Origin of the sequence: Wenyingzhuangia gilva (assembly GCF_030519655.1) — a bacterium.
Lineage (GTDB): Bacteria > Bacteroidota > Bacteroidia > Flavobacteriales > Flavobacteriaceae > Wenyingzhuangia > Wenyingzhuangia gilva.
The window spans coordinates 1-115,343 of record NZ_JAUMIT010000007.1 but is presented as its reverse complement, the minus strand read 5'-3'; the positions used below and the strand labels follow the sequence as shown (position 1 = coordinate 115,343).

General features: G+C 32.3%; 89 protein-coding genes (1 of these 89 running past the window's edge). 39 read left to right on the top strand and 50 right to left on the bottom strand.

The features are described from left to right. The 4 genes from typA to QVZ41_RS12865 all read left to right on the top strand — a co-directional run. Positions 1 to 1,364, top strand: partial view of a translational GTPase TypA gene (typA, locus tag QVZ41_RS12880; RefSeq protein ID WP_302885026.1) — the 3' portion only. The gene continues 409 nt to the left of window position 1, outside the view; 1,364 of the gene's 1,773 nt are visible here — the last part of the coding sequence; the start codon falls outside the window, past its left edge; it ends in the stop codon at positions 1,362 to 1,364. A gap of 83 nt (positions 1,365 to 1,447) precedes the next feature. After that, the gene (locus QVZ41_RS12875) at positions 1,448 to 2,314 is read left to right on the top strand and encodes a hypothetical protein (protein WP_302885025.1); all 867 of its coding nucleotides are present in this window, start codon (positions 1,448 to 1,450) and stop codon (positions 2,312 to 2,314) included. 28 nt (positions 2,315 to 2,342) lie between these two features. Beyond that, positions 2,343 to 2,828 carry a YchJ family protein gene (locus QVZ41_RS12870; protein WP_302885024.1) on the top strand — a complete coding sequence of 162 codons (486 nt, stop codon included), beginning with the start codon at positions 2,343 to 2,345 and terminating at the stop codon, positions 2,826 to 2,828. Positions 2,829 to 2,839: 11 nt separating this feature from the next. Next, on the top strand, positions 2,840 to 2,995 hold the full coding sequence (locus QVZ41_RS12865; protein WP_302885021.1) for a hypothetical protein: 156 nt from the start codon (positions 2,840 to 2,842) through the stop codon (positions 2,993 to 2,995). 119 nt (positions 2,996 to 3,114) lie between these two features. Here the strand turns inward: QVZ41_RS12865 and QVZ41_RS12860 are convergent, their stop codons facing one another. From QVZ41_RS12860 to QVZ41_RS12845, 4 genes are all read right to left on the bottom strand, one after another. After that, on the bottom strand, positions 3,115 to 4,911 hold the full coding sequence (locus tag QVZ41_RS12860) for an acyl-CoA dehydrogenase family protein (protein ID WP_302885020.1): 1,797 nt from the start codon (positions 4,909 to 4,911) through the stop codon (positions 3,115 to 3,117). Between the two features lie 56 nt (positions 4,912 to 4,967). Beyond that, complete coding sequence (locus QVZ41_RS12855) at positions 4,968 to 6,152, bottom strand: acetyl-CoA C-acyltransferase (protein WP_302885019.1); 1,185 nt, start codon at positions 6,150 to 6,152, stop codon at positions 4,968 to 4,970. Positions 6,153 to 6,235: 83 nt separating this feature from the next. After that, positions 6,236 to 8,638 (bottom strand): 3-hydroxyacyl-CoA dehydrogenase/enoyl-CoA hydratase family protein, encoded by a 2,403-nt coding sequence (locus tag QVZ41_RS12850; RefSeq protein ID WP_302885018.1) that lies wholly within the window; start codon positions 8,636 to 8,638, stop codon positions 6,236 to 6,238. A 1-nt stretch (position 8,639) separates the two neighbouring features. Continuing rightward, entirely contained in the window at positions 8,640 to 9,080 is a 441-nt protein-coding gene (locus QVZ41_RS12845; protein WP_302885017.1) for a MarR family winged helix-turn-helix transcriptional regulator, read from the bottom strand. 203 nt (positions 9,081 to 9,283) lie between these two features. On the opposite strand from QVZ41_RS12845, the gene QVZ41_RS12840 reads away from it, so the two are divergent. The 4 genes from QVZ41_RS12840 to QVZ41_RS12825 are packed head-to-tail and all read left to right on the top strand — an operon-like array spanning position 9,284 to position 13,138. Continuing rightward, positions 9,284 to 10,207: an ABC transporter ATP-binding protein gene (locus QVZ41_RS12840; protein ID WP_302885016.1), complete on the top strand. Its 924-nt coding sequence runs from the start codon at positions 9,284 to 9,286 to the stop codon at positions 10,205 to 10,207. Further along, the gene (locus QVZ41_RS12835; RefSeq protein WP_302885014.1) at positions 10,200 to 11,444 is read left to right on the top strand and encodes an ABC transporter permease; all 1,245 of its coding nucleotides are present in this window, start codon (positions 10,200 to 10,202) and stop codon (positions 11,442 to 11,444) included. The genes QVZ41_RS12840 and QVZ41_RS12835 overlap by 8 nt, the downstream gene beginning before the upstream one ends. Before the next feature lie 19 nt (positions 11,445 to 11,463). Beyond that, complete coding sequence (locus tag QVZ41_RS12830) at positions 11,464 to 12,627, top strand: sigma-54-dependent transcriptional regulator (RefSeq protein ID WP_302885013.1); 1,164 nt, start codon at positions 11,464 to 11,466, stop codon at positions 12,625 to 12,627. A 34-nt stretch (positions 12,628 to 12,661) separates the two neighbouring features. Then, entirely contained in the window at positions 12,662 to 13,138 is a 477-nt protein-coding gene (locus tag QVZ41_RS12825) for a hypothetical protein (RefSeq protein WP_302885012.1), read from the top strand. 74 nt (positions 13,139 to 13,212) lie between these two features. On the opposite strand, the gene QVZ41_RS12820 is transcribed toward QVZ41_RS12825, so the two are convergent. The 6 genes from QVZ41_RS12820 to QVZ41_RS12795 all read right to left on the bottom strand — a co-directional run bounded on the left by QVZ41_RS12820 (position 13,213) and on the right by QVZ41_RS12795 (position 22,908). Further along, on the bottom strand, positions 13,213 to 14,631 hold the full coding sequence (locus QVZ41_RS12820) for an efflux transporter outer membrane subunit (protein ID WP_302885011.1): 1,419 nt from the start codon (positions 14,629 to 14,631) through the stop codon (positions 13,213 to 13,215). Positions 14,632 to 14,633: 2 nt separating this feature from the next. Continuing rightward, a complete protein-coding gene (locus tag QVZ41_RS12815) occupies positions 14,634 to 17,768 on the bottom strand; it encodes an efflux RND transporter permease subunit (protein WP_302885010.1) in 3,135 nt (1,044 codons plus the stop codon). Between the two features lie 18 nt (positions 17,769 to 17,786). Then, the gene (locus QVZ41_RS12810; RefSeq protein ID WP_338140809.1) at positions 17,787 to 18,908 is read right to left on the bottom strand and encodes an efflux RND transporter periplasmic adaptor subunit; all 1,122 of its coding nucleotides are present in this window, start codon (positions 18,906 to 18,908) and stop codon (positions 17,787 to 17,789) included. Positions 18,909 to 18,914: 6 nt separating this feature from the next. Continuing rightward, positions 18,915 to 19,409: a GbsR/MarR family transcriptional regulator gene (locus QVZ41_RS12805; RefSeq protein ID WP_302885008.1), complete on the bottom strand. Its 495-nt coding sequence runs from the start codon at positions 19,407 to 19,409 to the stop codon at positions 18,915 to 18,917. A 1,316-nt stretch (positions 19,410 to 20,725) separates the two neighbouring features. After that, positions 20,726 to 22,582, bottom strand: coding sequence for a DUF2075 domain-containing protein (locus tag QVZ41_RS12800; protein WP_302885007.1), 1,857 nt, complete (start codon positions 22,580 to 22,582; stop codon positions 20,726 to 20,728). Continuing rightward, positions 22,579 to 22,908 (bottom strand): nucleotide pyrophosphohydrolase, encoded by a 330-nt coding sequence (locus QVZ41_RS12795; RefSeq protein WP_302885006.1) that lies wholly within the window; start codon positions 22,906 to 22,908, stop codon positions 22,579 to 22,581. Before QVZ41_RS12795 ends, QVZ41_RS12800 begins: the two co-directional genes overlap by 4 nt. Before the next feature lie 496 nt (positions 22,909 to 23,404). Between QVZ41_RS12795 and QVZ41_RS12790 the strand changes: the two genes are divergently transcribed. Next, positions 23,405 to 23,662 carry a helix-turn-helix domain-containing protein gene (locus tag QVZ41_RS12790; protein ID WP_302885005.1) on the top strand — a complete coding sequence of 86 codons (258 nt, stop codon included), beginning with the start codon at positions 23,405 to 23,407 and terminating at the stop codon, positions 23,660 to 23,662. A 262-nt stretch (positions 23,663 to 23,924) separates the two neighbouring features. Here the strand turns inward: QVZ41_RS12790 and QVZ41_RS12785 are convergent, their stop codons facing one another. The 5 genes from QVZ41_RS12785 to QVZ41_RS12765 all read right to left on the bottom strand — a co-directional run bounded on the left by QVZ41_RS12785 (position 23,925) and on the right by QVZ41_RS12765 (position 28,733). Continuing rightward, positions 23,925 to 24,566 (bottom strand): DUF6266 family protein, encoded by a 642-nt coding sequence (locus QVZ41_RS12785; protein ID WP_302885004.1) that lies wholly within the window; start codon positions 24,564 to 24,566, stop codon positions 23,925 to 23,927. 747 nt (positions 24,567 to 25,313) lie between these two features. Next, the gene (locus QVZ41_RS12780; protein WP_302885003.1) at positions 25,314 to 26,474 is read right to left on the bottom strand and encodes an iron-containing alcohol dehydrogenase; all 1,161 of its coding nucleotides are present in this window, start codon (positions 26,472 to 26,474) and stop codon (positions 25,314 to 25,316) included. 24 nt (positions 26,475 to 26,498) lie between these two features. Beyond that, positions 26,499 to 27,503: an NADP-dependent oxidoreductase gene (locus tag QVZ41_RS12775; protein ID WP_302885002.1), complete on the bottom strand. Its 1,005-nt coding sequence runs from the start codon at positions 27,501 to 27,503 to the stop codon at positions 26,499 to 26,501. A 6-nt stretch (positions 27,504 to 27,509) separates the two neighbouring features. Further along, positions 27,510 to 28,142 carry an NAD(P)H-dependent oxidoreductase gene (locus QVZ41_RS12770; protein ID WP_302885000.1) on the bottom strand — a complete coding sequence of 211 codons (633 nt, stop codon included), beginning with the start codon at positions 28,140 to 28,142 and terminating at the stop codon, positions 27,510 to 27,512. 6 nt (positions 28,143 to 28,148) lie between these two features. After that, positions 28,149 to 28,733 (bottom strand): TetR/AcrR family transcriptional regulator, encoded by a 585-nt coding sequence (locus QVZ41_RS12765; protein ID WP_302884999.1) that lies wholly within the window; start codon positions 28,731 to 28,733, stop codon positions 28,149 to 28,151. 212 nt (positions 28,734 to 28,945) lie between these two features. Between QVZ41_RS12765 and QVZ41_RS12760 the strand changes: the two genes are divergently transcribed. After that, the gene (locus QVZ41_RS12760) at positions 28,946 to 29,317 is read left to right on the top strand and encodes an EF-hand domain-containing protein (protein ID WP_302884998.1); all 372 of its coding nucleotides are present in this window, start codon (positions 28,946 to 28,948) and stop codon (positions 29,315 to 29,317) included. Between the two features lie 62 nt (positions 29,318 to 29,379). Here the strand turns inward: QVZ41_RS12760 and hxpB are convergent, their stop codons facing one another. Beyond that, complete coding sequence (hxpB, locus tag QVZ41_RS12755) at positions 29,380 to 30,027, bottom strand: hexitol phosphatase HxpB (protein ID WP_302884997.1); 648 nt, start codon at positions 30,025 to 30,027, stop codon at positions 29,380 to 29,382. Between the two features lie 43 nt (positions 30,028 to 30,070). After that, positions 30,071 to 31,099 (bottom strand): LacI family DNA-binding transcriptional regulator, encoded by a 1,029-nt coding sequence (locus QVZ41_RS12750; protein WP_302884996.1) that lies wholly within the window; start codon positions 31,097 to 31,099, stop codon positions 30,071 to 30,073. A 161-nt stretch (positions 31,100 to 31,260) separates the two neighbouring features. Between QVZ41_RS12750 and QVZ41_RS12745 the strand changes: the two genes are divergently transcribed. The 8 genes from QVZ41_RS12745 (at position 31,261) to QVZ41_RS12710 (ending at position 41,195) form a co-directional block, all read left to right on the top strand. Beyond that, entirely contained in the window at positions 31,261 to 33,858 is a 2,598-nt protein-coding gene (locus QVZ41_RS12745; protein WP_302884995.1) for a TonB-dependent receptor domain-containing protein, read from the top strand. 95 nt (positions 33,859 to 33,953) lie between these two features. Beyond that, a complete protein-coding gene (locus QVZ41_RS12740) occupies positions 33,954 to 35,279 on the top strand; it encodes an MFS transporter (RefSeq protein WP_302884994.1) in 1,326 nt (441 codons plus the stop codon). An 11-nt stretch (positions 35,280 to 35,290) separates the two neighbouring features. Further along, complete coding sequence (locus QVZ41_RS12735) at positions 35,291 to 36,214, top strand: carbohydrate kinase family protein (protein ID WP_302884993.1); 924 nt, start codon at positions 35,291 to 35,293, stop codon at positions 36,212 to 36,214. An 11-nt stretch (positions 36,215 to 36,225) separates the two neighbouring features. Next, positions 36,226 to 37,962, top strand: coding sequence for an alpha-amylase family protein (locus tag QVZ41_RS12730; RefSeq protein ID WP_302884992.1), 1,737 nt, complete (start codon positions 36,226 to 36,228; stop codon positions 37,960 to 37,962). A gap of 112 nt (positions 37,963 to 38,074) precedes the next feature. Then, positions 38,075 to 38,644 carry a DUF4251 domain-containing protein gene (locus tag QVZ41_RS12725; RefSeq protein WP_302884991.1) on the top strand — a complete coding sequence of 190 codons (570 nt, stop codon included), beginning with the start codon at positions 38,075 to 38,077 and terminating at the stop codon, positions 38,642 to 38,644. Between the two features lie 14 nt (positions 38,645 to 38,658). After that, positions 38,659 to 39,336: an NAD-dependent epimerase/dehydratase family protein gene (locus QVZ41_RS12720; RefSeq protein WP_302884990.1), complete on the top strand. Its 678-nt coding sequence runs from the start codon at positions 38,659 to 38,661 to the stop codon at positions 39,334 to 39,336. A 53-nt stretch (positions 39,337 to 39,389) separates the two neighbouring features. After that, positions 39,390 to 40,073 (top strand): GDSL-type esterase/lipase family protein, encoded by a 684-nt coding sequence (locus tag QVZ41_RS12715; protein ID WP_302884989.1) that lies wholly within the window; start codon positions 39,390 to 39,392, stop codon positions 40,071 to 40,073. Positions 40,074 to 40,172: 99 nt separating this feature from the next. Then, positions 40,173 to 41,195 (top strand): pirin family protein, encoded by a 1,023-nt coding sequence (locus QVZ41_RS12710; RefSeq protein ID WP_338140808.1) that lies wholly within the window; start codon positions 40,173 to 40,175, stop codon positions 41,193 to 41,195. A 99-nt stretch (positions 41,196 to 41,294) separates the two neighbouring features. Here the strand turns inward: QVZ41_RS12710 and QVZ41_RS12705 are convergent, their stop codons facing one another. Next, positions 41,295 to 42,002 (bottom strand): hypothetical protein, encoded by a 708-nt coding sequence (locus tag QVZ41_RS12705; RefSeq protein ID WP_302884988.1) that lies wholly within the window; start codon positions 42,000 to 42,002, stop codon positions 41,295 to 41,297. Positions 42,003 to 42,186: 184 nt separating this feature from the next. Continuing rightward, positions 42,187 to 43,281, bottom strand: coding sequence for a helix-turn-helix transcriptional regulator (locus tag QVZ41_RS12700; RefSeq protein ID WP_302884987.1), 1,095 nt, complete (start codon positions 43,279 to 43,281; stop codon positions 42,187 to 42,189). A 245-nt stretch (positions 43,282 to 43,526) separates the two neighbouring features. On the opposite strand from QVZ41_RS12700, the gene QVZ41_RS12695 reads away from it, so the two are divergent. Continuing rightward, the gene (locus QVZ41_RS12695) at positions 43,527 to 43,706 is read left to right on the top strand and encodes an adenylosuccinate synthetase (RefSeq protein ID WP_302884986.1); all 180 of its coding nucleotides are present in this window, start codon (positions 43,527 to 43,529) and stop codon (positions 43,704 to 43,706) included. A gap of 12 nt (positions 43,707 to 43,718) precedes the next feature. On the opposite strand, the gene QVZ41_RS12690 is transcribed toward QVZ41_RS12695, so the two are convergent. Further along, a complete protein-coding gene (locus QVZ41_RS12690; RefSeq protein ID WP_302884985.1) occupies positions 43,719 to 44,330 on the bottom strand; it encodes a DEAD/DEAH box helicase in 612 nt (203 codons plus the stop codon). 260 nt (positions 44,331 to 44,590) lie between these two features. Here QVZ41_RS12690 and QVZ41_RS12685 point away from each other — a divergent pair, with 260 nt between their 5' ends. Together QVZ41_RS12685 and QVZ41_RS12680 are read left to right on the top strand one after the other, a co-directional pair. Continuing rightward, positions 44,591 to 46,774: a S9 family peptidase gene (locus QVZ41_RS12685; protein ID WP_302884984.1), complete on the top strand. Its 2,184-nt coding sequence runs from the start codon at positions 44,591 to 44,593 to the stop codon at positions 46,772 to 46,774. 175 nt (positions 46,775 to 46,949) lie between these two features. Beyond that, positions 46,950 to 50,429, top strand: coding sequence for a PQQ-dependent sugar dehydrogenase (locus QVZ41_RS12680; RefSeq protein WP_302884983.1), 3,480 nt, complete (start codon positions 46,950 to 46,952; stop codon positions 50,427 to 50,429). A 577-nt stretch (positions 50,430 to 51,006) separates the two neighbouring features. Here the strand turns inward: QVZ41_RS12680 and QVZ41_RS12675 are convergent. Continuing rightward, positions 51,007 to 51,969 carry a BT4734/BF3469 family protein gene (locus tag QVZ41_RS12675; protein ID WP_302884982.1) on the bottom strand — a complete coding sequence of 321 codons (963 nt, stop codon included), beginning with the start codon at positions 51,967 to 51,969 and terminating at the stop codon, positions 51,007 to 51,009. A gap of 265 nt (positions 51,970 to 52,234) precedes the next feature. Here QVZ41_RS12675 and QVZ41_RS12670 point away from each other — a divergent pair, with 265 nt between their 5' ends. Then, positions 52,235 to 54,010 (top strand): reverse transcriptase domain-containing protein, encoded by a 1,776-nt coding sequence (locus QVZ41_RS12670; protein WP_302884981.1) that lies wholly within the window; start codon positions 52,235 to 52,237, stop codon positions 54,008 to 54,010. A 231-nt stretch (positions 54,011 to 54,241) separates the two neighbouring features. Here QVZ41_RS12670 and QVZ41_RS12665 read toward each other — a convergent pair whose 3' ends face one another. Continuing rightward, entirely contained in the window at positions 54,242 to 54,931 is a 690-nt protein-coding gene (locus QVZ41_RS12665; protein ID WP_302884980.1) for a YiaD family glycine zipper/OmpA-like lipoprotein, read from the bottom strand. A gap of 89 nt (positions 54,932 to 55,020) precedes the next feature. Continuing rightward, a complete protein-coding gene (locus tag QVZ41_RS12660; protein ID WP_302884979.1) occupies positions 55,021 to 56,538 on the bottom strand; it encodes a DEAD/DEAH box helicase in 1,518 nt (505 codons plus the stop codon). A gap of 156 nt (positions 56,539 to 56,694) precedes the next feature. On the opposite strand from QVZ41_RS12660, the gene QVZ41_RS12655 reads away from it, so the two are divergent. Then, positions 56,695 to 57,192 (top strand): DUF1761 domain-containing protein, encoded by a 498-nt coding sequence (locus tag QVZ41_RS12655; protein WP_302884978.1) that lies wholly within the window; start codon positions 56,695 to 56,697, stop codon positions 57,190 to 57,192. Between the two features lie 53 nt (positions 57,193 to 57,245). Here QVZ41_RS12655 and QVZ41_RS12650 read toward each other — a convergent pair whose 3' ends face one another. The 3 genes from QVZ41_RS12650 to QVZ41_RS12640 form a co-directional block, all read right to left on the bottom strand. After that, entirely contained in the window at positions 57,246 to 58,415 is a 1,170-nt protein-coding gene (locus tag QVZ41_RS12650) for a hypothetical protein (RefSeq protein WP_302884976.1), read from the bottom strand. Between the two features lie 70 nt (positions 58,416 to 58,485). After that, positions 58,486 to 58,965 carry an Lrp/AsnC family transcriptional regulator gene (locus QVZ41_RS12645; RefSeq protein ID WP_073118763.1) on the bottom strand — a complete coding sequence of 160 codons (480 nt, stop codon included), beginning with the start codon at positions 58,963 to 58,965 and terminating at the stop codon, positions 58,486 to 58,488. A 110-nt stretch (positions 58,966 to 59,075) separates the two neighbouring features. Continuing rightward, a complete protein-coding gene (locus QVZ41_RS12640) occupies positions 59,076 to 60,128 on the bottom strand; it encodes a DUF2817 domain-containing protein (RefSeq protein WP_302884974.1) in 1,053 nt (350 codons plus the stop codon). Positions 60,129 to 60,425: 297 nt separating this feature from the next. On the opposite strand from QVZ41_RS12640, the gene QVZ41_RS12635 reads away from it, so the two are divergent. Next, positions 60,426 to 60,830 carry a helix-turn-helix transcriptional regulator gene (locus QVZ41_RS12635; protein ID WP_302884973.1) on the top strand — a complete coding sequence of 135 codons (405 nt, stop codon included), beginning with the start codon at positions 60,426 to 60,428 and terminating at the stop codon, positions 60,828 to 60,830. On the opposite strand, the gene QVZ41_RS12630 is transcribed toward QVZ41_RS12635, so the two are convergent. The 4 genes from QVZ41_RS12630 to guaB form a co-directional block, all read right to left on the bottom strand. After that, entirely contained in the window at positions 60,831 to 63,296 is a 2,466-nt protein-coding gene (locus tag QVZ41_RS12630; RefSeq protein WP_302884972.1) for a M1 family metallopeptidase, read from the bottom strand. A gap of 3 nt (positions 63,297 to 63,299) precedes the next feature. Further along, on the bottom strand, positions 63,300 to 63,836 hold the full coding sequence (locus QVZ41_RS12625) for an adenine phosphoribosyltransferase (protein ID WP_302884970.1): 537 nt from the start codon (positions 63,834 to 63,836) through the stop codon (positions 63,300 to 63,302). Further along, on the bottom strand, positions 63,826 to 65,007 hold the full coding sequence (locus QVZ41_RS12620) for a putative sugar nucleotidyl transferase (protein WP_302884969.1): 1,182 nt from the start codon (positions 65,005 to 65,007) through the stop codon (positions 63,826 to 63,828). Before QVZ41_RS12620 ends, QVZ41_RS12625 begins: the two co-directional genes overlap by 11 nt. A gap of 166 nt (positions 65,008 to 65,173) precedes the next feature. Continuing rightward, positions 65,174 to 66,640, bottom strand: coding sequence for an IMP dehydrogenase (gene guaB, locus QVZ41_RS12615; protein WP_302884967.1), 1,467 nt, complete (start codon positions 66,638 to 66,640; stop codon positions 65,174 to 65,176). A 148-nt stretch (positions 66,641 to 66,788) separates the two neighbouring features. On the opposite strand from guaB, the gene QVZ41_RS12610 reads away from it, so the two are divergent. Beyond that, positions 66,789 to 67,616 carry a universal stress protein gene (locus QVZ41_RS12610; protein WP_302884966.1) on the top strand — a complete coding sequence of 276 codons (828 nt, stop codon included), beginning with the start codon at positions 66,789 to 66,791 and terminating at the stop codon, positions 67,614 to 67,616. An 80-nt stretch (positions 67,617 to 67,696) separates the two neighbouring features. Then, a complete protein-coding gene (locus QVZ41_RS12605) occupies positions 67,697 to 68,131 on the top strand; it encodes a PH domain-containing protein (protein ID WP_302884965.1) in 435 nt (144 codons plus the stop codon). Positions 68,132 to 68,144: 13 nt separating this feature from the next. Here the strand turns inward: QVZ41_RS12605 and QVZ41_RS12600 are convergent, their stop codons facing one another. The 11 genes from QVZ41_RS12600 to QVZ41_RS12555 all read right to left on the bottom strand — a co-directional run bounded on the left by QVZ41_RS12600 (position 68,145) and on the right by QVZ41_RS12555 (position 79,732). Then, positions 68,145 to 69,422, bottom strand: a complete 1,278-nt coding sequence (locus QVZ41_RS12600; RefSeq protein ID WP_302884964.1) for a dicarboxylate/amino acid:cation symporter — start codon at positions 69,420 to 69,422, stop codon at positions 68,145 to 68,147. 58 nt (positions 69,423 to 69,480) lie between these two features. Further along, positions 69,481 to 69,603 (bottom strand): FeoB-associated Cys-rich membrane protein, encoded by a 123-nt coding sequence (locus QVZ41_RS14620; protein ID WP_302884962.1) that lies wholly within the window; start codon positions 69,601 to 69,603, stop codon positions 69,481 to 69,483. Between the two features lie 6 nt (positions 69,604 to 69,609). Continuing rightward, positions 69,610 to 71,574 (bottom strand): ferrous iron transport protein B, encoded by a 1,965-nt coding sequence (feoB, locus tag QVZ41_RS12590; RefSeq protein WP_302884961.1) that lies wholly within the window; start codon positions 71,572 to 71,574, stop codon positions 69,610 to 69,612. Then, the gene (locus tag QVZ41_RS12585) at positions 71,571 to 71,801 is read right to left on the bottom strand and encodes a FeoA family protein (protein ID WP_302884960.1); all 231 of its coding nucleotides are present in this window, start codon (positions 71,799 to 71,801) and stop codon (positions 71,571 to 71,573) included. The genes feoB and QVZ41_RS12585 overlap by 4 nt, the downstream gene beginning before the upstream one ends. A gap of 215 nt (positions 71,802 to 72,016) precedes the next feature. After that, positions 72,017 to 72,142 (bottom strand): heme-binding domain-containing protein, encoded by a 126-nt coding sequence (locus QVZ41_RS14570; protein ID WP_338140807.1) that lies wholly within the window; start codon positions 72,140 to 72,142, stop codon positions 72,017 to 72,019. Next, complete coding sequence (locus QVZ41_RS12580) at positions 72,126 to 72,458, bottom strand: heme-binding domain-containing protein (RefSeq protein WP_338140806.1); 333 nt, start codon at positions 72,456 to 72,458, stop codon at positions 72,126 to 72,128. Before QVZ41_RS12580 ends, QVZ41_RS14570 begins: the two co-directional genes overlap by 17 nt. Positions 72,459 to 72,462: 4 nt before the next feature. Next, positions 72,463 to 74,916, bottom strand: a complete 2,454-nt coding sequence (locus QVZ41_RS12575; protein WP_302884958.1) for a TonB-dependent receptor family protein — start codon at positions 74,914 to 74,916, stop codon at positions 72,463 to 72,465. Continuing rightward, on the bottom strand, positions 74,897 to 76,255 hold the full coding sequence (locus QVZ41_RS12570; RefSeq protein WP_302884957.1) for an HTTM domain-containing protein: 1,359 nt from the start codon (positions 76,253 to 76,255) through the stop codon (positions 74,897 to 74,899). The genes QVZ41_RS12575 and QVZ41_RS12570 overlap by 20 nt, the downstream gene beginning before the upstream one ends. Before the next feature lie 6 nt (positions 76,256 to 76,261). Then, positions 76,262 to 77,428: an imelysin family protein gene (locus tag QVZ41_RS12565; RefSeq protein WP_302884956.1), complete on the bottom strand. Its 1,167-nt coding sequence runs from the start codon at positions 77,426 to 77,428 to the stop codon at positions 76,262 to 76,264. Positions 77,429 to 77,521: 93 nt separating this feature from the next. Next, entirely contained in the window at positions 77,522 to 78,745 is a 1,224-nt protein-coding gene (locus tag QVZ41_RS12560; protein WP_302884954.1) for a DUF4856 domain-containing protein, read from the bottom strand. A gap of 126 nt (positions 78,746 to 78,871) precedes the next feature. After that, positions 78,872 to 79,732 carry a hydroxymethylglutaryl-CoA lyase gene (locus tag QVZ41_RS12555; RefSeq protein WP_302884953.1) on the bottom strand — a complete coding sequence of 287 codons (861 nt, stop codon included), beginning with the start codon at positions 79,730 to 79,732 and terminating at the stop codon, positions 78,872 to 78,874. Between the two features lie 109 nt (positions 79,733 to 79,841). Between QVZ41_RS12555 and QVZ41_RS12550 the strand changes: the two genes are divergently transcribed. Genes QVZ41_RS12550 through mnmE form a run of 3 tightly spaced genes read left to right on the top strand, consistent with a single transcriptional unit; the run spans position 79,842 to position 83,856 of the window. Beyond that, on the top strand, positions 79,842 to 81,341 hold the full coding sequence (locus QVZ41_RS12550) for an NAD(P)H-hydrate dehydratase (protein WP_302884952.1): 1,500 nt from the start codon (positions 79,842 to 79,844) through the stop codon (positions 81,339 to 81,341). A 38-nt stretch (positions 81,342 to 81,379) separates the two neighbouring features. Continuing rightward, a complete protein-coding gene (locus QVZ41_RS12545; RefSeq protein WP_302884951.1) occupies positions 81,380 to 82,396 on the top strand; it encodes an aldo/keto reductase in 1,017 nt (338 codons plus the stop codon). Positions 82,397 to 82,440: 44 nt separating this feature from the next. Further along, the gene (gene mnmE, locus QVZ41_RS12540; RefSeq protein ID WP_302884949.1) at positions 82,441 to 83,856 is read left to right on the top strand and encodes a tRNA uridine-5-carboxymethylaminomethyl(34) synthesis GTPase MnmE; all 1,416 of its coding nucleotides are present in this window, start codon (positions 82,441 to 82,443) and stop codon (positions 83,854 to 83,856) included. Between the two features lie 90 nt (positions 83,857 to 83,946). Here the strand turns inward: mnmE and QVZ41_RS12535 are convergent, their stop codons facing one another. The 3 genes from QVZ41_RS12535 to QVZ41_RS12525 form a co-directional block, all read right to left on the bottom strand. Continuing rightward, complete coding sequence (locus tag QVZ41_RS12535) at positions 83,947 to 87,678, bottom strand: BspA family leucine-rich repeat surface protein (protein WP_302884947.1); 3,732 nt, start codon at positions 87,676 to 87,678, stop codon at positions 83,947 to 83,949. Positions 87,679 to 88,280: 602 nt separating this feature from the next. Continuing rightward, on the bottom strand, positions 88,281 to 88,928 hold the full coding sequence (locus QVZ41_RS12530; RefSeq protein WP_302884946.1) for a response regulator transcription factor: 648 nt from the start codon (positions 88,926 to 88,928) through the stop codon (positions 88,281 to 88,283). 41 nt (positions 88,929 to 88,969) lie between these two features. After that, the gene (locus tag QVZ41_RS12525) at positions 88,970 to 90,985 is read right to left on the bottom strand and encodes a sensor histidine kinase (RefSeq protein ID WP_302884945.1); all 2,016 of its coding nucleotides are present in this window, start codon (positions 90,983 to 90,985) and stop codon (positions 88,970 to 88,972) included. Positions 90,986 to 91,464: 479 nt separating this feature from the next. Between QVZ41_RS12525 and QVZ41_RS12520 the strand changes: the two genes are divergently transcribed. After that, the gene (locus tag QVZ41_RS12520; protein WP_302884944.1) at positions 91,465 to 93,006 is read left to right on the top strand and encodes a glycoside hydrolase family 28 protein; all 1,542 of its coding nucleotides are present in this window, start codon (positions 91,465 to 91,467) and stop codon (positions 93,004 to 93,006) included. A gap of 3 nt (positions 93,007 to 93,009) precedes the next feature. Here the strand turns inward: QVZ41_RS12520 and QVZ41_RS12515 are convergent, their stop codons facing one another. Next, the gene (locus tag QVZ41_RS12515; RefSeq protein WP_302884943.1) at positions 93,010 to 93,627 is read right to left on the bottom strand and encodes a class I SAM-dependent methyltransferase; all 618 of its coding nucleotides are present in this window, start codon (positions 93,625 to 93,627) and stop codon (positions 93,010 to 93,012) included. Positions 93,628 to 93,837: 210 nt separating this feature from the next. Between QVZ41_RS12515 and QVZ41_RS12510 the strand changes: the two genes are divergently transcribed. Further along, positions 93,838 to 94,719, top strand: a complete 882-nt coding sequence (locus QVZ41_RS12510; RefSeq protein WP_302884940.1) for a pirin family protein — start codon at positions 93,838 to 93,840, stop codon at positions 94,717 to 94,719. A 24-nt stretch (positions 94,720 to 94,743) separates the two neighbouring features. Beyond that, the gene (locus QVZ41_RS12505) at positions 94,744 to 95,139 is read left to right on the top strand and encodes an OsmC family protein (protein WP_302884939.1); all 396 of its coding nucleotides are present in this window, start codon (positions 94,744 to 94,746) and stop codon (positions 95,137 to 95,139) included. 6 nt (positions 95,140 to 95,145) lie between these two features. Here the strand turns inward: QVZ41_RS12505 and QVZ41_RS12500 are convergent, their stop codons facing one another. From QVZ41_RS12500 to QVZ41_RS12490, 3 genes are all read right to left on the bottom strand, one after another. Beyond that, a complete protein-coding gene (locus QVZ41_RS12500; RefSeq protein WP_302884938.1) occupies positions 95,146 to 96,123 on the bottom strand; it encodes a permease in 978 nt (325 codons plus the stop codon). 16 nt (positions 96,124 to 96,139) lie between these two features. After that, positions 96,140 to 96,379, bottom strand: coding sequence for a thioredoxin family protein (locus QVZ41_RS12495; protein WP_302884937.1), 240 nt, complete (start codon positions 96,377 to 96,379; stop codon positions 96,140 to 96,142). A gap of 84 nt (positions 96,380 to 96,463) precedes the next feature. Then, positions 96,464 to 97,180: a VIT1/CCC1 transporter family protein gene (locus QVZ41_RS12490; RefSeq protein ID WP_302884936.1), complete on the bottom strand. Its 717-nt coding sequence runs from the start codon at positions 97,178 to 97,180 to the stop codon at positions 96,464 to 96,466. A gap of 311 nt (positions 97,181 to 97,491) precedes the next feature. Between QVZ41_RS12490 and QVZ41_RS12485 the strand changes: the two genes are divergently transcribed. Further along, the gene (locus QVZ41_RS12485) at positions 97,492 to 100,236 is read left to right on the top strand and encodes a rhamnogalacturonan lyase family protein (RefSeq protein ID WP_302884935.1); all 2,745 of its coding nucleotides are present in this window, start codon (positions 97,492 to 97,494) and stop codon (positions 100,234 to 100,236) included. 167 nt (positions 100,237 to 100,403) lie between these two features. Next, positions 100,404 to 103,544, top strand: a complete 3,141-nt coding sequence (locus QVZ41_RS12480) for a rhamnogalacturonan lyase family protein (protein WP_302884934.1) — start codon at positions 100,404 to 100,406, stop codon at positions 103,542 to 103,544. A gap of 103 nt (positions 103,545 to 103,647) precedes the next feature. Here QVZ41_RS12480 and QVZ41_RS12475 read toward each other — a convergent pair whose 3' ends face one another. Beyond that, positions 103,648 to 104,700 carry a YHYH protein gene (locus QVZ41_RS12475; protein ID WP_302884931.1) on the bottom strand — a complete coding sequence of 351 codons (1,053 nt, stop codon included), beginning with the start codon at positions 104,698 to 104,700 and terminating at the stop codon, positions 103,648 to 103,650. Between the two features lie 293 nt (positions 104,701 to 104,993). Here QVZ41_RS12475 and QVZ41_RS12470 point away from each other — a divergent pair, with 293 nt between their 5' ends. Together QVZ41_RS12470 and QVZ41_RS12465 are read left to right on the top strand one after the other, a co-directional pair. Further along, a complete protein-coding gene (locus QVZ41_RS12470; protein WP_302884930.1) occupies positions 104,994 to 107,969 on the top strand; it encodes a DEAD/DEAH box helicase in 2,976 nt (991 codons plus the stop codon). Between the two features lie 443 nt (positions 107,970 to 108,412). After that, a complete protein-coding gene (locus QVZ41_RS12465; protein ID WP_302884928.1) occupies positions 108,413 to 109,192 on the top strand; it encodes a prohibitin family protein in 780 nt (259 codons plus the stop codon). A 59-nt stretch (positions 109,193 to 109,251) separates the two neighbouring features. Here QVZ41_RS12465 and QVZ41_RS12460 read toward each other — a convergent pair whose 3' ends face one another. Next, on the bottom strand, positions 109,252 to 111,108 hold the full coding sequence (locus QVZ41_RS12460) for a B12-binding domain-containing radical SAM protein (RefSeq protein ID WP_302884927.1): 1,857 nt from the start codon (positions 111,106 to 111,108) through the stop codon (positions 109,252 to 109,254). A 137-nt stretch (positions 111,109 to 111,245) separates the two neighbouring features. Here QVZ41_RS12460 and QVZ41_RS12455 point away from each other — a divergent pair, with 137 nt between their 5' ends. From QVZ41_RS12455 to QVZ41_RS12445, 3 genes are all read left to right on the top strand, one after another. Further along, positions 111,246 to 112,445 carry a tyrosine-type recombinase/integrase gene (locus tag QVZ41_RS12455; protein ID WP_302884926.1) on the top strand — a complete coding sequence of 400 codons (1,200 nt, stop codon included), beginning with the start codon at positions 111,246 to 111,248 and terminating at the stop codon, positions 112,443 to 112,445. 853 nt (positions 112,446 to 113,298) lie between these two features. After that, a complete protein-coding gene (locus tag QVZ41_RS12450) occupies positions 113,299 to 114,177 on the top strand; it encodes a DUF2971 domain-containing protein (protein ID WP_302884924.1) in 879 nt (292 codons plus the stop codon). 214 nt (positions 114,178 to 114,391) lie between these two features. Then, positions 114,392 to 115,018 (top strand): DUF4272 domain-containing protein, encoded by a 627-nt coding sequence (locus QVZ41_RS12445; RefSeq protein ID WP_302884923.1) that lies wholly within the window; start codon positions 114,392 to 114,394, stop codon positions 115,016 to 115,018. Positions 115,019 to 115,343 lie beyond the last annotated feature (325 nt).

Sequence of the window (115,343 nt, the reverse complement as noted above, 5' to 3'; positions counted from 1 at the left end):
ATATCGTTCACGAAAAAGTTTTTGATTTGATGTTTGCTTTAGAAGCTACTGAAGAGCAGTTAGACTTTACTACAATATACGGTTCTGCAAAGAACAACTGGATGAGTACAGATTGGAAGAATCAAACTACAGACATCGTTCCTTTATTAGATGCAGTTCTAGAATCTATTCCTGCAACTCCTTATAACGAAGGAACTCCACAAATGCAAATTACTTCTTTAGACTTTTCTGCTTTTACAGGAAGAATTGCTATTGGACGTATTTTCCGTGGAGATTTACACGTAAACAAAGATTACATGTTGTGTAAAGCTGATGGTTCTACCAAAAAAGTTAGAATTAAAGAATTACACGTTTTTGAAGGAATGGGTAAAGTGCAAGTTGAAACTGTAAGATGTGGAGATATTTGTGCCATTACTGGTGTTGAAGGATTTGAAATTGGTGATACTATTGCTGATTTAGAAAATCCTGAAGCATTACCAAGAACAGAAATTGACCAACCTACCATGAGTATGTTGTTTACTATTAACAACTCTCCATTTTTTGGTAAAGAAGGTAAATTTGTTACTTCTCGTCACTTACGTGATCGTTTATTTAAAGAATTAGAAAAAAACTTAGCGTTAAAAGTTGAAACTACAGATTCTGAAGACAAGTTTAATGTTTTTGGACGTGGAGTATTACACTTATCTGTTTTAATTGAAACTATGAGACGTGAAGGATATGAATTACAAGTAGGTCGTCCTCAAGTAATTTTCAAGGAAATTGACGGTAAAAAATGTGAGCCATATGAAACATTATCTATCGATGTTCCTGAAGAAGTTTCTTCTAGAGCTGTAAACTTGGTTTCTTTACGTAAAGGAGACTTAATGGTTATGGAGCCTAAAGGAGATTTACAACATTTAGAATTTACCATTCCATCTCGTGGATTAATTGGTTTAAGAAATAAAATTTTAACAGCTACTCAAGGGCAAGCAATTATTAACCATAGATTTAGTGAATACGGTCCTTTTAAAGGTGAATTTACTGAGGAAGAAAAAGGAGCAATTGTTTCTGCTGCTGCCGGTAAAGCAACAGCATATGCTTTAGACCGTTTACAAGACAGAGGTAAATTCTTTATTGATATTAACGAAGAAATTTACGTTGGTCAGGTAATTGGTGAAAACAGTAAAGCTGATGACATGGCTGTAAACCTTATTAAAGGAAAGCAATTAACAAATATGCGTAAATCAGGTACTGATGAAGCAATGAAGATTGCTCCAAAAGTTAACTTTTCTTTAGAAGAGTGTATGGAATACATTAGAGCTGATGAGTATTTAGAGGTAACTCCAGCAAGTTTACGTATGCGTAAAATTAATTTTAAAGGTTAATGATCATCTTTAAATAATATTAAAAACTCCTTCAATTAATTTTGAAGGAGTTTTTTTGTACAAATTTATTTAGCTTTATCGATATGAAATTTTCAGTTGTAATTTTACTTTTCACCTCTCATTTATTGTTAGCTCAATCTGTAAAGATTGAAGAAAAAATAAAACTATCTAAAAAAATATCTGAAACTTCAGGCATTGTGTTTTTAGATAATGAAATTTTAACTTTTAATGATTCTGGTGGAAAACCGAAACTATATGTTTTAAAACCTTCATCAGGAAAAATAAAAAGAACTATTAAAATTAAAAATGCTTTAAATGTTGATTGGGAATCTATTACTCAAGATGAAAAATTTGTTTACATTGGAGACACGGGAAATAATTACGGAAATAGAAAAAACTTAGTCATTTATAAAGTCTCAAAAAAAGACATACAAACCCAAGATAAAGTAAAAGCTGAAAAAATCTATTATAGTTATACCAATCAAAAAAGGTTTGTAAAAGAAAGTCATCAAAGCAATTTTGATTGTGAAGCGATGACAATTTATAAAAATCAATTATATCTATTTACTAAGAACTGGAAAGACAATCAAACAAATATCTATGCATTACCAAATTCAGCAGGAGTGTATCAAGCCAATCCTATAAAATCTTTAACAATTGATTGCTTGTTAACCTCAATTGCTTACAATAGTGAAATAGATTCTTTTGTGGGAACTGCCTATGATAGAAACTACCAATCATATATATTAATAATTAAAGATTTTGAAACAGTTCCACTGATTTCTAAAATATCTTTAACAGCTACATTAGGATATTCTAATCAAACAGAAGCCATTGCTTGGAAAAACAATCATCAAATATATGTAACAAGGGAAGCTTCACAGAAAAAACTAAATGGCAAGCATTATAAACGTAAACAAAAATTGTTTCTCATTACTTTAACAGATTAGTGTATTTTTGTACTATAAACCAATAAAAGTGTCCAAATTCTCCAAGCTTATTCAAAAACAAAAAGAACATCAAGTTGCTAAAAAACATCGGTTTAATTTAGAAGCAAAAATCAACGCCAATAGGGAAGGAGTGTTGTGTGCTTGTGGCTCTAAAAAATCGTACAAACTTTGTTGTGAATTGATCCATAAAAACATTGAACTTGCTAAAACTCCCTTAGATTTAATGAAATCCAGATATACAGCCTATGTATTGGGAGCTATTGATTATTTAATGTTAAGTCAACATTCCTCAACAAGACCCTTTTCGGAAAAGGAGGAAATATTAAATTGGACAAAGAGTGTTCAGTGGCTAGAGCTAGTTATTGTAGAAGCTAAAGAAACACATATTGATGAAGGCTTTGTTACTTTTAAAGCCTTATTTATAGAAGATGGAGTTAAGAATACCATTTTTGAAAAATCTCGTTTTATCAAAGAGAACAATCATTGGACCTATGTAGATGGTATCCACTCATAAAAAAAATAATGATGGCAAAATCAGGAAGTGATAAAAATACTAAAAACAAATCCAAGCATAACAAGCTAATGGATAGAAAAAAGAATAAGATTCGTGAAAAAGAGTTAGCACATAAAGAAAAATTAAAAGCTTTAAAAGAACAGATTAAAGAAAATAAAAAGGAATAAGAATGTTCAAAAGTATAAAACCAGAAACCGAGTGTGCAATAAACTCGACTTCTGGCCATACTTCAACCTATATAATTTGATATTTAAATATAGGTTTTTTGTTTCTATAAAACAATATTCTATAAAGGATATTGATTTTTATGAATAGCTATTTTTGCAATTTCCTTCTTTAAAGCAATAATATTAGGGTAGTTGCTGTATTTTGTAAAACGTTTTAACCCCATTAATAACATACGTTGCTCATCATTTTCTGTGAATGAAATAATAGCTTCTTTTCCTTTTCTATTGATTACTTCTACAGCATTAAATAAGTTTAATTTCGTCATTGCTATTTGTAAAACTGCTTCTTTTTCAGAAGACTTATTGACTAATTTTTCAGTTTTTAATAAGGTGGATTCTGCCATGTAAATTTCAATTAGAATTTCAGCAGCACACAATACAATTTCTTGTTGTTTTTCTAATTCCATTCCAAATTTTTCTACTGCTTTACCAGCAACCATTAAGAACACTTTTTTCAATTTTTCTAGTATTTCTTTTTCCTCAGAAAACAATACATTATAATCAGGTGTTTCAAAAGAAGGAATTGCCATCAAATCATTGGCAACATTCATGGCTGGCGTCATCAAATCAATCTCTCCTTTTAATGCTTTTTTTACTAACATTCCAACAGTTAAAAGACGATTGATTTCATTAGTTCCTTCATAAATTCTAGAAATACGGGCGTCACGCCAAGCTCCCTCCATAGGTGTATCTTCAGAGAACCCCATTCCTCCATATATCTGTAAACCTTCATCAGCATTAAATTGTCCTGCCTCAGATCCATATACTTTTAAAATAGCACATTCCAAAGCAAAATCTTCCACACCTTTTAACTCTGCATCCGCATGAGACATGCCATCGGCAATCAAAGCATCTATTTTCTTTTGAATATCACCAGCCGCTCTATATACACCACTTTCTGTAACAAAAGTTTTGGTACACATCAACGCTATTTTTTCTTGAACCGCTCCAAAATTTGCAATACTAGTTCCAAATTGTTTACGCTCATTAGCATAGTTTACAGCGTTGTTAATAATTCTTCTACTGGCATCTAAACAAGCAGCCGCTAGTTTGATTCGACCAATGTTTAAAATATTTAATGCTATTTTAAATCCGTTTTGTCTTTCAGATAACATATTTTCTACAGGAACTACGGTATCGTTAAAAAATACCTGTCTGGTAGAGGAAGCACGAATTCCTAATTTCTTTTCTTCTTCTCCCATGGTAATTCCATTAGGATTTTCTTTGTCATATTCAACAATAAAAGCAGTTAAGTTTTTATCATCTTCAATTCTAGCAAATACAATCATTAGACTACAAAAGCCAGCATTAGAAATCCACATTTTTTGTCCTGAAATTTTATAATGAGTTCCATCATCAGACAATACTGCTTTTGTTTTTCCTGAATTGGCATCAGAACCTGCTCCAGGCTCTGTTAAACAATAAGAACCAAACCATTCACCTGTAGTTAATTTAGGGACATATTTTTGTTTTTGTTCCTCAGTACCATATAACACAATAGGCATGGTTCCAATTCCCGTGTGTGCACCAAAGGCAGTGGCAAACGAACCCGTAGCTCCTGAAATATAATCACACACTAAAATGGTTGACATAAAAGGCATGGCCATTCCTCCGTAGGCTTCTGGAACAGCAATACTTAAAAATCCCATTTCTCCTGCTTTCACCATTAATTCTTCTGTAAAAGCATAATCTTTCTTTTCAAAGCGTTCTTTATGTGGCCATACTTCACGATCTATAAATTCCTTTACGGAATCTCGCATCATGAGTTGTTCTTCGTCAAAATCTTCTACTATAAATACATCATTATAGTCTGTTTCTTTAATTACAAATTCTCCTCCTTTAATTAGCTTGCTCATTTTTTTAATATTTTTAGTGTTTTGGAAAACGGGTTGATTGATATAATTACAATTGATTATTTTAAAAATTCATAAATTCCAGCAGCTCCTTGTCCTGTTCCCACACACATTGTTACAATTCCATATTTGTTTTTTCTTCTTCTCATTTCATTAATTAGCTGTACGGATAATTTTGCTCCTGTACAACCTAAAGGATGTCCTAAAGCGATGGCACCTCCATTTACATTTACAATATCAGGATTGATTCCTAATTCTCGAATAACCGCAATTGATTGAGAGGCAAAAGCTTCATTTAGTTCAATTAAGTCGATATTATTTTTGGTTAATCCTGCTTTTTCTAAAGCCTTTGGAACAGCCATTACAGGTCCAATACCCATAATTCTAGGTTCAACACCAACAGCTGCAAAAGAAACCAATCTCGCAACAGGTTCAAGATTTAATTCTTTCACCATTTCTTCACTCATTACAATCACAAAAGCAGCACCATCACTCATTTGTGAAGAATTACCTGCTGTGACCGATCCATTATTAGCAAACACAGGTTTTAATTTCGACAAAACTTCTAAAGAGGTGTCTTTTCTAGGACCTTCATCTTTGGTTACGGTGTAATTTTTAGTTTGTTTTTTACCAGAAGAATCTACAAATATTTCTTCTATATTAATCGGTACAATATCTTCTTCAAATAAATTATTTGCTTGTGCTTTTAAAGCTTTTTGGTGAGAATTGTATGCAAACTCGTCCTGATCTTTCCTAGAGACTTTAAATTCATTCGCAACGGCCTCTGCCGTCAGTCCCATTCCCCAGTAGTACTCTTCATGTCCAGCATTGGTCTCTTTGTAATTAGGAGAGGGTTTGTAACCACCCATAGGAATGTATGACATGCTTTCAACACCTCCTGCAATAATACAGTCGGCCATTCCTGATTGTATTTTAGCAGCTGCAATGGCAATGGTTTCAATTCCGGAGGCACAATATCTGTTGACCGTCATTCCAGCAACATCATCAATTTTTAATCCCATTAAGGAGATTAAACGCCCCATATTTAAACCTTGTTCAGCTTCGGGCATGGCATTTCCAACAATCACATCGTCAACTCTAGTTTTGTCTAATTCTGGTGTTTTTTCTAATAAATACTGTATGGTTTCAGCTGCCAATTCATCAGGTCTTTTAAACCTAAATATTCCTTTAGGAGCTTTTCCTACGGCTGTTCTATATCCTTTTATGATGTATGCTGTTTTCATTTTTTCTATTTTTTTAGGTTTATTTGTTAAAGTGTTTATTTGTGTAGTCGATTTAACGATTAAACAGTTAAACTAATAACAAACTAATTCCTTAGCGGTTTCCCTGTTTTTAACATGTGCTGAATTCTTTCTAACGTTTTCTTTTCTCCCAATAGAGATAAAAAAGCTTCTCGTTCTAAATTCAATAAATATTGTTCTGATACAAATGAGGGTTCAGATAAATCTCCTCCTGCCATTACATACCCTAATTTATTTGCAATTAATCTATCGTGTTCTGAGGCATATTTTCCTGCCACCAAACTATCAGCTCCTACTTGAAACATTCCCAAAACTTGTTGTCCTAAAACTTTTACTTTTTGTGGAGTAGGGATTAAATAACCATCATCTAACATTTGCATCGCATGTTTTTTAGCCGTTGCAATTTGTTGATGTTCATTTACTACCACCATATCTTTGTGTTGTATATAATATCCCAAATCGTAGGCCTCGTGAGCTGATGTAGCTACTTTTGCCATGGCAATATTGATAAAAGCATCCCTCATTCTATTGAGTTTTACGTCATCTTTTAAAACCATGTCAGAGACTCTTTTGGTCATTTCCTTGGTTCCACCACCTCCGGGAATAACTCCCACACCAAACTCAACCAAACCAGTATAAGTTTCAGCAGCAGCAATTACTTTATCGGCATGCAAACTCAATTCACAACCACCACCTAAAGTCATACCTCTTGGGGTGATTAGAGTAGGGCACGAGGAATATCTCATTCTCATCACGGTATTTTGAAAATACTGAACTGCAAAGTTTAACTCATCATATTCTTGCTCTACAGCCAATAAAAACACCATGGCTAAATTGGCACCTACAGAAAAATTAGTGGCTTGATTTCCTAAAATCACAGCATCATATTCCGTTTCTGCCAAATCAATTCCTTTGTTGATGGCTTGTAAAACACCGCTACCCAAAGTGTTCATTTTAGACTGGAATTCTACATTTAAAACACCATCACCTAAGTGCTGAATGGAAGCTTCTGAATTAGACCAAATGGTTTTGGCTTCTCTAATATTTTCTAAAATGATAAAACTATCTTGCCCTGGTATTTTTACTTGTGTTTTGGAAGCAATATCATACACATATTTTTTACCTTCTTTCACGGTGTAAAAAGAAGTACTGTCCGCATTTTTAAACTCCTGAATCCAATTGGCACAAGTTAGACCTTCGGCTTCAATTAAAGTCAACCCTTTTTCAAAACCAATGGCGTCCCAAATTTCAAAAGGACCATGTTGCCAACCAAAACCAGCTTTCATGGCATCATCTATTCTGTAAATTTCATCAGATATTTCTGGAATTCTATTGGAAACATACGCAAACAATGCTGCGAATGTTTTTCTATAAAATTCACCAGCTTTGTCTTGTCCTTTTATTAAAATTTTAAATCTATCGGCAACGCGATCAATAGTTTTAGTAGCAGCCAAACTTTTAAAACTTACTTTTTTAGAGGGACCATATTCTAACGTATTTAAATCTAAAGAGAGTATCGATTTTTTTTCTTGGTGATCTATGTGTTTTTTATAAAATCCTTTTCCAGTTTTGCTTCCCAACCATTTGTTATTTAACATGGTTTGTATAAAATCTGGAACCTTAAATAAATCTACAGCTTCATCATCTTTACAATTTTCATATAAGCCGTTGGCTACATGCACCAAAGTATCTAAACCAACCACATCAACGGTTCTAAACGTGGCAGATTTAGGTCTCCCAATAATAGGGCCTGTTAGTTTGTCAACCTCCTCAACCGTCATGTCCAATTCTTTTACAATATGGAGCATGCTCATGATTCCAAAAATCCCAATTCTATTCCCTATAAACGCAGGAGTATCTTTAGCAAGTACAGTTGTTTTACCTAAAAACTTAGATCCAAAGTGCATTAAAAAATCAACCACTTCTTTTTTGCAATCAGGTCCAGGAACAACTTCAAAAAGTTTTAAATATCTGGCTGGATTAAAAAAGTGAGTCACAGCAAAATGTTCTCTAAAATCTTGAGAACGTCCTATATTCATGTATTTAATTGGGATACCAGAAGTATTACTAGTTACAATAGTCCCAGGTTTTCTGTGTTGTTCTATTTGCTCAAAAACTTTTTGTTTGATGTCTAATCTTTCTACCACCACTTCAATAATCCAATCAACATCCTTTATTTTTTTAAGATCCGTATCTAAATTTCCAGTTTCAATTCTATCAGCAAATTGTTTATCATATAAAGGAGCAGGATTAGACTTGATAGCAGATTGTAAATTGGTATTTACAATTCTATTTTTTACCGAGGGATGATCTAAGGTAAGTCCTTTAGATTCTTCTGATTCCGTTAGTTCATTTGGAGCTATATCTAATAATAAAACTTGAACACCAATGTTTGCGAAATGACAAGCAATACCTGATCCCATGATTCCGGATCCAATGACTGCTATTTTTTTTATATGTTTTTTCATCTTAAAAGATTAATTTTTGTTCTATTAATTCTTGAATGGTTTCTGTCACATTTAAAAAACTCTCTATTTGTTTTTTGGTTAAATTTTCGGCAACTGTTTGGTTAAATTTTAAGACTATTTCTTTTGATATTTCTCTTTGCTGTTTTCCTTTCGGTGTTAGTTTTATTAATACACTTCTACCGTCATCAGGATTTTTTTCTCTATAAATAAGTCCTAATTCTTCCATCTTGTTTAGGGTTCTCGATAGGCTTGTAGCTTCTATTCCCATTCTAGGACCAAGCATGGTAGAGGGGGTTCCATTTTTATAATGAATATTAATCAATACAAAGCCAATGGTCATTGAACTTTCTTTTTTGACAGCTTCTTCATTATACATTTTACTAATGGATTGCCAGGTGTATCTATATAGGTAATCAAAACTTATTGTATTGGCTTCTTTCATTTTTTTCTTTTAAAGATAGCAAAAAATAATTATGCTTGCACAATACATATGTTAATTTCATAAAAAATCACTCAACAAATAGTCAATTCATCAATAAAAACTGCACCTATTATCGTTTTGTTTAAAATAAATTATTGTTTAATTTAAAAAAAAACTCATGAACATATAATATCTTTGAAATCTCTTAAAGAATTTTAGCATTTATGCAAGAACCAATCATCAGTATTCAAAAGTTACACAAATCATATGGTACCAAAACAGCATTAAATCATATATCTATAGAAATAACCAAAGGGAGTGTCTATGGATTGATTGGTCAAAATGGAGCAGGAAAGACTTCGTTGATTAGAATTCTGAATCAAATTATTGATGCCAATAGTGGACATATTATTTTCAAAGGAACTCCTATGACTTCTGAAGCGGTAAAACATATTGGTTATTTACCAGAAGAGCGTGGTTTGTATAAAAACATGACTATTGAAGAACAGGCTTTGTATTTTGGACAACTAAAAGGAATGACCAAAGTAAACGCTTTAGAACAACTAAATTATTGGTTAGACAGGTTTGATATTGTGGATTGGAGAAAAAAGAAAATCCAAGGACTTTCTAAAGGAATGGCTCAAAAAGTACAGTTTATCATCACGGTTTTACACCAACCAGATTTATTGATTTTAGATGAACCTTTTAGTGGTTTTGATCCTATTAATGCAAATTTAATCGCCAAAGAAATCAAAACATTGGCTAAAAACGGAACCACAGTTATATTTTCCTCTCACAGAATGGAATCGGTAGCTGAAATGTGTGATGCTTTGTGTTTAATTCACCATGGAAATATTTTGTTAGAAGGAAGCATTCAAAGTATTCAGAAAAAATATGTTCAACAAGTTTTTGAGGTAACGTTAAACAACTATCAAGAAAACGAGTTAACATTGTTTTTAAATAATGCTGATTATAAAACCAATATCATCCAAAAAGAAGAAGAGGAAATTCGTTTTGAAGTGATAAACAATCAAAAAGAAACCGATCAGTTGTTACATGATTTACTAAAAGTGGGGAAAGTAATTTCTTACAAACAACATACTCCAAGTTTACAAGATATCTTTATTAAAACCATAGAAAATGCATAAGTTACTTCTTATAATTCAACGCGAGTTCATTACTAAAGTTCGTAGCAAAGCATATTTAGTATTGATATTTTTAAGTCCAATGTTAATGATTGGGATGTTTGCTGCCATCTTTTATTTTGCAAGCAAAGAGAGCAAAGACAACTATAAACAAGTATCTATTTTAGCAGTGACCACCCCTGAAATAGCCGCTGATATTCAAAAAGAAAACCCAAATATTGCATTAGAATACAGAACTGTTATTTCTTTTAAGGATGCCAAAACCCTTGTCAATGATAAGGATTTAAATGGTCTAATATATGCAAATCCACTATCTAACATGATGGAGATTTATGGCGATGATAAAATTCCTTTACATTCTCTAGAAACCATTTTAGAAAAACATTGGATTTTACAACAGTTAAAAAATAAGGGAGTTGAAGAGTATGTAATCAAACAAGCAACTGAAAACACCCCAATTCATTATAGCAAAAAAGATGATTCTCATGCTACCATTCAAAAATGGGTACAAGGAACCGTAGCCATTGGGAGTGGTTATTTGGTCATGATGTTTGTAATTATCTATGGTAACGCTGTAATGCGTAGTATTATAGAAGAAAAAAACAGCAGAGTGGTAGAAATTATGGTTTGTACCGTAAAACCTTTTCAACTAATGTTGGGAAAAATTATTGGGAATGCCTTAGCGGGTATATTGCAATTTTTAATTTGGGGAATTTTACTTTTAGGAGGACTTTTTTTATTAGAAATTTATTTCCCTTCTGTAGGAGGGAATTCAGAAAAAGTTGAACAAATCTTTAACATTATTTGGGAAATTAATTACACGCAAATCTTTGTTGGTTTTGTCTTTTTCTTTTTAAGTGGATACTTATTATACAGTAGTTTTTATGCAGCAGTAGGGGCCGCTGTAAGTAGTGAAACCGATACACAACAATTTGTACATCCTATTTTATTACCACTTATGTTTGCTGTGTATATAGGAATTGTAACCGTGGTTAACGGAAATCCAAATGGAAGCACCGCGGTCTTGTTTTCTTTTGTACCCTTTACCTCTCCAGTAGTCATGTTAATGCGTATTCCTTTTGGTGTTCCGCTCTGGGAAATAATTTTGTCCTTGGCATTATTATTGGTTAGTTTTATCACAACGGTTTATGTTGCCAGTAAAATTTATAGAATCGGAATTTTAACCTACGGTAACAAACCAAGTATGAAACAATTGGTAAAATGGATGTTTCAAAAATAACCTTTGATATTAAATAAGCATGAGTAAAATATTACTGATAGAAGATGAAGCAGCAATTAGACGAGTTTTAAAAAGAATTATTGCTGATGAAAACAATACCTATGAGGTAGAAGAAGCAGAAGATGGAATGATAGGGTTGGAGTTGATCAAAGAACATGATTATGATTTAATTCTTTGTGATATTAAAATGCCTAAAATGGATGGGGTAGAAGTATTGCAAAAAATAAAAGAATCAAAGCCTGAAATTCCTGTGATTATGATTTCTGGACATGGAGATTTAGATACTGCTGTGCAAACCATGCGTATGGGAGCTTATGATTATATTTCTAAACCACCAGATTTAAACAGACTTTTAAATACGGTTCGTAATGCCTTAGACCAAAAACAATTAATTGTAGAGAATAGACAATTAAAGAAAAAGGTCAGCAAAAAATACGAAATGATTGGGGAGAGTCAACCCATCAAACATATCAAGAATATGATTGATAAAGTAGCTCCAACCGATGCTCGTGTTTTAATTACAGGGCCTAACGGAACAGGAAAAGAATTGGTGGCTCACAGATTACACGATTTAAGCGAACGTTCAAAAGCTCCTATGGTAGAAGTTAACTGTGCTGCCATTCCATCAGAATTGATAGAAAGTGAATTGTTTGGTCATGTAAAAGGATCTTTTACTGGAGCTAATAAAGACCGTGCAGGTAAATTTGAAGCAGCCAATGCAGGAACCATTTTCTTAGATGAAATTGGAGACATGAGTCTTTCTGCACAAGCAAAGGTATTAAGAGCTTTACAAGAAAGTAAAATTAGTAGGGTAGGTTCTGATAAAGATATTAAGGTAGATGTTAGAGTACTTGCAGCAACCAATAAGGATTTGCGTAAAGAAATTGCCGAAGGTAGGTTTAGAGAAGATTTATATCACCGCTTGGCAGTTATTTTAATTCAAGTCCCTTCTTTAAATGATCGTAGAGATGATATTCCTACTTTAATCACACACTTTGCTGCTATTATTGCTAAGGAGCAAGGAATGGCTCTTAAAACTTTTTCTAAGGAAGCTATTAGCAAACTTCAAGAGTATAATTGGACAGGAAATATTCGTGAGTTAAGAAACGTGGTTGAGCGTTTGTTAATTTTAGGAGAAAAAGAAATTAGTGCTACAGATGTTGAGATGTTTGCTAGTAAATAAATATTGAACTTAAAAAGGTCATTGACCAAATATTATGATTGAGCAAATAAAGAATATTGAAATTGGAGTAGGCGTAGGTGCTGTAAAATTTGGAATGTTAAAAACAGATGTTTTAAGTATTTTAGGAATGCCTACTGACAAAGAAGTTGAGAAAGATTTTGAAACTGGGGATGCTGTAGAAACTTGGGACTACGACAATTGTGGTATTGCCTTTTCTTTTGATGAGGAAGAGGATTGGAAATTAGAAACCATTACCATCAATTCTAGTTATTTTGAAATCAATGGTGTAGGATTGGTAGGAAAAGGAATTGAAGAAGTTCAAGATTTTATTGAAAAATACGAATTAGGAGACATGGAATTTGAAGACTATTCTACGCCAGAAAATCCTAATCATGAATTGATAGATGTAGATGAAGCCAATATGTTTTTTTGGTTTACAGATAACATCTTACAAGAAATTCAATTTGGGGTTAAGTGGGATGATGATGACAATGCTTTATGGCCTAAATAAAAATAGAAGTACAAATAAAAAAGCTCCAACGTTAACGTTGGAGCTTTTTTTATGCTAAATAAGTATTAAGTTACTTATTGCCAACCACCACCAAGGGCTTTGTACAAATCTACCACTGTTAATAATTGTTGTAGTTTGCTATCTACTAAGTTTAAGTTCGCACTCAAAGCACTCTGTCTAGCCGTTAACAAATCTAAATAGGTTGCATAACCATTATTTAATAACTCTTCAGAATTGATTTCTGCATTACTCAACGCTTCTGCTTCTTTGGCTCTAAATATAAACTTGGTCGATTCTGCTTCATAAGCATACAAAGCATTTGACACTTCACTACCTGCAACTAACAAAGCTTTTCTATAGTTTAACAACGCTTGTGCTTCGTCATTTTTGGCAACCTCTAACTGAGTTTTTAATTTTCTTTGATTAAAAATAGGTTGGGTAATCCCTCCAATAATACTTGCGAAAATTGAATTCCCTGTCAACCAACTATCAACATCTAAGGCTTGGAATCCTCCAGAAGCTGTTAAAGTAAGTGATGGATACATACTTGTTTTTGCAACATTTTTCATTTCAAAAGTTTGCATCATCGCATATTGAGCAGATTTTACATCTGGCCTATTGCTTAACAACATAGCAGGTACTCCAATTTGCATATCTGTATCAATAGATTGTTTACTCAACTCACTTCTTTCAAATTTTCTAGGAGTGGTTCCTAACAAAATACTCAAGCTGTTTTCTAACTGAAAAATAGAAGCTTCTAAGTCTATTTTAAGTGCTTCAGCATTGTTATATTGAGCAATATTTTGATCTACCGCTACTTGATTTACTTGTCCAGACTCCTTTAAAGCCTTAATGGTTTCAACTCCTTTTTTACGAACGGCAATAGTTTGATTGGTAATTTCTAACTGAGCATCCAACGCTAATAATTGATAATAAGTACTCACAATTCTAGAAATCAATTCAGATCTCACAGCTTGTTGTGCTGCTTCCGATTGTAAATAACTTGCCAAACTAGCTCTTTTGTTACTTCTTATTTTACCCCAAATATCTGCTTCCCAAGATAAGTTTCCACTCAATTCATAAGTTTGTATAGATCTGTTAGGAGAAAAACTACCAAATCTACTATTCTTAGAAACTTCTTGATCATTTACATTAGCTCCAATACTAAATGTTGGTAAATACCCTGCTTTTCCTTGCTTTAAATAAGACTCGGCAGATTCCATTTGTTTGATGGCGATTTGTAAATCAAAATTGTTCTTTAATGCTTCCTCAACATATGCTTGTAAATAAGTATCGGTAAACATGGTTTTCCAAGAAAAAGCTGCCATAGAAACGGTATCGGCTTGTTTCACTTGCGCTTCTTCAACCCTAAAAACTTCTTTAGAAGTTTCTTTTACAGTTGGTTGTTTGTAATCTTTCACAGCCAAGCAAGAGGTTAGGAGTACGGATACTCCTAACATGGTGGCTACTTTATATTTATTATATTTTTTCATAATTACTCAATGTCTTTTGTTAATTCATGTGCTGTTTTTGACACCTTTTCTTGTAAGGTTTGGAATACAATAAACAATACTGGAATGATAAACACCCCTAAAATAGTACCTATCAACAATCCACCTACAGCACCCGTACCAATAGATCTGTTTCCTGCCGCTCCAACTCCTTGTGCTAACACCAATGGCATCAATCCTAAAATAAAGGCGAAAGACGTCATTAAAATAGGTCTTAAACGTGTTTTTGCTCCGTGTATCGCAGCATCTGAAATGCTTTCTCCATTTTTTCTTCTTTGTAATGCAAACTCTACAATTAAGATGGCATTTTTAGCCAACAACCCAATCAACATGATTAAAGCAATTTGGAAATAGATATTGTTTTCTAATCCTGCTAGGTTGGTGGTGATGTATGCTCCAAATACTCCTAATGGAATAGATAAAATAACTGACAATGGCAAAATATAACTTTCGTATTGTGCCGCTAACAAGAAGTACACAAACAGTAAGCTTAAAATAAGAATATAAGTAGTTTGGTTTCCTGCATTGACCTCTTCACGAGTCAAACCTGAATACGCTACACTATAGTTACTTGGTAGTTTTGCTACTTCCTCTTCAATTACTTTAATTGCATCTCCAGTACTGTATCCTTCATTTACCGCTCCACTAATGGTGGTTGAATTGTACAAGTTAAAACGAGTTACAGATTGTGGTCCATACACTCTTTTTAATTTTACAAACTGTGTAATAGGTGACATTTCACCCTTGTTAGTTCTTACATAAATTTTATCTAAAGAATTAACATCTGCTCTGTCTTCTGGCAATGCTTGTATATACACTCTGTATTGTTTCCCAAATCTGGCAAAATCCGAAGCATAAACTCCACCAATATAACTTTGTAAGGTTGAGAAAATACTGTTAATAGGCACCCCTGTTTCTTTAGCCAAAGGCACGTTTACTTCCATTTCATATTGAGGGTAGTTTACGTTAAAAGCAGATTGTGCATATTTTACTTCTGGGTGACTCATCAATGCAGCCATAAATTGTTGGTTGGTGGCATCTAATTCTTTTAAATCTCCTCCAAAACGGTCTAACAAGTTGACTTCAAAACCAGCTGAGTTACCAAACCCTCTAATACTAGGAGGAGAGAAGAAAATAATATTGGCTCCAGCAACGGTAGAGGCCACACCAAATAGTTTTCCTGTAATTGCAGCGGTAGAAAGTGATGGATCTTTACGTTCTGCCCAATCGGTTAATTTAACAAACCCAATAGCATAGTTACTTCCAGAACCACTTAATAAACTATTTCCTTTAATAAAAGATACTCCTTCAATTCCTGGGATATCTTTAATTTTAGCATACAATTCTTCGGTAATAATACTTGTTCTATCCAAAGAAGCCCCAGCAGGTAATTCAATGTTTGTAAAAATCATCCCTCTATCTTCATTAGGAACAAATCCTGTAGGGGTGTTTTGAGAAGTATAATAGATCCCTCCAAAAGTCAATACAACTAAAATCAACGTAATCCATTTTCTTTTGTACAAGAACTGTAATGATTTACCATATCTATCAACAGTAGCATTAAATCCAGTGTTAAAAGCAGCGTAAAAACGATGAATTCCTTTTTTGTCTTCATGATCTTCATGATGTGATTTTAAAAACAATGCACAAAGCGCAGGACTTAAGGTTAAGGCGTTTACAGCAGAAATTAAAATGGCAATAATCAAAGTGATTCCAAATTGCTTATAAAATACTCCTGTAGGTCCTTGTACAAATGTTACAGGAATAAATACGGCCGACATTACCAAGGTAATAGAAATAATAGCTCCTGATATTTCATGCATGGCATCAGAAGTTGCTTTTTTAGGATTCTTTTCACCGCTGTCCATCTTAGCATGTACGGCTTCTACTACCACAATGGCATCATCAACCACAATACCAATGGCCAATACAATGGCAAATAAAGTTAGTAAGTTAATGGAATATCCAAACAGGTTAAGGAAAAAGAACGTACCAATAATAGACACTGGAACGGCAATGGCTGGAATTAAAGTAGAACGTAAATCTTGTAAAAAGATAAATACTACAATAAATACTAATAAAAAGGCTTCTAATAAGGTATGAACTACTTTTTCTATAGAGGCATTTAAGAACAAACTTGTATCATAAGGAATAAAAATATCCAATCCTTTAGGCAAGTCTTTTTTAACATTATCTAAGGTAACTTTAATGTTCTCAATAATCTCTTGTGCATTAGATCCTTTGGTTTGAAAAACTCCCATAAATACAGCAGGTTTTCCTAAACTTGAAGCTCCAGAAGTATAAGATTGTGCATCTAATTCAATAGTAGCAACATCAGCCAAGGTTAAGAATTTACCATTCCCCAACGCTTTAATGATGATTTTGTCATACTGATCTTTGTACTTAAATCTACCTTGGTATTTTACAACATATGAAAACGACTCTCCGTTGTTTTCTCCTAAAGATCCTGCAGATGCTTCTAGGTTTTGTTCTTGCAAAGCAGCAGTAACATCAGAAGGAATTAAGTTATAAGCCGCTAATTTTTCAGGCTTTAACCAAATTCTCATCGCATAATTACTTTGAGAGAATACATTTACGTTTCCAACTCCATTAATTCTTTGAAGTGCAGGAACCACGTTGATACTCAAATAGTTTTGAATAAAAGTAGCATCGTAATCTTCATTGTCAGAATACATAGACAAGAACATCAGGGCACTTGTTTGTTGTTTTTGAGTAGTTACCCCTGTTTGTGTTACCTCTTTAGGTAATAAAGGAGTGGCTCTGGCCACACGGTTCTGTACGTTTACTGCGGCAACGTTTCCATCTGTATTTTGGTCAAAATACACCGTAATATCTGCGGTACCGTTGTTAGAGGCTGTAGAAGTAATGTAAGTCATTCCTTCTACACCATTTATTTGCTCTTCTATAGGGGTAATTACACTCTCAAGAACAGTTTCTGCATTGGCTCCTTGATAAGAAGCAGTTACTTTAACAGTTGGGGGAGCAATATCAGGATATTGTTCTATGGGTAAACTGTTAATACTTATAAAACCAAGCATTACTATAATGATGGAAATCACTGTAGATAATACGGGTCTTTCTATAAATGTTTTTAACATGTGATTATAGTTATATTGTTATTTAAATAAAACCTGAATAGGTTTTAAAAGACTATCTAAAGAAACTTCGCTAGGAGTAATTTGCATATTGTCATGTAATTTACCCACTCCGTTGGCAACAATTTTATCTCCTTTTTCTATTCCAGATGCAACCACATACACATTGTGTAAAGTAGTTTTGATTTGGATAACAGACGAAGTAATACTGTTGTCTTTCTTTAATTTATAAACCATTACTTTTCCTTGTTGCTCATAAGTAGCTTCTTGAGGAATTACAATAGCGTTTTCGTAAAACGTAGGAATTTTAATTTGCCCACTATTTCCATTGGTTAAAATTTGATTAGGGTTGTTAAATACTGCTCTAAAGCTAACAGTACCTGTACTTCTGTTAATTTGTCCAGAAGAAGTTTCTATTTTTCCTTTCTGATCAAAAATTTTCCCATTGGCCATGACCAAACTAACAGGAGGAAAGTTTTCTATTTTTTCTTGAATAGAGTTTCCTTCTGCATTTTGTAAAAAATCTATGTAGTTAGATTCGTTCATGGTAAAAAAGGCATATACTTGCTGAATGTCACTAATAGTTGTTAATGGCTGAGAATCATTAGAACTAATTAAAGAACCTTCTCTAAAGTTAATAGCTCCTACATATCCATCTACTTGACTTTTTACCATTGCATAACCAATACTAGCGGTAATACTACTGTAGTTAGCTCTTTTTTGAGATAAATTGGCTTTGGCTGTTTGTAATTGTACCGCACTAATAATTCCTTTTTCTACCAATGGAATTAATTTTTCTACTTCTACTTTTGCCACATCCACAGCTGCTTTTGCTGCTTGAGCATCTTGTGATAACGTTTGTGTTTCTAATTGAAATAAAGGTTGACCTTTGGTTACTTTTTGACCTTCATCAACCAGTACTTTTTGTACATAACCAGAAACTTTTGCTCTTACATCACTGTTTACCACACCTTCTATAGTGGCAGGATAATTTCTAAAGTCCGTTACATCTTTACCTGTAATGGTGGTCACTTTAAAAGTAGGAGGGGTTTGATTTTTCTGTGTAGCCTGTTGTGATTTTCCACAACTAAATAGGGTTCCAATAAGCATTACCGATGCTACAGATAGGGAAATTTTATTCATTTTCATTTAATTATTTTCTTGATGGTTTTTTATAATTCGGTTTTTTATTTCTTTTACAGATGCTATGGTTTTATTTAAAAACTCAATAAAATCTACATGGAATTCTATATTAAATTTTTCTTCATTAGGGGTTTCTTTTAATTGATTAACAGTTAATTTATAAGCCATCACTTCTTGATGTATTTTCATTTCTTCATTCCAATCATCTATTGTTTTATTAATACCTTGTACCATGCTGTCATAGTTCATGATATAATACTTTTTACGATCTCCTGTTTTGGTATAGTACTTTATTTTGTTTAACCCTTGTAAATGAGTTAAATGGGTAGAAATAGTACTCTTGCTTGCACAAAGATTTTCTATCAATTCTTCAAAAGTGGTTCCTCCTTTACCGTTTAATACAATATAAGAGAACACTCTTGCTGCTACAGGTGCCAATCCCTCTTTTTTTTCAAAATGAACGCCTAGTTTTTCAACCAATTCGCATTTTTCTTTCTTCATTAGTTCATTCATATAATTCTAATTTGAGGACAAATATAATACTTAGTTCGGAACAAACCGAACCAAAAGAACCTTATTTCTTTTAAAAACTTTAATAATTAAACATTTGTTTAGGTTTTAGGGAGTAATAGCGGAGGAGATAAACTAGAGATTATAGTGATACTATACAGTTACATCACCCTTTCAGGGTTTATACTGTTATTTTCTTATATGTAGGTCGGACTAACGTCCAACCTTATCATATCTCGTCCCTTTGGGACTTGTTAGTAATAATCCCGAAGGGATGGTGTTATATAAAAGTGGGACGAAGTCCTACTTTTGAGTAATCTATAACTCATCATAGCCCTGTAAAGGTGATCTAATTAGTAGACTATAAATTAGTCCATAGATTTATACCACCCTTTCAGGGTTTATATGGTTAACTTCTTATATTTAGGTCGGATTAGCATCCAACCTTACAGTACCTCGTCCCTTTAGAACTTGTAAGTAGCATCTCAAAAGAGTAGGGTGCAAAATAATTTTCCCTTAGTATTTCGTATTCTTTCATATCTAATCCCGAAGGGATGCGGTTTATTAAGGTAGGACGAAGTCCTGCCGAATACACGATGCATACGTAAAGCCCTGAAAGGGCGATGTAATTAGCAGATTATAATTACGCTTTAGAGTTACATCACCCTTTCAGGGTTTATATGGTTAACTTCTTATATTTAGGTCGGACTAGCATCCAACCTTATCATATCTCGTCCCTTTAGGACTTGTAAGTAGCATTCCAAAAGGGTAGGGGTATCAAAATAATTCTACCTACCCTTAGCGTTTCACACTCATTTATTGCCAATCCCAGAGGGATGATGTTCTGTAAAGTAGAACAAAGTCCTGCTGAATGTACCCCAAAAAAATAATAAATACTTAAAGGGTGATATACATCCTTTAAGGACTAATCCCGAAGGGATGCAGTTTATTAAGGTAGGACGAAGTCCTGCTAAATGCACCCTCAGAAAATAAAGCCCTGAAAGGGCGATATAGTGAGTAAAAACCATATAAACACCACAGTTCTCGACTGCGCTCGAACACCAAAGTAAAGTCGAGAAACAAAATATTTAAATTCACTAATCCTATAAAAGTAAATTAAAAAACTATGAATAATTAAAATGTATGTTGTTTTTACATTCCGCTTATTAATTCCTTAGCTTTGTCTAAAGTAAACGCTCCATCAACTTCTTTTTTGTCAAAAATCATAAAGTAAGCAAAGTCATTTCCAGCTTGTTTTTCCCATTACTTTTCCTGAACTTCATAAAATCGGATATTTACCATTTGGATTATTCACACATTTTCTTAAAGTATCTGCTAGTTTCAGGATCAGAACAATAAATATAACATCCTTTCATACCTCTCGTCATTAATGTTCTGTATGTGTTTTTAACAATTGTTTTTAAAAGTGGTTTCCAATAATCAGGATTTTCTTTAATTCCTTTTTTCCAACCAAATACAGTTCTATCTCCACTATCTCTTTCACTCTGATTTACTAATACTTTACCATCTCTTACTATCAAATCATTTCCAATAATAACACCAACATAATCCACTTCTAAACCTTGAGCTGTATGAATACAACCAATTTCAGATACTGAATTAGGGTCAATTATCCATTTGCCTCCATAATCCGTCATATTCCAACGCATATTGAAACCAAACTCTTCTTCCTTAAAATCGTATGCTGAAGGGTCTTTTTTACTATCCCATTTCCAACAATAACCTGCTACTAAACGGGCTTTATTGTTAATTTCATTTTTTTTATAGATAGCTTCTTGAAGCTTTTTAGGGTCATCAAAGATTTTAAAATCAAATTCATAATCAAGAGAACTTAAATCGTAATTTGCAGTTTCTTTAATTTGCAAGATATGGTCTACCCAAGCCAAGTAACCGTCAGAACCATTACATCTAAATTGAGACTCTAATTTTTGTTTGTGAACTGTTATACCTAATTTTTTAGCCAATTCTTCGATAACATAAACTTCACCGTAATCATCAACAGAAACTCGCTGATTTTCATCTATAAAAAAAACTGAGGATAAGGAAGAATTAAGTATTTCTTTGATTTGATTATCACCTCTCTTTAAAAACCCAGTCTTTTCTGTTAAGCGGTGAGCTTCGTCAATAATTAAAGTATTGATTACATTTTCGGGAGCATTGATAAACGTACCAGAACCTACAAATAAAGATTTTAGTTCTGTCATTCTTTTTTGCCCTTTTAATTTTTCAAAATATACATCTCGAGGTGCAGAAGTTTTTGTAACATATTGAGACATTTTACCTCTTCGGTTTAGCTCAACAAGAAGATTGATAGCTACAACAGATTTACCTGTGCCTGGACCTCCTTCCACAATTAATACATTTTTGTTTTTTTCGTGAGACTGAAGGGCTAACTGAAGAGCTGTTTCATAGACAACTTTTTGGTCATCTATCATAATAAACTCTTTATTCCCTTTAATCATACTTTTCAAGCTATCCGCAAGACTTTTGGTAGGTTTTATTTTCCCATTGTCTATACGAAACATAATATTAGAGTCATCACCTTGTTTGATGTATTTTTTGATAAACTCTCTCAGTTTAACAGCATCAGGCTTAAGAAATACAGGAGCTTTGTCTATATAATAGGAATAAAACTCATTAGTAATATTATTATCAGGGACATAATTATGAAGGTATGCACAAGGGTAAAGACTTATTGACTCTTCATCTACTGTAGCATTAAAAGAAGTTAATAGAGCTGCGTATGACCAAGCTTGATATGATGGATGACTCGTTTCAGATTCACCAAATTGAAATCTTGTTTTAACAACACCATCTTTTGCGGTTATATCAGCATGTTGCCATTGTTTTAACTCAATTATAATTACATTTTCTTGATCTCCATCCTTTCCTGTAATGATGAAGTCTACACGCTTAGATGTTTGCGGTAGATGATATTCAATTGAAATTCCACAATCTATAGGAATTGTAGGGTCACTTACTACCCTTTCCATATAACTTAATGAGTTTTCGAAAGACCTTATTTCATTAGGGGAAACTTTATTTCCTGTTTTTTCTAAAATATGACTTGTGATAATATTTCCAATATCATTGGTCAAAATGTCATTGCTAAAATCTTCTTTTGTTTTATTGTATACTATCATAAATCAGTATATTTTTTAGCTGTACCCTTTGACTTTGAAACTGGGTATTTTTGATTGTTTTTATCTATTTTTTCTGAAATAATCTGATTTATATCAAGGTTATGTTTGTTTGCTAATAACAATGAAAAAGAAAGTACATCAGCTAATTCTTCTTTTAACCGCCCAATATTTACATCTTCATTATCCTTCCATAGAAATAACTCTAAAAGCTCACCCGCTTCAATTGAAATTGCTGCTGCTAAATCTTTAGAGTTATGAAATTGTTCCCAATCTCTTTGGTCACGAAAATCAATTAGCTTCTTTATTGTTTCATTTAAATCACTCATTATCTATAATTTTGTTAGTTGTTTAGCTAATTCGTCCAAGTAGCGTAAGAACATCAACCAAGAGGTTTGTCCAATGTAACCTAATTCGCTATCCGCTCCTGAATCTTTGTAAAGCAGGTCGTCTATATTTTTAAATGTTTGTTCAAACATATATATTAGTTCTTTTTATAGCTATAATTGTGCTCTTGCTAAAATAGCTATTCTGATGTTTTTAACGTTGTATTTACATTTAAAAATAACAAGTATGTATAGAGTAAACTTTTTATTTTAATTTTTCATATTCATTATGGTTGTTCCCAATACAACTAACAATGCTACATAACCAAGAATCTCAAACCTTGAATCTTAAACTTTAAACCACTACATCACAAAGACTTACCAAACCCCTTACAATTGACTGTTTTATTGAGTGTTAAGTATTATTTATAAAAAAAACTACTATCTTAGTAGGTAATCTGCTCTATTCTAGAGGTGTATGTTAATAAAAAATGCCGTTATGAAAAAAGAAAAACAACACAAGCCTGTACTAAAAAGCACACATGTAGAATTTGAGGCCCATTTGTTAGAAAACGAAATATGGTTGACTACCGAAGAAGCCATGGCACATTTACATGTAAGCCGTGCTACCATTTACAGGCTTAGAAAACACAAGCAAATTCCTAATTTTAAACTAGGGAATATCCCCATGTATCCTAAACATTTATTAAACAAAATACTGATGCAAAAAGCCATGAGTAATGTAAAAGAAGACTAAGGTATTTCCTTACAATAGCTTTTATTTATAAACTTTTAACTACAAAAAAAGAGACTGTCTAAAAAGTATTAAAAAACGTCACTCTAAATTCATTTCAGAATCACAACATACTGTTAAACAGCAGCTATGAGAAACTGAAACAAGTTCAGTTTGACGAAATTTTTACATTTTATACAATCTCTTTTTAGATTACTTATATTCTTGTGCTTTTATAAATCTTAATCACACAAATTGATACATTATACAAATAGCCTTTATTTTTTTACAGTACAGTAACCGTACCCATATAGGTACTCATGGCTGCATAGTTGGTTTCTGGCTTACTAAAAGAAGCCCAAACTTCTACCTCAAAACTAGCCATATAGTTAGGTAATGTTACGGTTGCAGTAGTAGCATCTCGGGTAGCTACTTCTAAATTACTATAAAACAAATTTAAATCGGGAGCGTATACCACAACCATAAGCATATCGTTAGCCGTTGCTTTACCCTGTCCGCTATTATCTAGCCAACCTAAATTAAGCGTTTGCCCAGCAGCTGCCGCTAAGGTACCGGCATCAATACCTCTTAAATCTCCTTTACTGATCAGTACTTTGGAGTAATCCATCACCATACCCGTTGGCGAACTTATTACTGCATTTTTAAGATGATAGGAGGTAGCCATATTGGCACGAGATCTATCGCCTTGTGGACTCCCAAAATAAAGATTCAAAATTTCTGTAATAGGACTTAAAAAATCTACCACTGTTTTAAACTTTTCGCGCTGTTCTTCTTGTTTTACCGTTGGTGGATAATTACCACGCTGTGGTAAACTACGCATTACATTTTTACCACGCCATCTTGTACCTACTACATTTCCTACTTTACCAGAAAATCCTCCTAGTATTCCTTTTTCGAATGTTGCCATAATTTTATTTTTTTTGATTAATAGATGACCAAACTATAAACTAAGTTTCTAACTATCAAATCCTTGAAACCCACAGACACAAACTAAAACAACTTGATGTTTTGTGAATGGCGATGCTCCCTAATTACCTTTATTTATTTTTATTGATGTTTACCAACCCATCGTGATTCATGATGACACACCGTGAGACTCTGTGACACATCATGAAACAAAACCTCTGTTTTATAGGGGTTTTGTTCGGGTTTTGTTCGGGGATCCTTCGGAGAGAAGAGCCCTGTATTTTTGAAAAATGCATTCTTTTGGGAGAAATCCCGAAGGAGTCCCGAAGCAAGTACGTTCTTGAATGTGGTAATTGGTTTGATGGTTTGATGGTTTTTGGTCTTAAAACGTGGTTACTGAGATAAGGTCTTAAAACGTGGTTACTGAGATAAGGTCTTCGAGCGGAGTCGAGAAGCACCATGTTTAGGTTTGTAAAAAGGTAACTACAGTATAGAAATTATACGTTTTATAATAACCCTCATATATCTAAAAAACCAATGGTTCTCTACGCTACTTCGAATACCTCAGTACAGGCTACTCAAACACCATATATTAAATATTATCTATTTTAGATTTTGCTTGAACACCGTATGGTTTGGAGAGTTTTAGAGAACCCCTAAATATAGTATTATCATTTAATTATAATTACAAAAAAATCCAGTAAAATATTTTACTGGATTTTTTATTTAGGGGTTATATAGGGGGGGATTAATAAGCCATAGTTACTATTTTTTCAACATCGCTAGGCGTTAGGTTTTTATGTTCACCTAAACCATTCCAACCTCTAACGGTAAACCTTCTTGAGATTTCTTGAGCGGCACCCATATAATCTCTGGTATAATCAGATAATTTGGTGTCGATACCCAAACCATTAAAAAACATTTCAGTTCTTACAATGGCTTGTTTTGCTTTTTCATCTACAGAACCTTCTGTAATGTTCCACACTCTTTCTGCATATTGTGCTAACTTTTCTTTTTTAGCTTCAAAATTATATCGGTAATGACTAGGAGCAATCACCGCTAAAGTTCTAGCGTGGTCTATTCCATACAAAGCCGTAAGTTCATGACCAATAGCATGTACAGCCCAGTCAGTAGGAACTCCTTTTTGAATCAATCCATTTAATGCCATGGTACAACTCCACATAAAATCTGCAGCTGCTTTATAATCTTTAGGATTTTTTATGACTTTAGGAGCAATCTCAATCAAGGTTTGTAAAATACTTTCTGAGATTCTATCTTGTAACAAAGCATCAATAGGGTAGGTCATATACTGCTCTAACACGTGTGTAAAGGCATCTGTAATTCCATTAGCCAATTGTCTTTTGGGAATAGATTGGATAACAGTTGGATCTAACACCGAAAACTGAGGAAACAAACCAGGTCCTCCCATAGCTAACTTTTCTTGGGTTTCTTTTCTAGTTATTACTGCACCAGAATTCATTTCTGATCCTGTTGCGGGTAATGTTAATACCGTTCCAAAAGGCATTCCTTTGGTTGTTCTGATATTATCCGTTAAAATATCCCAAGGAGTATCTCCTTTAAATAAAGCTGCAGAAGATAAAAATTTAGTACCATCAATTACAGAACCACCACCTACAGCTAACAGAAAAGTGATTTTTTGTTCTTTTATAACTTTTAAAGCATCTATTAAAACAGCATACTCTGGATTGGCAGGAATCCCACCAAACTCAACTACCTCAAAACCTTTTAATGCATTTAAAACCTGTTCGTATATTCCGTTTTTTTTAATACTCCCACCTCCATAAAGTAATAATACTTTAGCTTTGTTGGGAATCTCTTTGCTTATATTTTCTATTTGATTTTTACCAAATAGTATTTTTGTTGGGTTGTGATATTCAAAATTATTCATATGCTATTTTTTTAGATGATTTATTTAATAAGTTTTTACAATCATTTTTCCTTTGTTTTTTCCATCAAGTAAATCAATAAAAGCTTGGGGAGTGTTTTCAAAACCTTCTACAATTGTTTCTGTATAGGTTAATTTGTTTTGCTCCAACCAAGTTGCTAATTTTTGGATAGCTTCTGGAAATATGCTTGCATAATTAGATACAATAAAACCTTGCATTAAAGCACTGTTTTTAACAATAAAAGGTTGAACGGTTGCATTTTTTTGTGGAGTTGTATTGTTGTAAACTGAAATGGCTCCACACACAATAATTCTTGAAAATTGATTGATATTATATAAAACAGCTTCAGAGATATCTCCTCCTACATTATCAAAATAAATATCAACTCCGTTAGGAGCTGCACTAGCGATGGCAGAGGATAGGTTTTTTGTTGTTTTGTAGTTAATGGCTTCATCATATCCAAATTCTGAAGTTAACATTTCTACTTTTTCATCCGATCCTGCAATTCCAATCACTCGCAATCCTAATATTTTACCTATTTGTCCTACAATGGTACCTACCGCTCCTGCAGCACCAGAAACTACTAGTGTTTCCCCTTCTTTAGGTTTTCCTATTTGTGTAAGACCACAATAAGCCGTTAAACCAGTCATACCAACAACACCTAAATATGCGCTTAATGGAATGTTGTTCTGATTATTGACTTTATTTAATCCTTTTCCGTTAGAAATTTGCTTTGTTTTCCAATCTAAAAGACCAGATACATAATCTCCTTCTTTAAAGTTAGTGTTTTTAGAAACAAGAACTTTTGCTACAATCCCTGAGGTGATTGGTTGCCCAACCTCAAAAGGAGCCACATAAGATTTTGCATCACTCATTCTACCTCTTAAATAAGGATCTACAGAAATATAAATGGTTTCTAATAATATTTCTCCTTCTTTTGGGGTTAAATCTGAGTCATCATTTACAAAATCAAAATCTGATAAAGTAGGGGCTCCAATCGGTCTCTGTTTTAAAATGATTGTTTGATTCATATTGTTTTATTTAAGTGTTGTAAACATGGTTTCAGCACTTTTTCTAACTTTCTTTTGTCCGTGTAACCAGTCATTTTGTTCATCTCTATACCCTAATGGTAATAAGATAGCACTTCCAAGTCCTTTTTCTTTTAATCCTAAAATTTCATCTACTGCAGCTGGATCAAACCCTTCCATAGGTGTTGCATCTACTCCTTCATAAGCAGCAGCAATTAATGCAGAACCAAAAGCGATATAAGCTTGTTTAGCAGCATGGGTAAAGTTTTCGGCTGCTGGTTTTTGCGGATAAGTATTTAACAACATTTGTCTGTAGTTTTCAAAACCTTCGTTTTCATAACCACGAACTTTGTTTGTTAAGTCAAATACTTCATTAATACGTTCTGGAGTATAAGTATCCCAAGCAGCAAAAACTAATAAGTGAGAACATTCCGTAATTACAGATTGGTTCCATGCTACAGGTTTAATTTTTTCTTTGATTTCTTGATTTTCTACAACAATTACTTCAAAAGGTTGTAATCCACTAGAAGTAGCAGTTAACCTGATGGCTTCTAAAATTCTCTCTACTTTTTCTTCAGGTACTTGTTTTCCATTCATCGCTTTTACAGCGTGTCTCCAGTTTAATTTGTCTAATAATTCCATTGTAATTTATTTTGATTGTTTGATACTATCCCATGCCAGTAAATAAGCATCTTGGATATATTTTTTATTTATATTAATTTCTTTGTTCTGTTTGGCATTCATTAAAAATGCTAAAGGGTAAACCGTATAGGCATACAGCACATAATGACAACATTCTTTTATGATTCCTTCCTCTTGACCACGTTTCCACAAATCAATTAGGGGTTGCAAATGCTTAATTCCTTCTTTTTTACTTTCTTCATCTATCATTGGAGTATTGTCACATTGACTTAAAAATAGGGCTTCTTCAACCTGTACTAATTTAAAGTCTGCAATTTGTTTCCATATGTTTTCAAATCCTTCTCTTACTTCCATAGAAGGATCATAGTTTTTAAAAGCATGCTTTGCAAAGGATGCTTTAATTTCTAAATAGACTTTATTGATAAGATCTTGTTTGTTTTCAAAATATAAGTAAATGGTTCCAGGTGAAACGTTTGCCATTTTAGCTATTTTTGACATAGGAGCAGCGTGAAAACCATTGTTTATCACCAAACAAATTGTTGCCTTTATCAGCGCATTTCTTTTGATTTCACTTTTACTTAATTGCTCCATTTGATCTTAATTATGGGTTAAAGATATAAAAAATGAACGTTCATTCATTTTTTATGAGCGATAATTCTATATTTATAAAAGAATGTTAATAATACAAGAAATTAAAAATTTAAATAATTATGTATCATTATGATTAAACCAAAGCAAATATGTTAAGTCTAAACAACATAAACAGATTAAAAAACAATAATCTATAAAAAAAATTATCAAAAATGAAAACACAAAAATCAATAATGATTGCCATTGCAATCTGCTTGTTTGTAGGAATGAGCGCTTTTTCTCAAGAAGAAAATTCTAATACAAAAAAAAGAGAAAGACCAACTCCAGAAAAAATGTTTGAGAGATTAGACAAAAACAATGATGGTAAAATTGTAAAGGAAGAAGTTGAAGATAGAAAGAGAATGGCAAAGGGCTTTGATAAAATGGATGCAAACGCTGATGGAGGAATTACTTTAGAGGAGTTTAAAACCTTTTTTGAAAAGATGAGAAAAAACAGACCACAAAGAACAGAAGGAGAAAGACCCAAAAGAGATTGGGGAAATAATGAAGGAATGAACGGTGGTGACCAAGAAAGTGAAGAATAGTTTTTATTCTTAATATTATGTAAAACGAAAGGCCCTAGTATAATTACTAGGGCTTTTTAATTTTATAAAGTTTTTAAATATCTTAATACTTTTGCTAAAGATGGACATCTTTGATCTGCTATTGAAAATTTTGGGGCAGATACATCTGCATTTAAGACTATGGTAAAAGCCATAGAAGCTTTGGCTGCAATCATTCCCGTAACTGAATCTTCCAAAATGATACACTCACTTGGTTTTGATTCTAGTTTTTGCATAGCTTTAATATACACCGCTGGATTTGGTTTTCCATAAACTTCATCATCGGCACTACATATTTCATCAAAAAAATGTTTTACCTCTAGTTTGTGTAGTACAGCTTCAATAATTTTCCAACTAGAAGAAGTTGCCAAGCCAATTTTATAATTCTCTTGTTTTAAATATGTAAGTAATTCTTTTAAACCAATTATTTCTTGTCCGTTATCCTTTATGCTAATTACCACCTGATCCAGGATTTCATCCGCCAGTTGTTTAGGACTTATTTCTAAGCAATGTAAATCACACCATATTTTAGCAACATGGTCTATTCTTTTTCCCATGGTTGTTTTTTCACAATCTTCAGCCGTAACTTTTATGCCTAAATGTTTTAAAGCGTTTATTTGTGCCAATTGCCAAAAAGGTTCAGAGTCTATCATTACTCCGTCCATGTCAAAAATAAAAGTGGTTGGTTTCATATTTGTTGATGATTAGTCAATATACCTAACAAAGAACATACCGTTAATTTTTAGTAGACTCTCTTTTAACCAAAGCAGTTTCTAATTGAATAATTTCAGGACTTATAGCCACATTGTTTTTATGAGCTTTAATTTCTTTGTACAATTGTTTAAAAGCGGTTTGTCCCATGGCATAGCCTGGCTGATCAATAGTTGTAATGGTAGGGGAGATGACAGAAGACATAAACCAGTTACTAAAACCTACAATAGAAATTTCTTCAGGAATTTTAACTCCCAATCTATTAAATTCCGAAATCGCACCAATAGCCACCATGTCTGTATTGATAAAAATACCATCCACATCATTGTGTTCTTTATATAGTTTGGCAGCATTCATTTTTCCATCATCAAAACTATTTTCATCACAATCATTTAAATACACCAAATTAGGATCGTACTCCATTCCATTGTCTAGCAAAGCTTTTTTATATCCTAGAAATCTATCAATAGAGTTTTGTGGCAACAAAGGCCCTCTAAAATGAGCAATGCGTTTGCAACCAGTATCTATTAAATGTTGGGTTGCGATGTATGCAGCTTTTTGATCATCAATAATAATTTTAGAACACTTAACCAATTTTGCAATTTTATCAAACATCACCAAAGGTTTGTCTTGCTCTATCACAGCATTTAAATGTTTAAAATCTGCCGTACCATTAGCTAAAGAAATTAAAATGCCATCTACTCTATGGCTCATTAACAATTCTATTTGTTTTTTTTCTAATTCGTAAGATTCGTTGGATTGCAATATAATAACCAAATAACCTTCTTTTTCGGCTTCGGAGATGATTCCTTTAATTACGTTAGAAAAAAAATGATGAACTACTTCAGGAATCACCAAACCAATGGTTTTAGACTCCTTGGTTCTTAGGTGTACCGCAAAAGAATTAGGCGTGTAATTTAGAGTAGCAGCCAATTCTTTTACCAAAGCTTTGGTTTTTGGACTTACATCTGAATAATCTTTTAAAGCTTTAGAAACTGTAGTAACAGATATATTTAATTTTTCGGCAATTTCTTTTAAGGTAACTGGCTTCATTTTTCTTTTTTAATGAAATAAATGTAATAAAAATAATTAACGAAAACGTTTTAGGTAAAATCGAAATCGTTTTCGTTATGAAATTCGTAATTTAAATCTGACATGAATTATAGATTAGCAAAATAATTAAGTAATTTATTAACTATTAGCAAAATACTATCATGAAAAATTCAATTCAATTCAAATGGGGGCTTTTATTAGTGTTGCTATTTTCAGCATCATCAATCATAGCACAAACAACAATTTCAGGAAATGTTAAAGATCAAAACGGAGAACCATTGTTAGGGGTAACTGTTTTACTAAAAGGAACCTCACAAGGTACAGCCACAGATTTTGATGGGAATTATTCCATTCAAAATGTAAAAAACGGAAATTATACATTGGTAGCTCAATTTTTAGGATATGTAAGTTATTCTAAAAAAATAACAGCAGCAGGAAATAATATTTCATTAAATATTGTGATGGAATCAAGCTCGGAGTCTTTAGATGAAGTTATTATTACTGGGGTAGCTACTCCAAAATCTAAAATAGAATCTAGTGTTTCGGTAACCACCATGAAACCAGCTACCATTACACAATCTGCTCCTAGGTCAACGGCAGAAATTTTTAGAACTATTCCGGGGATTCGTTCCGAATCATCAGGAGGGGAAGGAAACTCAAATATTGCCGTAAGAGGGGTACCAATTTCTTCTGGAGGTTCTAAATACGTTCAGTTACAAGAAGATGGATTACCAGTATTACTTTATGGAGATATTGCTTTTGGTACCGCTGATATTTTTACAAGATTTGATAATAATGTGGCTAAAATAGAAGCTATTCGTGGAGGATCAGCATCTACATTAACCTCTAACGGTCCTGGGGGAATCATCAACATTATTAGTAAAACAGGAGAGGTAGAAGGTGGATCTATAGGAACTACTTTTGGAGTAGACTACAATTCTTTTAGAACAGATTTTGACTATGGAACTGAGATTAATGATGGATTATTTATTCACACAGGAGGTTTTTACAGAGTTGGAGAAGGAATTAGAACTACAGGATTTACAGCTAACAATGGAGGACAATTAAAAGTAAGCTTGACTAAGAAGTTTGACAACGGACATGTAAGATTGTATGCAAAATATTTAAATGATAGAACTGCTGCATATATGCCAGTACCTATTAAAGTTACAGGAACCAATGCCAACCCTACATGGGGTAATGCACCAGGATTTAATGCTACTACAGGTTCTATTCACACAGCAAACTTAACTCAAACATTACGTACTGGACCTGATGGTGTTACAAAAAGAGGTTATGTAACTGATGGAATGCATCCTGTGTCTACTTCTGTAGGATTTGAAGCTAGTTTTGATTTAGACAACGATTGGAAAATTAGTAACAACGGACGTTTTTCTATGAACAAAGGTGGGTTTATTACTCCTTTTGTAGAAAGTGTAGGTACTGCAACCGATATGGAAACTAAATTAACAGGAGCTTTGACTTATGCAGATTCAGGAAATCCTGTAGATGCAAACACTTTAGTAAGTAGAATTCATATGTTTGATGTTGAATTGAACAATCTTAATAACTTTATGAATGATGTAAAGTTGTCTAAAACTATTGATAATATTAGTATTACGGCTGGATATTTCAAATCTATTCAAAACATTTCAATGTCATGGTTGTGGAACACTTATGTTCAAGATGCTTCTGATGACAATGCTAGATTGATTAATGTTGATGGGTTAAGTGAAAACGGATTGTTAAATTACGGAACACCAGCATGGGGGAATTTACACCGTAATTATGATACACAATACAATGTATCTGCACCATACGCACAAGTTTCAGTAGATGCAACCGAAAACTTAACTATTGATGCAAGTATTAGATATGATATGGGGAAAGTAAGTGGATCTTTTGCAGGAGGTAAAGAAGGAGCTATTGATGTTAATGGAGACGGAACTATTTCTACTCCAGAACAAACAGCACATGTAATAGACAATGCAAACCCAACAGGTGTAGATTATGATTATAACTACCTTTCTTACTCTGCGGGTATCAACTACAAATTTTCAGAAGATCAATCTGTATTTGTAAGATATAGTAAAGGTGCATCTGCAAAATCTGACCGTATTTTATTCTCAGGATTAGATTACTTAGATGGAGATAAAATAAATGCCTTAGATTTTCTTTCTCAAGCAGAACTTGGATTTAAAAGAAATCTTAGAAGAGGTGCCGTATATGCTACAGCTTTCTATGCTACTACCAACGAAGAAGGAGGATTTGAAGCAACCTCTAACAGTATTATAGAAAATGATTATAAATCTATGGGACTTGAATTAGAAGGTTTCTACAACTTTGGAGATTTTAACTTAAGAGGAGCGGTAACTTATACCAATGCAGAAATTACTTCTGGAGCAAACAAAGGAAACAAACCAAGAAGACAACCTGACTTTATTTACAACATCATGCCATCTTATAACTTTGGTAGTGTAAAACAAAACTCAATAGGGTTAAGCTTTGTAGGACAATCTAAAGCATATGCTCAAGACACTAACGAATTAGTAATGCCAAGTTTTGTAGTGACAAGTGGATTTGTAAACTATGCAATTACAGAATCTTTAAACGTAAATTTATCTGTAAATAATATTTTAGATGTTATTGCAGTTACAGAGGCTGAAGAAGGAAGTATTACAGACAACCAAGTAAACTATGTAAGAGGTAGAACGTTACCTGGTAGATCTATTAGCTTGGCTTTGAAATACCAATTCTAACCAGTTATAATTATGATAGAAGAGCTGGTGTAATCACAAAAACATCAGCTCTTTACAAAACAAAAAACTAAATTATAATTCATAAAAACGAAACAATGTTCCAAAAAGTAAAATTAAGTTTCTGGCAAATACTAAACATGAATGTTGGTTTTTTTGGAATTCAATATAGCTTTGGATTACAACAAAGTGCTGTAAATCCTATTTACGATTTTTTAGGAGCTAGTCCAGATGAAATTCCATTATTAAACTTGGCAGGACCTGTTACAGGTTTGTTAGTACAACCTTTAATTGGTGCTTTGAGTGATAAAACATGGTCTCCTAGATTTGGGCGTAGAAAACCTTATTTTTTAATTGGAGCTTTGATGTGTAGCCTTTGTTTAATTGCGTTTCCATATAGTAGTTCTTTATGGATGGCTGCAGGTTTGTTATGGATTTTAGATGCAGGAAACAATACTGCAATGGAGCCTTATAGAGCTTTTATTGCTGATAAATTAGATGAAGAACAACAACCTTTAGGGTTTCAAATGCAAAGCTTTTTTACAGGTTTTGGACAAACATTGGCAAATTTATCTTTATTTATTTTTCCCATGATATTTATAGGAAAAACAGGATCATTACCAACATGGGTATATGCCTCTTTCTTTTTAGGAGCTGTTTGTTCTATAGGTTCTGTATTATGGAGTATTAAAACCACCAAAGAAATTCCGCCTACTCCAGAAGAATTAGCTAAAATGAGAGCAGAAAAAGGAAATATTTTTCAACCATTAATTGAAATATTTTCTGCCATAGGAAGCATGCCTAAAATTATGTGGCACTTGGCATTGGTTTACTTATTTCAATGGTATGCCTTGTTTTGTTATTGGCAAAATTCATCAAAAAGTATTGCCTTATCTGTTTGGAATGCCACACCAAAAAGCAATCCAGAAGCTTATGAACAAGCAGTAAGTTGGACAGGTTTGGTAAACGGATGGTACAATATCGTTACCTTTTTAGTGGCTTTTTTACTAGTAGGTTATGCAAAAAAATACAGTGCTAAAACTGTACACACAGTTTGTTTATTATTGGCAGCAGCAGGATTTATTGCCTTTCCACATATTGAGGATAAAAACTTATTGTTCTTTGCCATTACTGGTTTTGGAATTGGATGGGCTAGTATGATGGGAATTCCTTATTTAATGGTTGTGGCAGATATTCCAAAAGAACGTTATGGAGTTTATATGGGGATTATCAACATGATGATTGTAATTCCTATGATTATTCAAAACCTATCATTCGGATATATTTTAAAACACTTTTTAGACAACGATCCTCGTCAAGCCATCACTTTTGCTGGTGTATTATTATTGATTAGCGCTGTGATTACAGTGTTTATGAAAGCTAAAAAAGCAACAAACCATAAAATGGTTGCAAGTCATCATTAATTAAAAAAATCATGAAAACTAACATAAAAAACATAGATATTCTTTGTGTTGGAGAAGTACTGATTGATTTCATTGGACATCAATCTAACGTACAAATAAATCAAACCAAAGATTATCACAGATATTTAGGAGGATCTCCTACCAATGTGGCTGCCTATTGCTCTAAACTAGGTTTAAAAACAGCTTTAGTAGCAAGCGTTGGAAAAGATGGACTAGGGGAGTTTGTGATGGAAAAATTACAAGATAACAATATAGATACTCAGTTTGTCCATCAATTAGTGAACAAATCAACCAGTGTCATTTTTGTTTCTAGAACAGAAGGAACTCCTGATTTTATTCCTTATAGAGAGGCAGATTATTGTATTTATGAGTCTCAAATCACTAAAGAAACCCTATTAAACACTAAAATATATCACACCACTTGTTTTGCTTTGAGCAAAGACATGGCACAAACAACTATTTTAACCAAAGCCAAAGAAGCTTATGAGTTGGGGTGCCAATTGAGTATCGACATCAACTATTCAGAAAAAATTTGGGATAGTGAAAGAGAAGTTTTAGAGGTGATTAAAGAATATTGCCAGTACAATCCTCTAGTAAAAGTAAGTGAAGATGACGTGTTTAGAATTTTTAGTAAAACATTAAGTCATCAAGAAATCTTTGATTTCTTTCATCAAATAGGAGTAAATACCATTTGTTTAACCTTGGGAAGTAAAGGTGTGATTTTATCGCAACAAGGAAAAGATATCATTCAATTACCCGCTGTTAAAATAGACAAAATAGAAGATGCTACGGGAGCTGGTGATGCTTTTTGGTCTGGTTTTTTAACCAGTTACATCAAGCAACAACCTTTACAAAAATGTTTAGAAACAGGTTTAAAAGTAGCGGCCATTAAACTACAAAACATCGGTGGTTTGCCTGAAAATATTCAGCTTTAAAAAAAATCAACATGAAAAAAGAAATCAATCAAAATATAAACGGAGTGATGTTAAATGCTTATCCTGACAGTGTTGGAAACAACTTGCAGGACATGATTAGCATGCTTCAATTACCAGAATTTAAAAACACATTCTCATTATTTTATCTATTACCTACCTTTTTTAATAGTGATTTAGATAGAGGGTTTTCTATTATTGATTATAATATCAATCAAGAATTGGTTTCTAAAAATGATTTAGAAGCTTTAGAAAAATTAAATATCTCTTTAAAGTTTGATATTGTTTTAAACCACTTATCGGTAGCCTCCCCACAGTTTAAAGATTTGTTAAAGAACGGAGAATCCTCAAAATATAAAGACTTTTTTATTGACTGGAATGCCTTTTGGGAAGGTGAAGGAGTTATGGGAAGTGATGGAGTAGTAATTCCTAACAAAGAGCATTTGGATAAACTTTTTATGCGAAAATCGGGTTTGCCTATTTTAAAAGTTCGTTTTCCTGATGGCACTGAGAAACCTTATTGGAATACTTTTTATCAAAAAATTAGTTACCAACCGATTGAGGTGAAAGATTTAGAAAATGTTTGGAATTTAGACCTTCAGCAAGCACAACATATTTGTAAAATAGTAAACCAAGCTATTGAGCAAAATAAAGAAATTACTGAAATTAATTTAGGAGAACTAAGTCAGTTTAAAGAGCAGGTGTTAAATATTGTAGCTCAAAATCGTTCTTATTTAGGGCAAATGGATGTGAATGCCAATTCTCCATTGGTATGGGAGTTTTATGAAGAAACTTTAAAAAAACTAAGTGACTACGGATGTAAAATTTTACGATTAGATGCTTTTGCCTATCTACACAAAGAAATTGGACAAACCAACTTTTTTAATAAACCTGGTACTTGGGATTATTTGGAGAGAATTAAACAAATAGCTCAAAAAAACAATTTGACATTGTTACCAGAGATTCATGCTGAATATGGATTGGGATTACACGAAGAAGTAGCCAGCAAAGATTATCAAATTTATGATTTTTTCTTACCTGGATTAACCATCCATACCATTGAAAAAGCCAACAGCAAGGCTTTAATCACTTGGGCAAAAGAAATTGTTAAAAAAGGATACAGAACCGTAAATATGTTAGGTTGCCATGATGGAATTCCGGTATTAGACCTAAAAGGAAAAGAAGTTAATAATAGTTATCATAAAGGACTATTAGAAGATAACGATATTGAAGCTATTATGACTACCATTATGGATAGAGGAGGGCGAGTTAAAAACTTATATGATGCCGAGGGTAAAAAAATATCATACTATCAAGTAAATGCAACATTTTATAGCGCTTTAGGTGAAAATGATCAGAAGATGTTATTAGCCAGAGCTATTCAATTGTTTATGCCTGGAACGCCACAAGTTTGGTATTTAGATATTTTTGCAGGAACCAATGATTATGAGGCTGTAGAAAAAGGAGGAAAGGATAGTCATAAAGAAATCAACCGTACTACTTTAAGTTTAAAAGACATTCAAAAAGGATTGGAGAAAGAAGTGGTTTTAAATCAATTAAAATTAATTCAACTACGAAATACCCACAAAGCCTTTTTGGGAACCGTAGGAATTATAGATACATCTGCTGATGAAATAAACATTAAGTGGACAAACCATCAGGAAACGGCAACTTTTAAAGCTGATTTAAAGAATTTAAACTTTACTATTCAGTACACTGAAGAAAACAAAACACAAATCATGATTATATAAGTTTATACCCTTTTATATTTGAGTTTGCACCTTTAGATTCTATTGTTTTATAACATGCGACGAAGGTGCTTTTTTTGATTTTATAATCAAATGACATTTTGTATCTTTAAGTATGAAAAAATTAAGAATTTTAATAGCGAGTAGCCTTTTAATGGTGGCCATTATATCATGTAGTTCTTCTAAAAAAGCTACGATTCAAGCACAGATAAACACCTTGGATAGTTTGGTTTTAAATCAGAATTTCACCATCATTTCAAGTTGGGCACGTCCGCAAGTAACCAACGCCATGCAGCAGGTTATGAATTCAGGATTGATGCCTTTAGGAAGTGGAGCAGGGAGTGTTAGTTTGATTGGAAATTCTAATTTTTTAACCATTGCAGGAGATAGTATTTCCTCTCATTTGCCTTATTATGGAGAACGACAAATGAATGTTAATTATGGAGGAGGAGATAGTGCTATTAAACTAAAAGGTTTAATGAAAGATTACAAAGTTACCAAAACCAAAGACCACTCTTATCGCATTGATTTTACTGCAAAAAATGAAAGTAACCTAGAAGTTTTTACTGTTTCAATCAAATTGTATTCAAACCTTCAAAGTGATATTTTTATCAATAGTACTTCAAGATTTCCTATCAGCTACCGTGGTGAAATCAAAAAAGAATTAGACACAACTGCTAAATAACATCATACACAAACATGAAAAATGTCATCATTACAGGAAGTACAGGAATGGTAGGAAAAGCTGTTTTGTACGAATGTATAGAGAATTCTGATATAGAAAAAATACTCCTTATTAATAGACATTCTTTAGCAATAAACAACAATAAAATACATGAAGTAATTTTAAAAGATTTTTCTAACATTGCTAGTATTAAAAATGAAATGCATGGTTATGATGCTTGCTTTCATTGTATGGGAATTTCTTCCATTGGTATTGATGAAGAAGCCTTTTCAAAAGTGACATATGAATACACTAAAAAACTGACAGATGTTTTGTATCAGGCCAATCCAAACATGGTGGTGAATTATGTTTCTGGTAAAGGAACAGACAGTACCGAAAAGGGAAATGTTATGTGGGCTAGGGTAAAGGGAAGGACCGAAAATTACATTTTAAACAAAGGATTTAAAGATGCTTATATGATTCGTTTGGGAGCCATATTACCCGAAAAAGGTATTACTTCTAAAACTTTTTGGTACAATATAATTTATGTTTTATTAAGACCTTTTTTCCCGATCATGAAAAAGTCTAAAAATATTTTAACTACTACATCCTTTGGAAAAGCAATGATCAATACGTTGTTTTTTCCACAAGAAAACAAACATTTAGAAAACAAGGATATGAATTTATTAGCCTTAAAAAAGAACAACAACTAATTATGAAAAACCAAAGCATTAAACATTTTCTTTTTTTAACCGTAATCTTTTTGATGTTCGTGAATATCAATACCCAAGCTCAAAATAAACAAGTAAAAATAGCCTGTATAGGAAATAGTATTACGTATGGTTCACATTTAGAGGATTCGGAAAGAGATTGTTATCCAACTCAGTTAAGTAATCTTTTATATAAAGTTTATGGTCATAATTGTGTAGTAAAAAACTTTGGTGTTTCAGGGAGAACCATGTTAAAAAAAGGTCCAAAACCTATTTGGGTAGAACCTAAATTTAGTGAAGCCAAAAATATGGCTCCTGATATTTGTATTATTTTGCTAGGAACCAATGATAGCCGTCCTGATTTATGGGCAAAAATAGGGAAGGAGTTTTATGGTGATTACAAATCAATGATTAAGACTTTTAAAAAAATCAATCCTAAAACAAAATTCATTGTTGGTTTACCCTCTCCAATATGGAAAAACCATCCTTATGGAGGAACTGCTTGGGGCGATAAACACAATGATAGTATTTTGGTAAATGGCGTGATTCCAAACATTAAAAAAATTGCTAAAAAAAGAAATGTTACCTCTATAGATTTTCATACACCTTTTGAAAATAAGGTAGACCTTTTTCCTGATTATTTACATCCTAATGCAGAAGGAGCTAAAATCATTGCCCAGATGATTTTTGATATAATAGAAGAAAAAAACATGATTCAAAAAGTCATCAATAAAAAATAATGATAAACTTCTTTGTCCACAGAGGTTTGTTAGGAATTTGTAAGTTTGTATCTTTAAATCCTACCACTGTTGTATGAACAACAATTAAAAACAAGTATCATGAGTATGACCAAAATAAACAATATAAAACCCTTGGGCTTTCCTTGGGAAACCAAAGATCCTTTTTTGTTTTGTGCTTATCACAAAGATGATTTTCCAGCAGGAGATGAACAAATGGGAATGCCTAAAAAAGAATTTATAGGGAGAAATATAGGACAAGATTTTGTTATTAAAGATGGATTTAGAATGTATCACGGGCGTAGAGTTCCTGGTTTTCCTTATCATCCGCACAAAGGTTTTGAAACCATTACGATTAACAAAGAAGGTTTTGTAGATCACACCGATTCTTTAGGAGGAGCAGGACGTTTTGGAGAAGGAGACGTACAATGGATGACGGCGGGTAAAGGAATTTTGCATTCCGAAATGTTTCCATTAATCAATCCAGACAAAGGAAATCCTTTAGAGATTTTTCAAATTTGGCTAAACCTGCCAAAAGTAAGCAAGTTGGTAGAGCCACATTTTAAAATGCTTTGGAAAGACATGATTCCTGTAGTAACAGAAACTGATCAAAATGGAAACAAAACCATTATTGATGTGATTGCTGGAAATTATAAAGGAACCCAAGCTCCAGATGCTACACCAGATTCTTGGGCTGCGAATCCGGCCAATGGAGTAGAGGTGTTGACTATTAAAATGGAAGCAAATGCTACGTTTACCTTACCTGCAAGTACAGTAAAAGGAGTGCATAAAACACTTTACTTTTACCAAGGAGATCATGTAGTTATAGAAGAAAACAAAATTCCTAAAGAAAGTATTATTGAAGTAAATCCTGAGGAAGCTATAACCATTCAGAATGGAAATAAGAAAGCATTTTTATTAGTATTACAAGGAAAACCATTGAACGAGCCTGTGGTTCAATACGGACCTTTTGTAATGAATACGGATGCCGAAATTCAAGAAGCTTTTCACGAATATCAAACCACACAATTTGGTGGTTGGCCTTGGCCAGAGCAAGAGCAAACACATGCCAAAGAAAAAGGTCGTTTTGCCATTCATATTGATGGAAGAGAAGAAATAAAATAATTTTCAGATATTATCCTTTATAAAAAAACCAGATGACTAATCATCTGGTTTTTTGTTGTAATTTGAATGGATGTTTTATATCTATCTTATCTTAAAAAATTAAAGTTTTTTTAAAGTAAAAGGTATTTTTAAACCAATGGGTTGGTGATTAAATTCGTTTGTTAACATTCCTTCACCTGTTCCATTACTAATGTTAAAAGTCCCCGAAATTTTAGTTACTTGGCTTGAATCGTGAGGATTTAATATAATAAAACTCGACTCTGTTTGAGTATAGCTACAATTATATGGACCGTAACTACATTTTCCTGAATCATCAAACGCTATATTAACATTAACCTCTGTTCCTTGTTGATTCATAGATAATCTCCATTTTGTTCCTACTAATGAAGTGTTAGGGTTTATATTTTTATTGATGGTTTGAAAACTTCCTGTCATTCTACCTTGAGAAAAAGTTATAGGCCCATTTACAGCACCTGGAACAGGAGCAGGTATAACCGCTAATATTCCATATAAATTAATGACTTTGGGGTTTGCCGTTTCTTGATAACTAATTAAACACATATAAGTGTCATTTTCTACACCTTTAATATACATTGTGTTCCCTGGATTAACAAGATCAATGTATTGATTAGCTGTAGCTACAAAATGTATGTTTCCTGGAGAAGCTTGATTAAATTCAAATTGAATATCTCCTTGAGAAGAGGGAACTGAAGTCCCATTTACAGTTAACCCTGTCCATTCCCATTTGTCTAATGTAATAGAAAAAGTATTTGTAGCTTGATTTAAAGTAATACTAATTGCTGCCATTTTGATATAAATTATTTATTAATATTCTTACTTTACAGGTTTTCAAAAAACTACCTATAAGAATAAAATTATTTAAAAAAAATAGACAAAACAGCTCCAATAAGACAAAATCATATCCTTAAAAGACATATTAAACACTTGTTAACAAGAGTATTACCGATAAAAAAACAGTCGTCAACTTTAATTAGGACTCACTTTCTATATTCATTTCAGAAGGTAAATACCCAAAACAATTTCTAAAAGCAGACGAAAATTTACTAACATTGGCATAACCTAAAACATTAGCGATATAGGTTATTTTTAAATTAGGTTCTTTCATCAACATATTTCTGGCCGTTTCCATTTGTTTGTATTGGTAATACTTAAACAACGTCTTTCCATATGTATTTTTAAAATCAGCTTTGAGTTTGGTTTGAGACATTCCAACATAAGAAGCAATATCTTCAACTCCCGGAAAATCTTGAAAAATAGCATCACATATTCGTTTTTCTGCTTTGATAATTTTTCTTCTATTTTGGTTTATAGGAATATAATGTCTATTGTTTCCACCTGTTTCTTTCATTTTTTTTATGAAGAAAGAAATCAACTCAAGTGATTGAATTTTTAATTTTAAAACATCTATTACTCCTTTATTTCCTTTGAATAAAATACTGTCTAACACAGGTTGTGATACATGATTGGAACCATTAAAAAGCTCAGGTAAAATCAAACATTCATCTTCTGATTTTAACCATTTTTTTAATTTTTCATCAATAAATAAATCACTTGAACTAGCATTTTTTTCCATCCAGCTTTCAGAAAAGTTGATGGTTAAAAAAATAGATTCAGAACCAGCAAAATGTGCATTGATCGCTTTGGCACCAGGTTTAAAAAGAATCCATGACTTATCTATATTAACTTTATTGTCAATTAATGAAGGGGTTGATTTTATTTTATTTTTATGAATATAGTAACTAAGTGTGTAATAACTAGCGGGGATGGATTTGTCATAAATCAAATCGTAACTTACGTTCTTTTTAAATTTTATGTTAGAAACTAAAAGCCATAAACCTTCTTCCAATTCTTGATAATGAAAATCGCCATTAAAAAAGGGATTATTAGAACTCATCATATTCTGATCAGGATAGTTCTTTATAAAAGGCATTGATTCTAAACTATTTAGTGTTGCTTTAGGAGAATTAGCAATGTAAGGCATAATATAAAAACCATCACGGTAATACATAAGCCTTTGTCTAAATTTTAAAATAAATTTTTGAGTACTAGGTAGTAATATAGACATGTAATAATTTTAGCAAAACTAATTGTGTTTTATTTTACCAATCAGCACTTTAAGCACAAATGGTTGTACCAAATTTAAGTATTTTCATTTAAAACAATGCACTATTGCAAAGCCTAGTTGCCTTTTTATAAAAGAAATAATCAAATGTTATTACATTTTAATATTTCCATAAGCTAAAAAACATTTTTTAAAGCCTCTATTTTTTCTTAACTTAAAGAATCTGTAATCTTAAAAAAAATTAAAAAATGCTATTACTTACAAAGTTAATTTTATTACAAATTCCTTCAGAAATTCCACATCCAGATGATAATGAAGCACTTGATTTTTCTAGTCCCCTAGAAACCATTCTGTATTTAGGTGGACCTATTTTAATTTTAATCATATTTTTCATCATCAGAAAGATGCAAAGAAATAGGAAAGGTTAAAATGTATAACGTTTAAACACTAATTACGTTGGCATATTCCATAAAATAAGATTCCAATCGTTTTAAATTAGGGTTTCTTTTTTCGGAATACAATACATATTGGCATTTGCTAATGCTTTGGGTGATAGACAACACCGCATTGTAAGCATTGGTTTGCGATAAAAACTCCGCATCATCTACACTAAATATCTTTAATTCCGACAGGTTAACACCATAGGTCATCAATAATTTAGCAATGATTTGTGGTGTAGCAATCAGAATGTCAACTCCTTCAAAAATTTCTGATTTTAACAAATCTATATGTTCTTTTTCATTGGCTACATACACACGTAAAGAAGTCTGTTTGGTATATTTTAAAAAAGATTGATACAAGTCCAGCGCTTTGTCATTATTTTCTACCAATACCAAAGCTCTTGGAATATTACCAACTTCCTCACATTTTAATTTATGCATGGTTGTTAAAATCAAAGTAGTGGTTTTTCCTTCATCTTTAGGAGCCGTACAATAAACACTGGTTCCACTTTTAATAACAGGAATACTGGTCTTTTGAAAATCGGTAGGAGTAGTGATTTCTAGATTTTGTAACACTTCTTTGATCTCGGCATGTAATTTTTTGAAAGGCATAAAAAAGATAATTTCTTATTAAAAAAAACAAAGATACAATTAAATAGGAGCTTGGGTTTATGAATGGCAAGATTTGATAGGCAAAAAACATCAACCAAATATTTGATAGATTTCTTACGTTTTTTTTATGATGTCATCTAAAAACAGTACAAAACATGATTAAAAACCATAAATATTCTATCTGTTATAACAACATATTTTATTCCAAAAAAGTTAACTTCATCCATTCAAAAAAAAATAGTTAATTATAAAATCTAACGATGTTAAAAAAAGAAAACCTTCTGTTTACAATCCTATTTTTAGTCATTATAAAATTTAGTGATGCACAACAAATTAATTGGTCTAAAGATGGAAACTCTTTCTACAGAGTAGAACAAAATCAAATTACAAAAACCACACTTCCTAGCAACACCAAACAGATTTTGGTCACTGCAGAAATGATTACGCTAAACAACGGTAAACCTCTTGAAATTAGAGACTTTAGTTTTTCTAAAGATCACCGAAAAATACTTCTTTACACCAATACTAAAAAAGTTTGGAGATTAGACACAGAAGGAGATTATTGGTTGTTAGACTTAAACACAAAATCCCTTTCTCAAATAGGAAAAAACAGACCCACTTCTTCGCTTCGTTTTGCAAAACTATCACCAGATGCCAGCAAAGTAGCTTATGTAAGTGAGTTTAACTTATACGTGGAAGATATTGATACACAAACAGAAACAGCCTTAACAACTGATGGAAATAGAAAGTTAATCAACGGAACTTTTGATTGGGCTTACGAAGAAGAATTTGCGTGTAGAGATGGTTTTCAGTGGAGTCCAGATAGCAATCGTATTGCTTTTTGGCAAATTGATGCAAGAAAAATACGTGATTACAACATGATTAATCTTACCGATGATGTGTATTCCAAAGTGATTCCTGTAGAATATCCAACAGCAGGACAAACTCCATCTCCTGCCAAAATAGGAGTGATTGAAATAGACAGTAAAAACCTTACATGGTTAAATATTGCAGGAGATCCTAGTCAACATTATTTACCACGTATTGAATGGAATTCGCCAACAAATTTATTTGTGCAACAATTAAATCGTAAACAAAACGAAAGCAAAATTTTAAATTGCAACGTTATTACCAATACAACAAAACAAATTTATATTGAAAAAGATACCGCTTGGATTGATGTTTTAAGTGTATGGGAAAATTCTTATGGTTTAACCTATCGTCACAAATTTCCATGGATTAATAACAACAAAGAGTTTTTGTGGTTTAGTGAAAAAGATGGTTGGAGACATTTGTACAGAATTAGTACCACAGGAAAAGCAACTTGTATTACCAAAGGAGATTACGATGTAATGGATGTATTGGCGGTAAACGAACAAAAAAACTTGGTTTATTTTTATGCCTCTCCAAACAACGCTACTCAAAAATACTTGTACAGAACAAAATTAAACGGAAAAGGAAAAGCCAAAAGAGTAACGCCTTTGGATTTTGAGGGTACTCATAATTATTCAGTATCTCCTACAGGAAAATATGCATTTCATAGTTTTAGCAACACTTATACAAAACCAGTGGCAGAATTCATTAGCTTACCAAACCATACTTCTACAGAAAACAAAACTCCTTTTAAAGCTAAAGTAGCTGTGGCACAAGTAGAAAAAAAGGTTGAGTTTTTTAAAGTAACCATTGCAGATGGTACTGAAATGGACGGTTGGATGATAAAACCTACCAACTTTGATGCTTCTAAAAAATATCCTGTTGTTTTTATGGTCTATGCAGAACCTTGGGGAGCCAATGTAAAAGACCAATATGGTATAGGAGGAAACCGTTTGTATAAAGGAAACATGGCCGATGATGGTTATATTTATATGTCTATAGATAACCGAGGAACCCCAGCACCCAAAGGACGTGCTTGGCGAAAAGCCATTTATAGAAATATAGGAAAATTAAACATTTCTGACCAAGCCATGGCTGCCAAAGAAGTGTTAACCTGGGATTTTGTAGATGCCAAACGTGTAGCCGTTTGGGGTTGGAGTGGAGGAGGTTCTACCACTTTAAACTTGTTGTTTAAATATCCTAAAATTTACCAAACCGGAATTGCCATTGCTGCAGTAGGAAACCAACTAACCTATGACAATATTTACCAAGAACGTTATATGGGATTGCCACAAGAAAATATCCAGGATTTTATTAATGGATCGCCAATTACCCATGCTAAAAACTTAGAAGGAAACTTATTATATATTCATGGAACAGGGGATGACAATGTGCATTATAATAATGCCGAAATGTTGATTAACGAATTGATAAAACACAACAAGCAATTTCAGTTAATGGCCTACCCAAACCGTTCTCATTCCATTTCAGAAGGAGCAGGAACAAGTGAACATTTACAAACTTTGTACACTAATTATTTAAAACAACATTGTTTACCGGGAGGAGAATAATATAGTAGAATAATTATTTTAAATTAGCTAGTGTGGTACATTTTGTACAGCTAGCTGATTTTTATATAATTTGAGCAGTTTAATTTATATCAGCACTTCAAACTTCATTTGAAATTATATTTTCTAGATAGAACAAAGTTTTGACTATATTTAATTTCTTTAATTTAATTAATATATGTTTAAGAATTTTGTAGTAATTATTTGCTGTACCTTTTTTGTATCTCTTAAGGTAACATCCCAGTCTGTTAATCTAACTAATAGTAAAACGGCAGTCCAAAGTTCAGTTTCTTCACAAGGAGGAGAGGCTAACCTTGCTATAGATGGTAACACTAACGGCGATTTTTATTCGGGATCAGTTACACAAACCAATAATGAAACAAATCCTTGGTGGCAGATAGATTTAGAATCTAAAACCAACATCAGTCTTATTCAAATCTTTAACCGTACAGATTCCTTTTCAGAACGTTTAACTAATTTTTATGTTTTCATTTCTGACTCAGATTTATCTGGTCAAACTTTTTCAGAAATTCTAGTAGATTGTAATGTGCAACAATTCTATGTTTCCGAATTAGCAGGGTCTTCGATAAATATTCCAAAAGAAATATCAGGGCATTATGTACGCATTCAATTAGCGGGAACTGGTATACTTTCTTTGGCAGAAGTTAATATATTTTCATCAATACTAATAAACACAAATTGTAATGATTTTTGTCTAGTTGAAGACTTTAATGATTTGTTAAATGGAAGTATTCGTGGTCAAAACGATTGGGAAACCAATCCACCAGGAGCTTTAGATGGTGCTATTGTAAGTTCAGATGTTTACAATGGTTTTACAGGAAAAGCACTTATGAATGATCCAAATGGAGTTATGTTTCGTGGAAATGCTTATAAACCATTAAAAGATAAAGCTATAAATAATAACACTATAGGAACCCTTTTTTTTCAATTATTAATAGAAGATGTGGAAAATACTTATTCGCATTTTGGACTTACTGATCTTGTAAACCCTCGTTTAACAGATAATGGAACAGGAAATATTGAATTATATAATGATTATGAAGTACAAATGTCTGTAGATCATGGAAAATTTCGGGTAAGAAATGGAGATACAAATAATTTCTTAACCAATATTAAACCAGAAAATGGAGTAATTTATAATATTTGGATGGTTATTGATAATACTGCTGATAAATTTGAAATATATGTTCAGGGAGGTACACATAAATATCCTATCAAAGGTATTGTAAATAATGGAACTTCTTTGTTTTCTTTTAGAAACGGAACATCAGAAGCATTGCAAACGCTTTATTTATTAAATTCTCCAGACGTTGATTATGGTATATTATTCTATGATAGTTTTTACGTAGACAATCAAAAAGAAAATTTAGCACTTCCTATTACACTAGAACAAGCATTAAATTTTTCTCCTATTGAAACTTTCGAAGATCTAAATTTGGGTGCTATTGATGGTCAAAATGAATGGAGATCTAATTCAGATATTGTAACTGTAGCAGAAGACCCTTTTAATAATATAAATCAAGTTATGAAAATTGATGCAGGTTCTATGAATGCATATCATTCAATTCCTGAAATAAAGAACTGTGATATAGGTACATTATATTTTAGAATACTACGTTCTGGTTTGGTCAATCAAAACATAGGTATGTCTGATGTAAATACACCATCAGAATTTGCAGATTATGAGAACCAAATTAATCTAGATAATGATAGTGATAATCTATATAGTAGAAGCGGTAGTCATTTTTTATCATTAGAAAAAATCACTAACAATACTTGGTATTGTGTATGGATAGTTACTAACAATATAGAAGATACCTATCAAATTTATTTACAAGGTAATCAAGATACAACTCCAAAATTGTTGTCATCAGGATCGTTAACTGATTTTTATTATAGAAATAATACGGCATCAAACCCTTTGATTTCATTTTTTATTAAACAAAACAGTAGTATTGGTACTTTTTTTATTGATGATATCTATATAGATCCAAATGAGATTAATTTAAACCACCCTTCAAATAATTCATGCACACATTCAAATGGAAATACAGATCTCTCTTTACCTTTAACTGATCCAATAGCTGCCACAATACCTGTTTCTGATATTGGAATTGTATTGGAAGAATTCGTTACAATTCCAGCTAGTAGTCCAAACAAACCTGTTACAAGAATTAATTTTTTAGATCATGCAAATGATAATACAGATCGACTTTTTGTGAATGATTTGAACAATAATTTGTATAGCATAGAAAACCAAATTGTAAGTACCTATTTAGATGTAAGCGCTCAGTTTACAAATTTCGCTAACAATCCTCGTTTAGGTAGTGGCTTTGGTTTTTTTGCTTTTCATCCAGAGTTTGTAACAAATGGTCTATTTTATACAATACATACAGAACGTTTTGATGCATTAACCAATATTACGCCAGATTATACTTCTGCTGGTATAGATGATATGCATGGAGTTATTATAGAGTGGAAAGCTTCAAACCCGATGGCTACTACTTTTTATGGTACACATAGAGAAGTTTTAAGAATTGGTTTTGATACAGGGTTACACGGTTTCCAGCAAATTGGTTTTAACCCAAATGCTGTTAAAGGAAACGAAGATTATGGGTTATTGTATTTGGCCTTGGGTGATGGAGAAGAAAATCCTGTTTTTTCTAATGGTCCACAAGATTTATCAGTACCTCATGGAAAATTATTACGTATAGATCCCTCAGGTAATAATTCACCAAATAGAAAATATGGAATACCCGCTACAAATCCATTTATAAACACGGATAATGCTTTAGGCGAAATATGGGCTTACGGTTTTAGAAATCCACATCGTTTTAGTTGGGATGAAGGGGGAACTCATAAAATGTTTATTGGTAACATAGGAGAGAAGAATATAGATGCTATTTATCCAGGAATAGCAGGTGCAAATTATGGTTGGAACGAACGTGAAGGTTCTTTTTTATTTAAGAAAAACGACCCGAATTACGTTTATAAAGTTCCTGAAGATGAAAGTTTTAGATACACATATCCTGTTGCAGAATACGATCATGATGAAGGTTTTGCTATTGTCGCAGGTTTTGTTTACAGAGGTGATTTAATTCCAGAATTGCGTGGTAAATATATTTTTGGTGATATTGTAAAAGGACGAATTTTTTTTACTGAAGAATCAGAAATGATAATTGGTCAACCTTTTACTGAAATTAATGAATTCAGTATTTACACTACAAATGGTGTTAAAACAAATATGCTAAATTTAGCAGATAGTAATCGAGCAGATATTCGTTTTGGATTAGATGCACAAGGAGAAATTTATGTTTTATCTAAACAAAATGGAAAAATTTGGAAAATTACTGAAGCAAAAAGTTTGTTAAACATTTCTCAATTTGAGCGTAATGAAAAATTACAGATTTATCCTAATCCTGTTGATGGTGTTTTGAATATCAAATTACCTACATTAACAACGAATGATATAATCATTAGTATCATTAATTCATTAGGTCAAGAAATAAAAATATTACAAATAAAACCGAATGCTAATAATATATCTCTTGCTATTTCAGAAATACCAAAAGGTATTTATTTAGTAAAAACTATTGTTAACAACAATACATATATTAATACCATTATTAAAAAGTAGTATTTTTATATGAGTACTAAATTATAACAATTTTATTCTATTCATTTAAAACGAATTTTTAAAAACCGCCTAATCTAAGCCAAAAAACGTTTATTTCATTTGTGTTATAATGTTCCGCGTTATGTAACTTGAGCTTTGGCTAAAAGCGAAAGTTGTTACTACAGTTTCTTGAAAAAATTTATTCTTAAAAGATTCTTTTACAATGTTAATGGAACACTTTTTATGCGACGACGTAGGAGGGAAGTATGTTTTTTTAAAAGTCATAAAAAGTTGATTTATTATAAAAAAAGCAACGATACAATTAAATGAGGGTTTGTATGAAATGTAATTAATATAGTATCTACTATTTTTAATCAATTAATAGATAAATAATAGTATATTCAAATAAACTCTTATTTAGACGGGTTTATTAACTAAAATTAGAAAAACATGAGTAATGTATATCCATATTGCCCAAATTGTGGTGATAAATTAACAAAAGATGAAGTAGCCAATGCTACAGGGTTTTGTAATAAAGTTAAATGTCAAGAGACAGCGGGAAATATTTAAAAAAAGAATGTTAGGTAATAAATTATGACTAGCTTGAATACTTGTCTTTTTTTGTTATAAATCCTTTTTCTTTTGCATAAAAAACGACAGTTCCTAATGATATTGATGAATCAGAATTTAATAGTCTATTGTTATAACAATATTTTAGAATATTAATACTTTCTAATTCATTATGTTTTTCTTTATCTAATTCACATATACTTAAGAAATATTTCTCACCTAAATCATAACTAAAAGTGCTAGAAATTGCTAAAGCGACTCTAAACCACTCCTCATAAGTATTAGTTATAGATATTTGTTTTCTTTTTAAATATTTAATTATTAAACTAATAGTTTTTCTATGTTCAGCTTTATTTAAACCCTCAGTAGCATAAGCACTTTTATTAAGAGATTTATTTAAGGAGATTTTTTTAGACTTAATTTTATTATCAAGTTCAACTAAAAGTTTATCTACATAAACTTCTGAATTAATATTTAAATATAAATCTTTATCCCATGAAACAAAACATAATCTAGTTACATCACTACCACTTTTATCAAGTTCTATATTATATTTTGTCTTAAAATATTCTTTGAGTGAGTTAAAACTTAATTTATGCTCTTCAGGATTACTATCTATTTTTACTAAAGCTTTAACTCCTTCATTTGAAGGTGATAACCACACAGAATAAATATACTTGTCTGTAATTAACTTATTTTTTATTTCATTTATATTAGAGCCTATATGATCTATGTCTAAAATCATAATACTATTATATATCTTTAAGTTATCTAACTTTCTACCACCTTTAAAAGTCCCACAAAAAGTCACGATAGGTAAACTTATTTTAAGAGATTTATATGAATCATAATCGTTGTTTTTTGTAAAGAATCTGCACTTTTCTATGATGCTTTTATATTTTCCTTCTTTAATATCATTAAGTTCATCCAACAAATTTGTTTGGATAGAATTTTTTGTATTGGTAATACTATTAAATCTAGAAACTAACATTTTTATTATGAATTTTTAAAACATAAATATACTATATTTGGTTTAAGGCGTAGGCAAGAGTGAAGTTTACTTCATTATATTGAACAGGTATAAGAATTTATTCTTTAGGTGTTAGTAGCATTAACAATTTTTGTTATAATCGAAATCACTGAAACAATTTACGAGCCTAATAATCCTGATGCTTATGGTCTCTGCTGTATTTGTATATCAGAGCAGCAATGTATCTCAATCAAATTGATTTCTACGCTCTACGCCTTATTTTAAAATGAAAGATTTAGAAGATTATTATACTAATCCAGCGATAATTAAAATGCTTTGTAAACACAGAGCAGGAATATCACATAAAAGACATAAAAAACATATGTCTAGAGATATTAGCTTTCATAATAGAACGAATAAAATAACAATTTCAAACAAGGATTTTGACTTTATTACTATTCAATCTTTATTCCCAACCCGTAGAAATTGGAAAAAACTAAATCAAACTGAAAGACTCGATCCAAATAGTTTAACAAATAGTTTAGAGAGAAACCAAATGAGGCTCTGGAAATCTTATAAAATAGAGAAATACCTTGTTGATTTTAAAGGAAAAACACCCGAAGATTGGTACGATAATTTATTACAATTTTGTAATAAAATCAGAAAAAAAGTAGAAGATATATCTACAGATAAATACATAATTCAAAAACCACTAATATTTCCTTTACCTAAATCAAATAAAAATGGTAGATGTATATATCGTCCAATAGCAAAATTCACATTAGAGGATAAAATAATTACATCTTTGCTTTCTAGATATCTAACAATAAACTTTGATAGTATATTTTTAGATTGTTCTTATGCATTTAGAGCTAGAAATAATAAAACTGGACATGTTCCTAACCATCATGATTCAATTATTGAAATATTAAAGTATAGAAAAAAATATAAAAAATTATGGGTTTCTGAATGTGATATACAGAAGTTTTTTGACACAGTACAGCATGATCATCTTCTGAAAATTTTTCATAGAACAATTGAAGAGCTGTCATTTAAAGGAATAAAAATATCTACAACTGCAATTAAACTTTTTTCATTATTTCTCGATTCGTATTCTTTTAATAAAGATGTTCTTACTAAAAATTCAGTTCCTAATTACTTTATGGAAAGTGGAGTTCCTATTGGTGAATTTGGTTGGGTTAAAAATGAACTAATTGATAAATATTCTGAAACTTATATTGAGAGTTTTAAGATAGGAGTCCCACAAGGAAATGCTATTTCATGTTTTATAGCTAATCTAATTTTGAATAATGTTGACAAAGCCGTTAAAAATGTTGATGAGAATATTTTTTATGTAAGATACTGTGATGATATGGTACTCGCTCATAAAAATAATGAGATTTGTAAAAAAGCTTTAGAAGTTTACAAAAAAGGAATTAGTGATAATTACTTACTTTATCATGAACCAAAAAGTTTTAAAAATTATAAGGATTCTGCTAACTCCTTTTGGGAAGTAAAATCAAAGGAGCCCTATTTTTTTGGAAATAAATATGTAAATGAGCGAAATATACCTTGGCTTTCTTTTGTAGGTTACCAGATAAATTACAAAGGAGAATTAAGAGTTAGAAAAAGTTCAATAAAAAAAGAAATCAGTAAACAGATTAGTGAAACACAAAGAATTTTAATTTCTCTTGGGCTTGATGAAAATAGAAAACTACCTGATATCAATAAGTATTCAAGAAAAACTATTAATCAAATTATTTTTAGTTTACAACAAAGATTAATATCAATGTCTGTAGGAAGAGTTACAATTTATAATTATGAAGAAAATAATCTTAATCAAGGTTTATGTTGGACGAATGGTTTTCATTTATTAAACGAAAATAAAATTGTTTTAAAACAATTAAAAGAATTAGACAAAAGAAGAGAACAACAAATTTTATATTTAAAAAGAATGATTTCTCATTTAAACAAAGAAACTAATGATAAGGATGATTTACCAAAATATATGGAAGAATTATATTTTGGAGTTCCTTACAGTTATTATAATCATCTAAAATAATCTTATATAGTATTAAAAGAGAAGTATCTCGAGAATCACTTAAATTTAAATAGATTGTACAATTATTCAAATACACTAAAATTTTAATAATATCTAAATTGTACAATTATGTATAAATAATCTAAGATAATACTATACATAAACCATCATTATAAGTTGTATTATAATTTATATTATGTTAAATAGAATGTATTAAAGAAAAGGACTGTAGATTTTACAGTCCTTTTTGTATTATTGATTCTTAGCTTCTTCTTCCGCTTGTTTAATCATGGTTTCGTTAGCAATAATCGCTAATTCAACTCTTCTGTTTTTAGCTTTTCCAGCTGCAGTAGAATTATCAGCAATTGGTAACAATTCACCTTCACCTTTAACTGTAAATCTATCAGCAGGAACTCCTAATGCTTTTAAGTAATCTGCTACTGCATTGGCTCTTTCATAAGATAATTTCATGTTGTATTCCTCAGCACCGTCAGAATCTGTATGTCCTGTTACAAATAAATTGGTTTCAGGATACTTTTGTAATACTTCTGCCAATTTTGTTAAAACGTTTTTAGTATCAGCATTGATTTCAGATTTGTTAGAAGCAAAATAAATTCCTGAATCTTTGTCAAAAACTACATCAATTCCTTCTCCAACTCTATAGACTTGTGCACCAGGAATAGAATTTCTTAATTCCTCTGCTTGCTTGTCCATTTTTTTACCAATTATAACTCCAGTAGTTCCACCCACAGCAGCACCACCAATAGCACCAATAGCGGCTCCTTTTTTACCTCCAATTAATGCTCCAATTCCAGCACCAATAGCAGCTCCAGCTCCAGTTCCCAACAAACCTCCTTTAGTTGTATTGTTCATACTAGAACATCCAACAAACATACTAGCGCTTAAACATACTAATAATGTGTTTCTAAAAATTTTCTTCATCTTATTTCTTTTAGTTTTATTTATGTACTGTGAAAATATCTCTTTTTTTCTTAAAAAATATAATTCTATGTTAAAATCTTATGAAATTATTATTCTTTAAATTTCATGTTAATCGCGGTGTTTAGCTTTCGTTTGTAATCTTCTTCTAACCACATAATATAGTTTTTGGTACTCTTAATCATGTAGTGAGAGTATTTTTTAATTCGGTCTTTGATATCATCTTCTAATAAAATCACCAAATCTCTTGCTTCAAAAACATCTTCTGCATTTTCATAACACATTTGTGCGTGTTGTGCTACAGATTTATCTAACACCACTTTAGATTTTATTCCTCTTTTAATGGCATTGTCATAGTGTTCTTTAACCTTAAAAGTAATGTCTTCTGTATTTTTAAACTTTTCACGAACCTCTTTAGGCATGTCATACACAAACTGACGTTCTATTTCTTCATCGTTGATTAAATTATCTAAATAATAATCTGGCGATTTAAAAATACGTTTCCAGTTGATGGGTGCACTCCACAATCCAAAACGAGCAGCATTGTTACCTAAGTCAATTACATTAAACGTTTTTTTATTTTTATAAACACGAGATCCACGACCAATCATTTGATAATATAAAGTGATAGATTTGGTAGCTCTGTTTAAAATAATAGTATCTACACTTGGTTCATCAAATCCTGTGGTTAAAATACTTACAGACGTTAAAATAGCATCAGGTGTTTTTTTAAACCATCTTAAAATTTCACTTCGCTCCTGCTTAGAAAAAGTATTGTCTAAATGACGAACATTATCATACCCAGCAGCCTTAAAAGTATCATATACATGCCAAGAAGTACTAATACCATTGTTAAAAATCAAGGTTTTTTTACCCAATGATTTTTCTATATAAGCATGTAATAGTTTGTCTTGCATAATGTTACTAGTATACAAGTCATCTGAAGATTTTACAGTATAATCACCATTAATCCCTACTTTTAATCCTCCCAAAGCCACATCATAAGTATAAGTGGTAGCTTTGGCCAAGAAACCTCTTTCTATTAGTGTACTAATAGGTTCTCCTACCAATAACTCATCATAGATTTCGTTCATGGGAAGTTTAATGTTAGAACTCAAAGGCGTTGCTGTAACTCCCAAAATAAAACAGTCTTGAAAATACTTAAAAAGTTTACGGAAAGAATTATAGTGAGCTTCATCAATAATCACCATACTCACATCCCTCATATCTAGCAAATCATCATTCAACCTGTTTTTTAGCGTTTCTACCATCGCTACAAAACACATGTATTCATTTTGATCGTCTAAAGATTTTACGTCACTGGTAATAACTTTGTTAGTTACGCCAAATTCATCAAGCATTTTAGAGGTTTGGCTACTCAACTCAATTCTGTGAGTTAAAATCAATACTTTTTTCTGTTTTTCCTTAATAAAACGTCTTGCTATTTCAGAAAAAATAACAGTCTTCCCTCCTCCTGTAGGTAGCTGAAAAACCAAGTTGTAATTAGAAGGTTTGTTTTCAATTTTATCAAAAACATTGTTAATGTTCTCTTTTTGATAATCGTATAACTCCTTCTTATTGGTACTTGTTTTCTTAATTTCTACTTCCATATAGTTTTTTTGAGTTTTGCAAAACTACGCAGTTTTTAAAGTTTTACGAAATTTAAACCCTTGTTTTTTCGCTATAAGTAGCGTATTTAGAATAGTTTCAAAAATATAAAGGATTAAAATCTTATATTTAGTACACTAAACTTAAAAACTATGATGATGAAATTTAATTTAATCGTACTGCTTATTACAGCGATAGTTCCTTTAATCATTGGCTTTATTTGGTACAATCCAAAAGTTTTGGGAACCGCTTGGATGAAAGAAATAGGAATGAATCCTGACAAGTTAGAAAAACCCAACCCCATGATTTTTTTATGGTGTTATTTGCTTAGTTTATTTATTTCGGTGGCTTTAACTCCAATAGTGATTCATCAATTTGGATTTTTTTCAGTTTTGATGAACGAACCTGGATTAAACAATCCCAATTCTGATCTTTTTGCTTATACCAGCGAATTTATGGCCAACTACGGACAAAATTTTAGGACTTTTAAACACGGAGCTTTTCACGGGGCGATCAATGCTCTTTTGTTAGCGATGCCGATTATAGGAATTAACGCCTTGTTTGAAAGGAGATCTTTTAAGTATGTAATGATTCATGCTGGATATTGGGCATTGACACTTGCCATTATGGGCGGAATTATTTGCCAATTTACTTAAGAACTTTATTTACTAAAAACCTCGGAGCATCCTTCGAGGTTTTTTTATGCTTTTTAATCTTTTTTAAAAGGACTTCTGAGTTCATAGGTGCTTGGTTTTACTTTTTTCACCAAAGGTTTAATCAAAGTATTTACCATTTGAAGGTCGTGTTTTATATATAACTTCATGGGCACAGGCTCGGCACCTAAGCTACTTTTCATGAGTTCTGCAGTTCTTCCTAGCCTTAACTCTTTTACTTGGTTGGTGATAGCCAATTGTACATAATCATACAAAATACGTTGATACAAAGGCATGCTTTTGTTTATTTGATAATTAATCCCCACATAATTGGCATCCAAACCACTATCTGTAAAACAAGCTGTGCTAAAAGCTACTAAAGCATTTTCTAAAAAATACCCCGTAAACACAAAGTTTTCTTTCAGCTCTTTTTTAAATTGATAGAAATTTTCTTCTGTAAACTTTACCATGTTAAAACTCGCGGTATTCACTACCGACACATACAACTCATGTATCAAGGATTGAGAAGCTTTGATTTCAACTGCTGAAAATTCACGCGCTTTAACCGATTCTGTCTTTTTATAAACACTTTTTGCTCGAGTTCTATACTTGGTAGTCATGTCTCCCAAATATTCCTGAAACGTATGCCAATTATTAGAAATCGACAATACCATGTTGACATCAATTTCAAAAGAATGATATTTTTTATCTAAGGTTTGTTGAATCACCAGTTCTTGATTTCCCCAAAATTCTTTAAATAATGTAAAACTTGACCCTAAAGGATTTTTAGTCTTTTTTAAAACAGATTTTAAATCTTTAAGAACATCATACACTATTTTGCTAGAAATATCATCATGTAATGCAAAGCCGTTTTCTCCGGTAGCAAAAAAATTACCACAGACCAATAAATTTCCGCAAAGACTTTTTAACATTTTGGTGGTGATTCTTTTTTTTAACTCCTTTGGAAAAGTATCTTGAAAATAAAAACCATTGGTAATTTCTATATTCTGAAAATACAAAACACCTACTGGAATTTCTCTTTGATAAACGATAACATATAAAAAACTAAGATATGGGATTTGACTATTTTCAATAGCCCTTAAATAAGGAGCAGTTAAATATAGATTGTGATGACGAACCAAAGACCAGTCTTTTACAAAATCTTGAATTGTAAAAGAAAATTGATAAGAAAAATCTTTCTTGATAAAATGGAACTTTGAATTCATAAATTAACAAATGGACATAAAAAAACACCTTAGTAGGCTACTAAGGTGTTTTCTTACGATGATTTTACTATTAATAATCTTTAAAAATAGCGTGCATCATTCTTTTCTTATCATTAATGCTTTCTTCCATAGAAATCATTGTTTCAGTTCTTCTAACTCCATCAATATCGTCAATTGAGAAAATGATGTCTTTGGCTTGGTTGGTGTCTTTAGCTCTAATTTTACAAAAAATGTTGTATTTGCCTGCAGTAATGTAGGCAACCGTTACATTAGGGATATTTTCTAAAGCTGCCAATACTTGTCTTATTTTTGAACTACTCTCTAAATACAAACCAACGTGTGCAATAAAGTTATAGTCCATTTTTTCATAATCCAATGTCAAAGTAGAACCTTTGATGATTCCTTCGTCTTCCATTTTTTTCACACGAACATGGATGGTACCTGCTGAAACTAATAATTTTTTAGCAATATCTGTAAATGGAGTTCTTGCATTATCAATCAACATGTCTAATATCTGGTGATCTATTTCGTCTAAATGATGTTTCTTCATGGCTGTGAGGTACTTTTACTTTCTAAAATTTAAGTGACAAAAATACAATATTCTAGTATTTTTCTATCTTTTTATAAACTAAATATAAGTATTCTTAACAAATATTTAAACTAAAACTCATTATATGCATTAAATTCTTTTAAATCTCCTCGCTGATACTCCACTAATTTTGAAACTAAACGGTTGTTAACTACCTCATATTCATACTGAAAAGCAATATCAATCTGCTTATTTTGGTCGTCTAAAAAATTTCTCAAAATAAGGTCATAATTTTGCTTTCCATTGTTCGGAATATCAAAATATGGCTCATAATAAGTGTAATTTTCATGAGAAACTAAGTATTTTAAACCACTTAGGATTGCATAAAAGTTAAATTTACGAACAATATCTCTATCATAATCGCCAGGATAGTGTCCTGCTTCAATTAAAATAGTATTGTGTCCTAGTTTTTGAAAATTATCTCCTGTAGCGGTTGGATAAAATTCATCTGTGTATCTTCCTATGTGATTAGGAATGATTTTTTGCAAAGTTTCGTTCATTGCTACAATAACAGCCATGGTTTCTTTTCTACCGTCTGTTAAGGTTCTAGGTTCGTCTATAGAAGGTGCTAAAAATGAAATGGTAGCTGGGTTTTTAAATCCTTCTACATTAAAAATGGTTCTTTGATCGTGAAGGTTGAAACAAAAATGAGGATTAAAATCGTTTAAAACAGCTCTTAACAAATTGCTTTCTTTGGCTTTTAAGTCAACAGCATCTCTATTCAAATCAACATTATTCTGGTTTACTCTTGTAAAGTTTGTTGCTCCATCAGGATTTAACATCGGAATAAAAATTAATGTACAAGTCTTTATTAATTCTTTTATAAAAAACTCTTCTTTATGAGCTTGTATGTATTTAAACAAGTCAAATAAAGCTTTGGTTCCTGTACTTTCATTTCCATGCATCTGAGACCATAAGAGTATTCTTTTAGGTCCTGTACCTAAAGTAATATGATATATGTTTTTGTGTGTTTCAGAAGTTCCTAATTCACGAACCACGAAAGGGGTTTTTAAAGTTTTAATGATGGGTTCTATATCTTCTAAAACAATACGTCTACCTAACAATTTATCCTCGAAATTATTAAGGTACCATTTTTCTAAAGTGTCTAAATCTAATCTATTCATGTTACAAAAGTAAACAACCTTTTGTTTACAAATGTAATTTACATTTGTAAACTTATTAACTTTACTTAGTAAGCATGTAAATACATTTGTAAATATTATACAGGTGGTGTCTTTACCGAAACTACGTACCTATATTAAAAAACAAATAAAGATAGTTAAATACTTAAAAAAGAGTTGACTGTATAGTTTTATATAAAGTTATTTAGATGTGTATCTAACTAATTATTAGATATGTTATGGTGATTTGTTTAAAATGATTACATTTGTAAACATCAGTTCAAACTAACAAAGTTTACAATGTTAAACCAAGAAGACTTTATAAACAGACTCCATAAATTACTAGAGCACTATCATTTATCTGCCGCTACATTTGCAGATGAAATTAACGTACAGCGATCTAGTATTTCTCACCTACTCTCTGGGAGAAATAAACCTAGCTTAGAATTTATTTTAAAGATTGTAGATACCTATAAAGAAGTATCGTTAGATTGGTTGCTTTATGGAAAAGAACAGTTCCCTGGTAAAGAAAGTAAATCAACCAAAGTTGAAGAAGGTTTGTTTGCAATACCTGAAGAAAACACAACTCCTAAACCTGCTGTAAATAGTGAGCAAAAAAAAACAACAACTCCTTCCGACATAGAAAGAATTGTTGTCTTTTATAAAAATGGAACCTTTAAAGAGTATTCCGAAATATCTTCTTAATTATTCAATAGCAAGTTTTTTAACTCCCTGTTCTAAGATAGATAAAATAGCATTTTTATTAGGATGATTGACTTCTTGTTGCTTGGCAATTACTTTTCTTAAGACTCTAATACATTCGTAATTAAAATTGTATTTTCTATATCTTAATCCCTTTTCAACAAAGTCATCAACCATGGTCTGAATAGCTTCTTCATTATTTGTTGCAGCCACCCAGTCAAAAGCATCTTCAAAGTTTTTCTTTAACTTTTCATCTTGTATCAAATACATTCCCGTTAATAAATATTTTGCTACAAAGTTTACTTGCTCTGGTTTGCGTTGTTCTAAATAGATTTTTAACAACGGTACATAAATATAATCCTTAATTTTTACAGATAATCTAGCTGCATACTCTTCTGCCCTATCCTTATCTATATAGTACATAGCCAACAAGCTGTTTCCTTTTACTTTAGGAGAAATGTTATCAATCCCCTGAATGAATATAGATAAAAACTTTTTATCTAATAATTTTCCTAAAGTTGAAATAGCTGCTGCTGCCACGTTTGGATTTTTATCCTTAGCCAATTCCGTAATTCTACTAATCGTTCTTCTTTTAGCGTAACTACCTGCCAAATTGATGTTCTCTAACGCATAAGCTTGAATAGTTTCATAAGGATCGTTAATAGCCTCTTCAAACAATTTAAAAACATCTTTATCATCTTGCTTGTCTTTTAACAATTCTAAAGAGCTCATTTTATCTACATAATGTGAGGCATGTTCATATTGATAAATCAATTGCTCTGTGGTTAATTCAGGCTCCGTAATTTCTGCCAACAACACATGATCAGAGTTTACTTTAATTAATTTAGGCTCTCTGTTAAATGGAAATTCAAAAATCTTTTCTTTTCCATCCACAAACACTTTATAATCTTGTTTGGTATCGCCATCATAAACCGTAATGGTTACAGGAAAATCGAATTCTTTACCAGACTGAGTGATTTTTACTTTTACTTTATCACTTAATAAATCATTCTCATAACTCACTTTTAATTTTGGATGTCCGTTACTATAATACCATTGACTAAAAAACCAAACCAAATCTTCTCCACTCACTTCTTCAAAAGCCAAACGTAATTGTTGTGCTTCTGATGCTTTAAATTTATTTTTCTCTAAATACAATTTAAGTCCTGCAAAGAAAATATCATCTCCTAGATAATTTCTTAGCATGTGAAGAATCATACCTCCTTTGTTATAACTCACTACATCAAAAACATCGTCTTTTTTACTGTAATTATAACGCACCAAATGTTTCTCGTAATTTTCTTGTAAAGCATTAGGACTAAAATACTGCCCCTTATCTTTATCCATATGCTCATCTGCTCTGTCTTTTCCATATTGGTGATACAGCCATAAATATTCAGAATAATTAGCAAAAGATTCATTTACCGTAATATTTGCCCAGCTTTCAGTCGTGACCAAATCTCCAAACCAATGATGAAACAATTCATGTGCAATGGTGGATTCCCAGGTATTTCTTTCAGACAACTCCCCTTTTGACAACATGGCTTGTTCTGCATGAATTACCGCACCAGTGTTCTCCATGGCACCACTTACATAATCACGCACAATCATTTGACTGTATTTATCCCAAGGATATTCCACCCCTGTAATATCTGAAAAAAACGTCAACATTTTGGTCGTGTTTTTAAACAACTCCTCTGCAGTATCTTTATAAGAAGGCTCTACATAAAAATTCACTTCTTTTCCTCTCCAAGTTTGTTTGATGACTGCAAAATCTCCCACACCTACAAAAAATAAATAAGGAGCATGTGGTAACGTTTGTTTCCAATGATCGGTTCTGGTTCCATCTTCATTTTTTTTCTGAGAAATTAATTTCCCGTTTGATAGGGTTACAAATTTATCAGGAACCGTTAAAATAATTTCTTCTGTTGATTTTTGATTTGGCTTATCAATGGTTGGAAACCAAACACTATTTTGTTCAGGTTCTCCTTGTGTCCAAATCTCTGTTGGCTTGGCAGCATCTTCTCCTTTTGGATTGATAAAATATAATCCTTTATCATCTGTAATAGCTACACCACCTTTACTTTCTACTTTATTGGGGTTTCCTCGGTATTTGATATACAAAGTCAAAGTATCATTTTTGGTGTAAACTTTTGGAAGATCAATATTTAATTTTGTTCCAGTGTTGTAAAACTTTAAAACCTGTTTTCCTTGTTTAACTTCGTAAATATTCATCTTTTTAGCATCCAATTGTAATTTATCAGTGCTTTTAAAATGTGGAGATAAGGTCACCCACGCTTCCCCATTGACAGTTTGATCATCAAAGTTAAAGCTTAAATTAAGTTTGGTATCCACCAAATCAAATTCTTTGGTTGCTGTTTTTCCATTGTCATTAAAACGATACAAACGCTGGGCTTGTGTTTGACTCGCTATAAAAACAACAAACAATAATTTTATGTAATGTTGCATAAATTAATAGGTTATTAATGATTTTATAATCGGTTGAATTTCTTTTAATTTTTTACTTCCTTCTAAAAAAGTAAGGTCTATCACAAAACTAAATCCCGCAACATGTGCTTTTTGCTGGATTAAATTTGCGGCAGCAACAGCGGTTCCTCCTGTAGCCAACAAATCATCATGAATTAAAACATGACTTCCTTTTGTAATAGCATCTTCATGAACTTCAATAGTTGCAGAACCATATTCTAAATCGTATGATTCGTTGATGGTCTTGGCTGGTAACTTTCCCTCTTTTCGAATCATGATAAAAGGAACTTGTAATTTTTGTGCCAACAGCACTCCAAACAAATATCCCCTTGATTCAATTCCAGCAACCGCATCTACTTTTACATCTTTAAACTGATTTGCCATGGCAGCCACCATTTCTTGTAACAAACTAGGATGTAATAATATTGGGGTAATATCTTTGAACAAAATTCCTGGTTTTGGAAAATCTTGCACATCACGTATTACGGACTTTACTCTTTCTTCTAAGTTTTTAGTTTTCAATTTTATTTCTATATTTTTTTGTTTGATGAAATACTTCTTCTAAGATGAATATGTCTTGTTCGGAAATTTCCTGATGCGACAATTCCATCATTTTGGTAGCTGTTCTAATGGCTTTTTTAAAGTTGTAAACATCCATCAATACATTACCTCCCCAAGTAAAAGAAGGAATGAATTTTTCTGGTAAATCTGAACCAAAAATATTGGCACTTACTCCAACAACTGTACCAGTGTTAAACATAGCATTAATTCCGGTTTTAGAGTGATCTCCCATCATCAATCCACAAAATAGTTGTTGGGTATCTTCATAGATTTCTTCTTCATAACTCCATAATCGTACTTTACTAAACGTGTTTTTTAGATTAGAAACATTGGTGTCAGCTCCAAAGTTACACCATTCCCCTACGACGGAATTTCCTAAATACCCTTCATGACCTTTGTTTGAGTTGGCAAAAATCACACTGTTTTTTACCTCTCCTCCAACCTTACAATTAGGACCAATAGTAGTTGCCCCGTAAATTTTAGCCCCCATTTTTACCAAAGATTTTTCTCCTAAAGCAAAAGGTCCTCTAATCAAGGCTCCATCTAAAATAGTAGCCTCTTTCCCAATATAGATAGGTCCGCTTGAAGCATTTAAAATACAAGGAAAAATAGTTGCTCCTTCTTCTATAAAAATCTGCTCTTTGTTAATAGCCTGAACACCATCTGGAATTTCCATAGAAACTTCATCCTTGGTTAACAATTCAAAATCTTGCTGAATGGCATATTCGTTTTTTAAAAACAAATCCCATTTGTGTTCTATGCTTTCAATATTTTCTAATACAATAGCTTCGTAGCTATCAAAATCTACTTCTTCCTGATCTTCGGTGCTGTAAAAAGCCAAAATATCCTCATTACAAACTACTTTTTGATTGGCTTTTAAGTTTTTTACGGCTTTAAAAAACTCCTGATTTGGAAGATATCCTGCATTGATAAAAACATTCTCTTCCATTTCTAACATCGGAAACTTATCACTTAAGTACTCTTCTGTTAATGTGGTTGTAGTCAACCGTAAATATTTTTCCCACTTTTCACGAATGGTTAAAATTCCAATTCTAATATCTGCAACAGGTCTTGTAAAAGTAAATGGTAAAAGTGCTTCTCTAAAAGCACCATCATAAAGAATGTAGTTCATGTTTTTCTTTTCTAATTTTTATATAGTTATCATCTTATTTCAATCAATTTGTACAAGCCTACAAAACACAAAATCTTTTCTTTATTTGTACTTTTTTTTACTGGTAAAAAGATATAAAAAAACCACCTAAAAAGAATAGGTGGTTATATTTTATTGTATTAAAGTCTTATTGTCTAGAATAATTTGGAGCTTCTTTGGTAATGGCTACATCATGTGGGTGACTTTCTGCAATTCCTGAAGCTGTAATTCTTACAAACTCAGCATTTTTTTGAGCCTCGATAGTTCCTGCACCACAGTATCCCATACCTGCTCTTAATCCACCAATAAATTGATGCATGGTTTCGTATAATTCTCCTTTGTAAGGTACTCGTCCTTCAATTCCTTCTGGAACCAATTTTTTACTATTGTCTTCATCTCCTTGGAAATATCTATCTTTAGAACCTTTTTTCATGGCTTCAACAGATCCCATTCCTCTGTAAGATTTAAATCTTCTTCCGTTGAATAAAATTACTTCTCCTGGAGCTTCTTTGGTTCCTGCTAATAAAGATCCTAACATTACAGAATCTGCTCCTGCAGCAATCGCTTTAGGAATATCCCCTGTATAACGAACTCCACCATCAGCAATTACAGGAACTCCTGTTCCAGCCAACGCTTCTGCAACTTGAATTACTGCTGATAATTGAGGGTAACCAACACCTGCAACGATACGAGTAGTACAAATAGAACCTGGTCCAATTCCTACTTTAACCCCATCAGCACCTGCTGCAACTAAGTCTAAAGCAGCTTGTTTGGTCACAATATTTCCAGCTACAACATCCAAATTAGGGTATACAGCTTTGATTTCTTTTAATTTATTTAAAATGTTTACAGAATGTCCATGAGCTGAATCCAATACCACAGCATCCACTCCTTCTTTAACCAAAGCAGCAACTCTTTCTAAACAGTCATCAGTAACTCCAATAGCAGCAGCTACTCGTAATCTTCCGAATTCGTCTTTATTAGCTTCTGGATTCTCACGAACTTTTGTGATATCTCTAAAAGTAATCAATCCTACCAATTTATAGTCTTTATCAACAATTGGTAATTTTTCAACTTTATTGTCTTGTAATATAACTTCTGCTTCTTTTAAAGAAGTACCCGCAGAAACGGTTACCAATCCTTCGGCAGTCATCACGTCAGCAATTTTTCTATCGCTGTCTTTTTCAAAACGTAAATCTCTATTGGTTACAATTCCTTTTAAAATTCCTTTATCATCTACCACAGGAATTCCACCAATTTTATGCTCTTGCATCAACAAGTTGGCATCTAATACGGTTTGATCTGCAGCAATGGTCACTGGCTCTAAAATCATTCCTGCTTCAGAACGTTTTACTTTTTTAACTTGTTTTGCTTGTTCAGCAATAGACATGTTTTTATGAATCACACCAATTCCACCTTCACGAGCCATCGCAATAGCCATTCTAGACTCCGTAACAGTATCCATAGCTGCGGATATGATAGGTGTATTTAATGGAATATTCCTTGTGAATTTAGATTTTATTGAAACGGTGTTTGGTAACACTTCTGAATAAGCAGGGACTAATAAAACATCATCGTATGTTAGACCTTCAGAAATAACTTTGTTTGTAGACATTTGCAATTAGGTATGATTTAATTGCATGCAAATATACGATAATAAATATAAAACAACCCAAAGGTTTCATAAGAATTTATAACTCATAATCCTTTGTTAACGTTAATGCTTTTTGTAAATTTAATAGAGAAAAAAAAACTCCATCGTCATGAAAAAAATAATCATACCCGTTGACTTTTCTGAGTATTCAGAATTTGCACTAAAAGCTGCAGCTCAACTAGCTAAAAAACATACTTCAGAAATTATTTTAGTTCACATGCTAGAAATGCCTATGGCCTACTCTAATCATGATACTGATTATAGTAAGACCATTGTTTTTATGATTAAACATGCGGAGAAAAAAATGGAGACCTTAACCAGTCAACCTTATTTAAAAGGGGTTAAAATGAAAGTAATCATTAAGCACTTTACGGTATTTCCTGAAATTGGTGATTTGGCCATTGACCAAGAAGCTTCTTTAATTGTGATGGGGTCTCATGGTGCAGGACATCATAGTAGTTTTTTAGGCTCTAATACAGAAAAAGTAGTAAGAAACTCTAAAATTCCAGTATTAATAGTAAAAGAAGAATTAAAAACTGTTGATTTTAAAAATGTTGTTTTTGTGAGCGATTTTAAAATGGAGTCTATCAATGCTTATTTAAAGGCTCAGGAATTCTTTAAATTGATTCAAGTAAAACCTACTTTGTTATTTATTAACAAACCAGATGGTGGATTTGTATCAACTGCAGAAATGAAATACCGTTTTGAAAACTTTTTAATGAAAGCAGATGGGAATTTAGACAATTTAGAATACTTTGCTAATTATGATGATTATTCGGTAATACAAGGAGTTAAATATTATGCAGATGAAAACAATATTGATTTGATATGCATTCCAACACACGGAAAATCTAGTATTTCTAAGTTTTTTAACCAAAGTGTTTCTTTAGATATTGCGAACAAATCTTCTTATCCTGTGTTAACTGTATTGATTTAAAATTTACCACATTACATCACACACAAAAGCCTTTTTAATTTATTGAAAAGGCTTTTGTATATTTAAATAAAAAAATGATGATGAGATTTAAAAGTAGAAAAGACCTGTTTTTTCCTGTCTTTGTTTTTGGAATTAGCCTATTATTTATTGGATTAAGCATTAGCAAAAGGATTGAGAAAGACATTCGTTTAAACTCATTTTTATGGTCAGACCTTATTTTATTATCAGTGATTATTTTTATCATTTGGCTACATTATAGCACCTATTATGAATTGAGTAAAACACAATTAAAGTATAAAAGTGGATTCTTAAAAGGAACTATTGAGATTGAAAACATTAGAGAAATCATTAAAAATAAAACACTTTGGGTGGGTATAAAGCCTGCCACAGCCACTAAGGGGCTTATTATTAAATACAACAAGTATGATGAGATTTATATATCTCCTAAAACCAACGACACTTTTATTCAAGAAATCCTAACCTTAAATAAAAACATCAAAATCACAGAGGCTTAAGCTTTTAAAGTGACTATCGTCCTTCACTTTTATTCACAATCAAAGCAACAGTTGCATCACCAGTCACATTTACCGTAGTTCTAAACATATCTAAAGGTCTATCAACTGCAAAAATCAAAGCCAATCCAATAGGTAACATATCTTTTGGAAAACCAATACTGTCTAATACAATAATTAACATCACCATTCCAGCTCCTGGTACTGCAGCAGAACCAATAGAAGCTAACAAAGCAGTAATAACGATGGTGATTTGATGTTGAAAAGTCAATCCTTCAGGCCACAAAACCTGCATAATAAAGACGGCTGCAACGGCTTGATACAAACTAGTTCCGTCCATGTTAATGGTAGCTCCAACAGGTAATACAAAACTAGAAACTTCTTTATGAACTCCTAAGTGCTCTTCTACTCTTTCCATAGTTACTGGTAAAGTGGCAGCACTAGAACTGGTAGAAAAAGCCAATAATTGTGCAGGAGAAATATTTTTTAAAAACCAAATAGGTGATTTTTTTACATAAATAGAAACACACAAGGTGTAAAAAACAATCATTAACAACAATCCTGAAATAACCACTGCAGAGTATTTTAACAAAGCCAACAACACGTAATAATCATCAGAAGTCACTACTACGGTAGCCAACAAAGAAAACACTGCATAAGGGGCAAAAAGCATAATGATGTCAATCATTTTTAAAACGACTTCATTTAAAGAATCAAAAAACTTCATTAAAGGTTTTGCTTTTTTTGGAGGAATCATCAACAAACTAATTCCTATAAAAACAGTAAAAAAGATCACTTGAAGCATGCTTTTGTTATCACTCATGGCAAAGGTGATATTATCTGGCACAACATCAATTAAAAATTGTAAAGGTCCTTGATTACTCTGTTTATTAGCTTCGGTAATTTTATTTTGAATTCCTTCGTTAGCACTATAGTTTTCTTTTAAAGAAGAAATGGTTTCTTGAGAAATTCCATTTCCTGGTTTTAGCACATTTACCAAAGCCAATCCTATGGAAATAGCAACAACTGTAGTAACTATATAAATTCCCATGGTTTTAATTCCCATAGATTTAAACTTAGAAATATCTTTTAGCTCTGAAATTCCTTTGATTAAAGAAGCCATGATTAAAGGAATGGCTATTAATTTTAAAAGTTTAACAAAGATAGTCCCAAAGGGCTGAATCCAATCAATGGTAAACTGCTTTCCTCCTTGGATACTAGAGAGTAGAATTCCAAAAAGAACTCCTAATACAAGACCTATAATAATTTTCCAATGGAGTGCTAGTTTTTTCATAATGGGTAAATTTAGAGCACAAAAATATAAAACCTGATGAAATAAGGCCTGTTAAAACTCAGGAACAACCACAATCATCACTCCCGCAGGCTTTTTTATTCTTACTCTTTTTAAAAAACTTACTATAAAGGATCCAAAGAGCAAAAATAACAGTAGCAATGACCAATATATTTTGAATCATATTTTATTATTTTAAAATTTGATAAGCAATTAAAGCAATAAGGTATGCAAATCCAGACATTATAGACATTTGAATCAAAGGCCATTTCCATCCGTTGGTTTCTCTTTTCACAATAGCAATAGTACTCATACACTGCATCGCAAAAGCATAAAACAACAAAATAGAAACTCCTGTAGCAAAAGAATATACTGGTTTTTTAGAATCTTGAAATACCTCATTTCTCATTCTGTCTTTAATGGTAGATTCCTCTTCACTACCAACACTATAAATAGTTGCTAAAGTTCCTACAAAAACTTCTCTTGCAGCAAAAGAAGTAATTACGGCAATTCCTATTTTCCAATCATAACCTAGAGGTCTAATTACAGGCTCAATGGTTTTACCCATAATTCCTATGTAGGAATTTTCTAACTTATAGGATGAAATTTCAACCTCTAATTCTTCTTCTGAGTAATTAGGATATTTTTCTGTAATGATTTCCTCTGCATGACTAAAGTCTTTTCCTGGTCCATAAGATGCCAATACCCATAACAAAATAGACAAGGCTAATATGATTTTACCAGCTTCAAAAACAAAAGCTTTGGTTTTCTCTATTACATTATAAACTACATTTTTGAACAATGGTAGTTTATAATTTGGCATTTCTACCACAAAGTATGATTTGGTGTCTAATTTTAAAAACTTATCTAATAAAATAGCTGCTAAAATAGCCATTCCAAAACCTAATAAATACAAAGCCATCAACATCAAACCTTGAACGTTGAAGGACATAAATTTTGCCTCTGGAGGTACAATTAAACTAATAATAATGGCATATACTGGTAAACGAGCAGAACAAGTGGTAAAAGGCGTCACCAAAATGGTAATCAATCTTTCTTTCCAGTTTTCTATATTTCTAGTAGCCATAATAGCTGGAATGGCACAAGCGGTTCCCGAAATTAAAGGCACAATACTTTTTCCACTCAACCCGAACTTACGCATGATTTTATCCATTAAAAACACCACACGACTCATATAACCACTTTCTTCTAATACAGAAGTAAACAAGAATAGAAAGGCAATTTGAGGGATAAATATCACCACTCCTCCTATTCCAGGAATAATTCCTTCAGCTAATAAATTGGTAAATACTCCTTCGGATAAATGAGCTCTTACCATTTCAGAAAATCCTGCAAAAGTACTATCAATATAATCCATTGGAAAAGCAGACCAAGAAAACAAAGCTTGGAAAATGCTAAATAAAATGGTGAAGAATATTAAATATCCAAAATACTTGTGAATTAAAATTCTATCTAAAAGAGATCGTAAATCTTTGGCATTTTGTGGGTCTTGACTATAGGTTTTTTCTAATACAGACTTGATAAATTGATAACGTCTAACCGTTTCTAAATGATGTTTTTTCTTTTCAGTATCTACTATTTTAGATAATACCGAAGGCTCATCAATAAAACAAGGAACAGTACTTAATGATCTATAATCTACTATTAACTTTTTTAGGAAAGAAACACCTTTGTTTTGTTTAGAACTTACCAAAGCTATTTTGGTTTCTAACAAAGATTCCATTTTCTGCATATCAATGTCGATTCCTCTATTTTTCATCTGATCGGCCATGTTTACCGCCAAAATAGTTGGAATTCCTAAATCTTTTACCTGCGTGTATAAATATAAATTACGTTTAAGATTTTCAATATCAACCACTACCACTACCACATCAGGGTAGTTTTCGTTAGTTTTATCTGATAAAACCTGAACAGCCACATCTTCATCTAAAGAACTTGCATTTAAGCTATAAGTCCCAGGTAAATCAATAACTTCAGCACTAATGGCATTGTTTAGCTTTGAGTGTCCTACTTTTTTATCAACCGTAATTCCTGGGTAGTTTCCTACTTTTTGATTTAATCCGGTTAATCTATTAAATAATGAAGTTTTTCCAGTATTTGGATTTCCTATTAGGGCTACTTTGATATCACTCATAACTTTTCCACCATTATTTTTGATGCTACTTCTATTCTGATGGCCAAATAAGTTCCGCTAATATTTAAATAGATAGGATCTTTTAAAGGAGCTCTCTGTAAAACTTCTACATAATTTCCTTCTATACATCCCATTTCAATTAATTTTAAAGGAACATCAATCCCTTCAAAAGATTTGATAATAGCTCTCTCTCCCTTTTGTAAGCTTGCAATTGTGGATACTTTCATTCAAGTTGTAATTAAATACTTTATTCATAAAAATTGAGGTCATTTGTGACCTTCATTTTGTGGTAAAATAAAGCGAAGAACAAAGATATAAACTATTTAGATTTATTTAAAATAAATACCTTTTTCTTTTAGCTAAAAAGGAGAAATGTTGTAAAAAAACAAAAGGTAATAGAATTGTTTTCTATTACCTTTTGTTTAAGATTGTTGTAATGACTTTAATAAGAATCCATTGCTTTTTTAGCCCAAGCAATCAATACTTCTTTTTCTGACTCCGTAATATCACCATGTAAGTTTTCATAAGAATCCAAAGGCATTTTACCTTCCTCAACTTCTTCTATCAATTCGTCTAATTTGTGTTTTTTTTCTTTTGGTGTTATATGTTGCCCAATCAGAAAAGTTTAAATGTTCTTTTCCTTCATCTACATGATGGTTGATCCAATAAGAAAGTGGAGCAACATTAGCATACCAAGGATATGTTGTTTTGTTGCTGTGACAATCGTAGCATTTTGAAGCTAGAATAGCGCTCACTTCTACAGTTGGTGAAGTTTCATTTGTAAAAACGGTTAATTCTCTAGTAGGTGCATCATTTTTTTCAGTTCCAAAAAACTGAGCAATTACAAAAAGCACTAACAAAACCAATACAATCTTCTTTATCATTTTATTATAGTTTAATTTCTAAAGTAACATAGTAATACCTAGGTTCTGCTGGAATAATTCCTGGTCCAGGATACCCTGTAGCTCTTCTGGTAAAATAACTATTATCTAATAAATTATTAATTCCACCCTCTAATTTAAAGTTTTTATTGAATTTATAAGATAAAGATACATCTAAAATATCATAAGATGGAATTGCTCCAATTGTGTTGGTATCGTTGTTTGGATCGTAAGCAGAATTGGTAACATCTGTATATTGTTCACTAATATAAGTATACTGTACACTCGCCAATAAGTTTTTCCACCCAAAGCTAGCTCCTGTTTTTAAATTCATAAAAGGGATAAATTCAACCTCATTTCCTGCAACGTTTGTATCTTCAGATTCTAAATACACAGATTTAGTAAGTGCTATATTGCTATAAATATCAAAAATTAAATCATCACTTTCTTTAAAGTACGTCTCTTTAATATTCCACTGTAATAAAGACTCCAGTCCATAAATAAAGGCTGTTCCAATATTTTTACGAACCCATTGCGCTCTATTATTCAACACTTGCCCTATTCTATTTCCATAAACCAATGTAAAAGTACTTACATCATAAGAAAAAGTTTTTTTTGACTTTCCTCTCACTCCTATATCCGCCGTAAATCCTTTCTCATCAGTAATGTTTTCATCAATAATAAAAGTTGGGTTAACGGTTCTAATATCAGAAAAAGTTACAGAACGATAGTTTTGAGATGCATTGGCATATAACTCAAAAGTGCTTTTAGGTTTGTAGCTTAAGCCTAATCCTAGTAATACAAAGTTTCTTATAAAACGATTGTTGTCATCTTGAAAAAAACTTTGTGAAGGGTTGTTGTATTGATATACATAGTAAGTTCCTTCTGATTGTGTTTTGATATGCTCAAATCTAAATCCTGGAGTGATACTAAAATGTTTATTGATGTTAAAAATATGTTCCCCAAACAATGAAGTATTGAAGTTTGGATATTTAAACTCATTTTGATTTGGATATTGTTTTGCACTTTCATCAAAAGAAAAGTCAGCATCTATGCCTTTGCTTCCTGCTCCTTGTCTTTGTGAATTGCTTGCCTTGTATAGCTTACCTCCTAACAGATAATAATTTCTAATCTTTCCAAATTTATAACTAGATAAAAATCGTATTTCTGAACCATAATTTCTAAAATCTCCTACAATTAAGTCTCTAGAAAAAGTATAAGTTCCATCCGTATTTTGCTCATCCCCATCTACATTAAATAAATTAGGTTCTTGTGCTGTAGGGTTTCCCCTAAACCCAACTGCTTTTCTATAGGCATCTAAAGCAAAAACACTAACGGTTAGTTTTGAAATATCTGTTAATTGATGTTCTAGTTTTAAATTGTATAATTTCCAATCTACTCCAAACCAATTACGCTTTAAATAACTTTGTGATGGGTCTTCTAAAAATTGTACATCAGACAAACCACCTGGTTGATGCGCTAAATAATTAAAAGAAGACAATTCAAATGATAATTTTGTATTGTCAGAAAAATCATATCCTAAATGAGTAAAGAAATTATTGGATTTATAGTCTGAATTAGGTCTAAATCCATCTCCTTTTTTACCATTGTAATAAGTGTAATAATTAAACTTACCAAGCGTTCCGCTTATAGAAGTAAAATTTGTATAAGTGTTAAAAGAACCTAGAGTGTTACGTGTAACAAATAACACAGGTTTCTTGGAAGGTTGTTTGGTTATAAAATTAATCAACCCTCCAAATTGAGTACCATATTGCAAAGAAGCAGCTCCACGAATGACTTGAATGCATTCCAAAGCTTCTGTAGGTGGCGTATAATAACTTTCAGGATATCCCAAAACATCAGCACTAATGTCATAGTCATTTTGTCGAGTATTAAAATTAGCAGTTCTGTTAGGATCTAATCCCCTACCTCCAATATTTAATTGTAAACCTCCATCATTGCTATCATAAATATTAAGTCCCGCTACTTTTGCAAAAATTTGTCTAGGGTTGTTACTAGCTTTATTCCCAACCACCAAATCTAAATTGATGACCTCTGTTTTTTTACCTGCGTAAATGTGTGTTCCTTCTACAGGTTTTAATGTTGTTAAACCGTAATTCTCTCGCTTTTTTGCGTTTAAAACAACTGCTGATAATTCTTGCTGTAAAGGAGTTAAATAAAGAGTAATATTTTCGTTTTGTATAAACGAGTATTCCTTTTTTAAAACTTCGTATCCAAAATAAAAAAAAGTAAGTTTTTTTGTTTGATTATCTAACTCAGTCTGTATAATTCCCTTTTGATTGGTGATACCTATATAAGCCGTTTTTCCTGCAACTACTTGAACTCCTTCTAAAGGTTGTTGCGTATTCTTATCTAATATTTTAAAGGTGATTTGATAAGCAAAACCTGCTTGAAACAAAAACAACATTACTATAAATAACCTATAATCCTTTAATTTCATCATTTAAGGGTAAAATCCATGTTTTGTTATGAAAACCTTCTTCTTGTTTATATAAATCAACTTTTGGGTCTATAAATAATTGATTTAAACGCCCATTTAATGCCACATAACTTTCTGCAAAAACTTGTATGTTTTGATGTCCTTGACTCTTAAAATGATCTCCTAACAAATGTGCATATTCCAGAATAAAATCTGGTTGAAAACTCATTTGTTTGATTTGAAAAGAAGTTAAAAAGTCTGAATTTTTAACATGAAACTGTTTGCCAGACACACTATCTTTTACTGTAAAATTAGTATAACCTACCTTTTCCATTAACATCACTCTCCAAGAAAATCGAAACCCTTGTTCTGTCCAAAACAACTCACCAGGGTAACACAAATTTCTGAAGGGCAAAAATAGTTGAATTACAATAAATAGACTAATTATAAATAAGATATTTTTTAAACGTTTAAACGAGTATAATTCAACAGTCGTATTACACTCAGAGACATTTATCTTGAATGCTTTTTTAAGTCCCAAAAGGAATTTTTCATGTAATGAACTATCAAAGAAAATAAGTGTTAAACAAATCATGATATAAGGAAACATCCCTATATCGAACAAGATTCTTGTAAACACATGAAAAACCACAACAGCCACAAAAGCATAAGGTCTGGTTTTACGAATCAATAATAAAAAAGGAATACTTAAATCATACAACATTCCACTCCAACTCATCGTGTAATGAAACCATGATTGATTCATAAAAGATCCAATGATTGGCATGTTTGTTTTGGTAGAGAGCCATATTTTTAAAGGCTGTGCTCTTAATAGCCAATCGGAATTTAATTTGGCCAGCCCTGCATAAAAATATACAATTCCCAAAATAAGTTTTATGCTATCAACGGTCCAACTCGGAACATATTTATAATCAATTCCTTTGTTTTTTGCATCTATAGAAAAAGTAGCGTGTAGAGGTAAAAAAATTAATAAAAAACTCATCACACTTACAAAGTAATAATGATTTAAATAAGTGGTCTTGTCTATCAATTCGATATAAGTGAATGATAAAAAAAATAAAATCATGGAAATTCGGTACTTATACCCTATTATAATTCCCACACAAGCTATTATGGCGATAGCAAACAAACCATAAGTATAAATTCCTAAAGTTTTTACCCAACCAAAACCATAATAGGTAAAATGCCATTTAGGTAAAATATAAAATTTTGCCACCCAATCCATAGAAACAAAACGGATAAGACTACCTAGCATTAAAACACCAAATAGTACACGAAAAGCAGCCAAGGTAGCTGCTTTTTTTTTATGATGTAATATGTAATTTTTTAAGGTTGTCATGATTGTTTAATCTCCATCAGCATCAACGTAGTCAATCCTAACGTTTAATGCTTGAAAAGTATTGGTTTTAATCAATATAACATATTCTTGAATTACATTAAATGTTGTGAATAATTTTGTGTTATCTGTGTTGATTTGTGTCACAAAATTATCATCTAAATCCTGAGTTACAGCTTCAATATCAGCAAACTTTGTATCAATATAATCAGCTATTTTATAGTCTTTCTTATCTGAAGTATTAAAAAATTCGGCATTTAAATATTTTAAATAAGCATCAATACTAGTTCCAGTATTGGTCTCATCATAAGAAATTCCGTAATATAAATTTTTCACAGCTTTATAAGCTTCATCAAACAAAGCCTTTGAATGTTCTGCACTGTAATAAGATTCAACAGCCAATTCATTTTTAAATTCATCTCCACTTCTTTTACCTGAAGGTGTTGCTATTTTAGACTCTCTAAATCCTTGTTCAACATAATTGATATAATCATTTAACATCAAATCAAAAGAAGCTGTGGCAGAAGAACCACTATTTGCAATAATAGCATCTGCATTATTATTCCAATAACTCACCACATTATTAGTTAAGGAAACCATTCTATCTACCACTTTTGTTAAATAAGCTTTGTAGTTTTCTTTTTTTGGATCTGTGGTGTATTTACTTAAGGCTACACCATTTATTAAATAATCAACAGCAGGAAACCCTTGTTCATCTATCGCATTAGACCTGTCTAATTCAATATTACTAGCATCACCATTTTCTAAATGGTCTATTAAGGTAGCATCATCCTCATTAGAATTACCAATACTTGTCTCATTATCGATAGGATAAGTATTCATAAACAGTCTATATGAAGCTTTTTCTGAGCTATTCCTGTGTAAATCAAACATGGCTACATGCTGCCAAACCAATTGAGCTTGGAACAACGCATCTTGTAATTCCGTTAAAGTAGTTGTGTTTGGATTGGCTGTAAAGTTTTGTTCTTTACTTTTTAAATCATTTAACTTTATCTTAAAATCTGCATAAGCAGGCAATACAATATTTTGTACCCAATTAGACAAAATTAACGATCTATTAAAATTATCTTTTTCAATAGCGATATCCCCGTTATTTTCTTTTACACAAGAAATTAAAAGTGAAGAAGTAATGATTATTAAAATTAGTTTTTTCATTTTGAGTTTTTTCTAAATGAGGTGCAAAAATACAGAAATTGAGGCATACAAAAAGTAGTACACCTCAATATTATCTCTTATTAATATTTGTTTTTATTGCATAACATCTGCTACAGTAAAATCGTAGTTAGCTACAATATCAGCAGAAACTTCATCCAATACTTGAGCTGTTACATCATAAAATCCATTTCCATCATATAGTTTTGCAATCAATGCTTTTACTTCAGCATTCGTGAAATAAGGTTCGTTAGTTGCAGGGTTATAGGTAAACTGTAATGAGTAAATAAATCCGTAAGCCTCAGATAATGCATGAAAAGCCTCTCTTTTATCTGCTGAAGAATCTGCAATAGTTACTTTAGCTTTTTGTAAGTAATAAATTCCTCTAGCTGCAGGGATTTTAGAAATTTGATATCTAATTAATTTAACAGCAGCATCTCTAATATCATATTGTTTTGCTTCAATAGCAGCTCTACCAATAACAAAAGCTTTGAATACAATTTCTGGAGTGTTTGCAAAATATTGTTGCCCTTGAATTTCTTCTAAATAATGTCCTAATAATTTGTCTGCACCATCTAAACCATATACATATCCATAAGCTTCATCCCAGTGATGCTCCATAGTTGTATAATTTTTCCCATCAACCAACACATCTGCATCATTATCATTTCTATAAGCGTTTGATGAATCATAATTATCATCTAACCTATTAAAATAATGATTCAAAGATTGATCTATTGTTAAAGCACCAATTAACCCTTTGAAAAAAGCTTGATCGTACTCTAACCCTTTTTCATTAAAATACCTAGTTCTTGTCCCACTTACAAATTTACCAGCAACCCCTTGATTAGCTTGGTTTTGACTTTCTAACACAGCAATTTGATTTGTTAAATAACCATCAAAATCAGCTTTAATTTCATCGCTTAAAGTTAAGTTTGTTTGAAACAAACCTACTGAAGCAGCTACTTTACTTCTCACGTTTTTACTTCCATTTAAAGAAGCATCTGTAAATCCAGTTGCCTGATTAAATCTATTGCTAAAATCTTCTTGAGTTGGAATTGGATTTGTGCTTTTTAACAAACCTCCTATTTCATTTACCTGAGACAACCTAGTTGTTTGCCCAGAAAAATCAATAGTTGTAGTTTGATTTCTATTAAAAGCATAATCTGTAGGAACTGTTAATTCACTAACATCAATATCAGATAAATCCTTAGGGAATTCAATAGAATCTGTAATGTTTTTCACTTCATCTTTACTACAAGATGTAAACATAATTCCTGTTGCTGCAATAGCTACTAAAGTTGATTTTGTAATTCTCATTCTTATTTAGACTTGTTATGATTTGTGTTTTTTTGCACTGCAAATATACAGACCAATTCTAAATAAGCAAAGTTTATTTTAATTTATTATAAATAAACTTATAAATATTGCTTAAATGATTGAAAATCAGAAAACTTGTAAAGCTACATTGTAAGTACTCTCAAATCGTAGGGAATTTACGCCTGTATTTACCTGTTGCTGGGTAAAGTAAGACAACATTTTCTCCGTAGGCATGTTTCCTGTTAAGGCATCCGTAGCCATAGGACAACCACCATATCCTTTAATAGCTCCATCAAAACGAAAACAACCACTTTTATAAGCAGCATCCATTTTTTCGTGCCATTTGTTTGGTGTGGTATGTAAATGTGCTCCGAATTCAACTTTTGGATAGGCAGGAATCAAATGAGTATATAAATACCTAATCACTTCTGGTGTAGAAGAACCCACCGTGTCTGACAAGGATAAAATATTGACACCAATAGCAGATAATTTTTCTACCCACTTCCCTACGATTTCTACATTCCAAGGATCTCCATATGGATTTCCAAACCCCATAGACAGATATGTTACCACATGTTTGTTGTGTTTTTGGGCAATCTCCATAATCTGTTGCAATTCCATAAAACTCTCCTCAATGGTTTTATTGGTATTACGAACTTGAAAAATTTCGGAAATAGAAAAAGGATAGCCCAAATAGGTGATTTCTTCAAAAGCACAAGCATCTGTAGCACCACGAGCATTGGCTACAATAGCCAACAATTTACTTTTGGTGTTAGACAAGTCAAGTTTACCCAATACCTGAGCAGTATCGGCCATTTGAGGAATGGCTTTGGGGGACACAAAACTCCCAAAATCCACCGTATCAAAACCACATTGTAAAATGGCGTTGATGTATTTGGCTTTTAAATCTGTTGAAATAAATTCCTTGATCCCTTGCATAGCATCTCTAGGGCATTCTATCAACTTTACCTCTTTTTGACTTATCATAAAGTCAAATATACTAACAATCTTGCAGAGAAAATATTTTTCAACTACACTTTGGCACGAAATTGATTATTAAAAAGAAATCCATAATTTTAAAACAAATCCATGTCTTATGAAAATATTCAATGCTCCTCAAATAAAAGAGTTAGATATTTATACCCTTCAAGAACAAAAAATAACTTCGGCACAACTTATGGAACGTGCTGCAGATAAATGTGCTACTTGGTTAAGAAACAAATATCCTACTCATACACATTTTACTGTTTTTTGTGGATTGGGCAATAATGGCGGAGATGGCTTGGCCATTGCTAGAATCTTATTGGCACATCAATATAAAGTAACGGTCTATATTATGAAACACAGTCCTAATACAAGTCCTGAATTTGAAGAAAATCTAGCTTTGTTAAAGGATATCATTACCATTAGAACCATTATTTCGGAAAAGCACATCCCTCCTATTGAGGAACATTCTGTAATTATTGATGCGATGTTTGGAGCTGGAATCAATAGGCCTATTGAAGGAATTTGTAAAACATTGATTGATAAAATCAACAAACTCGACAACCCAAAAGTAGCCATTGACATCCCTTCTGGATTGCCATGTGATGTAGAAAATTTCTCTAAAAACCAAACTATTTTAGTTGCCGATTATACTTTAACCTTTGAGGCTCCAAAACTTACTTTTTTATTACCAAAAACAGCTTATTACGTGGGGAACTGGAAAATTTTATCCATTGGCTTGTCTGAAAACTACAAACAAACCATTGAAAGTGAGTATGCATATATAGGTGCTAAAGACATTTTAAAAATCATTAAAAAAAGAGAGCCTTTTTCGCATAAAGGGACATTTGGACATGTAGAAATTATTGGTGGGAGTTATGGAAAAATTGGAGCCGTAGTTTTGGCTACCAAAGCAAGTTTAAGAATTGGAGCGGGCTTGGCAACTGCCTACACCCCTAATTGTGGGATGCAAGTTTTACAATCAACTGTGCCAGAATCCATGTGGACAGGGAACCTACCTTGTGAATATTTTTTAGAGGGAAATTACATCAGTACTCATAAAACAGTAGGAATTGGACCTGGATTAGGCATTCATCCTAAAACGCAAACTTTTTTAAACTTGGTTATCAAAGCCACCAAAACACCTATGGTGATTGATGCAGATGCCATTAATATCTTAGCTAGAAACAAAGAATGGTTAAGTGAAATCCCTGAAAATAGCATCGTCACCCCACATCCTAAAGAATTTGAACGTTTGGTGGGAACTTTTTCAAATGATGCTGAAAAACTAAAAAAACTAAGGTTATTTGCATCCACCTATAAATGCATTGTAGTCCTAAAAGGTGCTCATACAGCCATTGCTGATATTAACGGAAACATTTATTTTAACAGCACAGGAAACCCAGGCATGGCCACAGGTGGTAGTGGCGATGTGTTAACAGGAATGATTACAGGTTTATTGGCTCAAAAATATTCTCCCATACAAGCTGCGTTGTTAGGAGTTTATTTACATGGATTGGCAGGTGATTTAACTATTAAGGAAATAGGAATGCCTTCTTTAATGGCGAGTGATTTGGTAAATTATATTGGCAAAGCAACCTTACATATCTAAAATTCCTTTTGTACTTTAGTCAGCCTAAATAAAACAATATGAACATCAACGACAAGTCTAATCCTACTACTTATATTCCAAATCCTGAGAGATACAATACCATGCAATACAATCGTTGTGGAAATAGCGGTGTGTTATTACCTAAAATATCTTTAGGATTATGGCATAACTTTGGTTTTTACGATTCTTTTGAAAACGCTAGAAACATTTTAAAAAAAGCATTTGATTTAGGAATTACACATTTAGATTTGGCTAATAATTATGGGCCTCCTTATGGAAGTGCCGAAGAAAATTTTGGACGTATTCTTAAAAAAGATTTTGCCAATCACAGAGATGAGTTATTTATCGCCTCTAAAGCAGGATACGATATGTGGCCTGGTCCTTATGGAAACAATGGTTCTAAAAAATATTTGGTTGCTAGTTTAGATCAAAGTTTACAACGCATGGGCTTGGATTATGTAGATGTATTTTATCATCACAGACCTGATACGGAAACACCTTTAGAAGAAACCATGCATGCTTTAAGTTTAATGGTAAAACAAGGAAAAGCATTATACATCGGTTTATCTCGTTACAGTCCTGAAGAAACCATCGCAGCACAAAAAATATTAAAAGACTTAGGAACGCCTGTATTGATACATCAATCTAAATATTCTATGTTAGAACGTTCTGTAGAAGCGGAATTACTGCCTACTCTGTTAGAAGAAAAAATTGGATCGATTGTTTTTTCTCCATTAGCACAAGGGTTATTAACAGATAAATATTTAAAAGGAATCCCAGAAGGTTCTAGAGCATCTAAAGACAATACTTATTTAACCACAGATGAAGTTCCTAAAACCATTGAGAAAATCCAGAAACTGAATGATATTGCTATTCAAAGAGGACAAAAATTATCACAAATGGCGGTGGCTTGGATTTTAACTCAACCTGCTATTACCACGGTGTTGGTCGGTGCTAGTAGTCCAAATCAATTGGCAGAAAATGTATTGGCTTTAAATAACCCTGATTTTAGTCAAGATGAATTAAATTTGATCAATCGTATTTTGAATAGTTAAGCAAACGCTGCTTTATTCTCTATAAAAACACGTAATTTTGCCACATGATTTTAAAAGATACCATTGTTGCTTTGGCAACTGCTTCTGGTGTAGGAGCCATTGCTGTAATTCGTTTGTCAGGACCTGATGCCATTACCATTGCGAATGATTGTTTTAACTCTATCAAAGAAAATAAGTCTTTGTTAGACCAAAAATCGCATACTTTACATTTGGGGCATTTTATGGATAACAACAGAGTGATTGACCAGGTATTGGTCTCTGTGTTTAAAAATCCTCATTCTTATACAGGAGAAGATACGATTGAAATATCTTGTCATGGTTCTTTATACATTCAGCAAGAAATCATTCAAATCCTATTAAAACAAGGAGCAAGAATGGCCGATGCTGGTGAATTTACTTTACGAGCGTTTATCAACGGAAAATTAGACTTGTCTCAGGCAGAAGCCGTAGCAGATTTGATTTCTTCAGACTCTGAAGCTTCTCATCAAGTAGCTATGCAACAAATGCGTGGTGGTTTTTCTAATGAAATTCAGAATTTACGTGATCAATTAATTAACTTTGCTTCTTTGATAGAACTAGAATTAGACTTTGCTGAAGAAGATGTGGAGTTTGCTGATAGAACTGAGTTCAAAAAATTGGTGGCTAGAATTCAATTGGTCTTAAAACGTTTGATTGATTCTTTTGCCGTTGGAAACGTGATTAAAAACGGAATTCCTGTAGCCATTGTAGGAGAACCTAATGTTGGGAAATCTACCCTATTAAACGCTTTGTTAAACGAAGAACGTGCCATTGTTTCAGATATTGCAGGAACCACTCGTGACACCATTGAAGACGAAATAATTATTGATGGTGTTGCTTATCGTTTTATAGATACTGCTGGTATAAGAGAAACCAAAGATGTGGTAGAAAGCATCGGAATCCAAAAAACCTTTGAAAAAATTTCTCAAGCGCAAGTGGTGATGTATTTAGTTGATGGTTGTCAGTTGTCAGTTGATGGGAAATTAGATGATTTGCTGTTGGAAATCAGAAAAACAAAAAATCAATTTCCATTAAAACCTATCATCTTCATCATCAATAAAAAGGATTTGATTTCACCCGAAAACTTATCCATTATTGATAAAAAACTAACAACTAATAACCTGCAACTAACAACTATTTATATTTCTGCCAAATCTAAAGTGGGCATTGAAACCTTAACCAACGAGTTGACCAAAATGGTGAATATTGGGGCTTTAAACAATAGTGATACCATTGTGACCAATTCCCGTCATTACGATGCTTTGCTAAAAGCTTTAAATGAAATTAACAAAGTAGATGAAGCCATATTAAACAATGTTTCTAGTGATTTAATGGCTATAGATATTCGTGAAACCTTATATTATTTCGGACTCATTACCGGTGAAGTCACCAACGATGATTTACTAGGGAATATTTTTGCTAATTTCTGTATCGGGAAGTAAAACACCTCGTTTTTAATATAGTATTCTAAAATAGAAAACAGCTCACCATAACATGTTACGGTGAGCTGTTTTAATCTTAATAATTTATCTCTATTTTTTTATTAATTTATTTACAATACCTCCGTTTGTTGTTTTAATTTTAATAAAATACACTGCTGGAGTTAAACTTGACACATCAATATTCACCTCTTTAGATTTTTTTTCTATTTGAATGTTTTTAATCATATTTCCTGAAACATTATAGACTTCTATATTTTCTAAAAACAACTCCGATGGATTATTAATTGTAAAAACAGAAGACACTGGGTTAGGATAAAATGTAAGACCTAAGAGTTCTGGATTGAAATTTGATAACGTACAATTGTTGTAACCTCCATCGGTTATAGTCCATCCAAAAACCTCTGTTAATGTATTTCTCCCTTCTATTCCAGTACAATATTGACTAGAGCCTACATTAAAAATCACATTGTTTTGTAAACTTAACTGGCTCCAAGCTGTTAAAATTTTATCATAGTTTTCAACTGAAAGTTTAGCTCCATTAAGCATATTATTCATATTTGTAACATTACTAACATCCCAAGTACTAATATCTTTATTAAAACCTGCTATAAAATCTATTACTCCATTAAACATACCTTCCATATTAGTGACATTACTGACATCCCAAGTACTGATATCACTATTTATTTTTTTTATACCTGAAAACATATAGGAAAGATCTGTACAACTTGACAGGTCAGGAACATCTGTTGCATTAATTTCTAAGTTACTACATCCAGCAAAAGCTTTGTTCATTGAGGTCCATTCGTAATCTCCCCATTGCTCAACAGATAGTAATTTATCTTTATGCTCTGAATTTTCTGAATTAAGTGTTAATGCACTTGTCTTAAAAACTAATGTATGAATACCTGGATTCGGATATACATGTGAAAGGCCGTCATAATTTTTAATAAATCCATTAGTTGCACCACTATCACGTATTCCATCATTTTCCCAATCAACAAGGTAGAAATATAGTTTAGTTTGATCTACAGGAATATCAATACGTTCATTTGGGGTTGTAGTACGAACCGTAATTACAAACAATGAAGGATCAGCCCCATTTTCATAAGGTCCTAAATCTATATTATATCCATATATTCGTATTTTACCTTCCAAATCTTTGGTGGTATTGTTATAATTTTTATCTCCTTTATCTACAATTGAATTGAGGCTTGTGTGAAAATCACCTGTAGTTGTTGGTAATGTAGTACTTGTCAAATCAATACCTTTAGCAAAATTAGGATCTTCATTATATATGATTCCTGAATCGGATCTATTTGCTACTAAACTTTTATTGTAGGTAGCATTTCCACTTACAGAGGCTCCTGCTGAGTTTGTAGCCCCATTTTCACGATTGTTCCATATAATAGTATTTTGTATTAACGAGGTAGTTTCAGTTTCTATTGAGTTATAATTAAATATAGCTCCACCTTTTACATAAGCACTATTTCCAGATAGTGTACAATTAATAAAACTACTATTTGCATCTAAATTATAGACACCTCCTCCTTCTTGTGCTAAATTCCCTGAAATAATACAATTGATAAAACTAAGGTTTGACTGTATATTATAGACACCTCCACCACTATAAGCCGAATTCCCCAAAATAATACAATTTCTAAAAATACCTGAAGTAGTTATGAAAATAGCACCTCCACCATAATTACCTACAAAACTCGTTCCATTAGCGTTACCTCCAGTAATGGTAAATCCATCAATAACAGTTAAAATTTCAGAATCATTAGAAGCAATAACATGGTATGCATTATCATTATAATCATTATTTTGTTGTATTTCTCCACTTAAAATAGTTTTGTTATTTAAAAGATCTCTTTGTTCTATAGTAGTTTCGTTCCCTGTAAATCCTCCATATACCTCAATACCATTCATTAGAAAAACAGCTTCTTTATTATTGTTTACTTGATTTGTTCCTTCATCTGGATAATAAGTTCCTGCTGCTACCCAAATTTGGGTTTGATTACTACAAGGATAACTATCTATTAATGCCAACGCAGAATTTAAGTGCTTTTTAGCAGAAAACCAGCTTAAACCATCCCCAGTGTCATTAGGACTTTTGGCATTAACATAAATAACTTTAGGTGTTGCAGCACTGCTATAAATGGTATATTTTAAGGAAACAACATTTTTATTTCCTGAGGTATCAGTAGCAATTACTTCTTTGGTAATAGTAGTCCCAATATCTGCACAAGTTACTGTAAAGGGCTCTGCCTGTACAATACTTGCTACCCCACAGTTATCTGTAAATTCTAGATTTGGAGGTGTAATTATTTTGGAGGTCTCTAACTCTAAATCAATTTTACCAAAATTAGTAGCATTGATGATATTTGAGGTTGCCTGTGTGATGGTAGGAGCAAAATCATCTATAACAGTCACTGTTGCTGAACATGTGCTTGTGTTTCCTGAAGCATCTTTTACTGTTAACGTAACTATATTAGTACCCAAATCATTACAACTAAATAAGGTTTTAGAGGCCGATAAGCTTGCAATAACACCATTATCTGTAGAACCCCCATCAATCTCTTCTGGAGTTAAAGGTGTTTGACTAGGATTAAAATTATTCAGAATACCTATATTTCCCTCATTAGTAATATAGTTTCCACGTCCTAGTGGTAAAGTAACATCTTTACAAACAGCAACAGGCTTTTCATTATCATAATTTACTTGATATAAAGCAACTCCATTACGAGAACCATTTACATAACTTCCTGTAATTTCTGTTTTGTTTAACATTTCAGGAAGTATATAAGAGGAACCACCACCTCCTCCACGCTCTCTACCACCAGCACCACCACCTGTATGACCGGCACCACCACCGCCTCCTCCAAAAAGATTCCACATGACATCTGTACAGCTATTGGAACCACTATTTTTGAGCCAAGGACTACCTGCTCCACCTCCTGAATAACCAGCACCTCCAGCACTTAGATCCTTCGTGGATAAAGTAAAACAATTTGTTACTGTAAAAGGATTTCCATCGCCATCGAAGCCACAATCAGTACCATAATAAAACGTCTCTACAGGATGGTGTCCTCCCAAACCTCCATTATCAGCTGTTTTACCAGTTACTTGCACACTATGCATAAAATCACGTGGGGAGGTCTCATTAAGTCCAGCTCCTGCTCCAGCATACAAATACAATTTAGTGGAGGAATGTCCTGAGACATCACCAAGATACATGTTTAAGATTTTTCCTGTTTTACCATAATCACCTTTTGAATTACTAGTATTACCACATGAACCGTGACCATCTGTGGCTATTCCTCCAGGTCTTCCGTCTGATTGATAATTTTCTACAGCGGCACCACCACCACCACCACCAGCTATGGCGATTAAGTTACCATTGTGATCTATCAAAGCAGTAGAACCACCACCACCTCCACTTGCAGAAATACTATGGCTATTGCTTTCACCTCGTTTACCCTGGTAAAAAGTAAACGTTTTCCCTTGGTTTTCTTCGGTTATAGGCATGGTAAAAAAAAGAGAACCTCCTTCTCCTCCTCTAGCAACAAGATCTGTAAAAGCTCCATCCCAGGTAGCAGTACCTCCATCTCCACCTCTTAATGTAAAAGTTATACTTACGGCTCCTGTACTAAGCATTGGTATGGTAGCACTAGCTCTAGAGCGAACTCTTGACGATTCATTGGTAAAATTGATATATGATTGATTAGGGTTTGTTAATATACCATTGTTGTTAATTTGTGCATGATTAACAAAGCATACATAAAAAAGTATGCAAAACAAGTAAGTAGTTTTTTTCATAGTAAAAAGTATAGCTATTGTATAAATACAAAAATACTTTGGTTTTAAACACTGTAGAATAAGTACCATATGCAAATACTGCGTAGGATACGTATGCCTTTTTATTAAATTTTAAACATATTATTGTTTTTGTTTTGCGGAATAACACAGCAATTCATCCTAAGGAGTTTTCATATATAACAATCGTTATCAAAGCTATTTCATCATTTTGTTAAAGACATAAATACGTATTGTACGCAGTATCAACAAGTCATACGTATGGTGTATTTCTTATTTACATCGTAAAATTGCCAGGATTTTTATTACCCAAAATGAAAAAAAATTACATTTTAATTTTACAATTAGTCATATTATTAGTGATGCAATATGTAGTATCTATATGGATCATATTTAAGCTTCAGCAAATCATAACAAAATAGATTGAAAAAAGTAAATAGCTAGATTAGATATAACCATTTTAAACACCACTTTAATTGCTTATGCTAGCTTAGTAAAAGAAAATATTATAAACTTATAAATAGTTGATATATAAAAAACCTCAACCTATTTAAAACATATTTAACAATAATTAAGAACGTTGTTAACATTAACCTTATGTTAGGTTATAAACTAAAAACAATTTCTTCGTGAGTCTGAATCCAGTCTAAAAGTGAGTTATTTAAAGAATCTAACCCTAGTTTAGCAATGATATTTGTTCTGTGTTTGTCAACTGTGCGTTTAGAAATACTTAATATTTCGCAAATTTCTAAAGAAGTTTTTTCTTGAGAAATTAGACGAATAATGGTTCTTTCAGAAGGTGTAAGTAGCGATATTTTTCTCAATTCATTTTTGGTTAATGCTTCAAAGTCTTCATTAAAAGATTTGCTATAATAATTATTGTCCTGCATTACTTGCTCAATACATTGTTCAATTTCAGTAATACTGTCTTCTTTTAGCAAATAACCATGTACCCCCACTTTCTTTGCTTGTAAAACAAACCCTTTTTCTTTGTGGTAAGACATCATAATAAAACGCGTTTTTAAGTTTAAATCTTTTAATCGCTTAACCACTTCAAAGCCATTTAAAAAAGGCATTTCTATATCTAAAAGTGCTATGTCAGGATGTTTTTTTATGATAGCTTCAATAGCCGAAGCACCATTTTTTGCAGTTGCCAATACATCATATCCTACCTGCTCTAGCTCTTGTTGAAGTCCTTTCAACATCATAGGATGATCGTCAGCAATAATTAAGGTAATGTTTGGGTTCTGCATTAATAGAAAGGTTTGTACAAAAATAATGAAAAGTTTAAATATTATAAGACTATTTTCACAACCGTTCCTTCATTAGTTGAAGATGATATATAAAGTTTAGCTTGAATAATTTTACAGCGTTCCTCGATAAACTTAAGTCCCAGACTTTTGCTAGTTTTTGATATTTCATTATAATTAAATCCAAGACCATTATCTTTTATAATCAATCGGATATGCTCTTTAGATTTAGAAACTTTAATGAACACAGATTTAGCTTTTGCGTGTTTTATAATATTTTGTAAAATTTCTTGAAGTATACGATATAAATGTAAAGCTTGCTCTTCATTTAAGTCCTCATCTATATAAGCGATTTCGGTGGTAAAAAAAACATGTGAATTTTCATCCATATCGTTAATTAAACTTTGAGCAGCTTCTGTAAAACCAAGACGCTTTAGCACAACAGGATATAAATTATGAGAAATAGATCTAATAGTTGTTAAAGTATCTAAAGACAATTCTTGAAAAGAGCTGTCTGATAATTTTTTAGCTTTTCTAGTAAGCAACATCAATTGTTGTCCTACACTATCGTGTAGTTCCATGGCTATTAATTTTCGCTCGTTTTCAACAGAACTAAGTATATTTTGAGTAAATTCCTTTTGGAGTTTTTGTTTTCTTTTTTCAAAACTTGCAGACCTCAATAAGTATAAAATTGTAAAAAAGCTTATCAATGCAATCCCTCCAATAAGAATCCATTGAGATTTAAGCCTATTTTCTGCAGCAAGAAGTGATATATAATTGTTTTGTTTTAAAATTTCTAAATCCTTTTTCTCTGTTTCAAACTGATTCTGCACATAGGCAAGTCGTTTTCTGGAGGCACTTTTTTGTATAGAATCTTTTATGTTTATGTAATTTTTAAAGTAATGAAGAGCTTTTTTAGTTTCACCCGTTTTTTGATAGGCTTGTGCTAATAGATATTCAAAATCTAGTATTTTTTCAGGCTCTTTAGAGGCTCTTACCGTTTCAAGTATTGCTAAAATATAGTTTTTTGTTTGTTGATAGTCTTTATGCGCAAAGGCGTTTTGACTTCTTGCCAACATATAGGTTGTATTTAGAACAGAATTTTGCTCTAAGCCTATCATTAACTGATTTAATTCTTTTAAATTTTCGTCTGATTCTTTTAATAAATCATGTCTTGCATATACATAAGTAGCACATGCTCTCATAAATATTTCAATAACATTTTTTAACTCAGAAAATACTTTATCCTTAAGCAAAAGCGCTTGTTTTACATGATAGAGTTCTTTCTTTTTATTATTTTGAGTAGTCGCTTCAATAGCAGCTGTTATATGTGCCATTACCACCACATCTATTTCTGGTATTTTATGTTTCCATTTAAAAATAGGGTCTCGAGCTTTCTCCGCTTCATCATACAAACCATTATTTCCTAATAATCTACTCAATCCATTTTGGGACCACAAGTAAGAAATGGTGTCGTTTTGACTTAAAAACAATCCTGATGCTTCTTTAAAATAGGTTACACTTTTTATAAGATTGTTAATTTTTGAGCTATTCTCCCCTGCTTTTAAATACATATATGCGTATTCTCCAGGTATTAAATCTTTGTCTTTATGTAGATTAGTGATTGCTTCGTTAAGAATTTCTATAGAAGCTTCATATTCTTGAAGAAAGGTTGCAACTTCTGCATAAGCAATATAATATTTAGCAATTTCCTTTTGGTTCTTAATTCTTGGGAGATATTTTTTAAACTTTTTTAATGAATTATATATTTCTTCATAATTCATTTTATAATACATATAATAATTTGCCAATGCATTTTGTAGAATAATTGCTTTATCCCAATTTTTATGATTCTTAGCAAAATTTAAATATCTCTCAACAGAGGCAGCACGTTCATTATCTTTGATATTTGTTCCTGAGCTAATTTCTGAAACAATGAATTCAAGGTTTTTATGAGTAATTGACACCTCATTTTGATAATGCTCTAAAGTATCTAAAAGGTTTTCTTGAGCATGACTAAGATTGCATAAAATAAAAAAAAATAAAAAAAAGAACTTCATGCTTTACAAGAAAAATTACTTATTTAATGGTTTACTCTATTTTAAATGAACCTTATGGTTTTATAATAGAAAATACTTTGTAAAAATACTGAAATTAATCAGGACTTAAAGAGCCGTTTTTATAAATAAAGAACTATTGACTATTCAGAACAATTTAGCTCCAAGAATCATTTTATATTAATAAACTCAATCACCAAGTCTTTTTAAGACCGTAAGTTCTAATCAAAAATCTTATTACAGGGTGTTCGAGCGCATTCTAGAACTGTAATATTTATATGGTTTGTATATGCTTTTAAGACTGTGATTCTCAAATTTACTGCTGTTATATCTATAGTTTGCTTTTTGATGCTATATGATACCTCTCGTCTTCGCTCGAAGACCATAACATATAAACTTTTTACAAAATAAACCACTGAACAAAATTATACTGACTACTTTCATAAAATGCTATTTTTACAAATTGAATACTACCATAAACCATGAGAATTTTAGTTTCCCTAATTAGTATATTATTCGTTTTAAGTTGTAAAAACAACCCAACAATAGGTCCTGATAAGCGTTTGTTAACAAGCATTCCAACTAAAGAACAAGTTGGACATAGGGTTATGCCTCAAAACATAGCTCCGGTATCGGCTCCTTTTAACATGCCTGTTTTTAAAAAGCCAACTTTCCCAGCAAGAACTATAGCGTTAAAAGACAAGCTTTTAGAAAATGGGGATCTCATCGCTACAGGAATCATTCAAAACGCTATTGATGAACTTTCGGTTGCTGGAGGAGGAAAAGTAATCATTCCCCAAGGAACCTGGAAAACAGGAAGAATTTCCTTAAAAAGCAATGTAAATCTTCATCTACAACAAGGAGCTGTTCTTCAATTTAGCACAGATGTAAAAGATTATCAACCTGCCGTTTTCACTCGTATCGAAAGTTTAGAAGTCATGTCTCTTGCTGCTTGTATTTATGCCAACGGTCAAGAAAATATCGCCATTACAGGAAAAGGAAAGCTAATAGGCCCTTATGCAGGAGAAATTAAAGATCGTTCTTATTTAGAGCCCATTGAAACCTTGGTAGATTTGTCTAAACCATCTACAGAACGCATCCATGATGGTTCTAAAGAACACTGGGTTTTTCCTCCAAAGTTCATCTCTCCTATCAATTGTAAAAATGTGTACATAGAAGGGGTTTCTTTAGAAAACACTGCTTTTTGGAACATTGTTCCCACCTATTGTGATAATGTCATCATTCGTGGCGTATATGTCAATTCTTACGGAATTCCTCGTGGAGATGGAATTGATGTTGAATCTTCAAAAAATGTATTGATTGAATACTGTACGTTGAATACAGGGGATGATTGTTTTACCATGAAATCTGGGCGTGGTGAAGATGGATTAAAAGTAAACAAACCTACAGAAAATGTAGTGGTTCGTTATTGTTTGGCACAAAAAGGGCATGGCGGAATTACTTGCGGAAGTGAAACTGCAGGAACCATTAGAAATTTATATGTTCACGATTGTGTGTTTGAAGGAACCGTTGTCGGAATTCGTTTTAAAACTCGTAGACCTAGAGGAGGCGGTGGAGAACATTTGTATTATGATAGAATAAGAATGAATTTAGAAGCCACAGCTATCAAATGGGACATGCTAGGAACTCCTGAATATGTAGGCGAATTGGCTGAAAGATTGCCTGCTAGGAAAGTAAATAACTTGACTCCGTTTTATCGTGATATTTCCATCACAAACATCATCATAGAAAACAGTACGCATTTTTTAAAAATTTACGGAATTCCTGAATCTCCTATGACAAATTTAATGATTGACAATGTAGATGCCACAGGAACAAACTTCATCACCATTAGAGATGCCGTAAATGTTCAAATTAACAATGCAAATATCAAAACCACAGATACAACAATGGAGATCATTGGAAGTCAAAACATTCAATTTAACAACGTTCTTTTTGATGTCAATGGAGGAAAATTAAACAAACCTGAGGAGGTATTGTTTAATCATTGTAAAATTCAGTAGGCCTTAAAAAACCTCGTACAAGTAAGTCACAATCCTTCCCTTGGTTGGAGACAATAGCACAGAACAGAGTTCTTTTACCTGTTTTATTTTAAATGAAAACGGTGGTTTTAAAATATCCAAACCACTTTGTTTTTTTATCCTAATTCCTTGTCCTGAAATAATATCTAAATTAGGTACAAACTCACCAACAGGAATGTGTTCTGTTAGAATTACATATTTAAAATTTTGCAATTTTTGTAAAATTGCTTGTACTTCTTTGTTAGACAAATGTTGCAATACTTGTCTAACCATGGCACAATCTCCTTTGGGCAACTCATCCACAGCAAGATCCAAACAATAAAAGCTTAAACGTTCTTCTTGATACTTTTGTTTGTTGTAATCAATCAATTCTTCAACAATATCTACTGCAATGTATTCTCGGGTATGTTTTACAAAATCTTTCCCAATATTAAAATCACCACAGCCCAAATCACAGACCCTTATAGGATGCTCAAATGAGTGTAAAAAGAAAAGTACGGCTTGTTGATAAGGGCTTACAATTTCTGGATGATGTGACCCATCTCCTGAATAAAATTCTTCTTGTTCCCCACCCCAAAGATGCTTCTCATACACTTGTTTCATGGCGTTCTTGGTAGGCCAAGGTTTTTTGTTCTTTTTAAAGGGATGTGGTTTGGACATTCTAAAGTATAAAAAGTAATTGCAGTGCTACAAAACTATTATTTTTATTTACAATGTTTACAAAATAGAATCATTTAAAGAACGGAACAAAACCATCAGTTGCTTTTTTATATCTTGTCTTTATAAAATAAATAAGTTACTTAATAGCAAGATATGTCAAATACAAAATTAATTATTGAAGAACGTGCCGCCAACATCGGTAATTTTATGGTGGGACGTTTGCTCCCTTTTAGACAAAAACGAATGGTGGGACCTTTTATTTTTATAGATCATATGGGGCCTGTTTCTTTAAACGATGATGAAAATATGGATGTGGCCATGCATCCGCATATTGGATTGTCTACGTTGACTTTTTTATTTGAAGGAGCCATTGTGCATAGGGACAGCATGGGATCGGAAATAGAAATAAAACCAGGAGCTGTTAATTGGATGACTTCGGGTAAAGGAGCCGTACATACTGAAAGAACCCCTGAACGCCTAAGACATACTACTAAAAAATTGCACGGTTTACAAATTTGGGTGGCATTACCCATAGAAGAGGAACAATGCGAACCTTCTTTTACGCATATTGCTGCAGAAGAGATCCCTAGTTGGGAAGACCATGGCGTACAGTTTAAATTAATTGCAGGGAAAGCGTTTGGCAAAACCTCGCCAGTTCCTGTATATAGTTCCTTGTATTTTATTGAAATTAAAGCAACAGAACCCCAATCCATTTCCATAGGAGAACATTTGTTTGGAGAAAGTGCTCTTTATATTTTAGAAGGGAGCATTACAAGTGATGGTCATACTTATGAATCAAAACAATTATTGGTGGCCAAAGAAGCAACACTTTGTTCGTTTGAAATAGCAGCCAATTCAACCGTTTACATTTTTGGTGGAGAACCATTTAAAGAAGAACGTTTTATTGAATGGAACTTTGTGGCCTCTGACAAAGCAATTATTGAAAAAGCCAAACAAGATTGGGAAAACAATCAATTTCCGACTGTACCGAACGAAACCGTTAAAATACCCTTGCCCCAACCAAGACGCTTTTAACAAAAACACTAAAAACAACATTAAATGAACACCGTATCTGCCTCTATAGGAACACAATTGTATAAAACTGAAATAAAAACAAATAACCATCTTATTATTGCCGACGAACCTGAAAAGGTTGGAGGTCAAGATTTAGGGTTTACCCTTACAGACTTGTTAAATTCATCTCTTGCTGCCTGTTCTGCCATTACCATTCGTATGTACGCAGAAAGAAAAGGTTGGGATGTACAGCACATTCATGTAAATGTTAAACACAAAATAAATATAACTTCTCAAACCATCACTTTTGAAAAAGAAATTGAAGTGATTGGAGATTTGGATGCAACTCAAAAAAAACGTTTGGTAGAAATTGGAGAAAAATGTCCAGTTGAAAAAATGTTAAAAGGGGATATTAAAGTCGTATCGAGTTTAAAAGCATGATTTTTTTTATAAAATTAAATTAAACAAATACCCAGAAATTATAATACAAATAGTAACGACTCCAAAAAAAATAGCAATCAATTTAAAAGTCATTACTTTTTTTAACAACATGGCTTCTGGCAAAGACAATCCTACCACACCCATCATAAAAGCAATGGCAGTTCCCAAAGGAATCCCTTTATCAATTAATACTTGAACAATTGGTAGAATTCCTGATGCGTTGGTATACATGGGAACCGCTAAAATAGTCGCCATGGGAACGGCAAAAAGTTGGTCTTTACCCATATATTTTTCAAAAAAACCTTCAGGAATATAACCGTGCATCCATCCACCAACAGCAATTCCCACTAACAAATAAGGAATAATTCCTTTGATAATGCTCTTCACTTCTTTCCATATGACGGGGAATCGTTGACTCAGCGTTTGTTTTTCGGCAATAAAAGTATCTTGTTCTTGTTGTGCATTGGCCAAAACTTTTTGAACCCAAGGAGTTAAATAAGATTCAAGTTTTAATTGTTGGAGAATGATTCCAGAAATGGTTCCTAGCAGCACACCACTAAACACATAAATAATAGTGGTTTTTAAACCAAATAATGCTATAAACAATCCAATAGCAACTTCATTCACCAAAGGAGAAGTAATTAAAAAGGCAAAAGTAACACCTAAGGGAATTCCACCTCTCACAAAACCAATAAACAAAGGAACTGAGGAACAAGAACAAAAAGGGGTAACAATGCCAAAAAGACTTGCCATCAAGTATTCTAATCCATACAGTTTATTTCTAGAAAGGTAATTTTTAACCTTGTCAATTGGAAAGTAACTATTAACAATTCCCATGAAAAAAATCACCACAAAAAGAAGGATTAAAATTTTAATCGCATCATAAATAAAAAAGTTCAACGCTTCTGACAAATGCTCCCCTTTTGATAAGGACATCACCTCATAAACCAACCAATTTGTAATATGTTGTAACCAATCAAACATTTTAATGCGATTTGTACTATGGAGTTAAAAGAGCCAACACTTCTTCTTTTGAAGGAACTCTTCCTTTAATGGTAATGACATCATCAATCACCAAAGCTGGCGTGACCAAGACATTAAATTCCATAATTTTTATAACATCCTCTACTTTCTCTATAGTAACATCAAGATGATGCTGAGTTACAACATCCTTTACTACTTTTATCATGGATTGACATTTTGAACATCCTGTTCCAAGTATTTTAATTGTTTTAGGCATTTTATTTTTTTACCTAAAGCTACCACCTATATTTGGTTTTATATGTGACTTATATCACACTAAATCATTTTTTAAAAAGTTTTTTTAAACAACATTCACATTAAAAACATATCCTACCAAGGCCGTTAATCCCATGGCGATGGTTCCCCAAAAAGTAATTCTAATTACCGCTTTTACCATGCTTGAACCTCCTGTTTTTGCAGACAAGGCTCCTAAAATGATTAGAAAAAACAAAGCAAAACCATATAAAGAATACTCCATACTTTTTAAAGGAAGAAATAGAGTTACTAAAAAAGGCAACAAGCCCCCTACAGTAAAAGCTGCTCCAGAAGCAATAGCTGCTTGAATGGGATTGGCCTGACTAATTTCATTAATTCCCAGTTCATCTCTAACATGTGCTGCCAAAGCATCTTTTTCTGTCAATTCTTTAGCCACCAACAAAGCCGTTTCTTTTTTTAGTCCCCTATTTTCATAAATATCTGCCAAACGTTGCAACTCTAGTTCAGGTGTTTCTTTTAGTTCTATTTTTTCTCTTTCAATATCAGCCTTTTCAACATCAGTTTGAGAGCTTACAGAAACATATTCCCCTGCAGCCATGGACAAGGCTCCAGCAACCAATCCTGCTAAAGTGGCTAAAACAATAGGTTCTCTAAGTTCTGTAGCGGCTGCTACCCCAATAGCAAGACTTGCCGTAGATAAAATTCCGTCATTGGCTCCTAATACAGCAGCCCTTAACCAATTACTTCGATGAATATAGTGATTGTCTAAATAGTCGTCTAATACTTCTGTTTGATGATTCATAAAAAGCTATTTGTAAATGATCCTACTAGGTTGATGATCTTTTTTTAATTAAAGATAAGTTTAAATTAAGGAGAAATATCAATTTTTATTTTATTAATCAATAATTAAATAAATTATCATATTACTAATGAACACAAATTATTATTAAAATAAAAACAAGGATAGTGCAGGATGGTTGATTAATTGTTAATGATAATATTTGTTTTACTAAAAAAATGTAAAACCAAATAATGAAAAAAAACTACTTTTTACTCTTAAGCATAAGTACACTACTATTGCTAAGTTCAATGAGTATTCATGCTCAAAGATACATGGAGAAACTAAACCGTGGTGCGCATGCGGTAAGAGTAAATAGTAATGAAGTATTAATTTCATGGAGAATATTAGGTCCCGAATATACCGATGGTGCCACTTATAACTTATATAAATCAGGAACACTAATTGCTTCAAATTTATCCGTATCTAATTATATTGATAACACAACCTTAAACAGTAATTATACTGTAAGTGCTGTGATTAACGGAACCGAGGGGACTCAATCTGCCTCTACAAATATTTGGACTAACTTTTACAATACCATTCCTTTAAGTCCACCCACAGGAGGAACTACTCCCGACGGAGTAGATTACACCTATGCGGCTAACGATGCGAGTGTTGGTGATTTAGATGGCGATGGTGATTATGAAATTGTATTAAAATGGTCTCCTTCAAATGCAAAAGACAACGCACATTCTGGTCATACAGGAAATACTATTTTAGAAGGATTAGAATTTGATGGAACCAGTCTTTGGAGAATTGATTTAGGAATCAATATTCGCTCTGGTGCTCATTACACTCAATTTATGGTTTATGATCTTGATGGAGATGGAAAAGCAGAAGTTGCTTGTAAAACAGCCGATGGAACCAAAGATGGAAACAACAATATTATAGGAAGTGCTGCTGCTGATTATAGAAATTCTGCTGGATATGTCCTTTCAGGGCCTGAGTTTCTAACCGTTTTTAATGGAGAAACAGGAGCTGCTTTAACCACTATAAATTATACTCCTGCAAGAGGAAATGTTTCCGATTGGGGAGATAATTATGGAAACAGAGTAGATAGGTTCCTAGCTTGTATTGCTTATTTAGATGGTACAGAACCAAGTTTGGTAATGTGTAGAGGATATTATACCAGAACCGTATTGGTTGCTTATGATTATAGAAATGGACAACTAACTCAACGTTGGAATTTTGATACAGGGAACGGATCTCATCCTTACAGAGGTCAAGGAAACCATAACTTAGCTGTGGGAGATGTTGACGGAGATGGAAAAGATGAAATTATGTATGGGGCTTGTGCCATTGATGATGATGGTACTGGATTATATACCACAGGCTATGGGCATGGAGATGCAGGCCATTTAACGGATATTGACCCCGATTCGCCAGGATTAGAATATTACATGCCGCATGAAACCGCTAATGGGTCTACCAGACCGGGAATGTCCATTAGAAATGCAGGTACAGGATCAATACTTTGGGAAGTTCCTGCCAATGGAGATATTGGAAGGGGATTAACCATGGATGCTGATATAAACCATCGAGGATATGAGGTTTGGTCTTCAGATGGTAGTGGATTGCATGACAAAGACGGAAATGTAATTACAACCACTATCCCTAAAAATACAGGAGGGGGTAATAGTTATAATTTTTGTGTTTGGTGGGATGGTGATGTACAAAGAGAAATTCTTGATCGAACCGTCATCAACAAATGGAACCCAAGTAATTATGGTTCTGATCGATTGGTGTCCCTTTATAACATAGAAAGTGCTTCTTCTAACAATGGAACAAAATCCACTCCTACTCTAGTTGCTGATGTGATGGGAGATTGGAGAGAAGAGATATTAATGCGTAACGCTGATAGTTCTAAATTGGTCATTTTTACCACCAATAAAGTGACCAATCAGAGAATGTATACTTTGATGCACGACCCTGTTTACAGGTTAAGCATTGCTTGGCAAAATGTGGCTTATAACCAACCGCCTCATCTAGGATTCTATTTTGGTGGTGGTATGGATACCCCTCCAAACCCTAATATTAAAATGAATGGAGAAAAATCATTATCAGCAAATGCATTTGCTAATAACAATGAGATTGATATTGACTGGAAAGTATCGGGAATAGAAATACAACAACAAGAGCTGATGAGAAACACTAGTTTGGATACCGAAGGAAGTATCAGCCTTGCAAACATCACCCCAGGAACAACCACGTATAAAGACAATACTGTTAGTACAGGAACTACATATTACTACTGGGTAAAAATTACCGATACTCAGGGAGAGCTCTATAATTCTAATATTACAAGTACTGCTATCTTCCCATTTTCAAGTATCGTAATTCAAGAAAACGAAGCAGGTTTTTGTGGAGTAGATGGAACTATAGACACCAATAATGAAGGTTATACTGGAGCAGGATTTGCCAATACTTCTAATACATTTGGAAGTGGAATTGATTGGTCTGTTTCTGTACCTTCTTCTGGAACATATGTACTTAAATGGAGATATGCTAATGGAGGAACTTCAGATAGAAATGGGAATGTAATTGTTAATGGAACAAATGTGACCTCTGCTCCTTTCCCTTCTACAGGAAATTGGACAACTTGGGAGTTGAATAACAATTCAACCGTTTCAGTAAATCTAAGCCAAGGAGTAAATAAAATCAGATTGGTTGCTACGAGCCCAGATGGTTTAGGAAATATAGATCAATTAGAGATTGAGGGTGGAACGCCATCTGTGGCTGGTTGTAATGGAGAAATGCTAAGTACTCCTAGTTTGACTGAAATTTCAAAACTATTCATCACTCCAAATCCAATACGTGCGGGAGAAATCTTTAAAGTTTCCCTTCCTAAAAACGCAAAACAAATGAGTATTGTGAATATGCAGGGACAGGTAATTTATCAGAAAGCACTATATGGTCAAGCAGCAATGGAACTGAATCATATGTTACCTCCTGGCATTTATATCATTAACGTTAAAAATGAAGTTGGAAATGTTCAGGCAAAACTATTTGTAAGATAAAATTGAATTAAAATTTTAAATATAGATCTCCCCCTTTAGAGCTATTTCTAAAGGGAATTAAGCCCCATACACTTTTTTATTTACTGATGCTTTTTTATAAGGTAATCAGTATATAAATGGTGTTTTTAAGCTAACTAAATATTAATCATTTTTAAAACAAATTTGTTATGAAAAAAACTTTTTTATTGCTCTTTGCTATGAGTATGATGCTGTGCATGACTTCAATGAATGTTCAAGCCCAGCGATACATGGAAAAACTTGACAGTGGATTAATCGCCATGCGAACCGGTACTAACTCAGTACTTATAAGTTGGCGAATTCTCGGTAATGAATACGCCCAGAATGCTACTTACAACTTATATCGTGAGTCAACACTAATTGCATCCAATCTTAGTGTTTCAAATTATGTGGATGCAACCAGTACTGATTATTCATATAGTGTAGCTGCTGTTATTGGGGGAACAGAGCAAGCATTATCTCCTGCTACCACTATTAGAGGATGGGAATCTTTTACTATTCCGGTTAACTCAATTAACGGTAGTTACACTACCCATACTGTGAATGATGCCTCTGTTGGTGATCTAGATGGTGACGGGCAGTACGAAATTGTTGTGAAAAGACTTGCCATTGATGAAAGTGCAAACTCAACTAATTATCATCATTTAGAAGCTTATGAACTTGATGGTACTTTTATGTGGTCTATCAATATGGGACCTAATTTGATACACAATCAAGAGGTCAACTTTTTGGTGTATGATTTTGATAACGACGGAAAGGCCGAAATTGCCACTAGAACTTCCGATGGTATGATTGACGGTCAAGGTAATAATATTGGAGATAGAGATGGTGACGGACAAATTAACTATCGCTCTACAGCTGCAGCGAATGGTCCGTTTCTTTTTAGAGTAAATGGTCCTGATTATATATCAATTTTTAATGGTGAAACGGGGGCTGAAATTGCATGGGATTCATATATTGATCTTGCCCCAATAGAACAATGGGGACTACCAGGTATGAACCTTTCTCAACTTGGTCACAGATCTACTAAATGTATGTGGGCAGTTGCCTATACTGATGGGATAAACCCAAGTTTTGTGATTAGTAGAGGAATTTATGAACGAATAAAACTGGAAGCATGGAACTTTAGAAACGGAACCTTAACCAAAGAATGGGCTTGGGATAGTAATCCTAATGGTCAAGCCACAGCTTATACTGGACAAGGAAACCACAATCTTGCTGCTGGAGACCTTGATGGTGACGGTAGAGACGAGATCACTTATGGAGGTATGGCAATAAATGAATATGGTGTTGGTATGTATTCTACTGGTTTTGGTCATGGTGATGCAGCTCATTTAGCAGATATCAACCCTAATATTGCCGGTTTAGAATTTTTTGGTGCTCAAGAGTATGCTAATGGCTCTACCATTCCTGGTCTAGCGATAAGAAATGCTACTAATGGTAATGTGCAATGGGCAAGTTATTCTAGTGGTGATATTGGGAGGTGTATGGCTGCTGATATAGATCCAAACTATTATGGTATGGAAGTTTGGGGTAGTGATGGTTCAGGTCTTCGTAGCTGTACAGGGCAGCAAATATCTACGAACATACCAACTGCAACAGGTGGTGGAGCTTCTTATAATTTTGGTATTTGGTGGGATGGAGATGTTCAGCGTGAAATACTAGACAAAACTGTTATTGGTAAATGGAATGGATCTGGAACCGATAGAATGGCCACATTGTATAATATAGAGCCTATTTCAGACAACAATGGAAGTAAATCTAATCCGTGTTTAATGGCTGATATTTTGGGAGATTGGCGAGAAGAAGTGATATACCGACGTACAGATAACACAGGGATGGTTGTTTTTGTCTCTCCCTACAGTACCACTCAAAGAATGTATACCTTAATGCATGATCCTAATTACAGATCGGCTATTGCATGGCAGAACAACACCTATAATCAACCTCCAAATCTTGGATTTTATTTTGGTGGTGGCATGACCACACCTCCAAATCCTAATATTCAGTTAGTGGAGCCTGTACCAAATGGAATCACTTTACAAGCCACAGCTGATAACGGAGTCGTTAATCTATCTTGGGCACTACAAGGAATATCAGGAATTCAGGAAGTACTAAGAGATACTGATCCTAACCCAGCAGGGAGAGTTAGGTTGTCTTATGTAACGAATGGTACCACTTACACAGACAATACGGTGACTAATGGAACTACCTATTATTATTGGATAAAAGTTACTGCTACTGATGGTAACACTTACAATTCTGCTGCGATTGAAGCAACGCCACAGAGTTGTACCCCTACGGCAATTACTCCTTATTTACAAGTAGATGGTGGTTCGTGGCAAACAGCTACAGATGTAACCATTGACCAAGGTTCTTCGGTTAAATTTGGTCCACACCCAACAAGTGGAGGAACATGGGCATGGTCAGGATGTGGTAGTTCTGGTTCATCTAGGGAGTACACAGTAACGCCAACAGGAAACTGTACTGCTACAGCCACTTATACCAATAGTGCTGGTTGTGTTACCACACAAAACTTTAATATTACCGTAAACTCAACACAAACAATAGGGATTGCCATACAAGAAAATGAAACAGGTTTCTGTGGAGTAGATGGGACTGTTGATAGTAATAATGCAGGATATTCTGGTACCGGATTTGCCAACACCTCTAATGCTAGTGGTAACGGAATAGATTGGTCTGTTGCCGTGCCTTCTTCTGGAACTTATACCTTGAGATGGAAATATGCCAATGGAGGAACTACTGATAGAAATGGTAATGTAATTGTAAATGGTACAAATGTTACTTCGGCTTCATTCCCTTCTACAGGAAATTGGACTACTTGGTCAGAAAATAGCAATTCAACGGTAACGGTTACTTTAGCCGCTGGAGTAAATTCTATCAGATTAGAAGCAACCACTTCTTCAGGTTTAGGAAATATTGACAAATTGGAAGTAGAAGGAATCAGTCCTGTTGCAAATAACTGTTCAGGAAGTGGTTCAAGAAAGGGAATTGCTTCAGAAATTATTGAAGAAGGTGATGTAAATGATAATAATTCAAAATTATACATCTCTCCTAACCCAGTTAATGCTGGAGAAACCTTAAAAGTTACTTTACCAAAAGAGGCAAAACAAATGAATGTTTACAGCACTCAAGGACAATTGTTATATAGTAGCGTTTTAAGTGGGCAGTCTTCAATCAATCTTAACTACCCTTTACACCCAGGAATATACATTCTTATTGTTTTGTCTGAGGAAGGTAGCCAACAAACTAAATTAATTGTTAAATAAAAAAACGATCATGAATATTTAACTTTTAATTCTTTTTAATTCACACCCAAAAGCCCTTTTGAGATCACTCAAAAGGGCTTTTAATTTCTTATGCACAAAAATGTTAAGGTCTAGGTTTTAGAGCATTTTCAATTTCTTCTTTGGAAATGTAACCATCGTGATTACTGTCTACCCTACTAAAATCTTGTTGTAATGGGCCTTTGATTTCCTCCTTAGATAATTTTCCGTCTTTATTTGCATCCATGTGTTGTAGCATCTGCATTGAATTAGGTCTTTGTGCTTGACCTTTACCTCTTTGTTGGTTTCCTACTTCTGGTCGTCTTTTTTCTTCCTCAAATGCTCCCATCAAACATCGACTTACATATGGAAACTCACTGGTTACCAAATACCTATACACTCCGTCAATAGTAATTCCGTTACATTCATCCAAATCCCCCAGTCCAGCCACATATTCAAAATCTGAAGTATAGGTTCCATCATGACCATCGTTTACATTTACTGTTATGGTTTTCTTTGGGTTGGTATAAGTACAATCTTCTCCTGCTCTATTTCCTTTAACTAATTTGTAACTAGATTTATAAGCATTACTTTTTGAATAATAAATAGGATAACCATCCATAGCAAAACCGATGTGAACCAAATCTTCAGCATCTTTAGCATCCGCCACCACAGAAGTTGGAATTCCATGATAATGATAAGCTCCGTTGGGTTGTACGTGTGCATTGTTAAAATCAAGTCCTAAATCTATCAAACTCTGGAAAGCTTCTACCCTATAATTTTCACCGGTATCACAAATTACTACTTCTGCGGTTCCAGGTTCAAATTTCACTCCATTAATAGCAACTCCAGGCTCTCTGATCCATTGAGGTTCTCCAATCCATGTGGGATGTAATGGAATTTTATAGGTGTTATTTTGTGATGAAATGGTGTTTGGATTTCCTTTTCTTGGAAATACACCTGTTTTATGATTAGGAAGTGCATTGGTAACCATAATACGTTTGTCTTTAGTGATGATTACTTTTGTTTGTGTGCCAAAATTTTCATCTTCTAAGTTGTAAGCTTTAAAATACGTTTGAGAGTTCTCGGTTTGTTGACTGTGAACATTCCAAAACACAATCATACTTATCAACCCAATCATTACAATTCTTTTATTCATATTTAACTTTTTAATTACTGTTTGGTCTTTATAATCTAAAACAAGAAAATAGACAAATCCCCTACCCTTTTAATGAATAATATTATATCTCTACCGAAGCGTCGAGACGCTCCATGATGATTTAAAAAATCATTTATAATAACTAAAGATTATCAATACATACACTATCAACTCATTACCAATCTTTTACCAAATTGTTCATAAATTCCTTCTTTTATCTCTTTTAAAACGCCTAAAACAAAGGCGAAAAAATTATTTTAGCCAGCCTTAAAAACCGACTACACCTACGTAATATGGCTAACGAAAAAAACTGGTTACATTATTATAAAAACAGCTTAATAGATAGTGAAAATCTGGCTATTGATATCAATAGAATTAAAAATTTATATCAAGAAAAAACCTGTTTTATCGGTAATGGAACTATTAGCGCTAAACATGCTACGGAAATGTTAGATGCCGAAGAACGTAGAATTAACCGACTGAAAGGAATTAGTAAAAAAGACAGTAGTAACTGGCGAGAAATTACAGAAACAGAAATATTAATTGCTCCTTTCTATTTAGATCATCTATCAGAAACCTCTTCACATCACAACAAAATCGTTAGACCTTTTTGGATTCCTGCCAAAGTAAATCGTTCGGGTCAATTGTCTACTTCTAAGGAATTATTTCCCTTAATTGTTAGAAATTATTTAGCTCCAATTGCTGATGTTCAAAATGATTTTATTTTTTCATCAACAGAAAAAATCATCCATGCTAGAGAAATAGCAAAACCCTTAGCTGAGGATGAGGAAACCCCTATTGCGTGGGATGAGTATTGGACGTATGTAAATGAAGTTTTTAAAAGCATTACCTATAGAAACATCAATCATTATAGAACAGAAGAATATCAAACCGTTCATGAGGTGATGTATTTTGCCACCAGTTCTAAAATAGCAACAGCCAAAAGTATTTTATTTTTATATGACCATATTCTAGATGAAGTTGAGGATCTTCCTTTACTATCTAAAATCATAAATCCTGTAAATAGAACGCGTAAAAATGCCATTACAGATGATGGGTTTTTAAATTATAATCATTTTCATTCTGGACAAATGTCCAATAAATTTCCATTGTCTATTAGTCAACGTAAAACCCTATTGTCTTACTTAACTTCTGAAAACAATGCTGTAACCGCTGTGAATGGACCTCCAGGAACCGGAAAAACAACCTTGTTGCAAAGTGTGGTGGCCACAGAATTTGTTAAAGCAGCCATAAAAGGTGAAGATGCTCCTGTAATTTTGGCTTGTTCTAGTAATAACCAAGCGGTAACCAATATTATTGATAGTTTTATCAATTCTGAAAGTACTTTAGAAAGTTTGTCAAAAAGATGGATTCCTGACTTTAACGGATATGCTACTTATTTACCTTCAAATTCTAAAAGCCCAAAATCTTTAGCAAACATCAACTATTTAAAAGGGAATTTATTTGGTCATGAAGGAACTTTGTGTGATTTAGAGAATGAGCAATATCTTTCTGAAGCGGAAACTTACTTTTTTAACAGATTTAAAGCGTATTATGAGTTTGAACCTGAGTCTTTAGAAGCCGTTTGTGATCATTTGCAAAAAGAAATTATATTGATAGATGATGAACTGAATAATGGAACTCGTATTTGCAGTGATTATATCAACTCTATTGATAAAATCAATGACATTATAATTCATGCTAAAAACAAAATAGAAAAAGACAAGATTCATATTTTAAACTTAAAAGCATGGAGAAATCAAATCAATCAGCTAAAATCAGCAGCTAAAAATGTAGATTTCATTCAACAAGTAAAAACGGTGTTTAGCACAGATCCTAAATCCCCTAATCATCATGATTATACTTTTAAAGTTGATGAAACACTTATTTCTGATAAAAAAAAAGCATTAGCATTTGTAAAAGATTGTTTGGCCAACTTTAATTTAGCCATACAATCAAACATCAAACTAAACGATTGGAAACAGAAAAACAACATTAAAGGATATCCTTTTGTCTCTGAAGATCAAATGTGGAGTTTTGAATATCAAAAAATGAATTCAACCACAAAAAAACCTCAATACTTTTATGATGAATTAGACATTGGTTTACGTCATAAAGCCTTTTTATTAGCTACCCATTATTGGGAAGCAAGATGGTTAGAAGCTACAAAGGATGCTGTAGAAAACGAAACAGAAAAAGGAACGGGAGAAAAGGCTATTAGCGAAAAATGGAAACGAAGAGCCATGTTAACACCGTGTTTTGTGGCTACTTTTTACATGGCTCCACCACATTTTATTTACAGTCAATATCAAGGAGAAAACGAAGAAGGAAAACCTATTTTTGAATACTTTCCACTTTTTAATTTTATAGATTTATTAGTGATTGATGAAGCTGGACAAGTAACGCCTGAAGTCAGTATTCCTTTGTTTTCTTTGGCAAAAAAAGCCATTGTTGTAGGCGATTTACAACAAATAGAACCTATTTGGTCTATTCCTCCTAAAATTGACCAAGGAAATTTAGCCAATCAAAATATCATTACCCATTACGAACAAACCGAAGTCTTAAAAGATTTAGGCTTCCTAGCTTCGAATGGAAGTATTATGAAAATGGCACAAAATGCTTGTGAATTTAAAACCTTATTGCCTACCGGAAATCAACCCGGAATGGTATTGCTGGAACATAGAAGATGTAATGATGAAATTATTGGATTTTGTAACGAGTTGGCGTATGGTGGTATTTTAAAACCGATGAAAGGAGTAGCTTCAGAGGCTCAACTTTTCCCATCAATGTTGGCTTATCATATAGAGGGAATCAGTGAACGCAAGTACAATAGCCGATATAATTTAAACGAAGTCAATGCCATTATTAAATGGTTACGACAAAACGAAGATGCCATTCAGGAGGCTTACAATGTCAATTCTATCGAAAAAGTTTTGGGAATTATTACCCCTTTTGCGAGTCAAAAAAACGAATTATCTAAAGCTCTGATTGAAGCAGGTTACAATATTAACGACCTTAAATTAGGAACAGTACACGCTTTACAAGGTGCAGAACGAAATATTGTATTGTTTAGTTCCGTGTACAGTCATATAGATGAAGGGACTTTGTTTTTTGACAAAGATGACAAACCCAACATGCTAAATGTAGCAGTTTCAAGAGCCAAGGATAGTTTTATTTTATTTGGTGATACTCGGGTGTTTGATGAAACCAAACAGACTCCCTCAGGTGTTTTAAAAAAACATTTGAGTGTTTTAGAAATGGTGAATTAATCATAGATCAAGGTTTTCTCGAGAAGTTTTGGGAGAAATATATTTATGTTGATGAAATTTTCATAGTATACTTGGTTCTCTTCGACACTTCTTCTCTTCTCGGTAACGATGATCGAACATTAAATGTTATTGCTAATAGGTTTTCCTTTTTGCGTGTTTATCAAGCGGAGTCTAGGTGTGCTGCTATGATAAAAAAGTTATTACCCCAATGCTACCCTCCTCAAATTTCAGGTAGCTAGCTAGAATGCCTAGATTGTCATTAAAATCATTCCTATTTTAAAAAGAACCGATAGATACATATCATTTTTATTGATTTATAACAAAATGCTTAAAATTATTAATTTTTACTTATACAGATTATAAATTATATAAATGAAAATATATAAATGTGATTTTTTAAATTTATTACATATTATTCAAGTAATCATTTAAAAAAACATATCATGAAAAAATTAATTTTATTGTCATTAAGTGCCGTTTTTACCCTCTCTAGTTGTAGGGTAATTAGACCAGGAGAAGTTGGAATTAAACAAACTTTAGGTAAATTTTCTAGTAAAGTACAAACTCAAGGAATAGTGTTTTATAACCCATTAGTCAGTAAAGTGGTTAAAGAGTCTACACAAACCAACAACATTAAACTTATTTTAAGCTTACCTAGTAAAGAAGGATTAAGTGTTAATTCAGAAATTTCAATTTTATATAGATTAGAACCACAAAAATTAACCTCTGTCCTAATAAATTTAGGTAAAAACTATGAATCTGTGGTGACCAGTGTTTTTAGATCGGCCGCTTCTGATGTTTGTGCACAATTTTATGCAAAAGACATGCACTCTGGAATGAGAGCAAAAATTGAAGCTGAAATTCTAAAAAAGATGAAAGTAAATCTTGAAAAGCAAGCAGAAGGAATTGATTTGATAGCTGTTTTAATGAAAAGAATTCAACTCCCTAATGGGTTAGCCAATTCTATTGAAAGAAAATTACAAGCAGAACAAGATGCCATGAGAATGGAGTTTGTGTTACAACAAGAAAAATTAGAGGCTGATAGAAAAATCATCAACGCTAAAGGGGAAAGAGATGCTCAAAAAATATTCTCTGAAGGTTTGACAGATCAAATTATTAAAATTAAAACCATCGAAGCGTTTAAAGAATTGTCTAAATCTCCTAACAGTAAAGTAATTATTACCGACGGAAAAACTCCTTTGTTGATTAATCAAGAAGATTAAAATACCTACAAGTCAAAAGTCATCTTTTTAAGATGACTTTTGTTTTTTAGCAATAAAATCTATTTTAAATAATTTTTAATTAATTGAGAATTTATAGTTGTATTGGGAGTCTTAAAATCAAAATATTGAGACAAAGGAATATCAAATCCTTTGTGGTTTAGGTAATTGTTTAAAGCGATATTTAATCCTTGACTGTATAAATGATGCGCTGCTCCTGTGGGATCTTCGTGATACAAATCATTCTCAGCAAAACCTTTAAACTTTGGTCCTGTGACTTTGATACCAAATTCATCAGGATTTTTCCCTACGGGACTGTGTGCTGTACAAGCAAATTGATGCCAAAATCCAGACTGAATACAATTGTGCATAAACAGTTGACGAACCACTTCTAAAGAATCGATGGTTTCTTGTTCAGTTTCCGTTGGAAATCCATACATTAAATAGGCATGCACCATGATGTTTTCATCAGAAAAAGCTTTGGTTACTCTGGCTACTTGTCCAATATCAACTCCTTTTTTCATTTTGGCTAGCAATCTATCCGAAGCCACTTCTAATCCACCTGTAACTGCTATACAGCCTGATTTTGACAATAAGGCACATAACTCTCTAGTGAATGTTTTTTCAAAACGAATGTTTGTCCACCAAGTAATATAGACTTTGCGTTCTAACAATTTATTTGCCAAAGCACGTAACATTTTTGGCGGAGCGGCTTCATCTACAAAGTGAAAACCTGTGACACCTGTTTCGGCTACAATTTTTTCAATTTTATTCACCAAATCATCCGCAGTGGTGTTTTCGTAATTCCCGATATAATCTAAAGTCACATCACAAAAAGAACATTGTTTCCAATAGCATCCGTGAGAAATGGTTAGTTTATTCCATCTTCCATCAGACCACATACGGTGCATCGGGTTCATCACATCTAAAAAAGACAAATATTTATTGTGTGGCAATCCTACATAACTTGGAGCTGGTAAGTTTTTATGATGAAAAATAGTGTTGGGTAATTTGTTTGCATAAATCACTTTATCATTCTGTAAAATATAAGTACGTTCTAAAGACTCTACTCCTATTTTACTCGCAATGTATTCTGTAATTCTTAACAGTGGACTTTCACCATCATCTAACGAAATAAAATCAACATACTCAAAAATACGAGGATCAGACAAACGTCTTAATTCTGTATTTGGATATCCGCCACCCATGGCAATTTGAATTTGTGGATATTCTTGTTTTATGAACTGAGCACATCGCAAAGCAGAAAATAAATTCCCTGGAAAAGGAACGGTAAAACAAATTAAATCATATTTGTTTTCTTGTAAATGCTGATCTAAAATATACAACATTTCATCTTCTATCAAAGTAGTTTCGTATTGTAAAAACTCATCAATGGTATCAAAACTAGAAGCAGCACGAGCAATACTTTCGGCATAACGTGTAAAAGAGAAAAACTCATCCACATTGGCATTGATAAAATCCCCCAATTCCTCTACAAACAGAGTAGCAATATGCTTGGCTTTGTCTAAAATTCCTAACATTCCAAACTCCGTACTTAAGTCTTTTTCAAGCTTGATACGTCTGTGTCCGTGAGGTAAAAAATCTTTATGATTGATTTGATAAGCAGCCGTAACTTCTTGCACCCTCAAATAATTCATAACGGTTTCTACCTTGTTGATGTATTCCTCTTTTTGTTTCCAAACCAAAGGAAAATCGTAATTTTTAAGTAAATCGGCTTGTTTAAAAATAGCATCAATAAATTCCCTTGTAAACACCGCTGTAAACAACTCAATGCTCAAATCCATTTGAGTGGTCTTTACTCCTTTACTATCCAAAAAACCTTTGATATAAGCCGTAGCAGGATAGGCCGTGTTTAGCTGAGTAAAAGGAGGCGTAATTAAAAGTGTGTTTACTGGCATATGATTTTGATAAAACACAAAGATAGGGTTCTGACGTGAATGTAAAAGATGTTTCGTAAACTCTTTAATGAGTGTAAAGTGTTTTGTATCTTTAAGAGAAAAATTGTTGTATTTGCTATTCTACCAATACTTTACAGATGAAAAAGATTATTTTAAAACCTGAAATTCATAAAAATAAAGAAATTATTTTGATTGAATTTGACTACAATTTAAAGATTAAAAACGCCTTAAAACGATGGGAAACTCGTGTTTATTGGAGTGAAACTTTTAGATGTTGGTATGCTTTAAAATCGGAGTTTGAGTTAAATTCTTTTTATGATACTTTTAAAGATTTGGGGTTTGTTGATTACAGTTTACTAAAAAAGAAGAGTAGTATTGTTAATGTTTCTGTACCTAAAAAAGCTCCTATTAAAGAGAGATTAAACGAAGAGCAAAGAACAGTATTAAATGCATTTTATAAATATTTAAAAGGAAAAAGATTTAGTGAAAGCACCTTAAAAACTTATACAAATTTGGTGGCTGAATTTGTGATTCATCAAAAAGAAATAAAGGAGTTTAGTTTAAGAGATATTGAATTATTTATAGAGTACGCTTTGGTGCCCTCTAGAGCCTCTATTAGCACTCATAGACAATTTATTAGTGCTATGAAACATTATATTACCTTTACACAAATGCCTATTGAAATTGATTTTAATGCTTTGGCTCCTAGAAAAAGTAAACTACTACCTAATGTATTATCTAAAGAAGAAGTGATTGAATTGATTAGAGTTACCAAAAATTTAAAACATAGAGTTTGTATTGCCTTGATATACTCTTCTGGATTAAGGATTGGAGAATTGATCAACTTAAAATTGCGTGATATAGATTTACAAAGACAAGTTTTAAAAGTACAAATTGGAAAAGGAAGAAAAGACAGATATATACCTATTGCCAACGTAATAATGCCTTTATTACATAATTATTTAACGACCTACGAACCTAAAACGTATTTGATTGAAGGCGTTGATGAAGAAACCCCTTACTCAACAGAATCTATTAGAAAATTTCTTAAAAAGAGCTGTGGATTGGCAAGAATTATTAAAAGAGTTACGCCACACACCTTAAGACATAGTTATGCCACTCACCTATTAGAAAACGGAACAGACATTAGATATATTCAGGAGCTGTTGGGTCATTCTAGGCCAGAGACGACCATGGTGTACACGCATGTTAGGAGTCAGGATTTACAAAAAATTACCAATCCTTTAGATTTATTTGTAAAACAAATTGAGCTACAACAAAAAAATAATACTATTTTTAACGAAAAACAAACACTAAAAGGTACGGATAACCCGTAACTGAATATTATATTCAGTACTTTTAGTTTTGATATAACAAGTTAGCTAAAATAATCGTAGCGGCGTTTTCCGTAGAAATATCAATATAATTTGAAACTTTTTAACTTCTCTCCTATTTTGAAATTTATCATAAAATAAGAGCATTTTATTAGCTGAAAATTATTGACTTTTTTCGTTGTGTATAAAACCTTAAAAAAATATTTCTATCAAAAATTAACATTCTTATCAGCGAAAATATTTTAAAAGTCGTGACAAAAAACTTGTGTTTAAAAACAGTAACTGCGAAAAATATCAAGTTTTTGAGAAATTATTTAAACTTAAAAAAATCATATTTTCTTGATAAATAAACAACAGTAGAAACGCGTAGGAAATTATCGTAGTTGCGTGAAATTATTAAGTTTTTGAAACATTAACTAAACATAAAAAGTTCTTCTTTTCTTGATAATTGAAAACAGTAGAAACGTGTAGGGAATTATCGTAGTTACGTGAAATCATGTTTCTTTTGAAAAATTGTCATGATTAAGAACTTTAACTATTCTAAATTTTTGTGGAAATAGGAAACCAATATTTTCTTTGAAACTTAACTTTTTTAACATGACTTTTTCAATCTAAAAATCAGTTTGAAAAATACTTTAGCTAACACCGGCTAAACTTCATGCGGGTTTTGTGCTAACTTCAAAGTTTTGTGTATATTTACTAAGTCGCCAAATCTTGTTGATTTGGCTTTGCGAAACCAAAAGAAACAAATCCAAACAAAAAGCTTCGGCTTAGTTGCGTGTTCGAAAATCTTGCCGATTTTCTTCCCGCACAAAGCCTAGCCAAAACCGTTAGGCACAAGGCAAAAATAAATAAAATGAATATTGATTTATTAAATGATTTATATGATAATGACATAATTTATCATTATACAAATGCTTCAACAGCAATAGATTTTATTCTCTATAATAATCAGCTGAAATTTAATGAATCTCGTAAATCAAATGACCCTATTGAAAGTAGTAATCCTCAAAGAAGTACTGTATATAGTATAAATCAAGAGTTGAGCAAAGAGATAATGATAAACGCTAATGAATTAGATTCTTTTGCTTATAAATTAGAGAAAAGCTTTTATCAAGTTTGCTTTTGCCAAAATAATATGTTTGAATATTATGAAAACAAAAATTCCATTAATTCTTTTAAAGGAAATGAAGAACTATTTGGTTTTACTAAGCCTAGAATGTGGGATCAATACGCTGATAAATATACAGGAGTTTGTATTGCTTTTTCAAAAGAAAAAATTTTATCAAAAAACAAAAGTTTAAAATTAATTGAAAAAAATATTGAGTATCTACCATTCAATGAATTATCGCTACAAAAATTAGGAAATTTTCAAGGAGATTATTTAATACAGGTTGGTAAAGATGTATATGAAAAAAAGATAAATGAAATAATCTTAAAATCATTTTTTCTAAAACACATAGATTATTCTGGGGAAAACGAATACAGAATAGGAACTCTATATAACAAGGAAAAATGTGCTGTTGAAAAAATCAAAGATAAATTCATTTTTGATTCTACAATTATGTTAGATATTTCAAAATGTATAAAGTCTATTTTTATATCGAGTTATGCTAATAATAAACAAAAAAAAGATTTGCATAAATATTCGAAAAAAATGAATATTCCACTAATTGAAATATTTTGGAATCATAATTCATTTGAGGCTAGAGATTATAAAGAATATAAACTATAAACCCAGTGCCTAACACCGGCTAAAATTAATACGGGCTTCTGTCCTACTTCAAAGTTTTGTGTATATTTACTAAGTCGCCAAATCTTGTTGATTTGGCTTCGTGAAATTAAAAGAAACAAATCCAAACAAAAAGCTTCGGCTTAGTACGTGTTCGAAAATCTTGGCGATTTTCTCCCGCACTAATCCTAGCCAAAACCGTTGTACTGCATTAAAAATGAATCCCGAAAAATTAAAAATTAAATCTGAAAAAAGAATCCAAAGTTTAGGATTAGAACCAAATCTAAATCTACCAGAAATTGAGAATTTAAATGATTTAAAATTTAAAACAGGAGAACAAATAGCAAAACGAATATTATCACTTGCTTATTTGTATGGAATTTCTTTTAATGCATCTCGAAAATCTATTCAAAATAAATTGAAAGAATATGGATTAATTGACGAATTAAGTAATTGGGAGAATAAAATATTAACAAAAAAAACACTGACCAAACAAGATAAAGTAAATATTGATTGGGTTACTGAAAGTATTGAAGTTCTTGGTTGGGCAATTGGACTATGGAGTGAAATTCCTTTACTTAACGAATGTAATGAGGATAGACAAGCCGATAATGTTCCTCTAAATGAAAATCCTGTAAAATTTATAACAACTGCTGAAATAATTCCTTTAAATGAAATTCAAGAACAAGCTGACATAATTTATAGATTACATTGGATTGCTAAAAGAACTGAAATAGGTAAAATTGGAAAACATTCAAATGATGTTTACATGGAAAGACATAAAGCAATTAATTGGATTATTGGACTATCTAAAGATTGGGATACTATAAATACTGATACATAACTAAAAAAACGCTGTACAACACCGGCTAAACTTCATGCGGGTTCTGTGCTTTCTCAAAGTTTTGTGTATATTTACTAAGTCGCCAAATCTTGTTGATTTGGCTTTGTGAAACCAAAGAAACAAATCCAAACAAAAAGCTTCGGCTTAGTTCGTGTTCGAAAATCTTATCGATTTTCAACCCCGCACAAAGCCTAGCCAAAACCGTTAGCCTAAACAGGAAATTTCGGTCGAAATTTCCGCAGATAAATTAATTCTTAACTTTTCTTGAAACATTTTGAAACCAATTCTCACGCAAAAAAAAATAAGTTGAAAACTTTTCCGTAAA

Bases quoted from the DNA above. Each gene is read 5' to 3' on its own strand.
- QVZ41_RS12745 (WP_302884995.1), top strand. From the start codon at position 31,261: ATGAAAAATTCAATTCAATTCAAATGGGGGCTTTTATTAGTGTTGCTA.
- mnmE (WP_302884949.1), top strand. From the start codon at position 82,441: ATGATTTTAAAAGATACCATTGTTGCTTTGGCAACTGCTTCTGGTGTA.
- QVZ41_RS12800 (WP_302885007.1), bottom strand. From the start codon at position 22,582: ATGATAGTATACAATAAAACAAAAGAAGATTTTAGCAATGACATTTTG.
- QVZ41_RS12805 (WP_302885008.1), bottom strand. From the start codon at position 19,409: ATGAAGAAAGAAAAATGCGAATTGGTTGAAAAACTAGGCGTTCATTTT.
- QVZ41_RS12685 (WP_302884984.1), top strand. From the start codon at position 44,591: ATGTTAAAAAAAGAAAACCTTCTGTTTACAATCCTATTTTTAGTCATT.
- QVZ41_RS12680 (WP_302884983.1), top strand. From the start codon at position 46,950: ATGTTTAAGAATTTTGTAGTAATTATTTGCTGTACCTTTTTTGTATCT.
- QVZ41_RS12670 (WP_302884981.1), top strand. From the start codon at position 52,235: ATGAAAGATTTAGAAGATTATTATACTAATCCAGCGATAATTAAAATG.
- QVZ41_RS12815 (WP_302885010.1), bottom strand. From the start codon at position 17,768: ATGTTAAAAACATTTATAGAAAGACCCGTATTATCTACAGTGATTTCC.
- QVZ41_RS12750 (WP_302884996.1), bottom strand. From the start codon at position 31,099: ATGAAGCCAGTTACCTTAAAAGAAATTGCCGAAAAATTAAATATATCT.
- QVZ41_RS12555 (WP_302884953.1), bottom strand. From the start codon at position 79,732: ATGATAAGTCAAAAAGAGGTAAAGTTGATAGAATGCCCTAGAGATGCT.
- QVZ41_RS12735 (WP_302884993.1), top strand. From the start codon at position 35,291: ATGAAAACTAACATAAAAAACATAGATATTCTTTGTGTTGGAGAAGTA.
- QVZ41_RS12525 (WP_302884945.1), bottom strand. From the start codon at position 90,985: ATGAAGTTCTTTTTTTTATTTTTTTTTATTTTATGCAATCTTAGTCAT.
- QVZ41_RS12860 (WP_302885020.1), bottom strand. From the start codon at position 4,911: ATGAGCAAGCTAATTAAAGGAGGAGAATTTGTAATTAAAGAAACAGAC.
- QVZ41_RS12665 (WP_302884980.1), bottom strand. From the start codon at position 54,931: ATGAAGAAAATTTTTAGAAACACATTATTAGTATGTTTAAGCGCTAGT.
- QVZ41_RS12650 (WP_302884976.1), bottom strand. From the start codon at position 58,415: ATGAATTCAAAGTTCCATTTTATCAAGAAAGATTTTTCTTATCAATTT.
- QVZ41_RS12770 (WP_302885000.1), bottom strand. From the start codon at position 28,142: ATGGAATTATTAGACAAATTAAACTGGAGACACGCTGTAAAAGCGATG.
- QVZ41_RS12675 (WP_302884982.1), bottom strand. From the start codon at position 51,969: ATGTTAGTTTCTAGATTTAATAGTATTACCAATACAAAAAATTCTATC.
- QVZ41_RS12585 (WP_302884960.1), bottom strand. From the start codon at position 71,801: ATGAAAGTATCCACAATTGCAAGCTTACAAAAGGGAGAGAGAGCTATT.
- QVZ41_RS12600 (WP_302884964.1), bottom strand. From the start codon at position 69,422: ATGAAAAAACTAGCACTCCATTGGAAAATTATTATAGGTCTTGTATTA.
- QVZ41_RS12810 (WP_338140809.1), bottom strand. From the start codon at position 18,908: ATGAATAAAATTTCCCTATCTGTAGCATCGGTAATGCTTATTGGAACC.
- QVZ41_RS12610 (WP_302884966.1), top strand. From the start codon at position 66,789: ATGAAAAAAATAATCATACCCGTTGACTTTTCTGAGTATTCAGAATTT.
- QVZ41_RS12605 (WP_302884965.1), top strand. From the start codon at position 67,697: ATGAGATTTAAAAGTAGAAAAGACCTGTTTTTTCCTGTCTTTGTTTTT.
- QVZ41_RS12795 (WP_302885006.1), bottom strand. From the start codon at position 22,908: ATGAGTGATTTAAATGAAACAATAAAGAAGCTAATTGATTTTCGTGAC.
- QVZ41_RS12620 (WP_302884969.1), bottom strand. From the start codon at position 65,007: ATGAACTACATTCTTTATGATGGTGCTTTTAGAGAAGCACTTTTACCA.
- QVZ41_RS12865 (WP_302885021.1), top strand. From the start codon at position 2,840: ATGGCAAAATCAGGAAGTGATAAAAATACTAAAAACAAATCCAAGCAT.
- QVZ41_RS12780 (WP_302885003.1), bottom strand. From the start codon at position 26,474: ATGAATAATTTTGAATATCACAACCCAACAAAAATACTATTTGGTAAA.
- QVZ41_RS12575 (WP_302884958.1), bottom strand. From the start codon at position 74,916: ATGAAATTAAAGGATTATAGGTTATTTATAGTAATGTTGTTTTTGTTT.
- QVZ41_RS12845 (WP_302885017.1), bottom strand. From the start codon at position 9,080: ATGAAAGAAGCCAATACAATAAGTTTTGATTACCTATATAGATACACC.
- QVZ41_RS12485 (WP_302884935.1), top strand. From the start codon at position 97,492: ATGGAGAAACTAAACCGTGGTGCGCATGCGGTAAGAGTAAATAGTAAT.
- QVZ41_RS12760 (WP_302884998.1), top strand. From the start codon at position 28,946: ATGAAAACACAAAAATCAATAATGATTGCCATTGCAATCTGCTTGTTT.
- QVZ41_RS12850 (WP_302885018.1), bottom strand. From the start codon at position 8,638: ATGAAAAAACATATAAAAAAAATAGCAGTCATTGGATCCGGAATCATG.
- QVZ41_RS12645 (WP_073118763.1), bottom strand. From the start codon at position 58,965: ATGAAGAAACATCATTTAGACGAAATAGATCACCAGATATTAGACATG.
- QVZ41_RS12700 (WP_302884987.1), bottom strand. From the start codon at position 43,281: ATGTCTATATTACTACCTAGTACTCAAAAATTTATTTTAAAATTTAGA.
- QVZ41_RS12840 (WP_302885016.1), top strand. From the start codon at position 9,284: ATGCAAGAACCAATCATCAGTATTCAAAAGTTACACAAATCATATGGT.
- QVZ41_RS14620 (WP_302884962.1), bottom strand. From the start codon at position 69,603: ATGATTCAAAATATATTGGTCATTGCTACTGTTATTTTTGCTCTTTGG.
- QVZ41_RS12740 (WP_302884994.1), top strand. From the start codon at position 33,954: ATGTTCCAAAAAGTAAAATTAAGTTTCTGGCAAATACTAAACATGAAT.
- QVZ41_RS12445 (WP_302884923.1), top strand. From the start codon at position 114,392: ATGAATCCCGAAAAATTAAAAATTAAATCTGAAAAAAGAATCCAAAGT.
- QVZ41_RS12490 (WP_302884936.1), bottom strand. From the start codon at position 97,180: ATGAATCATCAAACAGAAGTATTAGACGACTATTTAGACAATCACTAT.
- QVZ41_RS12715 (WP_302884989.1), top strand. From the start codon at position 39,390: ATGTTCGTGAATATCAATACCCAAGCTCAAAATAAACAAGTAAAAATA.
- QVZ41_RS12790 (WP_302885005.1), top strand. From the start codon at position 23,405: ATGAAAAAAGAAAAACAACACAAGCCTGTACTAAAAAGCACACATGTA.
- QVZ41_RS12560 (WP_302884954.1), bottom strand. From the start codon at position 78,745: ATGAGAATTACAAAATCAACTTTAGTAGCTATTGCAGCAACAGGAATT.
- QVZ41_RS12775 (WP_302885002.1), bottom strand. From the start codon at position 27,503: ATGAATCAAACAATCATTTTAAAACAGAGACCGATTGGAGCCCCTACT.
- feoB (WP_302884961.1), bottom strand. From the start codon at position 71,574: ATGAGTGATATCAAAGTAGCCCTAATAGGAAATCCAAATACTGGAAAA.
- QVZ41_RS12695 (WP_302884986.1), top strand. From the start codon at position 43,527: ATGCTATTACTTACAAAGTTAATTTTATTACAAATTCCTTCAGAAATT.
- QVZ41_RS12565 (WP_302884956.1), bottom strand. From the start codon at position 77,428: ATGAAAAAACTAATTTTAATAATCATTACTTCTTCACTTTTAATTTCT.
- QVZ41_RS12520 (WP_302884944.1), top strand. From the start codon at position 91,465: ATGAGAATTTTAGTTTCCCTAATTAGTATATTATTCGTTTTAAGTTGT.
- QVZ41_RS12465 (WP_302884928.1), top strand. From the start codon at position 108,413: ATGAAAAAATTAATTTTATTGTCATTAAGTGCCGTTTTTACCCTCTCT.
- QVZ41_RS12635 (WP_302884973.1), top strand. From the start codon at position 60,426: ATGTTAAACCAAGAAGACTTTATAAACAGACTCCATAAATTACTAGAG.
- QVZ41_RS12640 (WP_302884974.1), bottom strand. From the start codon at position 60,128: ATGAATAGATTAGATTTAGACACTTTAGAAAAATGGTACCTTAATAAT.
- QVZ41_RS12630 (WP_302884972.1), bottom strand. From the start codon at position 63,296: ATGCAACATTACATAAAATTATTGTTTGTTGTTTTTATAGCGAGTCAA.
- QVZ41_RS12450 (WP_302884924.1), top strand. From the start codon at position 113,299: ATGAATATTGATTTATTAAATGATTTATATGATAATGACATAATTTAT.
- QVZ41_RS12830 (WP_302885013.1), top strand. From the start codon at position 11,464: ATGAGTAAAATATTACTGATAGAAGATGAAGCAGCAATTAGACGAGTT.
- QVZ41_RS12530 (WP_302884946.1), bottom strand. From the start codon at position 88,928: ATGCAGAACCCAAACATTACCTTAATTATTGCTGACGATCATCCTATG.
- QVZ41_RS12835 (WP_302885014.1), top strand. From the start codon at position 10,200: ATGCATAAGTTACTTCTTATAATTCAACGCGAGTTCATTACTAAAGTT.
- QVZ41_RS12820 (WP_302885011.1), bottom strand. From the start codon at position 14,631: ATGAAAAAATATAATAAATATAAAGTAGCCACCATGTTAGGAGTATCC.
- QVZ41_RS12730 (WP_302884992.1), top strand. From the start codon at position 36,226: ATGAAAAAAGAAATCAATCAAAATATAAACGGAGTGATGTTAAATGCT.
- QVZ41_RS12550 (WP_302884952.1), top strand. From the start codon at position 79,842: ATGAAAATATTCAATGCTCCTCAAATAAAAGAGTTAGATATTTATACC.
- QVZ41_RS12710 (WP_338140808.1), top strand. From the start codon at position 40,173: ATGAGTATGACCAAAATAAACAATATAAAACCCTTGGGCTTTCCTTGG.
- QVZ41_RS12480 (WP_302884934.1), top strand. From the start codon at position 100,404: ATGAAAAAAACTTTTTTATTGCTCTTTGCTATGAGTATGATGCTGTGC.
- QVZ41_RS12705 (WP_302884988.1), bottom strand. From the start codon at position 42,002: ATGGCAGCAATTAGTATTACTTTAAATCAAGCTACAAATACTTTTTCT.
- QVZ41_RS12765 (WP_302884999.1), bottom strand. From the start codon at position 28,733: ATGGAGCAATTAAGTAAAAGTGAAATCAAAAGAAATGCGCTGATAAAG.
- QVZ41_RS12545 (WP_302884951.1), top strand. From the start codon at position 81,380: ATGAACATCAACGACAAGTCTAATCCTACTACTTATATTCCAAATCCT.
- QVZ41_RS12785 (WP_302885004.1), bottom strand. From the start codon at position 24,566: ATGGCAACATTCGAAAAAGGAATACTAGGAGGATTTTCTGGTAAAGTA.
- QVZ41_RS12460 (WP_302884927.1), bottom strand. From the start codon at position 111,108: ATGCCAGTAAACACACTTTTAATTACGCCTCCTTTTACTCAGCTAAAC.
- QVZ41_RS12855 (WP_302885019.1), bottom strand. From the start codon at position 6,152: ATGAAAACAGCATACATCATAAAAGGATATAGAACAGCCGTAGGAAAA.
- QVZ41_RS12660 (WP_302884979.1), bottom strand. From the start codon at position 56,538: ATGGAAGTAGAAATTAAGAAAACAAGTACCAATAAGAAGGAGTTATAC.
- QVZ41_RS12510 (WP_302884940.1), top strand. From the start codon at position 93,838: ATGTCAAATACAAAATTAATTATTGAAGAACGTGCCGCCAACATCGGT.
- QVZ41_RS12690 (WP_302884985.1), bottom strand. From the start codon at position 44,330: ATGCCTTTCAAAAAATTACATGCCGAGATCAAAGAAGTGTTACAAAAT.
- QVZ41_RS12470 (WP_302884930.1), top strand. From the start codon at position 104,994: ATGGCTAACGAAAAAAACTGGTTACATTATTATAAAAACAGCTTAATA.
- QVZ41_RS12505 (WP_302884939.1), top strand. From the start codon at position 94,744: ATGAACACCGTATCTGCCTCTATAGGAACACAATTGTATAAAACTGAA.
- QVZ41_RS12475 (WP_302884931.1), bottom strand. From the start codon at position 104,700: ATGAATAAAAGAATTGTAATGATTGGGTTGATAAGTATGATTGTGTTT.
- QVZ41_RS12825 (WP_302885012.1), top strand. From the start codon at position 12,662: ATGATTGAGCAAATAAAGAATATTGAAATTGGAGTAGGCGTAGGTGCT.
- QVZ41_RS12515 (WP_302884943.1), bottom strand. From the start codon at position 93,627: ATGAAACAAGTGTATGAGAAGCATCTTTGGGGTGGGGAACAAGAAGAA.
- QVZ41_RS12535 (WP_302884947.1), bottom strand. From the start codon at position 87,678: ATGAAAAAAACTACTTACTTGTTTTGCATACTTTTTTATGTATGCTTT.
- QVZ41_RS12500 (WP_302884938.1), bottom strand. From the start codon at position 96,123: ATGTTTGATTGGTTACAACATATTACAAATTGGTTGGTTTATGAGGTG.
- hxpB (WP_302884997.1), bottom strand. From the start codon at position 30,027: ATGAAACCAACCACTTTTATTTTTGACATGGACGGAGTAATGATAGAC.
- guaB (WP_302884967.1), bottom strand. From the start codon at position 66,640: ATGTCTACAAACAAAGTTATTTCTGAAGGTCTAACATACGATGATGTT.
- QVZ41_RS12495 (WP_302884937.1), bottom strand. From the start codon at position 96,379: ATGCCTAAAACAATTAAAATACTTGGAACAGGATGTTCAAAATGTCAA.
- QVZ41_RS12725 (WP_302884991.1), top strand. From the start codon at position 38,075: ATGAAAAAATTAAGAATTTTAATAGCGAGTAGCCTTTTAATGGTGGCC.
- QVZ41_RS12570 (WP_302884957.1), bottom strand. From the start codon at position 76,255: ATGACAACCTTAAAAAATTACATATTACATCATAAAAAAAAAGCAGCT.
- QVZ41_RS12875 (WP_302885025.1), top strand. From the start codon at position 1,448: ATGAAATTTTCAGTTGTAATTTTACTTTTCACCTCTCATTTATTGTTA.
- QVZ41_RS12720 (WP_302884990.1), top strand. From the start codon at position 38,659: ATGAAAAATGTCATCATTACAGGAAGTACAGGAATGGTAGGAAAAGCT.
- QVZ41_RS12655 (WP_302884978.1), top strand. From the start codon at position 56,695: ATGAAATTTAATTTAATCGTACTGCTTATTACAGCGATAGTTCCTTTA.
- QVZ41_RS12580 (WP_338140806.1), bottom strand. From the start codon at position 72,458: ATGATAAAGAAGATTGTATTGGTTTTGTTAGTGCTTTTTGTAATTGCT.
- QVZ41_RS12455 (WP_302884926.1), top strand. From the start codon at position 111,246: ATGAAAAAGATTATTTTAAAACCTGAAATTCATAAAAATAAAGAAATT.